The organism is Rhizobium sp. NLR10b (assembly GCF_019685435.1).
Lineage (GTDB): Bacteria > Pseudomonadota > Alphaproteobacteria > Rhizobiales > Rhizobiaceae > Rhizobium.
The window spans coordinates 57,476-169,519 of sequence record NZ_JABDWV010000013.1; the positions used below are offsets into that span (position 1 = coordinate 57,476).

At 61.6% G+C, this 112,044-nt stretch carries 116 protein-coding genes (2 of these 116 only partly in view); 68 read left to right on the top strand and 48 right to left on the bottom strand.

Going from position 1 to position 112,044, the window contains the following annotated elements:
• A protein-coding gene (locus HJB91_RS21170; protein WP_221147297.1) for a molybdopterin-dependent oxidoreductase crosses the window boundary here: on the bottom strand, positions 1-1,436 show its 5' portion. 769 nt of this gene lie to the left of the window's left edge; the window shows 1,436 of its 2,205 coding nt (coding positions 1-1,436); its start codon is at positions 1,434-1,436; the stop codon falls past the left edge of the window.
• 16 nt (positions 1,437-1,452) lie between these two features.
• Here HJB91_RS21170 and HJB91_RS21175 point away from each other — a divergent pair, with 16 nt between their 5' ends.
• Positions 1,453-2,322: a 23S rRNA (adenine(2030)-N(6))-methyltransferase RlmJ gene (locus HJB91_RS21175; protein WP_210628390.1), complete on the top strand. Its 870-nt coding sequence runs from the start codon at positions 1,453-1,455 to the stop codon at positions 2,320-2,322.
• Positions 2,323-2,382: 60 nt separating this feature from the next.
• Positions 2,383-2,979, top strand: coding sequence for a glutathione S-transferase (locus tag HJB91_RS21180; protein WP_221155850.1), 597 nt, complete (start codon positions 2,383-2,385; stop codon positions 2,977-2,979).
• Between the two features lie 95 nt (positions 2,980-3,074).
• Here the strand turns inward: HJB91_RS21180 and HJB91_RS21185 are convergent, their stop codons facing one another.
• On the bottom strand, positions 3,075-3,710 hold the full coding sequence (locus HJB91_RS21185) for an outer membrane protein (protein ID WP_011424814.1): 636 nt from the start codon (positions 3,708-3,710) through the stop codon (positions 3,075-3,077).
• Between the two features lie 364 nt (positions 3,711-4,074).
• Between HJB91_RS21185 and HJB91_RS21190 the strand changes: the two genes are divergently transcribed.
• From HJB91_RS21190 to HJB91_RS21210, 5 genes are all read left to right on the top strand, one after another.
• A complete protein-coding gene (locus HJB91_RS21190) occupies positions 4,075-4,842 on the top strand; it encodes an SDR family oxidoreductase (protein WP_210628392.1) in 768 nt (255 codons plus the stop codon).
• Positions 4,839-6,878: an excinuclease ABC subunit UvrC gene (gene uvrC, locus HJB91_RS21195; protein ID WP_221155851.1), complete on the top strand. Its 2,040-nt coding sequence runs from the start codon at positions 4,839-4,841 to the stop codon at positions 6,876-6,878. Before HJB91_RS21190 ends, uvrC begins: the two co-directional genes overlap by 4 nt.
• Before the next feature lie 158 nt (positions 6,879-7,036).
• On the top strand, positions 7,037-7,627 hold the full coding sequence (gene pgsA / locus HJB91_RS21200) for a CDP-diacylglycerol--glycerol-3-phosphate 3-phosphatidyltransferase (protein WP_011424811.1): 591 nt from the start codon (positions 7,037-7,039) through the stop codon (positions 7,625-7,627).
• Positions 7,624-7,878, top strand: a complete 255-nt coding sequence (gene moaD, locus HJB91_RS21205) for a molybdopterin converting factor subunit 1 (RefSeq protein ID WP_221147298.1) — start codon at positions 7,624-7,626, stop codon at positions 7,876-7,878. The genes pgsA and moaD overlap by 4 nt, the downstream gene beginning before the upstream one ends.
• 149 nt (positions 7,879-8,027) lie before the next feature.
• Positions 8,028-8,486 carry a molybdenum cofactor biosynthesis protein MoaE gene (locus tag HJB91_RS21210; RefSeq protein WP_221147299.1) on the top strand — a complete coding sequence of 153 codons (459 nt, stop codon included), beginning with the start codon at positions 8,028-8,030 and terminating at the stop codon, positions 8,484-8,486.
• Position 8,487: 1 nt separating this feature from the next.
• On the opposite strand, the gene HJB91_RS21215 is transcribed toward HJB91_RS21210, so the two are convergent.
• Positions 8,488-9,384, bottom strand: coding sequence for a branched-chain amino acid ABC transporter permease (locus HJB91_RS21215; RefSeq protein WP_221147300.1), 897 nt, complete (start codon positions 9,382-9,384; stop codon positions 8,488-8,490).
• 64 nt (positions 9,385-9,448) lie between these two features.
• Between HJB91_RS21215 and HJB91_RS21220 the strand changes: the two genes are divergently transcribed.
• Positions 9,449-9,994, top strand: a complete 546-nt coding sequence (locus HJB91_RS21220) for a CGNR zinc finger domain-containing protein (protein ID WP_221147301.1) — start codon at positions 9,449-9,451, stop codon at positions 9,992-9,994.
• The gene (locus HJB91_RS21225; RefSeq protein ID WP_221147302.1) at positions 9,991-10,494 is read left to right on the top strand and encodes a hypothetical protein; all 504 of its coding nucleotides are present in this window, start codon (positions 9,991-9,993) and stop codon (positions 10,492-10,494) included. The genes HJB91_RS21220 and HJB91_RS21225 overlap by 4 nt, the downstream gene beginning before the upstream one ends.
• A 72-nt stretch (positions 10,495-10,566) precedes the next feature.
• Here the strand turns inward: HJB91_RS21225 and ndk are convergent, their stop codons facing one another.
• Both ndk and HJB91_RS21235 read right to left on the bottom strand, forming a co-directional pair.
• A complete protein-coding gene (gene ndk, locus HJB91_RS21230) occupies positions 10,567-10,989 on the bottom strand; it encodes a nucleoside-diphosphate kinase (protein WP_004680549.1) in 423 nt (140 codons plus the stop codon).
• Positions 10,990-11,070: 81 nt separating this feature from the next.
• Positions 11,071-11,760 carry a glutathione S-transferase family protein gene (locus HJB91_RS21235; protein ID WP_210628397.1) on the bottom strand — a complete coding sequence of 230 codons (690 nt, stop codon included), beginning with the start codon at positions 11,758-11,760 and terminating at the stop codon, positions 11,071-11,073.
• A gap of 138 nt (positions 11,761-11,898) precedes the next feature.
• Between HJB91_RS21235 and HJB91_RS21240 the strand changes: the two genes are divergently transcribed.
• The 6 genes from HJB91_RS21240 (at position 11,899) to HJB91_RS21265 (ending at position 19,705) form a co-directional block, all read left to right on the top strand.
• Positions 11,899-12,408 (top strand): DinB family protein, encoded by a 510-nt coding sequence (locus HJB91_RS21240; RefSeq protein ID WP_210628398.1) that lies wholly within the window; start codon positions 11,899-11,901, stop codon positions 12,406-12,408.
• Positions 12,409-12,555: 147 nt separating this feature from the next.
• Entirely contained in the window at positions 12,556-13,605 is a 1,050-nt protein-coding gene (locus HJB91_RS21245; protein WP_221155852.1) for a GGDEF domain-containing protein, read from the top strand.
• 119 nt (positions 13,606-13,724) lie between these two features.
• Positions 13,725-15,608, top strand: coding sequence for an ABC-F family ATP-binding cassette domain-containing protein (locus HJB91_RS21250; RefSeq protein ID WP_221155853.1), 1,884 nt, complete (start codon positions 13,725-13,727; stop codon positions 15,606-15,608).
• 125 nt (positions 15,609-15,733) lie between these two features.
• Complete coding sequence (locus HJB91_RS21255; protein ID WP_221155854.1) at positions 15,734-16,582, top strand: polysaccharide deacetylase family protein; 849 nt, start codon at positions 15,734-15,736, stop codon at positions 16,580-16,582.
• A 67-nt stretch (positions 16,583-16,649) separates the two neighbouring features.
• Positions 16,650-18,689, top strand: a complete 2,040-nt coding sequence (locus HJB91_RS21260; protein WP_221155855.1) for a prolyl oligopeptidase family serine peptidase — start codon at positions 16,650-16,652, stop codon at positions 18,687-18,689.
• An 89-nt stretch (positions 18,690-18,778) separates the two neighbouring features.
• The gene (locus HJB91_RS21265) at positions 18,779-19,705 is read left to right on the top strand and encodes a Gfo/Idh/MocA family protein (protein ID WP_210628403.1); all 927 of its coding nucleotides are present in this window, start codon (positions 18,779-18,781) and stop codon (positions 19,703-19,705) included.
• 46 nt (positions 19,706-19,751) lie between these two features.
• Here HJB91_RS21265 and HJB91_RS21270 read toward each other — a convergent pair whose 3' ends face one another.
• Entirely contained in the window at positions 19,752-20,201 is a 450-nt protein-coding gene (locus HJB91_RS21270; protein ID WP_210628404.1) for a DNA polymerase III subunit chi, read from the bottom strand.
• Positions 20,198-21,691, bottom strand: a complete 1,494-nt coding sequence (locus HJB91_RS21275; RefSeq protein ID WP_210628405.1) for a leucyl aminopeptidase — start codon at positions 21,689-21,691, stop codon at positions 20,198-20,200. The genes HJB91_RS21270 and HJB91_RS21275 overlap by 4 nt, the downstream gene beginning before the upstream one ends.
• A 143-nt stretch (positions 21,692-21,834) precedes the next feature.
• Here HJB91_RS21275 and lpxF point away from each other — a divergent pair, with 143 nt between their 5' ends.
• The 7 genes from lpxF to rsmA all read left to right on the top strand — a co-directional run bounded on the left by lpxF (position 21,835) and on the right by rsmA (position 30,295).
• Positions 21,835-22,608, top strand: coding sequence for a phosphatase PAP2 family protein (gene lpxF, locus HJB91_RS21280; protein ID WP_210628406.1), 774 nt, complete (start codon positions 21,835-21,837; stop codon positions 22,606-22,608).
• A 99-nt stretch (positions 22,609-22,707) separates the two neighbouring features.
• Positions 22,708-23,889, top strand: a complete 1,182-nt coding sequence (gene lptF / locus HJB91_RS21285) for an LPS export ABC transporter permease LptF (protein WP_210628407.1) — start codon at positions 22,708-22,710, stop codon at positions 23,887-23,889.
• Positions 23,886-24,974: an LPS export ABC transporter permease LptG gene (gene lptG, locus HJB91_RS21290; RefSeq protein ID WP_210628408.1), complete on the top strand. Its 1,089-nt coding sequence runs from the start codon at positions 23,886-23,888 to the stop codon at positions 24,972-24,974. Before lptF ends, lptG begins: the two co-directional genes overlap by 4 nt.
• Positions 24,974-27,304 carry an LPS-assembly protein LptD gene (locus HJB91_RS21295; RefSeq protein ID WP_210628409.1) on the top strand — a complete coding sequence of 777 codons (2,331 nt, stop codon included), beginning with the start codon at positions 24,974-24,976 and terminating at the stop codon, positions 27,302-27,304. Before lptG ends, HJB91_RS21295 begins: the two co-directional genes overlap by 1 nt.
• A gap of 184 nt (positions 27,305-27,488) precedes the next feature.
• Entirely contained in the window at positions 27,489-28,433 is a 945-nt protein-coding gene (locus tag HJB91_RS21300; protein ID WP_210628410.1) for a peptidylprolyl isomerase, read from the top strand.
• 6 nt (positions 28,434-28,439) lie between these two features.
• Complete coding sequence (gene pdxA, locus HJB91_RS21305) at positions 28,440-29,468, top strand: 4-hydroxythreonine-4-phosphate dehydrogenase PdxA (RefSeq protein ID WP_210628411.1); 1,029 nt, start codon at positions 28,440-28,442, stop codon at positions 29,466-29,468.
• Positions 29,468-30,295 (top strand): 16S rRNA (adenine(1518)-N(6)/adenine(1519)-N(6))-dimethyltransferase RsmA, encoded by an 828-nt coding sequence (gene rsmA / locus HJB91_RS21310; protein WP_210628412.1) that lies wholly within the window; start codon positions 29,468-29,470, stop codon positions 30,293-30,295. Before pdxA ends, rsmA begins: the two co-directional genes overlap by 1 nt.
• 313 nt (positions 30,296-30,608) lie before the next feature.
• Here rsmA and HJB91_RS21315 read toward each other — a convergent pair whose 3' ends face one another.
• The 6 genes from HJB91_RS21315 to HJB91_RS21340 all read right to left on the bottom strand — a co-directional run bounded on the left by HJB91_RS21315 (position 30,609) and on the right by HJB91_RS21340 (position 34,601).
• On the bottom strand, positions 30,609-31,487 hold the full coding sequence (locus HJB91_RS21315) for an SDR family oxidoreductase (protein WP_210628413.1): 879 nt from the start codon (positions 31,485-31,487) through the stop codon (positions 30,609-30,611).
• Positions 31,474-32,265, bottom strand: a complete 792-nt coding sequence (locus HJB91_RS21320) for a hypothetical protein (protein WP_221155856.1) — start codon at positions 32,263-32,265, stop codon at positions 31,474-31,476. Before HJB91_RS21320 ends, HJB91_RS21315 begins: the two co-directional genes overlap by 14 nt.
• A 9-nt stretch (positions 32,266-32,274) precedes the next feature.
• Positions 32,275-32,868 (bottom strand): protein-S-isoprenylcysteine O-methyltransferase, encoded by a 594-nt coding sequence (locus tag HJB91_RS21325; protein WP_311044185.1) that lies wholly within the window; start codon positions 32,866-32,868, stop codon positions 32,275-32,277.
• A gap of 136 nt (positions 32,869-33,004) precedes the next feature.
• Complete coding sequence (locus HJB91_RS21330; RefSeq protein WP_210631657.1) at positions 33,005-33,586, bottom strand: hypothetical protein; 582 nt, start codon at positions 33,584-33,586, stop codon at positions 33,005-33,007.
• Positions 33,587-33,730: 144 nt separating this feature from the next.
• Positions 33,731-33,850: an ABC transporter gene (locus HJB91_RS21335; protein ID WP_210628416.1), complete on the bottom strand. Its 120-nt coding sequence runs from the start codon at positions 33,848-33,850 to the stop codon at positions 33,731-33,733.
• 163 nt (positions 33,851-34,013) lie between these two features.
• Entirely contained in the window at positions 34,014-34,601 is a 588-nt protein-coding gene (locus HJB91_RS21340; RefSeq protein WP_210628417.1) for a L,D-transpeptidase, read from the bottom strand.
• 178 nt (positions 34,602-34,779) lie between these two features.
• Here HJB91_RS21340 and HJB91_RS21345 point away from each other — a divergent pair, with 178 nt between their 5' ends.
• Positions 34,780-35,535 (top strand): SDR family NAD(P)-dependent oxidoreductase, encoded by a 756-nt coding sequence (locus tag HJB91_RS21345; protein WP_210628418.1) that lies wholly within the window; start codon positions 34,780-34,782, stop codon positions 35,533-35,535.
• A gap of 211 nt (positions 35,536-35,746) precedes the next feature.
• Here the strand turns inward: HJB91_RS21345 and HJB91_RS21350 are convergent, their stop codons facing one another.
• From HJB91_RS21350 to HJB91_RS21365, 4 genes are read right to left on the bottom strand one after another with little or no spacing between them, the layout of a single operon-like run.
• Positions 35,747-37,186 carry a coniferyl aldehyde dehydrogenase gene (locus HJB91_RS21350; RefSeq protein WP_221155857.1) on the bottom strand — a complete coding sequence of 480 codons (1,440 nt, stop codon included), beginning with the start codon at positions 37,184-37,186 and terminating at the stop codon, positions 35,747-35,749.
• 22 nt (positions 37,187-37,208) lie between these two features.
• Positions 37,209-38,315 (bottom strand): NAD(P)-dependent alcohol dehydrogenase, encoded by a 1,107-nt coding sequence (locus HJB91_RS21355; RefSeq protein ID WP_221155858.1) that lies wholly within the window; start codon positions 38,313-38,315, stop codon positions 37,209-37,211.
• Positions 38,316-38,346: 31 nt separating this feature from the next.
• A complete protein-coding gene (locus HJB91_RS21360; protein ID WP_210628421.1) occupies positions 38,347-39,168 on the bottom strand; it encodes a p-hydroxycinnamoyl CoA hydratase/lyase in 822 nt (273 codons plus the stop codon).
• Between the two features lie 45 nt (positions 39,169-39,213).
• Positions 39,214-40,791 (bottom strand): AMP-binding protein, encoded by a 1,578-nt coding sequence (locus tag HJB91_RS21365; RefSeq protein WP_221155859.1) that lies wholly within the window; start codon positions 40,789-40,791, stop codon positions 39,214-39,216.
• A gap of 198 nt (positions 40,792-40,989) precedes the next feature.
• On the opposite strand from HJB91_RS21365, the gene HJB91_RS21370 reads away from it, so the two are divergent.
• Positions 40,990-41,475, top strand: coding sequence for a MarR family winged helix-turn-helix transcriptional regulator (locus HJB91_RS21370; protein ID WP_210628422.1), 486 nt, complete (start codon positions 40,990-40,992; stop codon positions 41,473-41,475).
• A 78-nt stretch (positions 41,476-41,553) separates the two neighbouring features.
• On the opposite strand, the gene HJB91_RS21375 is transcribed toward HJB91_RS21370, so the two are convergent.
• Positions 41,554-42,453, bottom strand: coding sequence for an AraC family transcriptional regulator (locus HJB91_RS21375; protein ID WP_221147309.1), 900 nt, complete (start codon positions 42,451-42,453; stop codon positions 41,554-41,556).
• Positions 42,454-42,688: 235 nt separating this feature from the next.
• Between HJB91_RS21375 and HJB91_RS21380 the strand changes: the two genes are divergently transcribed.
• The 8 genes from HJB91_RS21380 (at position 42,689) to HJB91_RS21415 (ending at position 51,263) form a co-directional block, all read left to right on the top strand.
• Positions 42,689-44,152, top strand: coding sequence for an aldehyde dehydrogenase (locus HJB91_RS21380; protein WP_221155860.1), 1,464 nt, complete (start codon positions 42,689-42,691; stop codon positions 44,150-44,152).
• A gap of 64 nt (positions 44,153-44,216) precedes the next feature.
• Positions 44,217-45,533, top strand: a complete 1,317-nt coding sequence (locus tag HJB91_RS21385; protein ID WP_210628425.1) for an ABC transporter substrate-binding protein — start codon at positions 44,217-44,219, stop codon at positions 45,531-45,533.
• 5 nt (positions 45,534-45,538) lie between these two features.
• Positions 45,539-46,294 carry an ABC transporter ATP-binding protein gene (locus HJB91_RS21390; RefSeq protein WP_210628426.1) on the top strand — a complete coding sequence of 252 codons (756 nt, stop codon included), beginning with the start codon at positions 45,539-45,541 and terminating at the stop codon, positions 46,292-46,294.
• Complete coding sequence (locus HJB91_RS21395) at positions 46,291-47,019, top strand: ABC transporter ATP-binding protein (RefSeq protein ID WP_210628427.1); 729 nt, start codon at positions 46,291-46,293, stop codon at positions 47,017-47,019. The genes HJB91_RS21390 and HJB91_RS21395 overlap by 4 nt, the downstream gene beginning before the upstream one ends.
• A complete protein-coding gene (locus HJB91_RS21400) occupies positions 47,016-47,948 on the top strand; it encodes a branched-chain amino acid ABC transporter permease (RefSeq protein ID WP_210628428.1) in 933 nt (310 codons plus the stop codon). Before HJB91_RS21395 ends, HJB91_RS21400 begins: the two co-directional genes overlap by 4 nt.
• On the top strand, positions 47,945-48,970 hold the full coding sequence (locus HJB91_RS21405; protein ID WP_210628429.1) for a branched-chain amino acid ABC transporter permease: 1,026 nt from the start codon (positions 47,945-47,947) through the stop codon (positions 48,968-48,970). The genes HJB91_RS21400 and HJB91_RS21405 overlap by 4 nt, the downstream gene beginning before the upstream one ends.
• Positions 48,971-49,009: 39 nt before the next feature.
• A complete protein-coding gene (locus tag HJB91_RS21410; protein ID WP_210628430.1) occupies positions 49,010-49,795 on the top strand; it encodes a coniferyl-alcohol dehydrogenase in 786 nt (261 codons plus the stop codon).
• Positions 49,796-49,817: 22 nt separating this feature from the next.
• Positions 49,818-51,263: an aldehyde dehydrogenase gene (locus tag HJB91_RS21415; protein ID WP_210628431.1), complete on the top strand. Its 1,446-nt coding sequence runs from the start codon at positions 49,818-49,820 to the stop codon at positions 51,261-51,263.
• Positions 51,264-51,434: 171 nt separating this feature from the next.
• Here HJB91_RS21415 and gmk read toward each other — a convergent pair whose 3' ends face one another.
• From gmk to fabD, 7 genes are all read right to left on the bottom strand, one after another.
• A complete protein-coding gene (gene gmk, locus HJB91_RS21420; RefSeq protein WP_210628432.1) occupies positions 51,435-52,097 on the bottom strand; it encodes a guanylate kinase in 663 nt (220 codons plus the stop codon).
• A gap of 3 nt (positions 52,098-52,100) precedes the next feature.
• Positions 52,101-52,988: a YicC/YloC family endoribonuclease gene (locus tag HJB91_RS21425; RefSeq protein ID WP_221155861.1), complete on the bottom strand. Its 888-nt coding sequence runs from the start codon at positions 52,986-52,988 to the stop codon at positions 52,101-52,103.
• 19 nt (positions 52,989-53,007) lie between these two features.
• Positions 53,008-54,225, bottom strand: a complete 1,218-nt coding sequence (gene mltG / locus HJB91_RS21430; protein ID WP_210628434.1) for an endolytic transglycosylase MltG — start codon at positions 54,223-54,225, stop codon at positions 53,008-53,010.
• Between the two features lie 131 nt (positions 54,226-54,356).
• Positions 54,357-55,619: a beta-ketoacyl-ACP synthase II gene (gene fabF / locus HJB91_RS21435; protein ID WP_210628435.1), complete on the bottom strand. Its 1,263-nt coding sequence runs from the start codon at positions 55,617-55,619 to the stop codon at positions 54,357-54,359.
• Positions 55,620-55,712: 93 nt separating this feature from the next.
• On the bottom strand, positions 55,713-55,949 hold the full coding sequence (locus HJB91_RS21440) for an acyl carrier protein (protein WP_003547058.1): 237 nt from the start codon (positions 55,947-55,949) through the stop codon (positions 55,713-55,715).
• A gap of 287 nt (positions 55,950-56,236) precedes the next feature.
• Positions 56,237-56,974, bottom strand: coding sequence for a 3-oxoacyl-[acyl-carrier-protein] reductase (fabG, locus tag HJB91_RS21445; RefSeq protein ID WP_210628436.1), 738 nt, complete (start codon positions 56,972-56,974; stop codon positions 56,237-56,239).
• Positions 56,975-57,004: 30 nt separating this feature from the next.
• Positions 57,005-57,949: an ACP S-malonyltransferase gene (gene fabD / locus HJB91_RS21450; RefSeq protein WP_210628437.1), complete on the bottom strand. Its 945-nt coding sequence runs from the start codon at positions 57,947-57,949 to the stop codon at positions 57,005-57,007.
• A gap of 201 nt (positions 57,950-58,150) precedes the next feature.
• Between fabD and HJB91_RS21455 the strand changes: the two genes are divergently transcribed.
• The 7 genes from HJB91_RS21455 to HJB91_RS21485 all read left to right on the top strand — a co-directional run bounded on the left by HJB91_RS21455 (position 58,151) and on the right by HJB91_RS21485 (position 65,752).
• Positions 58,151-59,194, top strand: a complete 1,044-nt coding sequence (locus HJB91_RS21455) for an aldo/keto reductase (protein WP_221147314.1) — start codon at positions 58,151-58,153, stop codon at positions 59,192-59,194.
• Positions 59,195-59,386: 192 nt separating this feature from the next.
• The gene (locus HJB91_RS21460) at positions 59,387-61,162 is read left to right on the top strand and encodes an adenylate/guanylate cyclase domain-containing protein (protein WP_221123407.1); all 1,776 of its coding nucleotides are present in this window, start codon (positions 59,387-59,389) and stop codon (positions 61,160-61,162) included.
• A gap of 255 nt (positions 61,163-61,417) precedes the next feature.
• On the top strand, positions 61,418-61,876 hold the full coding sequence (rpsF, locus tag HJB91_RS21465; RefSeq protein ID WP_004680499.1) for a 30S ribosomal protein S6: 459 nt from the start codon (positions 61,418-61,420) through the stop codon (positions 61,874-61,876).
• A 12-nt stretch (positions 61,877-61,888) separates the two neighbouring features.
• Positions 61,889-62,137 (top strand): 30S ribosomal protein S18, encoded by a 249-nt coding sequence (gene rpsR / locus HJB91_RS21470; protein ID WP_004680498.1) that lies wholly within the window; start codon positions 61,889-61,891, stop codon positions 62,135-62,137.
• A 156-nt stretch (positions 62,138-62,293) separates the two neighbouring features.
• Complete coding sequence (locus HJB91_RS21475) at positions 62,294-63,280, top strand: DUF2232 domain-containing protein (RefSeq protein ID WP_210628440.1); 987 nt, start codon at positions 62,294-62,296, stop codon at positions 63,278-63,280.
• Between the two features lie 22 nt (positions 63,281-63,302).
• A complete protein-coding gene (gene rplI / locus HJB91_RS21480; protein ID WP_210628441.1) occupies positions 63,303-63,881 on the top strand; it encodes a 50S ribosomal protein L9 in 579 nt (192 codons plus the stop codon).
• A 374-nt stretch (positions 63,882-64,255) separates the two neighbouring features.
• Positions 64,256-65,752 (top strand): replicative DNA helicase, encoded by a 1,497-nt coding sequence (locus tag HJB91_RS21485; RefSeq protein ID WP_011424771.1) that lies wholly within the window; start codon positions 64,256-64,258, stop codon positions 65,750-65,752.
• Between the two features lie 24 nt (positions 65,753-65,776).
• Here HJB91_RS21485 and HJB91_RS21490 read toward each other — a convergent pair whose 3' ends face one another.
• The 3 genes from HJB91_RS21490 to HJB91_RS21500 all read right to left on the bottom strand — a co-directional run bounded on the left by HJB91_RS21490 (position 65,777) and on the right by HJB91_RS21500 (position 67,669).
• A complete protein-coding gene (locus tag HJB91_RS21490) occupies positions 65,777-66,079 on the bottom strand; it encodes an AzlD family protein (RefSeq protein WP_210628442.1) in 303 nt (100 codons plus the stop codon).
• A complete protein-coding gene (locus HJB91_RS21495) occupies positions 66,076-66,780 on the bottom strand; it encodes an AzlC family ABC transporter permease (RefSeq protein ID WP_210628443.1) in 705 nt (234 codons plus the stop codon). The genes HJB91_RS21490 and HJB91_RS21495 overlap by 4 nt, the downstream gene beginning before the upstream one ends.
• Before the next feature lie 67 nt (positions 66,781-66,847).
• Positions 66,848-67,669: an AraC family transcriptional regulator gene (locus tag HJB91_RS21500; RefSeq protein WP_210628444.1), complete on the bottom strand. Its 822-nt coding sequence runs from the start codon at positions 67,667-67,669 to the stop codon at positions 66,848-66,850.
• A 190-nt stretch (positions 67,670-67,859) separates the two neighbouring features.
• Here HJB91_RS21500 and alr point away from each other — a divergent pair, with 190 nt between their 5' ends.
• Positions 67,860-69,023 (top strand): alanine racemase, encoded by a 1,164-nt coding sequence (gene alr / locus HJB91_RS21505; RefSeq protein ID WP_221123410.1) that lies wholly within the window; start codon positions 67,860-67,862, stop codon positions 69,021-69,023.
• Positions 69,024-69,032: 9 nt separating this feature from the next.
• Here alr and HJB91_RS21510 read toward each other — a convergent pair whose 3' ends face one another.
• Positions 69,033-69,668, bottom strand: coding sequence for a LysE family translocator (locus HJB91_RS21510; RefSeq protein WP_221123425.1), 636 nt, complete (start codon positions 69,666-69,668; stop codon positions 69,033-69,035).
• Positions 69,669-69,834: 166 nt separating this feature from the next.
• Here HJB91_RS21510 and radA point away from each other — a divergent pair, with 166 nt between their 5' ends.
• The 4 genes from radA to HJB91_RS21530 all read left to right on the top strand — a co-directional run bounded on the left by radA (position 69,835) and on the right by HJB91_RS21530 (position 74,481).
• Entirely contained in the window at positions 69,835-71,235 is a 1,401-nt protein-coding gene (gene radA, locus HJB91_RS21515) for a DNA repair protein RadA (RefSeq protein ID WP_210628447.1), read from the top strand.
• A 90-nt stretch (positions 71,236-71,325) separates the two neighbouring features.
• Positions 71,326-71,940 (top strand): CvpA family protein, encoded by a 615-nt coding sequence (locus HJB91_RS21520; protein WP_221155862.1) that lies wholly within the window; start codon positions 71,326-71,328, stop codon positions 71,938-71,940.
• 231 nt (positions 71,941-72,171) lie between these two features.
• The gene (gene purF / locus HJB91_RS21525) at positions 72,172-73,662 is read left to right on the top strand and encodes an amidophosphoribosyltransferase (protein ID WP_221123411.1); all 1,491 of its coding nucleotides are present in this window, start codon (positions 72,172-72,174) and stop codon (positions 73,660-73,662) included.
• Positions 73,663-73,740: 78 nt separating this feature from the next.
• Positions 73,741-74,481: an SDR family NAD(P)-dependent oxidoreductase gene (locus HJB91_RS21530; RefSeq protein ID WP_210628449.1), complete on the top strand. Its 741-nt coding sequence runs from the start codon at positions 73,741-73,743 to the stop codon at positions 74,479-74,481.
• A 9-nt stretch (positions 74,482-74,490) separates the two neighbouring features.
• On the opposite strand, the gene HJB91_RS21535 is transcribed toward HJB91_RS21530, so the two are convergent.
• The gene (locus HJB91_RS21535; protein WP_221123412.1) at positions 74,491-75,240 is read right to left on the bottom strand and encodes a GH25 family lysozyme; all 750 of its coding nucleotides are present in this window, start codon (positions 75,238-75,240) and stop codon (positions 74,491-74,493) included.
• Between the two features lie 319 nt (positions 75,241-75,559).
• Between HJB91_RS21535 and cysS the strand changes: the two genes are divergently transcribed.
• From cysS to rarD, 7 genes are all read left to right on the top strand, one after another.
• Entirely contained in the window at positions 75,560-76,936 is a 1,377-nt protein-coding gene (gene cysS / locus HJB91_RS21540; RefSeq protein WP_221123413.1) for a cysteine--tRNA ligase, read from the top strand.
• A 151-nt stretch (positions 76,937-77,087) separates the two neighbouring features.
• A complete protein-coding gene (locus HJB91_RS21545; RefSeq protein ID WP_221155863.1) occupies positions 77,088-77,567 on the top strand; it encodes a GFA family protein in 480 nt (159 codons plus the stop codon).
• On the top strand, positions 77,567-78,058 hold the full coding sequence (locus HJB91_RS21550; protein WP_210628453.1) for a GFA family protein: 492 nt from the start codon (positions 77,567-77,569) through the stop codon (positions 78,056-78,058). Before HJB91_RS21545 ends, HJB91_RS21550 begins: the two co-directional genes overlap by 1 nt.
• On the top strand, positions 78,048-78,524 hold the full coding sequence (locus HJB91_RS21555; RefSeq protein WP_210628454.1) for a GFA family protein: 477 nt from the start codon (positions 78,048-78,050) through the stop codon (positions 78,522-78,524). Before HJB91_RS21550 ends, HJB91_RS21555 begins: the two co-directional genes overlap by 11 nt.
• Complete coding sequence (gene pip, locus HJB91_RS21560; protein WP_221155864.1) at positions 78,521-79,483, top strand: prolyl aminopeptidase; 963 nt, start codon at positions 78,521-78,523, stop codon at positions 79,481-79,483. The genes HJB91_RS21555 and pip overlap by 4 nt, the downstream gene beginning before the upstream one ends.
• Before the next feature lie 177 nt (positions 79,484-79,660).
• A complete protein-coding gene (cimA, locus tag HJB91_RS21565) occupies positions 79,661-81,274 on the top strand; it encodes a citramalate synthase (protein ID WP_210628456.1) in 1,614 nt (537 codons plus the stop codon).
• A 149-nt stretch (positions 81,275-81,423) separates the two neighbouring features.
• A complete protein-coding gene (rarD, locus tag HJB91_RS21570; protein ID WP_221123417.1) occupies positions 81,424-82,341 on the top strand; it encodes an EamA family transporter RarD in 918 nt (305 codons plus the stop codon).
• Positions 82,342-82,374: 33 nt separating this feature from the next.
• Here the strand turns inward: rarD and HJB91_RS21575 are convergent, their stop codons facing one another.
• From HJB91_RS21575 to HJB91_RS21585, 3 genes are all read right to left on the bottom strand, one after another.
• Positions 82,375-83,307 carry a hypothetical protein gene (locus tag HJB91_RS21575; RefSeq protein ID WP_221155865.1) on the bottom strand — a complete coding sequence of 311 codons (933 nt, stop codon included), beginning with the start codon at positions 83,305-83,307 and terminating at the stop codon, positions 82,375-82,377.
• A 90-nt stretch (positions 83,308-83,397) separates the two neighbouring features.
• Positions 83,398-84,405 (bottom strand): alpha/beta hydrolase, encoded by a 1,008-nt coding sequence (locus HJB91_RS21580; protein ID WP_210628459.1) that lies wholly within the window; start codon positions 84,403-84,405, stop codon positions 83,398-83,400.
• Positions 84,398-85,291 carry an MBL fold metallo-hydrolase gene (locus tag HJB91_RS21585; protein ID WP_221155866.1) on the bottom strand — a complete coding sequence of 298 codons (894 nt, stop codon included), beginning with the start codon at positions 85,289-85,291 and terminating at the stop codon, positions 84,398-84,400. Before HJB91_RS21585 ends, HJB91_RS21580 begins: the two co-directional genes overlap by 8 nt.
• Before the next feature lie 89 nt (positions 85,292-85,380).
• Between HJB91_RS21585 and HJB91_RS21590 the strand changes: the two genes are divergently transcribed.
• The gene (locus HJB91_RS21590) at positions 85,381-86,316 is read left to right on the top strand and encodes a LysR family transcriptional regulator (protein WP_221155867.1); all 936 of its coding nucleotides are present in this window, start codon (positions 85,381-85,383) and stop codon (positions 86,314-86,316) included.
• A gap of 40 nt (positions 86,317-86,356) precedes the next feature.
• Here the strand turns inward: HJB91_RS21590 and HJB91_RS21595 are convergent, their stop codons facing one another.
• A complete protein-coding gene (locus HJB91_RS21595) occupies positions 86,357-86,980 on the bottom strand; it encodes a TIGR00730 family Rossman fold protein (protein ID WP_210628462.1) in 624 nt (207 codons plus the stop codon).
• A 154-nt stretch (positions 86,981-87,134) separates the two neighbouring features.
• Here HJB91_RS21595 and HJB91_RS21600 point away from each other — a divergent pair, with 154 nt between their 5' ends.
• Complete coding sequence (locus HJB91_RS21600) at positions 87,135-89,201, top strand: LysM peptidoglycan-binding domain-containing protein (protein WP_221123422.1); 2,067 nt, start codon at positions 87,135-87,137, stop codon at positions 89,199-89,201.
• A 210-nt stretch (positions 89,202-89,411) separates the two neighbouring features.
• The gene (locus HJB91_RS21605) at positions 89,412-91,292 is read left to right on the top strand and encodes an ABC transporter ATP-binding protein/permease (RefSeq protein WP_210628464.1); all 1,881 of its coding nucleotides are present in this window, start codon (positions 89,412-89,414) and stop codon (positions 91,290-91,292) included.
• Positions 91,293-91,379: 87 nt separating this feature from the next.
• On the opposite strand, the gene HJB91_RS21610 is transcribed toward HJB91_RS21605, so the two are convergent.
• The 3 genes from HJB91_RS21610 to HJB91_RS21620 are packed head-to-tail and all read right to left on the bottom strand — an operon-like array spanning position 91,380 to position 92,707.
• Positions 91,380-91,991 carry an ATP-dependent Clp protease proteolytic subunit gene (locus HJB91_RS21610; RefSeq protein ID WP_210628465.1) on the bottom strand — a complete coding sequence of 204 codons (612 nt, stop codon included), beginning with the start codon at positions 91,989-91,991 and terminating at the stop codon, positions 91,380-91,382.
• Positions 91,992-92,036: 45 nt separating this feature from the next.
• Positions 92,037-92,396, bottom strand: coding sequence for an SRPBCC domain-containing protein (locus HJB91_RS21615; RefSeq protein WP_210628466.1), 360 nt, complete (start codon positions 92,394-92,396; stop codon positions 92,037-92,039).
• Positions 92,393-92,707 (bottom strand): helix-turn-helix transcriptional regulator, encoded by a 315-nt coding sequence (locus HJB91_RS21620; RefSeq protein ID WP_184453300.1) that lies wholly within the window; start codon positions 92,705-92,707, stop codon positions 92,393-92,395. The genes HJB91_RS21615 and HJB91_RS21620 overlap by 4 nt, the downstream gene beginning before the upstream one ends.
• A gap of 182 nt (positions 92,708-92,889) precedes the next feature.
• On the opposite strand from HJB91_RS21620, the gene HJB91_RS21625 reads away from it, so the two are divergent.
• The 3 genes from HJB91_RS21625 to HJB91_RS21635 all read left to right on the top strand — a co-directional run bounded on the left by HJB91_RS21625 (position 92,890) and on the right by HJB91_RS21635 (position 95,026).
• Positions 92,890-93,693 carry a phosphatidylserine decarboxylase gene (locus HJB91_RS21625; RefSeq protein ID WP_259665395.1) on the top strand — a complete coding sequence of 268 codons (804 nt, stop codon included), beginning with the start codon at positions 92,890-92,892 and terminating at the stop codon, positions 93,691-93,693.
• 56 nt (positions 93,694-93,749) lie between these two features.
• A complete protein-coding gene (gene pssA / locus HJB91_RS21630) occupies positions 93,750-94,595 on the top strand; it encodes a CDP-diacylglycerol--serine O-phosphatidyltransferase (protein ID WP_064801555.1) in 846 nt (281 codons plus the stop codon).
• Between the two features lie 284 nt (positions 94,596-94,879).
• Positions 94,880-95,026, top strand: a complete 147-nt coding sequence (locus HJB91_RS21635; protein ID WP_164517774.1) for a hypothetical protein — start codon at positions 94,880-94,882, stop codon at positions 95,024-95,026.
• Between the two features lie 159 nt (positions 95,027-95,185).
• Here the strand turns inward: HJB91_RS21635 and HJB91_RS21640 are convergent, their stop codons facing one another.
• Both HJB91_RS21640 and HJB91_RS21645 read right to left on the bottom strand, forming a co-directional pair.
• The gene (locus HJB91_RS21640) at positions 95,186-95,950 is read right to left on the bottom strand and encodes an SOS response-associated peptidase (RefSeq protein ID WP_221155868.1); all 765 of its coding nucleotides are present in this window, start codon (positions 95,948-95,950) and stop codon (positions 95,186-95,188) included.
• A 65-nt stretch (positions 95,951-96,015) separates the two neighbouring features.
• Entirely contained in the window at positions 96,016-96,336 is a 321-nt protein-coding gene (locus HJB91_RS21645; protein WP_210628470.1) for a YnfA family protein, read from the bottom strand.
• 182 nt (positions 96,337-96,518) lie between these two features.
• On the opposite strand from HJB91_RS21645, the gene HJB91_RS21650 reads away from it, so the two are divergent.
• The 8 genes from HJB91_RS21650 to HJB91_RS21685 all read left to right on the top strand — a co-directional run bounded on the left by HJB91_RS21650 (position 96,519) and on the right by HJB91_RS21685 (position 101,547).
• Positions 96,519-96,935, top strand: coding sequence for an NUDIX hydrolase (locus tag HJB91_RS21650; protein ID WP_085859061.1), 417 nt, complete (start codon positions 96,519-96,521; stop codon positions 96,933-96,935).
• 58 nt (positions 96,936-96,993) lie between these two features.
• Positions 96,994-97,410 (top strand): TIGR02301 family protein, encoded by a 417-nt coding sequence (locus tag HJB91_RS21655; RefSeq protein ID WP_210628472.1) that lies wholly within the window; start codon positions 96,994-96,996, stop codon positions 97,408-97,410.
• A 103-nt stretch (positions 97,411-97,513) separates the two neighbouring features.
• Positions 97,514-97,771, top strand: coding sequence for a hypothetical protein (locus HJB91_RS21660; RefSeq protein ID WP_020920882.1), 258 nt, complete (start codon positions 97,514-97,516; stop codon positions 97,769-97,771).
• A gap of 18 nt (positions 97,772-97,789) precedes the next feature.
• A complete protein-coding gene (locus tag HJB91_RS21665; RefSeq protein ID WP_210628473.1) occupies positions 97,790-98,545 on the top strand; it encodes a hypothetical protein in 756 nt (251 codons plus the stop codon).
• 86 nt (positions 98,546-98,631) lie between these two features.
• Positions 98,632-99,477, top strand: a complete 846-nt coding sequence (locus tag HJB91_RS21670) for a folate-binding protein YgfZ (protein ID WP_221155869.1) — start codon at positions 98,632-98,634, stop codon at positions 99,475-99,477.
• Positions 99,478-99,506: 29 nt separating this feature from the next.
• Complete coding sequence (locus tag HJB91_RS21675; protein ID WP_221155887.1) at positions 99,507-100,079, top strand: HD family hydrolase; 573 nt, start codon at positions 99,507-99,509, stop codon at positions 100,077-100,079.
• On the top strand, positions 100,076-100,606 hold the full coding sequence (locus tag HJB91_RS21680) for a tyrosine phosphatase family protein (protein WP_221155870.1): 531 nt from the start codon (positions 100,076-100,078) through the stop codon (positions 100,604-100,606). The genes HJB91_RS21675 and HJB91_RS21680 overlap by 4 nt, the downstream gene beginning before the upstream one ends.
• A gap of 59 nt (positions 100,607-100,665) precedes the next feature.
• Positions 100,666-101,547 (top strand): mechanosensitive ion channel family protein, encoded by an 882-nt coding sequence (locus HJB91_RS21685; RefSeq protein WP_210628476.1) that lies wholly within the window; start codon positions 100,666-100,668, stop codon positions 101,545-101,547.
• A gap of 29 nt (positions 101,548-101,576) precedes the next feature.
• On the opposite strand, the gene HJB91_RS21690 is transcribed toward HJB91_RS21685, so the two are convergent.
• Together HJB91_RS21690 and HJB91_RS21695 are read right to left on the bottom strand one after the other, a co-directional pair.
• Positions 101,577-102,092, bottom strand: a complete 516-nt coding sequence (locus HJB91_RS21690; RefSeq protein ID WP_210628477.1) for a superoxide dismutase family protein — start codon at positions 102,090-102,092, stop codon at positions 101,577-101,579.
• A gap of 124 nt (positions 102,093-102,216) precedes the next feature.
• Positions 102,217-102,570: a hypothetical protein gene (locus HJB91_RS21695; RefSeq protein ID WP_210628478.1), complete on the bottom strand. Its 354-nt coding sequence runs from the start codon at positions 102,568-102,570 to the stop codon at positions 102,217-102,219.
• Between the two features lie 411 nt (positions 102,571-102,981).
• On the opposite strand from HJB91_RS21695, the gene HJB91_RS21700 reads away from it, so the two are divergent.
• The 3 genes from HJB91_RS21700 to HJB91_RS21710 all read left to right on the top strand — a co-directional run bounded on the left by HJB91_RS21700 (position 102,982) and on the right by HJB91_RS21710 (position 106,555).
• A complete protein-coding gene (locus HJB91_RS21700) occupies positions 102,982-104,886 on the top strand; it encodes a bifunctional diguanylate cyclase/phosphodiesterase (protein ID WP_210628479.1) in 1,905 nt (634 codons plus the stop codon).
• Positions 104,887-105,029: 143 nt separating this feature from the next.
• On the top strand, positions 105,030-105,674 hold the full coding sequence (locus HJB91_RS21705) for an HD domain-containing protein (RefSeq protein ID WP_221155871.1): 645 nt from the start codon (positions 105,030-105,032) through the stop codon (positions 105,672-105,674).
• A 23-nt stretch (positions 105,675-105,697) separates the two neighbouring features.
• Complete coding sequence (locus HJB91_RS21710; RefSeq protein WP_221147318.1) at positions 105,698-106,555, top strand: MOSC domain-containing protein; 858 nt, start codon at positions 105,698-105,700, stop codon at positions 106,553-106,555.
• Between the two features lie 112 nt (positions 106,556-106,667).
• Here the strand turns inward: HJB91_RS21710 and HJB91_RS21715 are convergent, their stop codons facing one another.
• The 7 genes from HJB91_RS21715 to lepB all read right to left on the bottom strand — a co-directional run.
• A complete protein-coding gene (locus HJB91_RS21715) occupies positions 106,668-107,663 on the bottom strand; it encodes an aldo/keto reductase (protein ID WP_221147319.1) in 996 nt (331 codons plus the stop codon).
• Between the two features lie 96 nt (positions 107,664-107,759).
• Positions 107,760-108,530 carry a DNA repair protein RecO gene (gene recO, locus HJB91_RS21720; protein ID WP_221147320.1) on the bottom strand — a complete coding sequence of 257 codons (771 nt, stop codon included), beginning with the start codon at positions 108,528-108,530 and terminating at the stop codon, positions 107,760-107,762.
• 147 nt (positions 108,531-108,677) lie between these two features.
• Positions 108,678-109,163 carry a hypothetical protein gene (locus HJB91_RS21725; protein WP_210628484.1) on the bottom strand — a complete coding sequence of 162 codons (486 nt, stop codon included), beginning with the start codon at positions 109,161-109,163 and terminating at the stop codon, positions 108,678-108,680.
• A gap of 102 nt (positions 109,164-109,265) precedes the next feature.
• Entirely contained in the window at positions 109,266-110,018 is a 753-nt protein-coding gene (locus HJB91_RS21730; RefSeq protein ID WP_221103849.1) for a Crp/Fnr family transcriptional regulator, read from the bottom strand.
• A gap of 145 nt (positions 110,019-110,163) precedes the next feature.
• Positions 110,164-111,105, bottom strand: a complete 942-nt coding sequence (gene era / locus HJB91_RS21735) for a GTPase Era (RefSeq protein ID WP_221155872.1) — start codon at positions 111,103-111,105, stop codon at positions 110,164-110,166.
• 7 nt (positions 111,106-111,112) lie between these two features.
• On the bottom strand, positions 111,113-111,832 hold the full coding sequence (gene rnc / locus HJB91_RS21740) for a ribonuclease III (RefSeq protein WP_064706760.1): 720 nt from the start codon (positions 111,830-111,832) through the stop codon (positions 111,113-111,115).
• Positions 111,829-112,044 carry the end of a signal peptidase I gene (gene lepB / locus HJB91_RS21745; protein ID WP_210628487.1) on the bottom strand. Its footprint extends 528 nt past the window's final position, so only the last 216 of its 744 coding nucleotides appear in the window; its start codon lies off the right edge, out of view; it ends in the stop codon at positions 111,829-111,831. Before lepB ends, rnc begins: the two co-directional genes overlap by 4 nt.

A 112,044-nucleotide genomic window follows, 5' to 3' on the forward strand; every position in this document is an offset into this window, starting at 1 on the left:
CCGCCGGCTCGATAGATATCGTCATGCTCGACGAACATGGTCGCCGGGATGACGATATCGGCGACCTCGGCCGTTTCGGTGATGAACTGCTCGTGGACGGCGACGAAGAGATCGTCGCGGGCGAACCCGCGCCTGACGAGGCGCTGCTCGGGAGCAATGTTGGCGGGATTGGTGTTCTGGATCAGCATCGCCGTCACCGGGCCGCGATGGCGCAGCGCCACCGGATCGCCGGTCAGCACGCGGCCGATCTGCGACTGATCGAGCATGCGGATATCGCCGTCCTTCATCGACCGGCCGGTCAGTTCCGCATTGTTCATGCGGAAGATATCGCTGTTCGAATGGAAGGCGCCACCGCCCTCATATTGCCAGGAGCCGAGAACGGTGGCGACCGAGGCGGCCGCATGCATGGCGACCGCGCCGTTGCGCTGGCGGGTGAAACCGTAGCCGAGGCGGAAGAAGGTCTTCTTCGTCATGCCGACGAGGCGGGCAAAGGCCTCGATCTCCTCGACCGACAGGCCGGTGATGGCAGCGGCCCATTGGGGCGTCTTCGTCTTCAGATGCGCTTCCAGACCTTCGGGATCGTCGGCATATCTCGCCATGTAGTCACGATCGGCATAGCCGTCGCGGAAGGCGATGTGCATTGTGGCGCAGGCGAGCGCGGCATCAGTGCCCGGCTTGACGATCAGAGCCATATCGGCCTGCTTCATAGTCGGGTTGTCGTAGATATCGATGACGACGATTTTGGCGCCGCGCTCCTTGCGCGACCTGATGGCATGGGTCATCACGTTGACCTGGGTCGAGACGGCATTGGTGCCCCAAATGACGACGCAATCGGTGCGGCCCATCTCGCGCGGATCAGGCCCGCGGAGCACGCCGGTCGCCATGGTGAAGCCGGTCCAGGCCGGGTTGGTGCAGATCGACGAGAAAAAGCCGGAATAGCGCTTGGCGTGACGCAGGCGATCGATCGAATCGCGCTGCACCCAGCCCATGGTGCCGGCATAGAAATAGGGCCAGACCGCCTCGCTGCCGTCCCTCGCCTCGGCCTTCACGAAGGCTTCGGCGATTTCATCCAGCGCATCGTCCCAGGAAATCTGCTGCCACTGCCCTGCCCCCTTGGGGCCAGCGCGGCGCAAGGGGTGCATCAGCCGGTCGGGATGGTAGAGTCGCTCGGCATACCGGGCGACCTTGGCGCAGATGACGCCCGAGGTGTAGGAATGGTCGCCGGCGCCGCGCACGCGGCCAATGCGGCCGTCCTCCGATATCTCAACCTCCAGCGCGCAAGTGGAGGGACAGTCGTGCGGACAGGCCGTGTGGCCGATCTTGCTGCCCAGCTTCGGGGATTTGGCGTTGATGGGGGTCGCAATGTTCATGGCATTTGTATATGCCAAGGCCTGCATGGCCAAAAGCCAGAAAAACTCCCCATGATACGAATTCATACGGGCATCAGCGAAAATGAACTACCGCCATATCTACCACGCGGGCAATTTTGCCGATGTGTTGAAACATGCCGTGCTGGCGCGGCTGATCCGCTACATGCAGAAGAAGGAAGGCGCCTTCCGCGTGCTCGACACGCATGCCGGCATCGGCCTCTACGACCTCTCCTCCGAGGAAGCGCAGAAAACCGGCGAGTGGCAGGCTGGCATCGGCAAATTAATCGTGGCCGAACTCGGGCCTCAGGTCTCCGAGCTGCTGGAGCCCTACCTCTCGGCCATCCGCGAACTCAATCCCGAGGATGGCATCCGCTTCTATCCGGGCTCGCCGAAACTTGCGCGCATGCTGTTCCGGCCGCAGGACCGGCTGTCGGCGATGGAGCTGCATCCCGAGGATTACGCCCGCCTGCACCGGCTATTCGAGGGCGATCACCATGCCCGCATCACCGAACTCGACGGCTGGCTGGCGCTCGGCGCGCATCTGCCGCCGAAGGAGAAACGCGGCATTGTGCTCATCGATCCGCCCTTCGAGGAAGAGGACGAATATCAGCGCCTCGCCGCCGGGCTGGAAAAGGCCTATCGCCGCTTTCCCGGCGGCACCTATTGCCTTTGGTACCCGTTGAAGAAGGGCGCGCCGATCAAGGAATTCCACGAGACTCTGCAGGCGCTCGACATCCCGAAGATGCTTTGCGCCGAACTCAGCGTGCGCAGCGACCGCGGCATTACCGGACTGACCGGCTCCGGCCTCGTCATCGTCAATCCGCCCTTTACCTTGAAGGATGAGCTGCACCAGATGCTGCCGGCGCTGAAGGACCATCTGGCGCAGGACCGTTTCGCCTCGCACCGCGCCTTCTGGTTGCGCGGTGAGAACAAGATGGTCAAGGCCGATTGACCGGGCAACCGGCTTCGGAAATAGTCGGCACCGCAGCTCCACAGTCTCGCCAGGTGCCCCATGAAACTTCTCTACTCGCCCGCCTCGCCCTACTCCAGCAAGGTGCGCATGGCCGCGCATTTTCTGAGCATCGAACTGGATGCCATCCGGGTCGACACCAACACCGGGCCGGCGATCCTCGTGGACAACAATCCGCTCGGCAAGATCCCGACGCTTCTGACCGATGACGGGACCTCGATCTTCGACAGCGTGGCGATCATGCATTATTTCGACCGGCTGACGGAAGGCGGGCTCTATCCTGCCAAGAAAAGCAAGCGGACGGATGCGGAAGTGCTCGAAGCGCTCTGCGACGGCATTTGCGACTGCCTGCTCACGATCGTCTACGAGCGCCGCTTCCGTGACGAGGAGAAGGTTCACCAGCCCTGGATCGACCGGCAATGGAAGAAGGTGACGGCCGGACTCGCCCATCTCGGCGCCAAGCCGCCAAAAACAGGCAAGAAGCTCAATGGCGGACATTTCGCGCTGGCCGCCACGCTCGACTATCTCGACCTGCGTTTTAAAGACCAGTGGGAAGCCGAGCATGCGCCGCTGATCGACTGGCTGGCTGAGTTCGAAAAGAAATTCCCGGCTCATCGCGAGCTCAAGGCCAGCGCCTGATCCGGAGCCGAAACGGAGCGCCTGCAAACCATGAGCGGACAGCAAAAAGCCGGGCGATGAGCCCGGCTTCTGCATGTTCGGAAGGGTCAATCGGCTTAGAACTTGACGCCGATACCGAGCTTGACGCTGTTCTCGTCGTAACCGCGCGAGAAGCTGCCGGAGTCGAGGTCGTAGTCCTTGCTCTGGTAGTCGGTGTAGCGATATTCGAGGCGGGTCGTGATGTTGTTGGTCACGAAGGCTTCGACACCGGCGCCGACCGTATAGCCGTAGTTCGTCTTGCTTTCGTCCGAGGTGCCGTCGGAAACCTTGACATTGCCGAGGGCAAGACCAGCCGTACCGTAGAGCAGGAAGGGATTCATGTCGTAGCCGACTCGGCCGCGGACGGAGCCGTTCCAACCATACTTGTTCTTGACGCCGCCCGAGGAGACGTCATCGCCGCTGTAGCCAAGATCGGATTCAACGCCGTAAACGATCTGGCCTGCTTGCCAGTTGTAACCGGTGAAGACCTGGCCGCCGAAACCGTAGGTGTGGCGATCGGAACCGAAGTCACCCATGTTGTAGGTGCCGGCGCCGCCGAGATAGAAGCCTTCCCAGTTGCCGGCCGGCTTGACCGGGGCGTCCTGGGCGACCGGTGCTTCCGGAACCTGGTCGACGGCATCAGCCGCCTGAGCTGCCGAAACGCCCGCGATTGCAAAAGCAGAGGCCATGAGGCCAGCAATGAGTACACGCATACTTTTCTCCTTTCAGTCCCGCGCCGCTTTCATCTGTCTATCAGCGAAGCATTGGCGGGGAAATTGCCAGATGTCCCTTCCGGATCGAGACTGAAATTGGAACTGAAATGCGGATTTGAAAGAGCCAAATTGTGATATCATTGTGGCTGCCGGATGGCGGAAATTCGATGTTGCTTGAGAGCAACATAGGTTTCATTAACCCTACCTAATGGTTAAACTTAAAATACTTATTTTAAGAAATCACATTATTAAATAATACATAGAATATCCCAACCGCAGATGCAACCGTGGCTGCCTATTTATATAATCTCCGCCCGCCCTTATATAGGCTGCACACAGACTCGCGGGATCAGAAGGCAAGATTTTGAACCACAAAAGACTTCGCTCAGCCCTGATAACGGGGGCGGCCAAGAGAATAGGCCGGGCAATCGCCGAAGACCTTGCTGCAAATGGCTTTTCCGTTGCGATCCACGCCAACAGCTCCCTCCGCGAAGCGGAAGAGCTGGCGGCGGAATTGCGGCGAAAGGGACAAAGGGCGGCCGCATTGCAGGCCGACCTTACCGATATCGGCGAAGCGGGCGAACTGATCGCGAAGGCGTCGGAAGCGCTCGGGCCTCTCGATCTGCTCGTCAATAATGCGTCGGTCTTCCAGCATGATTCCGCACGTAGTTTCAACGCCGACACATGGGCGCTGCACTTCGACCTGCATGTGCGTGCGCCGTCGATCCTTTCGGCAGCCTTCGCGCAGCAGGTGCCAGCTCAGGCAGCGGGGATGATCGTCAACATCATTGATCAGCGGGTCTGGGCACTGAGGCCCAGCTTCTACTCCTATACGCTCTCCAAGTCCGCGCTGTGGACGGCAACGCAGACGCTCGCCCAGGCATTGGCGCCACGTATTCGCGTCAATGCGATCGGCCCCGGCCCCTCGATGCCGAGCGAGCGGCAGTCACTGGAGGACTTCCAAGCGCAGGTCTCAGCCCTTATCCTGCAGCGAGGGCCGGCACTGGAAGAATTCGGACAAACGATTCGCTTCCTTTACGACACGCCCTCGATCACCGGCCAGATGATTGCCCTCGACGGCGGCCAGCACCTTGCCTGGCAGACGCCCGATGTGGCGGAGATTAAGGAATGAACGGACGAAAGCTGCCGGATGGCGGCGTTCTCTACGACGATACGGATGAGAGCGAAGACGAAATCGAGGTGGAAGGCGAGGTTTCCGCCGCCCCTCTGGCGGCTGCGGTCGACTGGAATGCCGGCAGCCTCAACGAGACCGGGCTTGTCGGCGCCGAATTGATCGGCGAATTCGTCAAGCGGCTGCCGAACAGCCCCGGCGTCTATCGCATGTTCAACGCCGAAGGCGATGTGCTCTATGTCGGCAAGGCGCGCAGCCTGAAGAAGCGCGTCGCCAACTACGCCGTCGGCCGTGTACATTCCAACCGCATCGCCCAGATGGTCCGCCAGACGGCGAATATGGAATTCGTGACGACGCGCACGGAAACCGAAGCGCTGCTCTTGGAAGCGAATCTGATCAAGCGCTTGCGGCCGCGCTTTAACGTGCTGCTGCGCGACGACAAGTCGTTTCCCTATATTCTCATTACTGGGGATCACCGGGCGCCGGCCATCTTCAAGCATCGCGGCGCCAGGGCGCGGAAGGGCGACTATTTCGGGCCTTTCGCTTCGGCCGGCGCGGTCGGACGCACGATCAATTCGTTGCAGCGGGCCTTCCTGATCCGCACCTGCACTGACAGCGTCTTCGAAACGCGCACGCGGCCGTGCCTGCTCTACCAGATCAAGCGCTGTTCGGGGCCTTGTACGCATGAGGTCAGCGATGCCGGTTACGCCGAGTTGGTGCAGGAGGCCAAGGATTTCCTGTCCGGGAAGAGCCAGAAGGTGAAGTCGCACATGGCCGAAGCCATGAACCAGGCGGCCGAGGATCTCGATTTTGAGCGGGCGGCGATCTATCGCGACCGTCTGGCCGCTCTGTCGCATGTGCAAAGCCACCAGGGTATCAATCCGGCCGGTGTCGAAGAGGCCGACGTTTTCGCCATCCATCATGAAGGCGGCGTCTCCTGCATCCAGGTTTTCTTCTTCCGCACCGGGCAGAACTGGGGCAACCGCGCCTATTTCCCGAAGGCCGACCCGCAGCTTTCAAGCGCCGAAGTGCTGAATGCCTTTCTCGCGCAGTTCTATGACGACAAGCCGGTGCCGAAGCAGATCATGCTGTCGGAAACGGTCGAGGAACTGGAACTTCTCGCCGCGGCCCTCAGCGAAAAGGCCGGCCACAAGGTTTCCATCCTCGTGCCGCAGCGCGGCGAGAAGCGCGATCTCGTCGAGCATGTGGTCGGCAATGCGCGCGAAGCGCATGGGCGAAAGCTTGCCGAGACGGCGTCGCAGTCGCGGCTGCTCGAAGGATTCAAGGAAACCTTCGGGCTCGCCTATGCGCCGCAGCGCATCGAGATCTACGACAACTCGCATATCATGGGCACCAACGCCGTCGGCGGCATGGTGGTGGCGGGGCCGGAAGGCTTCGTGAAGAACCAATACCGCAAGTTCAACATCAAATCGACCGACATCACTCCCGGCGACGACTTCGGAATGATGAAGGAGGTGATGACGCGGCGCTTCTCGCGGCTGATCAAGGAGGAAGGTATTCCCGATCGGACGGCGCAGGCAGCAGCTGCCGACGCCGCCGACATGCCCTTCCCCGCCTGGCCGGATGTGATCCTCATCGACGGCGGCCAGGGGCAGATGACGGCGGTGCGCGCCATCCTGGCCGAGCTCGGCATCACCGACAGCGTGACGGCGATCGGCGTCGCCAAGGGTGTCGACCGCGACGCCGGGCGGGAGCGCTTCTTTGCGCCGGGACGCGAGAGTTTCACATTGCCGCCGCGCGATCCGGTGCTCTATTTCATCCAGCGCATGCGCGACGAAGCGCACCGGTTCGCGATCGGCTCGCACCGGGTGCGGCGAAAGAAGGAAATGGTCAAGAACCCACTCGACGAGATCGGCGGCATCGGCCCGTCACGCAAACGCGCGCTGCTCCAGCATTTCGGCACGGCGAAGGCGGTTTCGCGTGCCGCTTTGTCCGACCTCATGGCGGTGGAAGGTATTTCGGAAGCCGTGGCAAAGCAGGTCTATAACCATTTCCACGACGACTCCGCGAAATAAGCGGCGGCCGTCGCAAATTCCACGCAATGGCGGTGAAAAGACAGAAAGAATGTTGACGGTCGCCGGCCAAAGCCGTCATCTACATCGACCCGAAAATCGGAATCGGTTTTCGTAAAGACGCGGCGCGGCAGCGGCGCTTCAATTCAGAGAAACGATCCATGGCATCGCGTGCGTACAGCCTTCCCAACCTTTTGACTTACGGCCGCATCCTCGCCGTGCCGCTGATCGTTCTCTGCTTCTTCGTCGAGGGCAGGCTGTCGATCAGCAATACGGCGCGCTGGGTAGCGCTGTGGATCTTCATCATCGCCTCAATCACCGATTTTCTCGACGGCTATCTCGCGCGCATCTGGAACCAGACGTCGAATATCGGCCGGATGCTCGATCCGATCGCCGACAAGCTGCTGGTCGCCTCGATCCTCCTGCTTGTCGCGGCCGACCAGACCATCGCCGGCTGGTCGATCTGGGCGGCAATCATCATTCTCTGCCGTGAGATCCTGGTTTCCGGCCTGCGCGAATATCTGGCGGCGCTGAAGGTCAGCGTGCCGGTGACACGGATCGCCAAGTGGAAGACGACGCTGCAGCTCGTCGCCATCGCCTTCCTGCTTGCCGGCCCGGCCGGCGACGAGATCTTCCCCTATACGACGCAGACCGGCATCGCGCTCTTGTGGATCGCGGCACTGCTGACCATCTATACCGGCTACGACTATTTCCGTGCCGGGCTGAAACATATCGTGGATGACGAGGAATGACGCGGCTTGTCTATTTCGCCTGGGTGCGCGAGCGCATCGGCAAGGGTGATGAGGAGATCGACCTCCCCTCCTCCGTCGTCACCGTCGCCGATCTTCTAAATCATTTGAAGACGTTGGGCGAGGAATATGAAGCCGCACTTCAATATCCCGAGGTGATCCGCGTGGCGCTCGACATGGAGCATGTTGAGCATGACGAGCCGATCGGCGCCGCACGCGAGATTGGGATTTTTCCGCCGATGACGGGGGGGTGATTGCCGCCCCGTCGGGCTTTGGAAGCATACAATGGCTAGGACTGCGCCTTCGTTTCTCTCCCTCATTCTTGTCCTCGGGCTTGACCCGAGGACAAGAATGAGGGAGTGCTGCGTACCGGTGACCTTCCAAATTGACGGAGGTCTGTGAGGTGACCACCCCCACCATCCGCGTCCAGCGCGAGGACTTCGACCTGCAGGCCGAGGTCGACCGGCTCTCTAAGCACAAGCCCGGCATCGGCGCCGTCGTGACCTTCTTCGGCCTATGCCGCGATGAAGGCGGCACGCTGGCCGCCCTCGAGCTCGAGCATTATCCCGGCATGGCCGAAGCCGAAATGACCCGCATCGGCGAGCTTGCCATCGCCCGTTTCGGGCTACTCGGCCTCACCGCCATTCACCGCTATGGCAAGATCGCCGCTGGCGAGAATATCGTGCTCGTCGTCGCAGCCGCGCCGCATCGGCAAGCGGCGTTCGACGGCGCCAATTTCGTCATGGATTTCCTGAAGACCGCAGCCCCCTTCTGGAAGAAGGAACACGGCAAGGATGGCGCCGCCGGCGACTGGGTCGCGGCGAAAGACGCCGACGATGCCGCGCGCGACAAGTGGAAATAAGTTAGAGAACCACGCGTTCCCTGCGGCTCATGACCAGAAGCAGGACCAGCAGCGAGAAGATCACTAGGTCTCGCCAGACGAAGGCGCCATAGGCGCCCCACATGGTTTCGATGACGGCAAGCCCGGCAGCACCGCCTGCCGAACGCAGCGGATCGGAATAGCCGCCGACGGCTGCGATCAGCAGTACCTTGAGCCCGAACATCAGGCCCGCGCCGAAATCCATCGAACCGTAGTAAAAGGTGGCGAGGATGCCGCAGAGGGTGGCGACGAGCGCGGCTGCCGCATAGGCGACAAGGAAGACAAGGCTGGCGCTGGTGCCGCAGAGCTCGGCGGCCAGCGGATCGTCGGTGACGGCGCGCCAGAGGCGGCCCCAGGCCGTGCGCCTGAGGATCAGCGCACCGATCGCGACGATGGCCGACATCAACGCCGTGTCGATCAGCTGGATATAGGTGAGCGTCACCTTGAACGGACCGTCGCTCCAGAAGACGACGACGTCGTTCAGGAACGGCGGCAGCCAGATCGCCCTTGTATCGGCTGCAAGGCGCGCGCTTTCCATCAACACGATCATGATGCCGAGGGCTGCAACGATCACGGTATTCGGCGATTTGCTGGCGAGCGGCAGCATGATCGAGCGGCCGATCCAGATGCCCGCCGCCAGCGAATAGACAATCGCGGCGCAGGCGCCGATGGCAAGGGCGGCCGGCAGCACCAGCCAGAACCTGACATAGGCGAGCTCGGTAAAGAGCAACAGGATCTGGCCCGAGAAGGCGAAGATCGCCCCATAAGTGATGTCGGCCCGCTTGGTCACGCCGAAGGCAACGGCATAACCGAAGGCGAGCGCGGCATAGAGGGCGGCAAGCGGCACCGCATTCGCCAGCTGCTGCAGAAGATAGGCCATTCCGAGAACTCCGCGTCAGCAAATTATAACTGGTAAAACCTATTTCGCCAGTTATAATTTCATCATGAGCTTTTCCTGGACCCCTCACCGTTTTGCCGGCGGCGCGCTGGCGCTGGATGTCGCCAACAGCGTCGTGCTGCGCGACGACCCAAAGCGGCGGATCGACCGCTTCGCGAGCCGCGAGCAGATGCGGAACTTCCCGCGCGCCGCCGCCGAATTCTGCGCCGAACGGGCCTTGTTCGGCGAGATCGCACCGCTGGCAGCACAAGACGAGGCCGATTTCTTCGCGCTGAGGGAAGCGATCGACCTCTATTTCCGCAAGCGTATACTGGACGGCAGCGACAACCAATTGCTGGCCGGGCTACTGGAAGCGGTGGCCAATATCTTGCGTGGAACCAATCCCGGCAATCTGGCCGCGGCGACCGCCCATTCGGCGCTCAGGCTGATTGCCATGCCGGATCCCGAGCGCATGAAGATCTGCGGCAATTGCGGCTGGCTGTTCATCGACCGCAGCAAGAACAGGAGCCGCGCCTGGTGCGACATGGCGGTCTGCGGCAACCGCGCCAAGGCGAACCGTCACTATCGCCGCAAGAAGGAGGAGACGCCATGAGAAAACATCTGATCGTAGCGGCGGCTGCCACGGGGCTTCTGCTTTCCGCCTGCCAGCGTCAGGCCGAAAACCTCGTCGAAGTCACCGGCCACCTCTTCGTCTTCAACTATCGGGTGGCGAGCGCCACCTATCTGCTGACGCTGAAGAAGACAGGCCCGATCCCTGATGGCTCGGTCATCATCGCCGAATTCGAAAACCCCGTGGGCGGCGCGCCGCTGATATTGAACCAGAAAATCTACCCGATCGACGACAAGATCGCGCTGCAGAGCGAAAACCTGCACTGCGTGCGCAAGGACCGCCCCTATTCGGTGAATGTCCGGCTGGTCGACAAGGACGGCAAGGTGCTTCAGCAATTGAAGACTGAGTTCCGCTCCGACCTCGACCAAACCGTACTGCCGAGCAAGCCGCTCGTCGTCGGCGCGCTTTATGACAAGAACCCGGAAGTCTTCAAGCCTGACGGCAGCGTCGATTTCTCGAACACCGACAAGTGTCCATCATAGAAAAAGCCGGAGCGACACCCCGGCTTTCAAGAGTCAATTCAAGGTATTGCGAGGCAATGCCGAAGCGCGGCCTCAGCCGACGATTTCGGTGTCGGAGAACCAGTACTTGATTTCCTGGGCAGCCGTTTCCGGGGCATCGGAGCCATGCACGGAGTTTTCGCCGATCGACAGCGCATGGACCTTGCGGATCGTGCCTTCGTCAGCGTTGGCCGGGTTGGTCGCGCCCATGATTTCGCGGTTCTTGAGGATCGCGCCTTCGCCTTCCAGAACCTGGACGACGGTTGGACCGGAGGTCATGCCTTCGACGAGTTCGCCGAAGAAGGGGCGATCCTTGTGAACGGCGTAGAAGCCTTCAGCTTCGCGGCGGCTCATCCAGACACGCTTGGAGGCGACGACGCGCAGGCCGGCATCTTCGAGCATCTTGGTGATGGCGCCCGTCAGGTTGCGCTTGGTTGCGTCCGGCTTGATCATCGAGAAGGTGCGTTCAATCGCCATAGTCAGATCCTCTGTTTTCTCGGGAAAAGTGGGCGGTCTTTACCCGCCCCAACGCCCGAAAACAAGGGGTCGGCGGCAATTTCACGCCGCTGTCACAGTCCTGCCGCGGCTTTCGTGAAGATCGAGGCAGCGTTCGAACCAGGCGACGACGGGATCGTCGGCGGCCAGCATGGCCAGCCCTGCGGACACGCGCAGCCATTGCAGCGCGCCGAAGACGATATAATCGGCAAAGAGCGGCGATTGCCCGCCGATGAAGGGCTGGAACTTCAGCATGTGACGGAGCGGCTCCAGCTTGGCGCCGAAGGCAGCCTTCTCCGCCTCGCTGTCGGCAGCAAAGACTTCCAGCGGCTTGCCGAGTCTGACCTCGCGGCTCTGACGAAAGTACGCCTTGTCCCCTTCGTCCAGGATCGCGTGGATATCGAGAAGGGCGATCCGCATGATCGCCGGGTGGATGATCATCTGCGAATAGCCCTCGACCATGCGCGACACCGCCTTGCCGCCCTCGCCATTGAACAGCGACGGCCGCTCCGGATATGCCTCTTCGAGATAGAGCGCGATGGCAAAACTGTCCGAGATCAGCCGGCCGTTATCGTCGAGCACGGGCAGGGTCGACGAGACGCCGCCGCCGATTTCGCGGATGCGGGCATAGGTTGTGGGGAGCTCCTCGAAATCGAGCCTCTTATGCGCGAGCGCCATCACCGCCTTCCAGCAATGGGGCGAAAAGAAGCGCCGTTCGTCGGCGCCGCAGAGGGAATAGAGGGCTCTGGTCATGATAATCCTTTCGAGGTCTGATCTGCCTGCATTCGACGACAGAAAGCGAGCGTGATCAAATCAGGAAATTTCATGGCGCCATCACTCGGATTACTTGGGAAACCGGCTAGACTGCTCCAGCAACGTCAGGGGAAATATATGCTTAGACATTTCAGGATGTTCGCGGCCTATAACCGCTGGGCCAATGCCCAAGTCTATGAGGCTGCGGCCGAACTCAGCGAGACGGAATTCCGCAGGGACCGCGGCGCCTTCTTCGGCTCGCTGCATCGCACGCTCAATCACCTGCTCGTCGCCGACCGGATATGGATGAGGCGTTTCACCGGCATCGGCGAAGCGCCGGCGACTCTCGATGCCGTGCTTTTCGAAGAGCTGGATGCGCTTGCCGCCGCGCGCAAGGCGGAGGACGAGCGCATCATTGCCTGGACAAGTACGCTCGATGAGGCGAGCCTTGCCGGTGACTTCACCTATGCCCCGGTGACGGAGCCGATCCGGATCACTCAGCCACTGTCGAGCGCGCTCGCGCACCTTTTCAATCACCAGACGCATCACCGCGGCCAGTGCCATATGACGCTGACGGCGTTGGGCAAACCGAGCCTCGGGCTGGACCTTATCTACTTTCTGCGCGGCGAAGGCCGCGAGTGGATGTGAGGCAGCCGTCTCCATCAAGACTGAATTAACCGCCTTTGCCGGTTCCCATCGCCAATCCGGCGCTTCCCTTCGTAAATTCAGCCTCTCTTAAAAGCTTGCGAGCATAGCAGACGTGAGAGTAATGAGACCGGGCGCGAGGGGTTCGTCATGCAGAATGCAAGTACAAAGGCACTGGTGGCGCGCGAGCCTGTACGCCCAGGGTCAATGACGGATATCCAGAAGATCGCCCAGCACATGGCGCGGCTCAACGTCGCCGCACTGCCACGCAACTACGAACTCTTTCATGAGGCGATCATCGGGCACAATCCTGGTCTTGCGCAGGATATCGCGGCGCTCGGATCGCAGCCGCAGCAGTCGATGCTCGACGAACTCGGGCTGAAATACCGCCTCGTCGGCCATTGCGGGCTGGCGGGCGAGACGTCGCGCAACGAGGCCAGCCGGACGCTGCGCGCGGTGGCGGAAAGGCTTGCCGAAGGATTGCGGCACAGAGACGCCTTTGCTCGCGCCTGCGGCACGATCCTGAGATCTGTCGGTGGTCACGAGGACCAGAGCCTTGCCGCCTTCATCGGCGAGGTCGATTACCTCTCCGCCTCGCTTGCAACGGTGATGTCGGCGGAGATGGAAATCGGCGCCAGACTGCAGGACGACATCAACAGGCTGGAAACGTTGGAGCGCGGCATTTCGGCGATGCAATCGGCCACCGTCGCCGACAAGATTACCGGCCTTGCAAACCGCATCGCGCTGAACCGGCAGATCACCGAACTCTACGAACGTGAAGAGGGTGCCGCCGGCAGCGCGCTGATCATGGTCGATATCGACGATTTCACCGACAGATACGGCACTCAGGCAGGCAACAAGCTCTTGAAGAAGCTTGCCGCGCTCTTTCGGAAGTCGGTGAAGAAGAACGACTTCGTCGCCCGCACAGAGGCCGACGAATTCGCCTTGCTGTTTGCCAATGTCGGCATGCAGGATGCGATTGCTATCGCCGAGCGCCTGCGCGCCTCCGTCGAAGAAAATCTCGTCTTCGCCACCTCCGACAAGGGTGATAGCGGCAGACTGACCATCTCGGTCGGCCTGGCGCTCAGCGCCGATGCGGCAACACCGGGACAGCTCCAGGCCAACGCCCGCGTCGCGCTGCTTGCCGCGCAATCGAACCGCCGCCTGCCGGTCCAGGCTTTCGGCCGCTCAGGCGTTTGAGTGCTGTCGGCGCGGACGAGCGAGCTCGCCGGGGGACGAGCGTGTTCGCCCGGACGAGCAAGCTCGCCGGGGGATAAGCGGTCTTGCCTTGGCGGGCAGTTTCGGCCAAAACGCCGGCCATGATCACGATTACCGACATTTCCGCCCGCATCGCCGGACGCCTGCTTCTCGACAATGCCAGCGTTTCGTTGCCTTCGGGCACGAAGGCGGGGCTGGTCGGGCGCAATGGCGCCGGCAAATCCACGCTGTTTCGCGTCATCACCGGCGATCTCGGTTCGGAGACCGGGGCGGTGTCGATCCCGAAGGCGGCGCGTATCGGTCAGGTGGCCCAGGAAGCGCCGGGAACCGAGGATTCCTTGATCGAGATCGTGCTTGCGGCCGATAAGGAACGGGCGGCCCTGCTTGCCGAAGCGGAAACGGCAAGCGACCCGCATCGCATCGCTGAAATCCAGATGCGCCTCGTCGATATCGATGCGCATTCGGCCGAAGCGCGGGCTGCGAGCATCCTTGCCGGTCTCGGCTTTGACCAGGCGGCGCAAGCCCGCCCCGCCTCCTCCTTCTCCGGTGGGTGGCGCATGCGCGTAGCGCTCGCCGCCGTACTGTTTGCCGAGCCGGACCTGCTTCTGCTCGACGAGCCGACAAACTACCTCGATCTCGAAGGCACGATGTGGCTGGAGGACTATATCCGCCGTTATCCGCATACGGTCATCATCATCAGCCACGACCGCGATCTCCTGAACAATGCGGTCAACTCCATCGTTCATCTCGATCAGAAAAAACTCACCTTCTACCGCGGCAACTACGACCAGTTCGAGCGGCAGAAGGCTGAGGCCGACGAGCTGCAGACGAAGGCAAAGGCAAAAAACGAGGCGGCGCGCAAACATCTGCAGAGCTTCATCGATCGCTTCAAGGCCAAGGCTTCCAAGGCCCGGCAGGCACAGTCGCGCGTCAAGGCGCTCGAGCGCATGGGAACGGTCGCCGCCGTGATCGAGGACCATGTGCAGCCGATAACCTTCCCCGAGCCGGAGAAGCAGCCCGCCTCGCCGATCGTCGCAATCCAGGGCGGCGCCGTCGGCTACGAACCCCGCAAGCCGATCCTGAAGAACCTCAACCTGCGCATCGACAACGACGATCGCATCGCCCTGCTCGGCTCGAATGGCAACGGCAAGTCGACCTTCGCCAAGTTCATCTCAGGGCGATTGTCGCCGGAGAGTGGCGAAGTAAAGGTTGCGCCGAGCCTGAAGATCGGTTTTTTCGCCCAGCATCAGCTCGACGACCTGATCCCCGAGCAGTCGGCGGTGGAACATGTGCGCCGGCTGATGCCGGCCGAACCGGAGGCCAAGGTGCGCGCCCGCGTTGCGCAGATGGGGCTGGCGACCGAAAAGATGGCTACCGCCGCCAAAGACCTTTCCGGCGGCGAGAAGGCACGCCTGCTGATGGGGCTTGCCGCCTTCCATGCGCCGAACCTGCTCATTCTCGACGAGCCGACCAACCATCTCGACATCGACAGCCGCCGTGCCCTCATCGAGGCGCTGAACGATTATGACGGTGCAGTCGTCCTGATTTCGCACGACCGCCACCTGATCGAGGCAACCGTCGACCGGCTGTGGCTGGTCAACGGCGGCACTGTCACCACCTTCGAAGGCGACATGGACGAATACCGCGACCTCATCGTTAGTTCCGGTAAGAAAAAAGAAGAGAGGCCGCAGACCAGCGACGATACGACCTCGAAGGCCGACCAGCGCAAGCTCAATGCCGAAAGGCGCGCCTCGCTGACGCCGCTGAAGAAAAAGATCAACGAAATCGAATCCTTGACGGCGAAGCTGGAGAAACAGATTCAGGCTCTTGATAAGGAGCTTGCGGATCCTGTTCTCTATGAGAAGACGCCTGCCAAAGCCGCGGAAAAGGCAAAACAGCGTCGCGAGGCAGCGGCAAAACTGACTGCTGCCGAGGAAGAGTGGCTGATGCTGTCAACCGAATATGAAGAGGCAATGGGAGGATAGCCACAGTCTTTTGGGAAACGCGGCGGAGCGCGGCGTCAGCACAATTCCTGCCGATCTCAACCGATCGTTAACCATAATTCGAAAGGTTGTCTCAACATTCATTACTGATTTGTTGAGCCCTTTCCATGCATCGATTTTTCGTTCTTTCCTGCATCGCCCTTGCGGCCGCCCTCTCCGCCTGCAGCACGACCAGACAAGCCCCCGACACCTCGATCAAAACCGCCTCGGTGATTGCGCCGGAGGGACGGACGTTTTCCGGCAAGCGCTCCGAGGATGATGAAGCGCCGCGCATGACCGGTTGGCACCATCTGGCCGGGCGGACGCTGGAGGTTTCCTCGCTTGCCGATCTCAAGCTGCAGGACAAGGAAGTGATTCTGAGCTTCGACGATGGCCCGATCCTCGGCCGGACGAACAAGGTGCTGGCGATCCTCGACCAGTTCGGCGTCAAGGGTGCCTTCATGATGGTCGGCGAGATGGCCGAGATGTATCCCGCGCTGGCGCGCAAGGTGGCGATGGACGGCAATGCGATCGGCAGTCACACCTATGACCACGCCAACCTGAGTTCGCTCGATTTCGACGCGGCGATGGCCGAGGTGATCAAGGGCGAATTGGCGGTGACCAAGGCCACGGGAACCAACGTCGCCTTCTTCCGCTTCCCCTATCTTGCCGAAAGCCACAGACTGCGTGCCGCGATCGCCATGCGCGATATGGTGGTCATGGATGTCGATATCGACAGCAAGGACTATTTCGCCACAACGCCGCTCTCCGTGACGCAGCGGACGATGGCCCTGCTGCACAAGCGCGGCCGCGGCATCATCCTGATGCACGACATCCATAAACGTACGATAACCATGCTGCCGACTCTGCTTTCGGATCTCGAAGCCGAGGGCTACAATGTCGTGACGCTGAAATTCAAGAAGCCGGAGGCGCCAAGCAACCTCGTCGCCTCGGCCGATCTGGTGATGACCCGCTAAGGCGGCTTGCCAAGCCGGGACCGGCTGCCTAGATCTGGGCGACGTCAATGCACGCGGCAGGTCAGCTATGAACCTTCACCTCGAAACGGACGATGATCCGCGCACCCGCCAATTCATCACCGAACACAATGCGCTCTCCGACACGGTATTGAGAACGCCGCAATTTGCCGAAGATCGTGAGGCGATCAAGGCGCTGATCGAGCGGCAGGACAGGCTGATCGTGCCGATGCGCCGCGGCGGTTGGCTGTTCGATTTCCGGCAGAGCAAGGACAATCCGCTCGGGGTCTGGCTGCGCCTGGCAGCCGGCCAGCAGCCGTTGCCGGAGGCCGATTGGGAGCCAGTCTTCGATCTCGACGCCTTCTGTCTGGACGAAGGCAGGCGCTGGAGCTGGCGCGGCGCTGTCACCTGTCCGTGGGAGCCGACGCGCGTTCTGCTGATGCTTTCGGACGGCGGCTCAGACCTCATCCGCCTGCTCGAATTCGACGCCGAGGGCAAACAGATCGTGAAGGGCGGTTTCGACACGCCCGCCGCGCGGTCGCATGCCACCTGGCTGAGCCGCGATGAGATCTGTTATTTCGGCTCGATCGACCGATTTTCGGCCACCCGCTCGGGATGGCCGCGCGTCGGGCGGCGGTTGAAGCGCGGGCAGCGGCCGGAAGATGCCGCCATCATGTTCGAAGCCGCCGATGAGGATGTGTATGGCTTCAATCTCGTTATCGACCCTGCCCTATTTGGCGCTTCGGCGAATGCCGGGCTGATCGACATTTTCGTCACCAGCCACGAAATCGGCGTGGCCAGCGCTTTCCTCATTGCCGATGATGGCGGGCAACGGCGCATCGATCTGCCCAAGGAGGCAGATTTTCAGTTCAATCATAATCATTGCCTCTGGCGGGCAAAGACCGATGAGCGCGTTGCGACCGGCAGCCTCGTGCTGCAATCCTTCGATCTCGCCTCACGGGCGCTGCTCGGGCCGGAACGGATCCTGTTTCAGCCTGGCGAGGGCCAGTCTATTTCGCAGATGATGCTGATGCGCGAATGGTGCGTGTTCATCGTTTCCGACCGGCTGCGCCCGCGTCTTCTGGTGCTCGACCTGACAAAGCCCGATGCCGAACAGCGGGAAATCGTGCTGCCGGCGGAGATGCAGACGGCTTATGTCAGGCCGCTCCATGCGGATCTGCATCTTGGCGACGACACACTCCACATCGTCGGCCAAGGTTTCCTGCAGCCGCCGACCTGCTACCGCCTCGAACTCTCCGATCGCAGCAGAGAGCCGGAGCCGATCTTCATCGCGGCAGCGCCGAGCTATTTCGATGCGACCGATATGTCGTCGGAACTGCTGGAGGCTGTGTCCGAGGACGGAACCAGGGTCGTCTACCAACTGGTGCTGCCGCGACAGTGGACCAAGGGAGCGCTGCCGGTGCTGATCTACGGCTATGGTGGCTTCGATGTCTCGCTATCGCCGAATTACTCCGGTGTAATCGGCCGCTGGCTGGAGCAAGGCGGCGCCTATGTGCAGGCCTATATCCGCGGCGGCGGTGAATTTGGCCCTGACTGGTATCGCAGCGCCAAGCGGCAGGGGCGAGACCGGGCCTTTGCCGATTTCGTCGCCATCGCCCGCGATCTCGTCGCTCGCGGCTACACCGTGCCATCGCGGATTGCCTGCCAGGGCGGCAGCAATGGCGGCCTGCTGACGGGTGTGATGCTGACGCGCTACCCGCACGATTTCGGCGCGGTCTGGTGCCAGGTGCCGGTGCTCGACATGACACGCTTCCACCTGTTCAGCGCCGGCCAGGCGTGGATGGACGAATATGGCGATCCGGAGACGCCAGCGGACCGGGAGTTCATGCTCGGCTATTCGCCGCTTCACAATATCAGGCCGGCCGGCGAGGTCACTTATCCGCCGATCTATATTGAAAGCTCCAGCAATGACGATCGCGTGCATCCCTCGCACGCACGCCGTTTTGCCGCGAGGCTGGAGGAAGAAGGACATCAGCTGCTCTTCCACGAATTCGGCTTGGGCGGGCATGGTGGCGACGGCAGTTCCGAGGAGCGCGCCGCCCGCGCGGCGATGGGTTACAGCTTCCTTCGCGAGACCATCATGCAATAGGATAGAGGAGCAGAGCTTGTCGGCGCTCTTCTTTCTGCTACAACAGGCTTAATAAATCATACTTTTCATACAGACACGAGCGAAACACCATGTCCCCTATCAATCTCGCCATCGTCGGCGTCGGCAAGATCGTCCGCGACCAGCACCTTCCTTCCATCGCCAAGAACCCGGATTTCAAGCTCGTCGCCACGGCAAGCCGTCACGGCACGGTCGAAGGCATCAACAGTTACATCACGATCGACGCGATGCTCGACGCCGAGCCTTCGATCGATGCCGTTTCGCTCTGCATGCCGCCGCAGTACCGCTATGAAGCCGCCTATAAGGCGCTCGTTGCCGGCAAGCATGTCTTCCTTGAAAAGCCGCCGGGTGCAACACTGAGCGAAGTGGCCGACCTCGAGGCGCTGGCGAACAAGCAAGGGGCGTCGCTCTTTGCCAGCTGGCATTCACGTTATGCGCCGGCCGTCGAAGCCGCCAAAGCGTTTCTTGCCTCGACGACGATCAAAAGCGTGCATGTGATCTGGAAAGAGGATGTCCGCCACTGGCATCCGAACCAGGACTGGATCTGGCAGGCCGGCGGCCTCGGCGTTTTCGATCCCGGCATCAATGCGCTGTCGATCGTCACCCATATCCTGCCGCGGCAGGTCTTCATCACCGGGGCTGTGCTCGAATTCCCGGAAAATCGTGATGCGCCGATCGCCGCCGACATTCACTTCCGCGATGCCGACGGCCTGCCGGTTCATGCCGAATTCGACTGGCGCCAGACCGGCAAGCAGAGCTGGGACATCGTCGCGGAAACGGCAGCCGGCCAAATGGTGCTCTCCGAGGGCGGCGCTAAGCTTTCCATCGACGGTAAGCTGACATTCGCCGAACCGGAACAGGAATATCCCTCGCTCTATCGCCGCTTCGCCGAAATCATCAAGGCGGGCAAATCGGATGTCGATCTCGCCCCCCTGCGCCACGTCGCCGACGCCTTCATGCTCGGCAAGCGGAAATTTGTTGACGCTTTCCACGACTGAGTGATTGGGCGGTCCTTGCCTGTCGGCTCCGACGGCAGGCACCCGCTCAGGCCTTCTTCTCCCACCGCCCTTCCGGTGTCTGCTGCCAATAGGTGAGGTTATGCCCCTCGCCTTTCAGTTTCTTCCATTGTGCGCGGGCAGCTTCCAGTTGCTCCTGGTCGTGGCCGTCGAACATGAAGACGACGCGCTCATAGGCATCGGCCGGCGGCGGCTCGGCGCCGTCGACAATGAAACGAACCGTCGCCGCATTGGCATTGTCCGACGTGACCGTCAAAAGCACCGGCTGGTTTTCGGCGAAATCAGCCGTGTCGATCCCATGCGGCAGGAAACTCTCCTCGCGAAACGTCCAAAGATGCGCATCGAGTGCATCGCGCCGCGCGGCCTCGCTCGTCTGGACGACGACGCGCCAGCCGCGCTCGATGCTTTTGTCGAGGAGCGGCGGAAGCGCGTCTTCCAGCCTGGTTTCGGTCAGATGATAAAAGAGAATGTCGGTCATCGGGATTCATGATGGGCGCGAACGAGCTCGTCGAGCAGGCGCACCCCGAAACCGGAACCCCAGGACTGGTTGATCTCATCCTGCGGCGAACCCATCGCCGTGCCGGCAATGTCGAGGTGCGCCCAGGGCGTGTCCTGCACGAAGCGTTTGAGGAAATGCGCCGCGGTGATCGAGCCGGCCTGACGGCCGCCGGTGTTCTTCATGTCGGCGAATTTGCTGTCGATCAGCTTGTCATAATCCTTGCCGAGCGGCATGCGCCAGAGTTTCTCGTTTGTGGAAAGGCCGGCCGCCGTCAGCTGGGCGGAAAGCTGGTCGTCATTGGAGAACAGGCCGGCATGCACGTTGCCAAGCGCCACGACGATTGCGCCGGTCAAGGTGGCCAGATTGATCATGAACTGCGGCTTGAAGCGATCATTGCAATACCAGAGCGCATCGCAAAGGACGAGGCGGCCTTCGGCATCGGTGTTGATCACCTCGATTGTCTGGCCGGACATTGAGGTGACGATGTCGCCCGGACGCTGGGCGTTGCCATCGGGCATATTCTCGACCAGGCCGATGATGCCGACGGCGTTGACGGCCGCCTTGCGGGAAGCGAGCACGTGCATCAGGCCGGTCACGGCTGCGGCACCGCCCATATCGCCCTTCATGTCCTCCATGCCGGCGGCCGGCTTGATCGAAATGCCGCCGGTATCGAAGACGACGCCCTTGCCGACGAAGGCGACGGGACGGTCCTTGCTCTTGCCACCCTTCCACTGCATGACCGCCAGACGCGGCGGGCGCACGGAGCCCTGAGCGACGCCGAGCAGCGCGCCCATGCCGAGACGGCGCATTTCCTTCTCGGTCAGGATTTCCACCTCGACGCCGAGCTTTTCCAGCTCCTTCGCCCTGGCGGCGAATTCGACAGGTCCAAGCGCGTTCGGCGGTTCATTGACAAGGTCACGGGCGAGATTGACGCCGCCGGCGATCGCTTCGGAATCGGAAAACGCCTTTTTGGCGCCGGCCGCATCGGTGGTGATGATCGTCACCCTGACCGATTTTGCCGGCTTCTCCTCGTCGTCGTTCTTCTTTGTCTTGTAGGCATCGAAGCTATAGGCGCGCAGCAGCATGCCAAGCGCGAAATCGGCGGCGGCGCGTGCGTTCGTCTCAAGGCCGGGCACGTCGATGAAGATGGCGGCCTTGTCAGTATTCTTGATTTTCGATGCCGCAGCACCGCCGGCCTTCAGCCAGTCATGGGCGGCGAGTTCGCCGGCCTTGCCAAGCCCGATGACGACGATGCGATCGACGGGTGCGCCTTCCGGGGCGACAATATCGAGCGCAGCCGTGGATTTCGCGGAGAATCGGGCGATCTTCGCAGCCTTGGCGATCACGCCTGCCGGATCAGCCGTTTCGGCGCCTGCGGCGCTGCCGGCCTCGGCAGTCTTCAACAGGATCGCCAGCCCGCCATTGAGCTTTGCCGACTTCGAGAATGAAATTTCGAACTTTACTGACATGTCTTCTCCGCTGGGATTCTTGAAATCCGTCCCAGGCGGATAATTTCGCGTTTGGCGGGTCTGTCAATGGCTCGCGACTATTGTTATGGTCGCCCGCGGCTGTCCAGGCCCTCATGTTTTCGTCAGTTTTGCAGATATTCGCGTTGACAGTTTTTTCGAAAAATCGATGGCGGAGACCGGTGATCCGCCTGCCGAAAACGACTTTCGGTGCATTCCTGCTTCTGTTCTGGGCGTGGTGGGCGCTGCTTGCCATCTTTCGCGCCTTCCCTGGAATAGACATTTATTTTTCCCAGCTTTTTTTCGTGGGCGCAGATTGTGACGCGACTGCCGCTGCCGGGAGCATCTGCGGCGGCTTTCCTTATCGCGACTCGGGGAATTTCGACCTGCTGCGAACCATCTTCTTCCGCCTGCCCTACGTCGTGGCGATCGTCATGGCGTGGAAATTGATCGAATGTTACCAGCAGCACGGCGCGACCTTCAACGCCGAGCGGGCGCGCAAGCTCAAAGTCGCACTCGGAACGATGCTGATCGGGCCGGTGCTGCTCGTCAATGTTATCCTGAAGGAACATTGGGGTCGGCCGCGGCCGGTGCAGACGGATATTTTCGGCGGGAGCCTGCATTTTGTCGAGGCAGGCTCGCTTGCCGGCAAATGCGTGTCGAACTGCTCCTTCGTCTCCGGCGAGGCGGCGAGCGCTGGATGGCTGTTCTGCCTTCTGCTCTTCGTGCCGAAATCGATGCGTTATGCGCTGGTTCCGCCCGTCGCCGCGATCTCGATCCTGACGCCAGCCTTGCGGCTATCCTTCGGCGCGCATTATCTTTCCGACGTGACGCTCGGATGGCTCTCCTCGCTTGTCGTCTTCGCGGCGCTGCTGGCGTTAACTGAGTCGCAACAGGACCAAAAAAATTCTGAAATTTGAATGAATTTTTGACACCTGCTTGTCGCAAAAGCGCGACAAAGAGCGTAGAGGGATTCTCCTGCAAGCCGTTTGGGCGTGCAGGTGCTTTCAAGGGCCGGCATGAAACTACTCGAGACATACATATTGCGGCGCGTCGGCCAGATGTTTCTCGTGGCGCTCCTGCCCGTGCTGGCGATCATCTGGACGACACAGGTTTTGCAGCGCATTAACCTCGTCACCGACAGCGGCCAGTCGATCGGCTCGTTCGCCAAGCTCGCGACGATGATCCTGCCGTCGATCATTCCCGTGGTGCTGCCCTTCGCCCTCGTCATCGCCATCACCCAGACGCTGACGACGATGAACAACGATTCCGAGCTAACCGTCATCGACGCAGCCGGCGCACGGCGCAGCATTCTGGTCCGGCCGATCCTGCTGCTTGCCGCCATCATCAGCGTCTTTTCCTTCTTCGTCGACAATATCGTCGAGCCACGGGCAAAGACCGTGGCGCGTCAGATGATCGCCGAAACCTACGCCGATCTCCTCTCCTCGGTCATCGAGGAAAAGACCTTCCGCAAGCTCGACGAGGGTCTCTATGTGCAGATCTCGCAGCGCCTGGCCGGGCGCATGCTGAAGGGCCTGTTCGTCGCCGACGAGCGGGACCCGGCCTACGAGCTCATCTATTACGCCAAGGAAGGCGCTGTCGACGATACCGGCACGACGCTGATCATGCACGACGGCGAGGTGCATCGCAAAACGCCCGACGGCAACGTCTCGGTCATCAATTTCGATTCCTATTCTTTCGACCTCTCCGACATGACGGAGAGCCGCGGGCAGGCGACGCTGAAAGCCAGCGACCGTGACCTGTGGTTCCTGTTCAATCCGGATCCGAACGACAAGGACTATACGATCCGCCCGCAGAGCTACCGCGCCGAACTGCATCGACGGCTGACGGACTGGATCCTGCCCGTCGTCTTTGCATTGTTCTCACTGGCGATCGCCGGCGATGCGCGCTCGCACCGGGAAGCGCGGCTGCATCCAATGGTGAGCGCGCTCGGCTATGCTTTTGCGCTACGATGGGCTGCCTTCTACGCCGCGAACCAAATCGACACCGATCCGGAATATATCGCAGTTCTCTACGCCATTCCGATCGTCAGCAGCCTCGTCTCGATCATCTTCCTCGGCCTACACAAGCGGCTGGTCATGCCTTCGTTCGTCTGGGACCGGATATCGGCTTCCTGGAGACGGATGCAAGAAAGACTGCTTACCGCGACCAGCAGGTCCGGCGGGGGCACGGCCCAATGATGTTCGGGACATTGTCGCGTTATTTCTTTCGCCGTTACCTGGCGACGACCTGCTGGTTTCTGATCGGCGTGTCGGCGATCGCCTTCCTCCTTGATTTCAGCGAGACGGCGGGACGCATGTCCGGCCTGCCTGGCTACACGATCGGCGGCGGCATCGTGATGACCGCCGTGCGCCTGCCGCTCATCCTGCAGCAGACAATCCCCTTCGTCGCCCTCTTCGTCGGCATGACGGTGCTGATCGGGCTCAATCGGAAATATGAGCTCGTGGTCACGCGTGCGGCAGGCATCTCTGTCTGGCAATTCATGTTTCCCTTCATCGCCGGCTCAATTGCGCTCGGCGTGCTGACGATGACGGCGCTCAACCCGCTTGCCGCCTGGGGACAGCGCCAGGCGCTGCTGGTCGAGTCCGACTGGCGTGGCGAAAACGCAGTTCTGCGCAAGGCGCCGCAGATCCCATGGCTGCGCCAGATCAGCGGCCGCGACGATGTCATCATTGGCGCCCAGACGGTCCAGGAGAACGGAACCAAGCTGGTCGACGCCGTATTGATCCATTTCGATTCAAGCGGCCGAGTCATTCTGAGACAGGATGCCGCCACGGCAAAGTTGGAAGATGGTTACTGGCAGCTTAACGGCGTCGTCGAGCGCAAGCCTGGCGAAATCCCGCTGCGCAAAGCTTCGGTCCAACTTCGCACCAATCTGAAACAGGATTTCGTTCAGGAGCGGCTGACAGCGCCGGAAACAATTGGTTTCTTTGACCTTTCCAATCGCATTGCAGCGGCAAAGTCATTCGGCATCTCGACCAAGGCATTGGAGACGCAATTCAACTCTCTGTTGTCTCAGCCATTGCTGCTGGTGGCCATGACTCTCATTGCTGCAACAGTGTCCCTAAAATTTAGCCGGTTCAACCAATCCCGCTCCGTGATTCTGGGTGGAATCCTGTCAGGCTTCATGCTTTATGTCATCACCGTGCTTGTTAAAGCATTCGGAAGCAGTGGAGTCGTGCCTCCCTTCGTGGCGACGTGGATACCGGTCGTCGTCGCGTTGGCCTTGGGCGCGACTATTTTGCTTCATCAGGAGGACGGCTAGTGGCGGTAGGCGACCGCAAGTACTTTAGTAAACAGTTGGTTGCCCTGCTTGTCGGTGCGGCTCTATGTTCCTATTTCGGCAGTGCCCCGGCCTCCTATGGCCAGGCCAGCACGCCTGAACAAAATATCGAGAATAAGATTCCCGAAGGGGCCAAGCTTCTGCTTTCGGCCAATGAACTCGTCTATAACCGTGACGCCGAACTCGTGTCGGCGATCGGCGGCGTGCAGATCAACTATGGCGGCTATAAAATGGTCGCACAGAAGGTCGAGTACAACCAGAAGACTGGCCGGATGATGGCGCTCGGCAATGTCGAACTCGTCAGTCCGGACGGCAACCGCATCTATGCCGACAACCTAGACGTGACCGACAATTTCGCCGACGGGTTCCTGAACTCGCTGCGCATCGAAACCGCCGACAATACGCGTATCGTCGCCGAAAGCGGCGAGCGGGTCGGCGGCACGAAGATGATTCTCAACAAGGGCGTCTATACCGCCTGCCTTCCCTGCGCCGAAGATCCGAAGCGCGCACCGTTCTGGCAGGTCAAGGCAAAGCGCGTGATCCAGAACGGCGAGACCCATACGATCCGTCTGGAGCGGGCGCGTTTCGAGCTGCTCGGCTACCCGATTGCCTTCGTGCCGTTCATCGAGGTTCCCGACAATACGGTGAAGCGTAAGTCCGGCTTCCTGTTCCCGACGATGAGCCTGTCGCAGAACCTCGGCTTCGGTCTTTCCATTCCTTATTATTATGTGATCTCGCCGAGCATGGATGCGACGGTCACGGCGACCGGCTACACGGCCCAGGGCTTCCTCGTCGAAGGCGAATTCCGTCAGCGCTTCGAGAACGGCACGCATATCCTGCGCGTCGCCGGCATCAACCAGGCAAAGCCGGGCAATTTCAGCTCGGGCACCAGCGATGCCGAAGCCGAGCAGCGCGCCATGGTGGCGTCAAAGGCGGAATTCCGCATCAATCCGCGCTGGACGTTCGGCTGGGACGTCATGGTGCAGAGCGACAATAATTTCTCGAAGACCTACAAACTGCGCGGCTTGAGCGGCACGGATCGCACGAACCAGATCTACCTGACGGGGCTCGGGAAACGGAATTATTTCGACATGCGGGCGTTTTATTTCGACGTCCAGGATGCCGACCGGACGAACACGGCCGAAAAACAGCAGGCCATCGTCTATCCCGCGCTTGATTATCACTATGTCGCGCCTCAGCCGCTTGCAGGCGGCGAACTTTCTGCGGACGTCAATTTGACGAATATTTCGCGCACACACGACGACTTCTATACTGTCGACGGATTCGACCGCTTCCGCGGCCTGAAGGGCCAGACTTCGCGCCTGACCGCCGAACTTCAATGGAAACGCACCTATGTCACGCCGACCGGTCTGGTGATCACGCCGCTTCTGGCCGCGCGCGGCGACGCTTTCGCGCTGAACATGAACGACCCGACCGGTTACGCCGGCAATTATCTTGACGACGAATCCGCCACCCGCTCGATGCTCACCGCCGGGCTGGAGATGCGGTATCCGATCCTGATGACGACTGATAACAGCACGCATATTCTGGAGCCGATCGTCCAAATCTATGCACGCCCCGACGAGCAGCTCGCCGGCCGGCTGCCGAACGAGGATGCACAAAGTTTCGTTTTCGATGCCACCTCGCTCTTCGACCGCGATAAATTCTCAGGTTACGACCGCGTCGAGGGCGGCACTCGCGCCAATGTCGGCTTCCAATATACCGGGACGTTTGACAGCGGTTACAAGCTGCACGGCATTTTTGGCCAGTCTTATCAGATTGCCGGCCAGAATTCGTTCGCGACCGATGACCTCGTCAATGTCGGCGCGGATTCGGGCCTCGAAACCGATCGCTCCGACTATGTCGGCCTCGGCGGCGTCGAAACACCCTATGGTGTTTCCGTTGCGGCCTCCTACCGGCTCGACGAGAAGGATTTCGAGTTTCGCCGTGGCGACCTGACGACAGGCTACCAGAACGACACCTTCCAGACGCAGGTGACCTACACGCATCTCAGCGCCCAGCCGGCCTATGGCTTCGCCGAGGACAACGACGAGATCCAGACCAGCAGCAGAGTCAAGTTCAAGGACTATTGGTCGATCTTCGGCGGCATCGCGTGGGATCTGAACAACGATGTGATCAGCCGCCGGACGCTCGGCCTTTCCTATGAGGACGAATGCACGATCTTCACGATCGCCTATACGGATAGCAGGGATTCCGACGACGAGTCGGCAAGCGACTGGACGATTGGCGCGCGGCTGACGTTCCGCACGCTCGGCGACATCAAGATCGGCTCCGACACTCTCTCCAACTAGCGGGCGGACGGCGTAATCATGGCCTCAAGTCATTCTTTCGCCGTAAGCCTGTGCAGGACATTGCCGCCAGTCGATATCAGAGGCATAGGAGTTTCGCGCCGCCACGGAAGCGATTTCCGCGTGTCTCGCACTGTGGTAAGGACGCCGCGATCAACCTCTCGCGGCGCAATTGGGAGGTCAACAGATGATTGACGCAAAAAAAGCCATAACCGCCTTTCTCGCCGGCGCAGCGATTGCCTTGCTGACGGGCCTTGCTGGCCCGGCGCTTGCAGCAAGCGGAGTCCAGGCCGTGGTGAACGGCACAGCCATCACCAGCGGCGATGTCGCCAAGCGTCAGGCCTTCCTGCGCCTGCAGCATACCAAGGCCGACGCCAAGACCGCCACGGAGCAATTGATCGACGAGACGCTCAAGCGCCAGGAGGTCGCCCGCGTCCATATGTCGGTTTCGCAGCAAGACGTCGATGCGTCTTTCGCGCGCTTTTCGGCCGGCAACAAACTTTCCGTGGAACAGATGTCGCAGATTCTCGATCGCGCCGGCGTCGGCGTCGACCATTTCAAAGGCTTCATCGCCGTGCAGATGAGCTGGCCGCGCGTCGTCAATGCGCGCTACGGCTCGACCTCGCGGCTGTCGAACTATGATCTCGTCTCGCGCATGATGCAGAACAACAAGCAAAAGCCGGTAACAACGGAATATATGCTGCAGCAGATCATCTTCGTCATTCCCGAGGCCAAGCGCGGCGCCGTCACCGGCAAGCGCAAGGGCGAGGCCGAGGCATCGCGCTCAAAATTTCCTGGCTGTGATCAGGCAAAGACCTTTGCCGCGACAATGCGCGATGTTTCCGTGCGTGACCTCGGCCGCATGCTCGCTCCCGAGATCCCGCCGGACTGGAAACCTCTGGTCGAGCAGGCCAAGGGCAACACCACAGGCACCCGCGTCACCGAGAAGGGCGTCGAATATCTGGCGATCTGCAGCCAGCGCCAGGTCTCCGACGACCAGGCCGCCGAAATGGTCTTCCGCCAGGAGGACCTCGACAAGTCCAAGGCCGGCAAGAATGGCCCGCCGGAAAACGAAAACAGCAAGAAATACCTGGACGAACTGCGCAAGAAGGCGCAGATCGCCTATCGCTGACCGACGATGGCGATACCCTTTTCACGACCGCTTGCGCTGAGCCAGGGCGATCCCGCCGGCATCGGACCGGATATCACCCTGATGGCTTGGCTCCGGCGGCGTGAAATCGGGCTTCCGCCTTTTTTCCTTATCGGCGATCCGGATGTCTTGGCTCTGCGGGCCCGCCAGCTCAATCTGGCGGTTTCCATTCGTGAGATCGACACGGCCGGCGAGGCCACCGGCATATTTGCCGATGCGCTGCCCGTCATGAGCGTCCCGGCCGGCATTGAGGTGGTGCCCGGCGAGCCGCATGCGGCAACGGCGAAGGGCACGATCGCGGCGATCGAGAAAGCAGTCTCGCTTGTCATCGGCGGCGAGGCACTCGCAGTCGTCACCAATCCGATCGCCAAGGCCGTGCTCTACGAGGCGGGTTTCCGGTTTCCCGGCCATACCGAATTTCTCGCCGATCTTGCCGCCAGGGCGACCGGCAGTCCGGTGACGCCGGTCATGATGTTGTCGGGACCGAAAGTCAGGGCCATTCCCGTTACCATCCACATTCCTGTCCGCGATGTGCCGCAAGCACTGACCGGCGAACTGATCATCGAAACCTGCCGGATTGCCGATGTGGATCTCAGGCAGCGTTTCGGAATCGACGCGCCGCGGCTTGCCGTCGCCGGCCTCAACCCGCATGCCGGTGAAGGCGGAGCGATCGGCTCGGAGGATGAGGACATCATCCGCCCGTCGATCGAGCAGCTGCGTGACGAGGGTATCGATGCGATCGGCCCCCTGCCCGCCGATACGATGTTCCATGACGAGGCGCGGGCGCGATATGATGTCGCCATCTGCATGTATCACGATCAGGCGCTGATCCCCGCCAAGGCCCTCGGTTTCGATGACAGCGTCAACGTCACGCTCGGACTTCCCTTCGTGCGAACCTCGCCGGATCACGGCACCGCTTTCGGCATCGCCGGCAAGGGACTGGCGCGTGAGCAGAGCTTGGTTGCGGCACTGAAGCTTGCCGCCCAGCTCGGCCGCACCGCCGAAGGCCGCCGCTGATGGCAGCACTCGATGGCCTGCCGCCGCTTCGCGACGTCATTCAGCGTCACGGCCTCGATGCGCGCAAGGCGCTCGGGCAGAACTTCCTGCTCGACCTCAACCTTACGCAGAAGGTCGCCCGCACGGCAGGCGCGCTCGAAGAGACCACCGTTTTCGAGGTCGGCCCCGGTCCCGGCGGGCTGACCCGCGCGATTCTGGCGCTCGGCGCCAAGAAGGTCATTGCCATCGAGCGGGACGCGCGCTGCCTGCCGGCGCTTGCCGAGATCGCCGATCGCTATCCCGGCCGCCTGGACGTCATCGAAGGCGATGCGCTGAAGACGGATTTCGAATCATTGGCGCCGGAAGGCCCCGTCAAGATCATCGCCAACCTACCTTATAATGTCGGTACGCAACTGCTGGTCAACTGGCTGCTGCCGAGGGCCTGGCCGCCATTCTGGCAGTCGCTGACGCTGATGTTTCAGAAGGAAGTCGGCGCGCGGATCGTCGCCGGCGAGGACGACGACCATTACGGCCGTCTCGGCGTGCTTTGTGGCTGGCGAACGGAGGCACGCATGGCCTTCGACGTACCGCCGCAAGCCTTCACGCCGCCGCCGAAGGTAACTTCGACAGTGGTGCATCTTGTTCCCAGGGCGAACCCCATCCCCTGCGCTGTCGCCAATCTGGAAAAAGTAACGCAGGCCGCCTTCGGCCAGCGCCGCAAGATGCTGCGCCAGAGCCTGAAGCCACTCGGCGGCGAAAGCCTGCTCATCAAGGCGGGAATCGATCCGGCGCGACGGGCGGAGACCCTTTCAGTCGAAGAATTCTGCCTTCTCGCAAATAGCCTTTAGCGCCACATCTGCTGTTGGATGCAGAAGGACGCGCCCTTAGGTCTAAGGCCGCCTTCCGCACTGGCGATCGGACGCCAGGCTTGATGAGGCGCACTTTGCTTGCAGATCGCCTGGGCAAGAAAGCCGCGCATCGCATCGCCGAAGGGCGGGCCGCATCATATGCTTCGCCTCCACCATCTTACTCTGGTGATAAACGGCGCGCGGATGCGAGAAGGCGAGGAAACCGCGGTCTGGGCGACTCCTCCTCAAACACAGAAGTCAGTTCTTTCAGCGACCTATACACCAACTCTCTTCGCGATATTACCGCAGAAAGTTACTCTGCAACGTTGCGCTTTGCCTGATGTCCCGACGCGCGACACTGTCTGAAAGTCTTGCCAGAGCCGCAGGGGCAAAGGTCGCTGGTACGCCGTTGCAGCCGACCGATCAGCGGCAACAGAATGGTCTTAGGCAAAAATGTGGCAATTGCTATTGTTACCTTCGCCGAAAACCCGGGAACCACGAACCCGCGGCCGGCCTTAAATCCGTGCCAGGCCTTTTCCGCGACGTATTCCGCGCTGACCTTAGGTAAAATCTTGAACAAGGCGGCGCGGCCTGCACCTGAGCTACGGAGAAACTCAGTCGCCACAGGGCCTGGGGTAACGCAAGTCACGGTGACGCCCGTTCCGCGAAGCTCTTCATTCAGCGATGTTGAAAAGGAACGCACGAAGCTCTTGCTGGCATAATAAAGCGCCATGTTTGGGCCCGGCAAATAGCCGGCGACAGACCCGAGGTTGATCACTCCGCCCCTTCCTCTCGCCGCCATCGCAGGCAGAAATCGCAGTGTCAGTTCTGTCAATGCGCGAATATTGAGATCCACGATGCCCAACTGGTCGGATCTCGGGATGATCGTCGCCGCGCCACGTACGCCGTAGCCAGCGTTATTGACGAGCACATCACAAAACAAACCGCTCTCGTCAAGAAACATTTCCAGCCGCTGGGATGCCCCAGGTGCGGCAAGGTCCAGCTCGAGTGTGACAGCGTTACCGCCGGCTGCTCGTACGTCCGCCGCTGCCGCCGCCAATCCTTCACCTGAGCGGGCAAGAAGAACAACGGTGGCGCTCTCGCCTGCTGCGATCTTCGCTATCGCGCGACCTATACCTCGCGACGCGCCAGTGACAACGACGCTTGGTTGAGGATTTTTATCCACTTTCATTGTTATTCCCGCGAGGATTCGTTGGCACATCCGCGTCTTGAGCAGGTGCGCTTACCTCGTTAGCGATCTCCCCATTGAGGATCGCCTCGAAGCGTTGCAAAGCTCGTGCGACGATCGCGCCATCCATGACCCGGTGATCGTAAAGGATGCGGACTGTGACGGTTGCGTCCTCGCTGATCGGCCCATAATTGAGTAAGGTGGTCAACGGCGTCAGGGGATTTAATGATTCCGCTCCCAGCCCTGAATAGACCGAAAACTGAAAAGTGCCGAAAAAGCGCGGCCGCTGCCGACCGAGATTGAGCCCGATCCACATAATAAACCAGCGAAGCGGCGCCGGAAGCCGAGCGAATTTCAGACTGCGGCGGAATTGCTTGATCTCCGTGACTGGTCGTGTACGTGCGTCCCGGATCAGTGCATCGAGTTCGGCGATGGACTTGCGTTCGGGGCGCCGGATGGGACACAAAAGGACGATACGCTCACCCTCGTATTCGCGCTCATGGGCCACCGACGCCACACTTTCGGGATATTCGTAGAACTGAGGCCGTGGGAGCTTCACATAGGCGCGGCGGAATTCGGGAACTTCAAGGGCAAGAAGCCCATAACCTTTTATGAAGAGCGCCGTCCATGAGGGACGCTCCGGCCGAGCTCGCCGTGCTGCCACCAATGGAGCAAGGTTCATTTGCCGCTGTACGGTCACCCTCGGCACGCGAATCGAGAATCGCATCAGGTCTCCGACAAGACGCCTAGCTGCCGAAAGCTTGATCGGTTTGCCCCGCATGAAGTTCACTCAATAGAGATAGGGGATGATGCGCTTGGTCCTGTCCATGTAATCGCGATACTGCGGGCCGAAGAATTCGATCATCATCTTCTCTTCTCTATGCACTCTCAGGAAGAACAGGAATGCGAAACCGATCAGTCCCGCCATTCCGACAAACCAATTTGCCAGCAAGCATGCTTGGCCGAGCGCCATCAGCAGGAATGACGTGTACATCGGGTGGCGTATGACGCTGTATGGGCCAGTCGATATCAGCTTGTGCTCCTCGCGGATCTCCAGCGAAATCGACCAGTTTCTGCCAAGTTCCTTATGCGTTCGGCGGAAAATCCATATCCCCGCGGCGTAGACGATTGTGCCCAGCGCAAGGGCCCAGCCGGCCAATGGATAGTCAAAGTGAGCTGGAAATCCCGAAAAGACATATATGCCTGGAATGACTGCGAGACCGATGATAGCGGCGACAAGACCAAAGCTGTCCCGCGCGGACCGTCTATTGTTGACTATCGCATTGCGCTTGGCGCGCCTCGCGGCCGGCCGGCGGACGAAGTACCAAGCGATGATTCCCAGTACCCAAATCGTCTTACCAAGCGTAATCAGCGAAAGGCTCACAGGGATCACCCACTACGTTGCGGGCCGCTGATCGCAGAAAACGTGTCGGGCAAACAGCCCAATCGCCCATACGCCAACGAGCAAACAGAACGCAAGCTTACCCAGCGCAGGCGACCTAGGCAAGACGCCGACGCGCTCAGCCCGTATTCATTTCTCTAAGCTGAGTAATGTATTGTTGTGGTCTGAGCCAAATGCCGGGAGTTTTGTATCCCATGTGGCGAGCGATTTGCCCGGTCCAGGCGTTGCAATTATTGACGGTCGCCTCCCAGGTTTTGGACGTAGCCTGTAGCTTGCGAATGTAGGCGACAACATTGCTGTATTCCACCGGGCTGAGCAGCACACGCCAACTTGCAGATCGATATTGCTCTTCAAGATCCCCATCGGTCCACCCGGTCGAAGCCGGGACGGGCACGAAATGGCCAAGCACATAGTCGGCCGGACTGTGAGAAGCCGGGGCAAGTCCTGCCACCTCTGGATTGATCATGTTGCCGCTCTGGTCCAACTTGCCGAAAACCACATAAGTGTGGCCGTAACTCAACGCATATCTCGAGCGAAATTCGATGAAATACTGATTCCCGACAACCCTACCGGTTGTTGCGGCAGCGTTCTTACTGACGGATGTAAAGCGCGGTTGTTGAGGCTTATCTGTTCCTTGGCAAGAGACCAGCACACCTACCATCAGAATCGCCAGCCACGAGCGACCATTTCCAAAGAGCATCAATACGCTCCATTTGCTTGCCCTGCCACGCAGGCCGGAAATTACCGACCACTCTTGAACGTCGAGCATCGAAAACCGACGAGCAAGCCTGACGGATTTAAAGGAGGGAAGGACTATGTCAGCCCTCCCCTACTTAAATCGCATTTACTTATAGACAGCCGCAGCGGGCGGCGGCGCCTTACCTTTTCCCTTGCCAATGGTCCCGCAGGCACTCAGATTGGCAACAGCAAGCACTGCAAAGATCACGACTACGATTCTGCTCATCAAGAAGTCCTCTGCTAGTCTGGAGTGGCTATCAACAAAACGAATCAAAGTTTAGCGGCAAACCGGTTCCTGACTAGTGCATAAAGAACACAATCTGCAACTTCGCTACATTAGCAGCTTGAAATGCGAATAGCCAACCCTTCAGTTCAGATGGTTAACGTCGTCAAATTACCACTACCCGAGTACCCACCGGGACGCGATTGAAGAGATCAACGATGTTTGCGTTGGTCATCCGTATGCAACCATTTGAAACAGCCTGACCGATCGACCAGGGCTCGTTCGTCCCGTGCACGCGGAACAAGGTGTCTTGCCCGCCCTGATAAAGATATAGCGCCGCAGCGCCAAGCGGATTAAGCGGTCCACCGGGAACGCCGTTGGCATATTGTGCCAGTCGCGGCTTGCGCCGCATCATGTCCTCGGTCGGCCTCCAAGATGGCCACTCCGCTTTCCGCCCAATGATTGCTTCGCCCTTGAAGCTTAAACCTTCCTGACCGACAGCAATACCATAGCGTGTCGCCCGTCCGCCGGACTCTACGTAGTAGAGAAATCGTTCCCTGGTGTTAACTATGACAGTACCTGGCGCTTCCCACCCGTAGTAAGCTACCTCCTGTTTGCGATAGCGCGGATCTTGATCGGGATTACCAGCGAAGACTGACCTTATCGTCCAATCTTCCGGAGCGCCACATCCAGAAACTATAGTTGCCAGTCCACCCAAGATGATTGCCCGGCGCGTAATGTGGTCTATCCCCATTTCCACCTGCTGCCTTCTTATTCTCTCTCCGCAAGCTATCATTGCAGAATACAGTGGCCATGCCAAGTGATGGTCCTGTAACAGCATTTTGAGAATTATAGGTTATTCGCTTGCGATGTGTTGTTATCTTCTCAAGGAAGTGCGATGAGCCTCACGTCGCGGTGACAAGGACCAGCAGATGAAACTTGGCCTTCAGGGAAAGATTGCGGTTGTGACCGGCGGAGCTTCAGGAATAGGGGCCGCAATATGCCGGCAGCTTGGCAGCGAAGGTGTGGCCGTGGTGATCGCCGATATCAACCTAGCTGGGGCAAGCCGCGTTGCACAAGAGGTTCGCTTGGAAGGTGGCATCGCCTTCCCCTTCTTTGCCGACGTCACCGATCCCCTTTCGGTGGAGCAATTGATGGCCTTCGCTGAAGCGGAAGGCGGCGGGATCGATCTGGCCGTCAACAACGCGGGAATTCGCGGCCCCCACAAAGCGACGAGAGACTATCCGATAGAGGAGTGGCATCGGGTGATCAAGGTCAATCTCGATGGGGTCTTTTACTGCATGAAAAGCGAGATCGCAGCGATGATGGCGCGCGGCGGCGGAGCAATTGTCAATGTTTCATCCATTTTAGGCGCTGTTGGCTTACCGTTAACATCAGCTTACACAGCCGCCAAACACGGCGTACTCGGACTGACAAAAGCCGCAGCCCTTGAATATGCCAGGTTTGGAATCCGCCTGAACGTTGTCGGGCCGGGCTGGATCGAAACGCCGTTGCTGACAGAACAACAGGAACTTCCGATGCAGAAAAAAATCGAGTCCCTCCAACCGATGGGTCGGCGCGGCAAACCCGAGGAGGTTGCAGCCCTCGTCTGCTTCCTTCTCTCCGAGCAGGCGAGTTTCATCACAGGTAGCTACCATGCGGTCGATGGAGCCTACACCGCGCACTAAGTGCAAAGGCCGCTAGCAACAGCCTCGGCCACAACCTGATTGTTGGGCCGTAGGGGCCGCGACGGCTGTTGAATCGATCGCCCAGGCCTACTGCGATGTTTCGGGCCGTCGGTGCAACGCCGCACGCATTCCAGGGTCGATCTGCGGGAGGAAGAAGGATACTCATGTCAGGCCGAAGGCATTCCTTTCTGCTGGCTTGATGAGAAGCGCTTTACTTGCGGATCGCTTCGGCCAGAAAGCGGCGCATCGCCTCGCCGAAGGGTGGCCGCATCATATGTTCCGCCTCAACCATCTTGCTCTGGTGATAGACGGCGCGCGGATGCGAGAAGGCGAGGAAACCGAACTTGCCATGATAGGCGCCCATGCCGGAATGACCGACGCCACCGAACGGCAGGCCTTCAGCCGTAACATGGCTCATGCAATCGTTTATGGTCACGCCGCCGGAGGTCGTATTGTCAAGCACACGACGCTCCTCTTCGCCATCCTGGCTGAAGTAATAAAGGGCGAGCGGCCGCGGCCGGGCGTTGATGCGATCGATAACGTCGGCGACATCGCGATAGGGAAGAACCGGCAGAACCGGCCCGAAGATTTCCTCCTGCAGCGCGCGCATGTCGTCGCTGGGCTCGAGGATCAGGGTCGGCGGCATGCGGTGGGCCGGTTGCTGGGAGAGGTTCTCTCCTGCCGGATTGATTTCGACGACGCGGGCGCCCTTGGCCCTGGCGTCGTCGACCAGGCCCTGCACGCGGTCATAATGACGGGCATTGACGATCGAAGTGTAATCAGGATTGTCCTTCAGCGTCGGATACATCGCACCGACCGCCGCGACCGCATGTTCGACAAAGGCTTCGACGCTTTCCTCAGGCACGTAGACATGATCCGGAGCCAGGCAGATCTGGCCGGCGTTCAGCGTCTTGACGGTCATGACACGGCGCGCCGCGTCTGCGATATTGGCCGAACGGCCGACGATGACGGGCGACTTGCCGCCGAGTTCGAGCGTCAGAGGCGTGAGGTTTTCCGCCGCGGCCCGCATGACCTGATGGGCAATCGCCGTGCCGCCGGTGAAGATCAGATGGTCGAAGGCGAGCGAGGTGAAAGCGGTGCCGGTCGCCGGTCCGCCCTGCACCACCGCAATTTCCGTTTCGTCGAAGGAGCGGGCAACGAGTTCGGCCATCAGCGCGGCCGAAGCCGGCGTCACCTCCGACGGCTTGATCATGGCTCGGTTGCCGGCGGCGAGAATGCCCGCAAGCGGGGCAAGGGCGAGCTGATACGGGAAATTCCAGGGGCTCAGGATGCCGACCACCCCCTTCGGCTGATAGACTACCTCGGCAACAGCGTCCGGGAACAATGCCTCGTGCTGCTCGGGTCTCAGCCATTCTGCAAGATGAGCCTTGGCATATTTGAGCGAACCGACGCAGGTGAAGACGTCGAGAAGCAGGCTCGCCTCGACGCTGCGACTTCCGAAATCCTCCGAGAGAGCCGCCGCAATCGCATCCTTATGATCGACGAGAAGGGCGACGACACGGTCGATGCGATTAATGCGGGTCCCGATATCAGGCGGCCCCTCCTTGAGGAAGGACGCCCGTTGCCGGGCAAGCAGCGCCTTCATGGCGTCAGCACCGGTATCGGTGGCGATTGGGGTGACGGTGTTCATTCGTTCCTCCCTTAAAACGATGTCAGGCGGCCGGCTGGCGCACGACCGGTTTCAGCACAACGCCTCTTTCCGAGTCCTCCACCGCGCGGTTGATGTCGGCGAAATCGTAGAAGCTGACGAGCCTGTCGAACGGGAAGCGCCCTTGGCGATGAAGGTCGATCAACAAGGGGATCAGCACGTCGGGATTGGAATCGCCCTCGACGATGCCGCGCACCCGGCGTCCGCCGGACAGGATATGGGTGAGATCGAGCGTCAACGTTGCACCGTGAGGCGAGGCCCCGACGATGCCGCATGTGCCGCGCGGCGCCAACACCCGCACGCACTGGTCGATGACGGCGGGCACACCGGAGGCATCGATCGAATAGTCGACGCCAGCACCGGTCAGCGCCATGATCGCGGCGGCCGCGTCGCACGCCTTGCCATTGACGATGTCGGTCGCCCCGAATTCCGCTGCAAGCGCCAGCCGCGTCTCGTTGACGTCGACGGCGATGATCCGTGACGCACCGACGACCCGCGCCGCCATCACGGCGGCCAGACCAACAGAGCCCATGCCGAAAACTGCAAGTATTTTTCCAGGCTTGACGCTGAGGGCATTCATCACCGCGCCGGCGCCGGTCTGGATACCGCAGGCGAGCGGGCCAAGCAGCGCCAGATCCGCATCTCTCGGCACTTTCACGATATTGCGTTCATGGCAGAGCGCGTGGCTTGCGAAGGACGATTGTCCGAAAATGTTGCCATGAATACGCTCTCCTTCGCATGAGAGCCCGCTCGAACCGTCGGCGCGCGCACCGAAGAAGTTGCGCGGGAAGAACTCGTGGCAGTAGGTTTCTTCATGATCGTTGCAGCTCGGGCAATGACCGCAGGAATTGAAGGTCATAACCACGTGATCGCCCGGGACCACCTTGGCAACGCCCGGCCCGACACGTTCGACGATGCCGGCGCCCTCGTGGCCGAGCACGACCGGCTGCGGCACCGGCAGATGCTGGTCCCGCATGACGATATCGGTATGGCAAACGCCGGTCGCTATGACGCGAACCAGGATTTCCCCCTCGCGCGGCTCCTCCAGATCGAGACTTTCCAATGAAAACGGCATATGCGGCGCACGCGCCACCGCGGCATGAATCTTCATTCTATCCCCCTCCCGAGATCAATCCGCGCCCTCAGCCGCGCTTGTAGGCGCCGAGCCCCGGCTGATAGGTCTTGTCGTCGAGGAACTGCTTCAGCCCCTCATCGCGCCCTTTGGTCTTGTCGAGAAACAACATCTGCTCCAACTTGGCGTAGATGTAATCGTCGGCGAGATCCCACGGCAGGTTGCGCACCCGCTTATAGGTGTCCTTGGCGGCCTTCAGCGTCACCGGGTTCTTTTCGAGCAGGCTCGCGCAAATCTTGCGAACCCGGTTTTCGAGCTCGGCGAGCGGCACGGCCTCGTTGACGAGACCCATTTCGGCAGCCTTGCGCCCGCCGAAGAGTTCGCCGGTCATGATGTAGTAGAGGGCGTCGCGATGGCGCATCACCTCGGCCACCGCACGGGTGACATTGCCACCCGGCAAGATGCCCCAATTGATCTCGGAAAGGCCGAAATTCGCCTCCTCGGCGGCGATGGCAAGGTCGCAGGAAACGAGCGGTGTGAAGGCGCCGCCGAAGCACCAGCCATTGACCATGGCGATCGTCGGCTTTTCGAAATACATCAGCCGACCCCACCAGCCGCCGGACTGGCGCCGCGCCTTCAATGTGGCATCGCGCGGCTTGTCGTCATTGTCGCGAAAGTATTCCTTGAGATCCATTCCGGCGGACCAGGACTCGCCGGCGCCGCGCAGGACGAGCACGCCGCAGCGCTCATCGCCCTCGAGCTCGTCGAGCACCTCCAGCATCCGTGCATTCAAGGCCGGATTCATCGCATTGCGCTTTTCCGGTCGGTTGAGAGTCACGAAAGCGATGCCGTTATCGAACTCGACCAGAACCGGCGATTGGTCTTCAGTCATGAGGTCACTCCATTGGTTTCGGCGTGATTGCCGAGGGCCGTTTCATCAGGCCTGTCGTTGACGGGTTTCGTCGGCATGAAGCTGGCGCAGAACATGTTTCTGCACCTTGCCGGAGGCGGTGCGGGGAACGGCTTCGACGAAGAGGATGTGCGCCGGGCGCTTGAAGGCGGCGAGCTTCGCCGCGCAATGGCCGGCAATCGCCTCGCCCGTCACCACGGCACCCGGCCGCAGCACGACATAGGCAACGCCGCATTCTCCCCACCTGTTGTCGGGAAAGCCGACGACCGCGACGTCGAGGATATCGGGATGGCTTGCGAGTACGGCCTCGACTTCGGCCGGATAGACATTCTCACCGCCGCTGATATACATATCCTTCAGCCGGTCGACGATGCGATAGAAGCCGTTTGCTTCGCACCGGCCGAGATCGCCGGTACGGTACCAGCCATCGGTGAAGGCGTCGGCGGTTTCCGCAGGCTTGTTCCAGTAGCCCGGCGTCACCGCCGGTCCACGCAGCCAGAGTTCGCCGATCTCGCCGCGGCCAACGTCGTGGCCACCCTCGCCGACAATGCGGATGTCGACCAATGGTGCGGGAAGACCGACGCTGCCAAGATTGTCCTGCACCGCGCGCCGGTCGATCGGCACATGCAGCACCGTTCCGGCCTCGCTCATGCCGTAACCGTTGACCAGTACAACGCCGTCATCGAGATAGCTTTCGATCAGCGCCTGCGTCAGCGGCGCGCCGCCGACGAAGAGCGCCTGCAGGCCAGAGAGAGCCGCGGCGCTATAGGCGGGATCGTTGCGCAGAGCGAGGGCGATCTGCGGCACGGCGAAATAATGGGTGACGGCACGCTCACGCAAGACGGCCAGCGTACGCGCCGGAGTGAAGCGGTCGCAGATGACGAGCGTACCACCCAGCATCAATGTGGTTCGAGCCACGGCAATGAGCCCGATCGTGTGGAAGAACGGCAGATCGCACAAAGCGACCGATGCCGGCCCGATCTCTCCGACGAAGGAAAAATTGATGGCGGCAAAGAAAGCATTGCGGCCGGTAATGACGACGCCCTTCGGCCGCCCTGTCGTGCCCGAGGTGTAGAGAAGGACGCACGCCCGATCGGCATCTCCGGACACCGGATCGGCGGAGGCGCTCGCCTCGATGCGGCCCGCAAGCCCGGCTGGGCCATCTGCCGTCGAGATCACCGCCATGTCAGGATCGGTATCGGCAAGGGTCGCCGCAACAGCCGAAAACTCCTCGTCGCAGACCAGGAGCGCCGGCGCGCAATCGGCAAGGATCGGCAGCAGTTCGGCGGCGCCGAGACGCCAGTTGAGCGGCACATAAACGGCGCCGACGCGCTGGCAGGCAAAAGCCAGCACGATCGAATCGATCGAGTTGCGCGCCAGCATGGCGATCCGCGCCCCGTCCCGGCGCGCTCCGAGCATATCATCGAGGAAACCGGCGCATCGGGCGATCCGCATATCGAGCTCGGCATAGGTAAGCTCCCGGCCGGTCGCGATCTCGAACAGGGCCTGTCGATCCGGCGCGACACGGGCGCGGTAAAGGATGGGATCATCCGCCACCAGTCCGCAATCGACGGACGAAGACTTTCCGGAAAGGCAATGCGCCATTTTTCCTCCCGTGCCAGCCGCTCCTCCGCGGCCGACAAATTTGTATGTAACACATACTAATATTTTTTTAGGAGGATGCAAGAGGCTGCTCGCCGCAAATCCATCCACTCCGACAAGCTCTGGGAAATCTTCGGGGCGGATATTGACTAACCTGCTGATTTTGATGGTTATGGCGCCTTGACTGGGCGAGAATGAATAATGGCCGGAAAACCACCGCAGGATGATTTTGAGAGCGAGGATGTTCCGGCGACCCCGTCACTCGACGTCGGCCGGCTTGGCAATCTCCTCGGTTTTCATCTGCGTATGGCGCACGTCGCGATCTACCGCGACTTCGCTGAAACCATGGAGGAGCTGGGGCTGACGCAAAAACAGCTCGCGGTGATGGAACTGCTTGCAGTCAATGCCGGTGCATCGCAGATCGACCTTGCCAATACGCTCGGCACCGACCGCGCGACCATGATGGCCCTCGTCAACCGGCTCGCAGGCCGCGACCTCATCGAGCGCCGCCCTTCAGCTACGGACCGGCGCCGCCAGGAACTGCATCTGACGATGGCCGGTCACGCCATGCTCGCGCGGGCGCGCAAGCTGATCGATGCGCACGAACAGCGTTTCATCGACCGGTTTTCGCAAGATGAAATGGATGCTCTGCTGGCTGCGCTGAAGCGGATATATAAGCGCGACTGAAACCCGCTTCCGCCCTTTGCCGGCTTGCCAGAGCAGAACAGGAGCCTTGGCAACTCCGGCGAAGCAATGCGCGCAGACCTAAGGCCAGTCCGCATAACCCGAGGAGAGCATACTGTTTTCCGAGCCGGCGGAAGCGCGGGCGATCTCTCTGTAGCCCGCAGGGGAAAGGCCGGTCCTGCGCTTGAAGAAATGGCTGAAATAGGTCGGGTCGCGGAAGCCGAGGCTGTCGGAGATTTCCTGGATGTTGCGGGCCGAGCGCTCCAATCTCAGCTTTGCCTCCTGCACCACGCGCTCGTGCAGAAGCTGGATCGGCGAGCGGCCGAGCGTCCTTTGACAGATCGAATGCAGCCGGTCGGCGGTGACGCCCAATTCCGCGGCATAGTCGCTGATCGGCCGGTGCTGGCGGAAACCGGCCTCGACCAGCTGGCGATAGCGCTGCAGGATCGATCCAGTTTCGCCCTGCCCACGCGGCTCACTTCTTTCGCCGTCGCTGCCGCGCCACAGCGTCATCAGGATCAGCCTGAGATAGGCCGAGACCACCATCCAGGAGGCCCGGGAGGGATCGCCGAGTTCCCGCACGAAGCCCGAAATCAATGGACCGATTTCGGCCACCAGCAAGGGATCCCGTGCCTCGACCAGCTTGCGCTGCTCGATGAGGAGGCGCAGCGAGTAGGATTCCACCTTGTCGCCGATCGCGTCGACCATGATCTGCGCCGAGGCGCCGATGAGATGGGCGGCACTCCCGGCAGCAATCGACAGATCGCAGCGTGCCTGCGGCGGTAGGAAGGCAAGCAGCGGCCCGTGCAGCGGCCGATCTTCGCCGCTCTCGAAATGAAGCTCGGCGGCGCCTTCGCCGAGAAGCAGGAAATGATGGAAATCGGCATAGAGCCCTTTTTGCAGACGGATGCGCCGATGCGACAGCGACGGCGCGTGCCACTCGCCCCTGGCATAGTGATGAATGCCTCCGTCCGTGGCCAAAGCCGCTCCTCCGCTTCTGTCAAATAGTGCCGCAATCGCCAGATAATGACAATATTAACCCAATAAATCGCATTCCATCCGCCATCGATCGGCGTAACCTTCTCGTCATCAGCCTTTGGGAGGAGGCATTTCATCAGACGCACGAACGCTTAAGCGGCCTCTAGGCCGTCGCGTCCGCTCGTCTTTTCCCGTGGCAATAATGCAGGCGTCAGCACTTGGCGCCAGCATGTGACGAATGGGTGAAACCGTGTTTTCGGCAAAGCTGATGATCAACAACGAGGCGATGGATGCGTCCGAGGGGGCCACCTTCGAACGCATCGATCCGCTGACCGGCGACGTCGCGACGATCGCTTCGGCAGGATCCGTCGCCGACATGAGGCGGGCTGCCAATGCCGCCGCTGCCGCCTTTCCCGATTGGTCGCAGACCGGCCCGGGCGAACGGCGCAGGCTGCTCAACGCCGCCGCCGAACTTCTCGATGCCCGTTCGCCGGAACTGATTGCCGCCATGACCGGCGAAACCGGCGCCACGAGGCAATGGGCGGCGATCAATTGCCGGCTCGGCGCCGATATTTTCCGCGAGGCGGCGGCGATGACCACGCAAATTTCGGGTGAACTCATTCCATCGGGCATTCCCGGAAACCTTGCCATGGCGGTGCGCCAGCCGGCCGGCGTCTGCGTCGGCATCGCGCCCTGGAACGCGCCCATTATTCTCGGCACCCGCGCCGTCGCCATGCCGCTTGCCTGTGGCAACACCGTCATCCTGAAAGCCTCCGAACTCTGCCCGAAGACCCACGGCCTGATCGGCGACATCCTCCGCGACGCCGGCTTTCCCCGCGGCGTCGTCAACGTCGTCTCCAATGCGCCGAGCGATGCCGCCGCCGTCGTTGATGCCCTGATCGCCCATCCGGCTGTGCGCCGCATCAACTTCACCGGCTCCACCCGTGTCGGCAGGATCATCGCGGAAAGCGCGGCACGGCATCTGAAGCGCTGCCTGCTCGAACTCGGCGGCAAGGCACCATTCATCGTTCTTGCCGACGCCGATATCGACGAGGCAGTGGGTGCCGCCGCCTTCGGCGCCTTCATGAACCAGGGCCAGATCTGCATGTCCACAGAGCGGATCATCCTGATGGACGAGATCGCCGATAATTTCGTCGGCAAATTCCGGGCGAAGGCCGAGACCCTCGTCGCGGGCCATCCCGGGGACGGCAATACGCCGCTCGGCACGCTGATCAACGCCGAAGCGGCGCGCCGCGTGAAGTCGCTCGTCGAGGATGCCCTGCAGAAGGGCGCGGCGCTCGTCTGCGGCGGCCGGCCCAACGGCACGCTGATGGATGCGACCGTCATCGATCACGTGACGCCTGCCATGCGCATCTACCGCGAGGAAAGTTTTGGGCCGGTCGCGGCGATCGTCCGGGTCGGCAGCGTCGACGAGGCGGTGACGGTTGCCAACGACAATGAATACGGGCTCTCGGCGGCGGTTTTCAGCGCCGACATCAATGCGGCGATGGCTGTTGCCATGCGGCTTGAATCCGGCATCTGCCACATCAACGAGGCCACGGTTTCCGACGAGCCGCAAATGCCGTTCGGGGGCGTCAAATCAAGCGGCTACGGCCGCTTCGGCGGCAAGGCCGCAATCGATGAATTCACCGAGCTCAGATGGATCACCATGGCATCGGGAAAACGACACTACCCGATCTGACTTCAGATCGGGATGAACATAGGGAACGGGCTGGGAGGCCCGCATCAGGAGGAGGAACGATTTCATGAACGGCATTTTCCGCAACGGCAAACTCAACGCGGCAACTCTCACCCGCCGCTCTTTCATCGCATCGGCTGCCGCAGGCGGTGCGGCGCTGGCGCTTTCCGGCCGCACGGCTTTTGCCCAAGGCGGTACGCTGAAGGTCGGCTTCATCAGCCCGCGCACCGGCCCTCTCGGCGGCTTCGGCGAGACCGACGGCTATGTGCTGGAACTGGCGCGCAAGGCGCTGGCGAACGGCCTGCAGGCGGGCGGCAAGACCTGGAAGGTGGAGATACTCGACCAGGACACCCAGTCAGATCCCTCCCGCGCCGGGCAACTGGCGAAAGACCTGATCAACAATGAGGCGATCGACCTGATGCTCGCCGTCTCGACGCCCGAAACCATCAATCCGGTGGCCGATGCCTGCGAGGCGGCAGGCATTCCCTGCCTTTCCACGGTCATGCCCTGGGAAGCCTGGTATTTTGGCCGCGGCGCCAAGCCCGGCGCGCCCTCGCCCTTCAAATGGACCTATCATTTCGGCTTCGGCGTCGAAGAGTTCCACAAGGCCTATGTCTCGCAGTGGAGCCTGATCGAGACCAACAAGAAGGTCGGCGTCATGTATCCGAACGATGCCGACGGCAATGCGATCCGCGCCCATCTGGCTCCGGCACTTGCCAAGGCGGGCTTCACCATTGTCGACCCAGGCGCCTATGAAACCGGAACCACCGATTTTTCGGCGCAGATCGCTCTCTTCCGGCAGGAGGGTGTGGAGATCTTCAACTCCTTTCCGATCCCGCCCGATTTCGCCGCCTTCTGGCGTCAGGCGGCACAGCAGGGCCTGACCCAGCAGATCAAGATCTGCCAGGTCGCGAAAACCGGCCTCTTTCCATCCGACATCGAGGCGCTCGGCGATCTCGGCCTCAACATCGGCAGCGCCGCCTACTGGCACAAGGCCTTCCCTTACAAATCGACGCTGACCGGCGTCTCCGGAACCAAACTTGCCGACGGCTATGAAACGGCCAGCGGCAAGCAGTGGACGCAGCAGCTCGGCGCCAGCCTGGCGCTGCTCGATGCCGGCTTCGATGCGCTGAAGGCGAGCACCGACGTCAAGAGCAAGGAGGCGGTCGCCAAGGCGCTCGCCACGCTGAAAACCACGACGATCGCCGGCAAGGTCGACTTCACTAGCGGTCCCGTCGCCAATGTTTCTCCCGGGCCGATCATCGGTACGCAGTGGGTGAAGGCGCCGGAGGGCTCGAAATTCGCGCTCGACTACGTCGTCACCGAAAACGCCACCGATCCCAATGTCCCGGTCGGCGCCAAGCTGACCGCCTACAACGGATAACAGCAGTGCAGAGGCAAGAAGCGCAAAGACGGCCGGGGGAAGCTTTTCTCTCGGCCAAGGGGATCCACAAGCGGTTCGGCGCGCTTGTCGTGCTGGAGAACCTGGATTTCTCCATGGGCGACGGCGAGGCGGTCGGCATCGTCGGGCCGAACGGCGCGGGCAAGACGACGTTGCTCAGCGTGCTCGCCGGCGCCTCCCCGCCGAGTGCGGGAACCGTCGTCTTCGACGGCGCCGACGTCACCAACCGGACGGCGGCGGAGCGCTGCCGTTCCGGGCTCGTGCGGACGCATCAGATTCCCAAGCCCTTTGGCGGCATGACCACCTTCGAAAATGTCTTCGTCGCCGCCTCGCACGGCAATGCGGCAAGCCGGGACGAGGCCTATGAGCGTGTGGTGGATTCGCTGTCGCTCTGCGGCATGCTCGGCGTGGCTAACCGTTCCGCCGACACGCTCGGCCTGCTCGACCGCAAACGCCTGGAGCTTGCCCGTGCGCTCGCCACGCAGCCGAGGCTGCTGTTGCTCGACGAGATCGGCGGCGGCCTGACCGATGGCGAGGCGAGCGAACTCGTCGAAACCATCCTGGAATTGCGCCGCCGCGGCATCGGCATCGTCTGGATCGAGCATATCGTCCATATCCTGCTGCAGGTGGCGGAACGGCTGATCTGCATGGATGCCGGCCGGATCATCGCCGACGGCGAACCGAAGACTGTCATGAGCGATGCGGAAGTGGTCAAGGCCTATCTTGGAGGGGCGCCCGCATGAGCCTGCTTTCCATCGACAATCTCGACGTCCGCCACGGCCTGCTGCAGGCGGTGCGCGGGGTCAGTTTCGACCTGGCCAAGGGCGAGGTGCTGGCGCTGGTCGGCGCCAATGGCGCCGGCAAGACGACGCTGCTGAGATCGATCGCCGGCGCCCACCTGCCCGCCGCCGGCCGCGTTCTTCTCGGCGATGAAGACCTGGCTGCAGTCCCCTCCCACAAGCGGATCGCCAAGGGCATCGCCCTGGTCCCGGAAGGCCGGCGCCTGTTTGCGCAGATGACCGTCGAAGAGAACCTGCTTCTCGGCAAGAGCTGCGGGCGCAAGGGCGAGTGGAACATCGACCGTGTGCTCGACGCTTTTCCGAACCTGAAACCCCGCCGGCACGCCAAGACCGGGCACCTCTCCGGCGGGGAGCAGCAGGCGACCGCCATCGGCCGGGCGCTGATGAGCAATCCCGATATTCTTCTCTTGGACGAGGTCTCGCTAGGGCTTTCGCCTCTCGTCGTCGACCGCGTCTATACCCAGCTGCAGGCGCTCCTGACTTCGGGAACAACGATCGTGCTGGTCGAGCAGGATCTTGGCCGCGCCATGAGGGTCGCCGGCCGGGTCATCTGCATGCTGGAAGGCCGCATCGTGCTCGACAGGCCGGCAGCCGCCGTCACCCGCGACGAAGTCACCAAGGCCTATTTCGGACTGCACCGGACAGCCGGCGAAAGGAGCGCATCATGATCAACACCCTGATCCAGGGCCTCCTGCTCGGCGGTTATTACGCCGTCATCGCCTGCGGCCTGTCCTTCATGTTCTCCGTCATGCGGATCATCAATCTCGCCCATGGCAGCCTGGCGGTCGCCGCCGCCTACGGGCTGTGGCTGCTCGCCGCCAAAGCCGGCATCCCGCCTTTTGCCGGCCTGCTGATCGTGCTGCCCGTCATGGCGGTGATCGGTTGGCTGCTGCAGCGCTTCATCCTCGAACGCAGCGCCCGCGGCGGCGCGCTGCTGCCGATTCTCACGACCTTCGGCCTGTCGATCGTCATCGACAATCTGCTGTTCGAACAGTTCGGCGCCGACACACGCTCGCTCGCGCCCTTCATCGGTAATCTCTCCTACGCATCCTGGCAGCTGCCCGGCCACATCTTCGTCGGCGAGCTTGCCGTGATGATGATGGTTACGGCGATCCTCATTCTCGGCGGGCTGCAGTTCTTCCTCGGCCGCTTTGCGCTCGGCCGCGCCATTCGCGCCACCGCCGAAGATCCCGATACGGCAGGGCTCGTCGGCATCGATGCGCGCAGGGTGAATGCGGTCGCCACCGCCATTACCATGGTCACGATCGGCATCGCCGGCGCCTTTCTCGGCATGCGGGCGACCTTCAGTCCCTATGCCGGCGGCCCGCAGCTGCTCTTTGCCTTCGAGGCCGCGGTCATCGGCGGAGCGGGATCGCTCTGGGGCACGCTTGCCGGCGGCATCGTCCTCGGCCTTGCCCAATCGCTCGGCGCGCAATTGCATCCCCAGGGCTTCCTGATCGGCGGCCATGCCGTGTTCCTGCTGGTGCTTTTCATCCGGCTGTCCCGCTCCCGCCCGCTGGTTCTCGACAAGATCGCAGCGCTTCTGAAACCCCGCGCCCTCCTCAACCCTCGCGCACGCCATCGGAGCCCGACATGACATTCGTCGCCAACGGAATATCGATCGAGCGCTGGACGACCTCGTCGCGGGTGGCGCTTGGCTCCATGGCCGCGGTGTTTGCGCTGCTGATCCTCGCCCCCGCCGTGCTTGGTGCCGGTGCGATCGACCGGATGACCGCCCTGTTCATCTATGTGATCCTGGCCGCCATGTGGAATGCGCTTGCCGGTTTCGGCGGGCTGGTCTCGGTCGGCCAGCAGGTGTTTTTCGGCCTCGGCGCCTATTTCACCATTCGGCTCGCCGATGCGGGGCTCGATCCCTTCGTCTCGGTCTTTGCCGCGGCGATCGTGATCGGCGCGCTGTCGATCCCGCTTTCGCTGTTCATGCTGCGGCTGAAGGGCGGCGAGTTTGCGATCGGCATGTGGGTCGTGGCCGAACTCGCGCATCTGCTCGTCAATCTCGACCGGCTGATCCAGGGGGAAACGGGAACCTCGCTGATTTCGCTCAACGTCTATGACAGCGGCACGCGGCGGGCGGCGATCTATTGGCTTGCCCTCACGTCCATGGCTGCCTTGCTCGGCGCGCTCTTCATGCTGATGCGCAGCCGCGCGGGTGCGGCGATGCAGGCGACCCGCGACAATGAGGAGGCGGCGGCCTCGGTCGGCGTGCGGGTGACCGCCACCAAGCGGCTGCTCTTCGTACTCGCCGCCTTCGGCATCGCCATCGCCGGCGGCTTGTGGCTGGCGACCGCCACGACCTTCCAGCCGAAAACCTATTTCAGCGTCCAGTGGACGGCCTACATGATCTTCATGGTGCTGGTCGGCGGGATCGGCAGGTTCGAGGGCGCGATCCTCGGCGCCATCCTGTTCTTCGTCATCGAGACTTTCTTCGGCAGCGCCGGCGTCTGGTATCTGATCGGGCTTGGCGCCACCGCGCTGATCTTCTCGCTCTATCTGCCGCGCGGCCTTTGGGGCGAAGTCGAGCGCCGCTTCGATTTCCAGCTTCTGCCCGTCGGCTACCGGCTGAAACTGCCCGGGCCGACGAAAATCAAATGGGAAGAATGAACCTACCTGCTTCCCGTTTTCTTGCGAAAGGTGAAATCCATGCTTTTTGGTAAAACAATCCTGGTGACCGGCGTCGCCTCCGGCATCGGCGCCCGGACGGCGGAACTGGCCGGCCAGATGGGCGCCGAGGTCATCGGCGTCGACGTGCGCGAACCGGCAAATGCAAGTGCCGCCTTCATCAAAGGCGATCTCTCCACGCCATCGGGCGTTGCCGAGATTGTCGCGCAGCTGCCGTCGCGTCTCGATGCGCTCGCCAATGTCGCCGGCCTTTCCGGCAATACCGGCGTCGTCTCGACGCTCGCCGTCAATTTCTACGGGCTGCGCGCCCTGTCGGAAGCCGTGGCACCCCGCCTGCGCGAAGGCGGCGCCATCGTCAACGTCGCCTCGATCGCCGGTTACGGCTGGCGCGCCAATCTCGAGCGGGCCAAATCGCTGACCTCGATCGAAGGCTTTCCAGATGTGGCGGCCGTTGCCGCCGAACATGGCCTCAAGGACGAGCAGGGTTATCCGCTCTCCAAGGAGCTGCTGCTGCTCTGGACCATGCGCGCCGCCCACCAGCCCCTGTTCAAGAACCGCGGCATCCGCGTCAATGCGGTGAGCCCCGGGCCGGTGGAAACGCCGATCCTCAAGCAGTTCCGCGCCGTGCTCGGCGACGCCAGGGTCGACAGCGACATCACCCGCGTCGGCCGCGCCGGCACATCAGCCGATATCGCGCCCGCCGTGCTCTTCCTCTGCTCGGATGGCGGACGCTGGATCAATGGCGCCAATCTTGCCGCCGACGGCGGCCTCGAAGCATCGATCAATGCCGAGGTTCTCGGCTTCTAGTTCTTTCTCAAGGAGACACACGATGAATATTTCCCTGCTCATAAACGGCGCCGACCGGGCCGCCACCAGCGGCCGGACCTATGACCGGATCGACCCCTTCACCGAAAAGCTTGCGAGCCGCGCGGCCGCCGCGAGCCTCGAGGATGTCGCTGCGGCCGTCGACGCCGCTTCCGCCGCCTTCGGCGCCTGGTCGAAGACCGGGCCCGGCCAGCGCCGCGCCATCCTGATGAAGGCCGCCGACATCATGGATTCGAAAGCGGCCGAATTTACCCGGCTGATGATCGAGGAAACCGGCGCCACCGCGCCCTGGGCCGGCTTCAACGTCATGCTCGCCGCCAACATTCTGCGCGAGGCGGGCGCGATGACGACGCAAATTTCAGGCGAAATCATCCCGTCCGACAAACCCGGATCGCTTTCCATGGGCGTTCGCCAGGCGGCCGGCGTGTGCCTCGCAATCGCGCCGTGGAATGCGCCCGTCATCCTCGCCACCCGCGCCATCGCCATGCCGATCGCCTGCGGCAACACCGTCATCCTCAAGGCATCCGAACAATGCCCGGGCACGCACCGGCTGATCGCCACGGCGCTGACCGAAGCCGGCCTGCCGGCCGGCGTCATCAATGTTCTGACCAATGCGCCGGAGGATGCGCCTGAGATCGTCAACGCACTGATCGCCCATCCGGCCGTCAGGCGCGTCAACTTCACCGGCTCGACCAAGGTCGGCAGGATCATTGCCGAGACCTGCGGCAAATATCTCAAGCCCGCCTTGCTCGAGCTCGGCGGCAAGGCGCCGCTGGTCATTCTCGACGACGCCGATATCGACGGCGCCGTCAATGCCGCGATCTTCGGCGCCTTCATGCATCAGGGCCAGATCTGCATGTCGACCGAGCGGATCATCGTCGACACGGCGATCGCCGATCAGTTCGTCGCCAAACTGGTCGCCCGCGCCAGCCAGCTGCCGGCCGGCGACCCGCGCGGCCATGTCGTTCTCGGTTCACTGATCAGCCTCGACGTCGCCAGGAAAATGGAGGAGCTGATCACCGATGCCACCGCCAAGGGCGCAAAACTCGTGGCCGGCGGCAAGCGCTCCGGCACCGTGGTCGAGGCGACGCTGCTCGATCACGTCACCCCCGACATGCGCGTCTATGCGGAGGAATCCTTCGGCCCGGTCAAGCCGATCATTCGCGTCGCCGGCGAGGAGGAAGCAATCCGCATCGCCAACGACACAGAATACGGCCTGTCATCCGCCGTCTTCAGCCGCAACATCCAGCGGGCGATGGCGGTTGCAGCCCGCATCGAATCCGGTATCTGCCACATCAACGGCCCGACGCTGCACGATGAAGCGCAAATGCCCTTCGGCGGCGTCAAGGGCAGCGGCTACGGCCGCTTCGGCGGCAAGGCAGCGATTGCCGAATTCACCGACCTACGCTGGATCACGGTGGAGGATTCTGCCCAGCACTATCCCTTCTGAGGGGGCAGGCGCGCCCAGCGAATTTTCCGAGGTAGCGAGCGCGCCATTTCAATGCCGTGGTAGGTGACCTGGCGCGATGCTGTCTCAAACCTGATGTCAGCGAATTCCAGTGTCGACCTGGCTGTCACCGGCGAGCGCCGCATCAGGACACGAACTCGCGCAATCGGCTCGCTAGAGCGACGGCGTCTCTTCCAGCAATTCGCGGACGAAATCGAACATGCCGTGGCGGCGGTCACGGCGCAGGCGTTCGGCCTTGACGATCGACTGGACGGCGTCGAAGGCGGTGTTGAGATCGTCATTGACGATGACATAATCATATTCGCGCCAGTGGGCAATCTCGGCGCGGCTGTTGGCCAGACGCGTCTGAATGACCGCCTCGGAATCCTCGGCACGGCGATGCAGTCGCGACTGGAGCTCCGTCATGGTCGGCGGCAGCACGAAGATCGAGACGACGTCGGCCGACATCTTCTCCTGTAACTGCTGGGCGCCCTGCCAATCGATATCGAAGAGCATATCGCGACCTTCGGCCATGGCCTGCTCGACCGGCTCGCGCGGCGTACCGTAGAAATTGCCATGCACTTCGGCCCATTCGAGCAGTGCGTCGCTATCGCGCAAACGCTCGAACTCGCGCACGCTTTTGAAATGGTAATGCACGCCTTCGACCTCGCTCGGGCGGCGTTGGCGCGTGGTGACGCTGACGGAGAGGCCGATATGCTTGTCGGTCTCCAGAAGCGTGCGCGCAATTGTGGACTTGCCGGCGCCGGATGGCGACGAAATTACAAGCATCAGACCGCGACGGGCGATCTGTACGGGCGAGGATTTCGCCGGTTTCATGTCCTACTCCAAATTCTGGACCTGCTCGCGGAACTGGTCGATCACGACTTTCAGTTCGATGCCGGCGGCAGTGACCGCCGAGGCATTCGACTTGGAGCAGATGGTATTCGATTCTCGGTTAAATTCCTGTGCAAGGAAGTCCAGCCGGCGCCCGGCAGGCCCGCCTTTCTCCAGGAGATCGCGCGCGGCGGCGATATGTGCCTTCAGGCGATCGATTTCTTCGCGCAGATCCGCCTTCGTCGCCAATAAAGCGGCCTCGGCGTGCAGCCGGTCACGGTCGAGGGCGGCCATGCCGTCCATCAGCAAGGCGACCTGTGCCGCAAGCCTAGCCGCGATCTCAGCCGGCGAACGTGAGGAATCCATCTCGATCGTCCGGGTCAGACCCTCGATCGTCGCGACGTGATCGAGAAGGATGCGGGAGAGCGCCGCCCCTTCCTGTGCGCGCATTGCCTTGAGATCGGCAAGCGCGGCGAGCAGGCCGGCAATAATTTCTGCGTCACGGGCGGCAAGCGCCTCCTCGCCATCCTCGCCTTCACGGAACTCCACGATGCCGCGCACGAGAAGCAGCGTATCGAGCTTCAACGGCGCAGGATCGATCACGTCAACCAGTTGCTCGCGCATGGCAAGCACGGCAGCGAGCGCCTCTTTGTTCAGCACCGCCTCGAAACGGTTCTCGTCGGCAGTGACCGATAGGGATGCCTGCAGGTTGCCGCGGCTGAAGGTTTCGCCGGCAAGGCGGCGGACCTCCGCCTCCATGCGTTCGAGGCCGGGCGGCAGGCGCAGGCGCAGGTCGAAACCCTTGCCATTCACCGAGCGCAGCTCCCATGCCCAGCGCCAGCGGCCGCTCGATCCCTCGCGCCGCGCAAAACCGGTCATGGACTGCAAAGCCATCCGAGCCTCCCGAAAACTGTCAATTGATCTTCTTTTTCTTCGGCGGCACGACAGTCGCGCCGTTGTCGCCCGGCTGCTCTTCCGGCTGGCCGTCGACGGCGATGTTCGGATCCGAACCCTTGTCGGCCTCGAGCTTGCGCCAGCGCTTGACGTTGGCATTGTGCTCCTCGAGCGTCGCGGCAAAGACGTGGCCGCCGGTGCCGTCGGCGACGAAATAGAGATCCTGGGTCTTCCAAGGGTTGGCAACGGCTTCCAGCGCATCCTTGCCGGGATTGGCGATCGGCGTCGGCGGCAGGCCCTTGATGACATAGGTATTGTAAGGCGTGTCCCGCTTCAGGTCCGACTGGTAGATCGGCCGGTCGGCTGGTTTTCCCTGCCCACCGAACAGCCCATAGATGATCGTCGGATCCGACTGCAGACGCATGCCCTTGCCAAGCCGGTTCAGGAAAACGGAGGCGACATGGGCACGTTCGTCTGGAATACCGGTCTCCTTTTCGACGATCGAAGCGAGGGTCACGAATTCCTCTTTGGATCGCAGCGGCAGCGAGGCGTCGCGCTTATCCCAGATCTGATCGACGAGCTTCTGCTGCGCAGCCGCCATTTGCTCGATGATTTCCGAGCGCTTGGTGCCGCGCGAGAATTTGTAGGTGTCCGGACGCAGGCTGCCTTCTGCCGGCAACGCGGCCGGCAGGTCGCCCTCCAGGACCGGATCCTGCAGCATGCGGTCGAACATCTGGCGGACCGTCAGGCCTTCCGGAAAGGACACCGAATAGAGGATGGACTTGCCCGATTTCAGCAGCTCCATGATATCGCTCATGGAGGCTCTCGCCTTGATCTCATATTCGCCGGCCTTCAGGCTCTCGCCGGCGGAAAGATGAGTCGCCGTCAGATATCGGAAAATACGGGCGTCGGAGATGATCGCGTTGCGCTCGAGGTTCGTGGCGATTTCCGCCAGACCCGCACCGTTGCGGACGATGAAATTGGTGTTGGTCTGCAGCGGGCCCGGGCTCTGATAGGTCGAGGTCGCGTAGTAGAAGCCGATGACGGCGAGGACGCAGACCAGCACCGTCATTGTCATGATGAAGTTCAGGAAAAGAACGATCTGGCTGCGGGCGTTCCTGGAGCGTTTCGGCGGCTCCGGAACACGTTCCGGACGCAGGGCTTCGCTCGGCGACTTCGGGATGATCGGTCCCTTCTGCGCCTGGGTGTCGTTGCTCTGGTTCGTCGTATCGCTCACCGGCAATCCTCTATAACTCAGCCCTCATTCCGCTATTTCGCGAAGCAATGCGGCAAAAGCAGGTTCTGCCGCCGTTCAACGAAGCCGCTGCCGGTCGTTGTGCTTTCACCCGGCCTGCTACGACGGTACCCTTATTGTGCGTATCGGCGCAGCACGAGCGATGCATTTGTGCCACCGAATCCGAACGAGTTGGACAGCGCCACATTGATTTCTCGCTCACGCGCCTTGTGCGGAACAAGATCGATCGCCGTTTCGCGTTCGGGATTGTCGAGATTGAGCGTCGGCGGCGCGATATTGTCACGGATGGCAAGTGTCGCGAAGATCGCCTCGATCGCGCCGGCAGCACCGAGAAGGTGTCCCGTCGCCGACTTGGTCGAGGACATGGAGATCTTCGACGCCGCGTTGCCGACCAGGCGCTCGACCGCGCCGAGCTCGATCGTGTCGGCCATGGTCGAAGTACCGTGGGCGTTGATGTAATCGATGTCGGCCGGCGTCAGCCCGGCGCGCTTCAGCGCCATCGCCATGCAGCGGCCGGCACCCTCGCCGTCTTCGGAAGGCGCGGTAATGTGATAGGCGTCACCCGATAGGCCGTAGCCGACGATCTCGGCGTAGATCTTGGCGCCGCGGGCTGTGGCATGCTCCAGCTCTTCGAGCACGACGATGCCGGCGCCCTCGCCCATGACGAAGCCGTCGCGATCGCGGTCATAGGGGCGCGAAGCCTTCTGCGGCTCGTCATTGTGCTGGGTCGACAGCGCCTTGCAGGCGGCAAATCCCGCCAGCGAAATGCGGCTGACGGGAGATTCCGTGCCGCCGGCGACCATGACGTCGGCGTCACCAAGCGCGATCAGCCGCGCGGCATCGCCGATCGCATGCGCGCCCGTCGAGCAGGCGGTGACGACCGAATGATTGGGTCCGCGCAGCTTGTGGCGGATTGAAACCTGGCCGGAAACGAGGTTGATCAGGCGGCCGGGAATGAAGAAGGGGGAGATGCGGCGCGGGCCCTTGTCACGCAAGGTGTAACCCGCCTCGACGATGCCTTCGATGCCGCCGATGCCGGAGCCGATCAACACGCCGGTGGCAATCTGATCCTCATCGGTTTCGGGATGCCAGCCGGCATCGGCGAGCGCCATATCGGCGGCGGCCATGCCGAAGATGATGAAGGGATCGACTTTGCGCTGCTCCTTCGGCTCCATCCACTGATCGGCACTGAAGGTGCCGTCGGTACCGTCACCGATCGGGATACGGCAGGCGATCTTGGCGGGAAGGTCGTCGACTTCGAATTCGGTTACCAGACGAGCGCCGTTCTGGCCGGCAAGCAGCCGCGACCACGCCACCTCAGTTCCGCATCCCAAGGGTGATACCATGCCGGTACCGGTGATGACGACACGTCTCATCGCGTGCTTTCCCCCGTCTCTTATGTTCTATGGAGAAATATGCCGAAAAGAAAAGGGCGGACTCCAGGCCCGCCCTTTCTCAAATATATAGGATCAGGCCTGGGCCTTCTCAATAAACTTCACTGCATCGCCGACCGTCAGGATCGAGTCGGCAGCGTCGTCAGGAATTTCGACGCCGAATTCTTCTTCGAATGCCATGACAAGTTCGACCGTGTCGAGCGAGTCAGCGCCCAGATCGTCGATAAAGCTGGCGCTCTCGACGACCTTGTCGGCATCAACGCCAAGATGATCAATAACAATTTTCTTTACGCGTTCTGCGATATCGCTCATGTCGGTTTCCTCGACCTTATGTCCTGATCGGAATGCCGTTGCGGCATCCCTACCCTGTTTCAGCCTGCGATGTTTTCAGACATCCTCGGCAAACTCGTTCACCCGGCTTCAGAGATGTCCCAGGCTTGCGAAAAGCCCGCCGGTCCGTCTGCTTTCTCGGGACGACTGTTCACAGTCATTGGCCCGCTTAACATGGTTTAAGCCTGCCGCAAAGCCAGAAAATCAACGCTTCGTGATTGCTCAACATGCTATTGCGGGAAATATCCCCGTGCCAACAGTTTGTCGTTTCAGATCATCGCCATGCCGCCGTTTACGTGCAGCGTCTGGCCTGTCATGTAGGCGGCTTCGGAGGATGCAAGGTAGGCAACAGCCGAAGCGACCTCGCCGCCGGTGCCCATGCGCTTCATCGGGATCGCCCCCATAATCGCTTCCTTCTGCTTGTCGTTCAGCTTGCCGGTCATGGCGCTTTCGATGAAGCCGGGCGCGACGCAGTTGACCGTCACGTTACGGGTGGCAATTTCCTGCGCCAAGGACTTGGTGAAACCGATCATGCCAGCCTTGGAGGCGCAGTAATTGGCCTGGCCCGGATTGCCGGTGACGCCGACGACGGAGGTGATGTTGATGATACGGCCATAGCGGCGGCGCATCATCGGATGCGTCAACTCGCGCGTCAGGCGGAAGGTCGCCGTCAGATTGATCTCGATAACCGCATCCCAGTCCTCGTCGCTCATGCGCACGAACAGGCCGTCCTTCGTGATGCCGGCATTGTTGACGAGGATATCGACACCTTCGAGCTCGGCCTCGGCCTTCTGGCCGAGCGCCTTCACCTCGTCACGGTCCGACAAGTTGGCCGGGAAGATCTTCACGCGCTCGCCGAGCTCGGCCGCCAGCGCTTCCAGCTTCTCGACACGGGTGCCGTGCAGACCGACGATGGCGCCCTGCTTATGAAGAAGGCGAGCGATTTCCTCGCCGATACCGCCCGATGCGCCGGTGACGAGAGCCTTGCGGCCGGAAAGATCGAACATGGAAAGGTTCCTTATATCTGGAGATATCAATCAGGCCATGAGGGCGGCGACGGTCGTGTCGATATCCGAGGGACCATTGACCGAGACGCCGTTGATTGTCTTGTCGATGCGGCGGGCAAGGCCGGTCAGCACTTTGCCGGAACCGAGCTCGTAAAGCGTCGTGACGCCGTTTGCGGCGAACCATTCCACCGTCTCGCGCCAGCGGACCTGGCCGGTCACCTGCTCGACCAGGAGGCTGGCGATCTCGTCGGCGCCGGTCACCGGCGCGGCGCGGACATTGGCGATCAGCGGCACGACCGGATCGGACTTGGCGACCGTTACCAGCGCCGCGCGCATGGCCTCGGCCGCAGGCGCCATCAGCTTGGAATGGAAGGGAGCGGAGACCGGCAGCAGGATGGCGCGCTTGGCGCCCTTGTCGGTCGCAAGCCCGGCGGCCTTTTCGACAGCTGCCTTCTCGCCCGAGATGACGATCTGGCCGCCGCCATTGTCGTTGGCGATCTGGCAGGCGCCGATGGCGGCCGCCTCCTCGCAGGCGGCAACGACATCGGCATGTTCGAGGCCGATGATCGCGGCCATGGCGCCGACGCCGACGGGGACGGCCGCCTGCATGGCATTGCCGCGAATACGCAGCAGCCGCGCCGTATCGGCGAGCGAAAAAGTGCCGGCGGCGCAGAGTGCCGAATATTCGCCGAGCGAGTGGCCGGCGACGTAGGCAACATTGGACTTCAGATCCAGCCCCCTGGCCTGCAGAACACGGACGACGGCGATCGATACCGCCATCAGCGCCGGCTGGGCGTTCGCCGTCAAGGTCAACGTGTCCTCAGGCCCGTTGAACATGACATCGGAAAGCTTTTCACCAAGTGCCTCGTCAACCTCTTCGAAAACGGCGCGGGCTTCGGCGAAATTCTCGGCGAGATCCTTGCCCATGCCGACGGCCTGGCTGCCCTGGCCGGGAAAAGTGAAAGCGATGGTCATGTTCATGTCCCTGACTGTGCCCCTCAAGGCTGTTTTGCCTCCAATTGACATTCTTTCCGGCAGAGTCAAGTGGCGCGCCATTCTCCGCAAAGCCTTTCGCGCCCGCGCAAAAGCCCGGATTTTGCTCTTGCGCTCCGTCAAATCCGGCCTAGATTTGCCCAGACCCTTCCAAGGCTTCCCTCTCTCTCCCAAGGTTTTTCCATGAAGTACAATTCCCTAGGCCGAACCGACATTTCCGTCTCAGAAATCTGCCTCGGCACCATGACCTGGGGCTCGCAGAACAGCGAAGCCGACGCTCATGCGCAGATGGACTACGCCGTCGAGAAGGGCGTGAATTTCTTCGATACCGCCGAACTCTACCCAACCACACCGGTTTCGCCCGAAACACAGGGCTGGACCGAAGACTATATCGGCAGCTGGTTCAGCAAATCGGGCAAGCGTCGAAATATCGTGCTTGCGACCAAGGTCGCCGGCCGCGGCCGCGATTATCTACGCGGCGGCGAAGGCGCGGATGCAAAGAACATCCGCCAGGCGCTCGAGGCCAGCCTGAAACGGCTGAGGACGGATTACGTCGACCTCTACCAGATCCACTGGCCGAACCGCGGCCATTTCCACTTCCGTCAGAACTGGAGCTACAATCCCTTCACCCAAGATCGAGACAAGGCTGTCGCCAATATGGTCGAGATCCTGGAAACACTGGGCGCGCTGGTGAAGGAAGGCAAGATTCGCGCGATCGGCCTTTCGAACGAAACCACCTGGGGCATCCAGAAATATCTGACGCTCTCAGAACAGAAGGGTCTGCCGCGCGTCGCCAGCGTACAGAACGAGTACAATCTGCTCTACCGCCATTTCGACCTCGATCTCGCCGAACTCTCGCATCACGAGGATGTCGGGCTGCTTGCCTATTCGCCGCTCGCCGGCGGTATCCTGACCGGCAAATATGTCGATGGTCTGAGACCGAAGGGTTCGCGCGCGTCGATCAACCCCGATATCGGCGGCCGGTTGCAGCCGCTGCAGGAGCCGGCGACCAAGGCCTATGTGGCGCTCGCAGCCCGGTACGGCCTCAATCCGACAGCCATGGCGCTTGCCTTCTGCCGATCAAGGCCCTTCATGACGTCGGTCATCATCGGCGCGACGTCGATGGAGCAGCTCGATACTGACCTGAGTTCCGTCAATCTCAAGCTGTCGATCGAGGTTTTGGCTGAAATCGAAAAGGTTCACCGCCAGTACCCGATGCCGATGTGAGGCAAACGGACATCCCACAATCGATGCGGCCATTCGTGGTCGGATCCGCTCCCGGCGGAGCGTACATCGCCTGGCCCTCGCACCACGCACTGCAACGACGAGGTCACGCTCCGGAGGCGATTTCGCTTCTCCGTTCTCGGCATTTCAGCTAGATTTATATAGTGCCGGCAGCGCCGCAGGAGCGCTCACCCCGTGGAACGAAAGCTCGCAGTGATACTTGCCGGCGACGTTGCCGGTTACAGTCGCCTTGTTGCAGCCAACGAGGAAGACGCCCTTGCGACACTCAGTGTCTATGGCGCCACCATCGGTGATCTGGTGCGCGAGCATGGCGGGCGGATTTTCGGCAGCGCCGGAGATAGCATGGTCGCCGAATTCCACAGCGCAGTGCAAGGCGTCCGTGCAGCCGTCGCGATCCAGCGCGCCCTCCATCGCCGAAATGCGGACCTGCCTGTGGATCGACGCATGGAGTTCCGCCTTGGGCTCAACCTCGGCGATGTCGTCGTCTCCGGAGATAACTTGCTTGGCGACGGCGTGAACGTCGCCGCCCGCCTTCAAGAAGTGGCGCTGCCTTCAGGTATCTGTGTTTCCGGTGCTTTGCGGGAGCAGATCGAGGGCAAGCTGGACTTTCCGCTCGTGTCGATGGGCGATCGCACACTGAAAAACATTCCCCGCCCGGTGCCCGTGCATCGGGTTGACTGGAGCCGCGAGGACCCTGTTGAAGCGGGGGTGCTCGGCGGACCACTCAGACTGCCTGACAAACCCTCGATCGCCGTATTACCCTTCGTCAACATGTCCGATGACCCGGAGCAGGAGTTCTTCGCCGATGGCTTGACCGAAGACATCATCACGGCGCTCTCGCTTTATCGCTGGTTTTTCGTCATCGCTCAGAACTCGTCCTTTGTGTTTAAGGGGCGCGCGGTTGATGTGAAGCAAATCGGGCGCGATCTCGGCGTGCGCTATATCGTAGAAGGCAGCGTGCGCAGGGTCGGGATGCGTATTCGCGTCACAGGCCAGCTGATCGAGGCGGAAAGCGGCGTGCACCTCTGGGCACAACGCTACGACCGTGAAATCGCCGATATCTTCGCCATTCAGGACGAACTTACCCAAAACGTCGTCGGTGCCATCGAGCCTGAAATCCTTATCGGCGAAAGCCGCCGTGCGTTGCTGCGAACCACGGACAACCTCGATGCCTACGAGAGCCACATGCGCGGCACCTGGCTGCATAACGCACAGGATACGGCCGAGCATTTCAGCGAGGCCATCATCTGGCATCGGCGAGCCATCGAACTCGATCCCAGCTTTGCGCGCGCCCACATGATGTTGGCCCGCTCGCTCTACGCCCGCTGTCTCCGCGGCTTCAGCGACGACGTCGACAGGGACAGTACTGAACTTCGCCTCGAGGCAGAACGTGCTGTGGCGCTCGACCCGCGCGATCCCTACTCTCATTATGTTATGTGCCTCGGCCATTTTGCGGCTCATAACGCTCCAGCCGCGGTCGAGGCGTCCCAGCAGGCGATCGATCTCAACCCCAATTTTGCACTCGCGCACATGGCGCTCGGATGGGCTCGCATTTTCGCCGGCCATTTCGCCGAAGCCTGCGACCCGCTGCACATGGCCCTGCGGCTTAGTCCGCATGACCCCTTTACCTATCTCTTTTTCGACCGACTAGCGTTGTCCCATTACCATCTCGGCAACTACGAGGAGGCTACTCACTATTCCGAACGCGGACTGTCGCTCCGCCGTGCTTATTTCAACCGACTCGTGCTCCTCGCGAGTCTAGGACAGCTCGATCGCCACGACGAAGCGCGGCGGCTAATACCGGAAATTCTAGCACACGCACCGACGGACCTCGAACACTACTGGAAGTTTCTGACACCCTATGTCGCCACCAACCACTACGACCATTTCGTCGACGGTTTACGCAAAGCAGGACTACCTTTGTTGAACTCGCCGCGAGAACAATGCTGACTGTCCCTTGCGTTTCGCGCAAAAATCCGTATAAGCCGCGCTGTTCGTTAACCCGGTCTTCTGGCTGGTGGCTGAACGGAGGGCCGGTTTCCGCTTGGAAATCGTTCGGAACGGAAGCGTTCCAGCCTCCCGTGTCTCCGCTCTCGACCGTCTCGGAAACGCTTTTCTTGCCTGGGCCCGCCCAATCAGGAGCAGTCGTTGAGGCTTAGCCGCCGAATATCGGGTTGAACCAAACGCAAGAAAGGCAAAGCTGTCATGGCTCTTTATGAACATGTATTCCTTGCCCGGCAGGATATTTCCGCTCAGCAGGTCGATGCCCTCGTAGAACAGTACAAGGGTGTGATCGAAGCTAACGGCGGCAAGGTCGGGCGCATCGAAAACTGGGGCCTCAAGTCCCTCACCTATCGCATCAAGAAGAACCGCAAGGCACACTACGCCCTGATGGACATCGATGCACCGGCAGCAGCGATCCAGGAAATGGAACGTCAGATGCGCATCAGCGAAGACGTTCTTCGCTACATGACCATCGCCGTCGAAAAGCACGAAGAAGGCCCGTCTGCCATGCTGCAGAAGCGCGACCGCGACGATCGCGGCCCGCGCGAAGGTGGCGATCGTGGCCCGCGTCGCGAATTCGGCGACCGTCCGCCGCGCCGCGACGGCGATTTCCAGCGTGGCCCGCGTCCGGACCGCGCTCCCCGCGAAGACCGTGCATAAGGAGATATAAGAATGTCTGAAGCTTCCTCCGCACCGGTCCGTCGTCCGTTCCATCGCCGCCGCAAGACCTGCCCGTTCTCCGGCGCAAACGCACCGCGGATCGACTACAAGGACGTACGTCTGCTGCAGCGCTACATTTCCGAGCGCGGCAAGATCGTTCCGTCCCGCATCACGGCCGTTTCCCAGAAGAAGCAGCGCGAACTCGCCCAGGCGATCAAGCGCGCGCGTTTCCTCGGCCTGCTGCCTTACGTCGTCGCCTGATCGGCCGATGTGATGACATTTAAGGGAAGGCATTCGTGCCTTCCCTTCTCCCTTTCGCGATGGGCGCGGATCGGAATTCTTAAAACCCATGTTGAGACGTTTCTGAATTCGATTCAGCAACAGCCTCTAACTGCTTGATGAAGCAGGACAGCGACCTTGAAACGACCGGATCTTAAAACGCTGCTGATCGGCGCACTCGCCGGATTGACCGCCGCCCTGCTGGTGTTGGGCGCGAGCATGCAGCCGTCGTTTTTCAGCGCGCTGCTCTACACGGCCTCGGCGCTGCCGATCCTGATCGTCGGGCTTGGCTGGGGCAATGCCGCCGCGATTTCGGCCGTCGTCATGGGAGCGGCGCTTGGTGCGGTCCTCATCTCCCCGTCTTTCGCGCTCATCATGACGCTGGTGACGCTGCTGCCGGCCGGCTGGCTGAGCCATCTCGCCAATCTCGCGCGTCCCGCCTCCGAACTCGGCGGCCCCGACCATCTGCTTGCCTGGTATCCGCTCTCCGATATCCTGCTGCATCTGTGCGGACTGGTGACGCTTGCCGTCATCGTCATCGGCGTGATGATCGGCTATGGGCCTGATATCACCGACCCGATCGTCGATCTGCTGATCACCTCGGTCAAACAGCAGCAGCCGGAATTCATGCCCGATCCGGCGGCAACCGCGCAGACCAAATCGCTTATCCTGCTGATGCTGCCGGCCGTGCAGGGCGGCATGTGGGTCAGCATGCTGTTTGCCGCCTATTATTTCGCCGTGCGCATCGTCGCCGCATCCGGCCGGGGCCTTCGGCCGCGCGAGGATATTCCTTCGTCGCTGCGCATGAACCGCAATTCGATCTTCATCTTTCTGGCCGGGCTTGCTGCCTGCTTCTTCGGCGGCGTTCCAGCGCTCGTCGGCGCGACCGTGATCGGCACCTTCGGCGCCGGTTTCATGCTCTCCGGCTTCGCCTCGCTGCATTTCCGCACACGTGGAAAGGACTGGCGCATACCGGCCCTCATCCTCTGCTACCTGGCTTCGATGCTCATGCTGCTGCCAGCTCTCCTCATCCTCGTCCTGGGTCTCAGCGATACGCGCAAGGCGATCGCGCTCACCCCGGCGAAAGATGCCGATACCTCCAAACAATCCGACACGAAAATCTGAGACACAAGAAAGGAACAAGAAAATGGAAGTCATCCTTCTCGAACGCATCTCCAAGCTCGGCCAGATGGGCGAAACCGTAAAGGTTCGCGACGGCTTTGCCCGCAACTACCTGCTGCCGCTCGGCAAGGCGCTGCGCGCCAATGCCGCCAACAAGGCTCGCTTCGAATCCGAGCGCGCGACGCTCGAAGCCCGTAACCTCGAGCGCAAGTCGGAAGCCCAGAAGGTCGCCGACGTTCTCGACGGCAAGTCCTTCATCGTCGTACGCTCCGCCGGCGAAACCGGCCAGCTTTACGGCTCGGTCGCTGCCCGCGACGTTATCGAAGTTCTCGCCGCGGAAGGCTTCAACATCGGCCGCAACCAGGTTCACCTCAACACGCCGATCAAGGCGATCGGCCTGCACAAGGTCGAGCTGCAGCTGCATGCCGAAGTCGAAATCAACATCGAGCTGAACGTTGCCCGTTCTGCCGAAGAGGCAGAGCGTCAGGCCAAGGGCGAAGAACTCACCTCGGTCGACGCGATCTACGGTGTTGACGAAGACGCACTGCGTCCGGAAGATTTCTTCGATCCGGAAGCCGACGGCCTCGACGAAGACGAAGCATAATTCTCGACGGACAGTCCGCGAGAGGGAGAGCCCGGCCACCGCGCCGGGCTTTTTCTTTTCCGTGCGTTCCGGGTTCGCGCAGCCGTCGGTCGCCTTTTTAGCGGGGGATACCCGGATGTTTTTGCTGCGTGCCCGATGCCATCGGGCTAACATATCCTTCTCCGGAACGGATGAGCTGAGTCGGCTCCGTACCGTGTCCTGCGGGTGACACTGCCAGTATTTCTGAATTGTGTCGCCCGGGACTGTGGAGAAGTCGAACAATGGGCACAGCGTTCAGGATTTAAGTGAGACGAGCCCCGCTCCTGTCGCAGCCCCTTGATTTTCTCCATCCGGAATTGCAAATCCGGAGTTGGAAAAAGACAGAACGGATGATGATGAACGACGCCGCTCGAAAGATTGCAGCCGTTGCTCCGTCGGAGCAGCATTACCGCGAAGCACCCAACAATATCGAAGCCGAGCAGGCGCTTCTCGGCGCCATCCTGATGAACAACGACGCCTATTACCGGGTGTCGGATTTTCTGAAGCCGATCCACCTCTACGAACCGCTGCACCGGAAGATCTTCGAGGTCGCCGGCGACATCATCCGCATGGGCAAGATCGCCAATCCGGTAACGATCAAGACCTTCCTGAAGGCCGACGAGAAAGTCGGCGACATGACGGTTTCGCAATATCTGGCGAGCCTTGTCAGTAATGCAGTCACCGTTATCAACGCCGAGGATTACGGCCGGGCGATCTACGACCTCGCGCTGCGGCGGGCGCTGATCACCATCGGCGAAGACGTCGTCAACATCGCCTATGACGCGCCGCTCGACATGCCGCCGCAGTCGCAGATCGAGGATACCGAGCGCCGGCTGTTCGAGCTCGCCGAAAATGGCCGCTACGATGGCGGCTTCCAGTCCTTCAACGACGCCGTGGCGCTGGCGATCGACATGGCGGCCGTCGCCAAGGAACGCGACGGCGGCCTTTCCGGAATTTCCACCGGCATCCATTCGCTCGATGCCAAGATGGGCGGCCTGCAGCGTTCGGACTTGATCATCCTCGCCGGACGCCCCGGCATGGGCAAGACTTCGCTTGCGACCAACATTGCCTATAACATCGCTGCCGCCTATGAGGGCGAGGTGCAGCCGGACGGCAGCATGAAAGCCAAGAACGGCGGCGTCGTCGGCTTCTACTCGCTCGAAATGTCGTCCGAACAGCTCGCCACCCGTATCATCTCCGAGCAGACGGAAGTCTCCTCCTCGAAGATCCGTCGCGGCGACATCAACGATGCCGATTTCGAAAAGCTCGTCGCCTGCTCGATGATGATGCAGAAGGTGCCGCTCTATATCGACCAGACCGGCGGCATCTCCATCGCCCAGCTTTCAGCGCGGGCGCGCCGCCTCAAGCGCCAGCGCGGCCTCGACGTGCTCGTGGTCGACTACGTGCAGCTGATGACCGGCTCCGGCAAGTCAAGCGACAACCGCGTCCAGGAAATCACCCAGATCACCACCGGCCTCAAGGCGCTCGGCAAGGAGCTCAACGTTCCGATCATCGCGCTGTCGCAGCTGTCGCGTCAGGTCGAAAGCCGCGACGACAAGCGCCCGCAGCTCTCCGATCTTCGTGAATCCGGCTCGATCGAGCAGGACGCCGACGTCGTGCTCTTCGTGTTCCGCGAGGAATATTACGTCAAGAACCAGGAGCCGCGCGATCCTCATGATCCCAAATACCCGGAATGGGAAGCGCTGTTCGACAAGGTGAAGGGCACGGCCGACGTCATCATCGCCAAGCAGCGTCACGGACCGACGGGCACGGTGAAGCTCGCGTTCCAGGCGGAATTCACGCGCTTCGCCGATCTCGCAGATCCTTCCTTCATACAATACGAGGAACATTAACGCGGTTTCCCGCGTCGATTTTCTTCAGAGCCCTGCGGCCCGCAATAATGCAACCGTCGCGACGCCGACCACGACGGTCGCAAGCATCGGCAGGCGGCGTGCGGCGATTGCCGTTGCCGCGCAGGCCAGCGTCTCCGCCCAGCCGGTCGCAAAGGCGGTCGGGGCGATGACGGCCATCAGCACGGCCGGCGGAATGGCCTCGATCGCCGTTGTCCGGCGCTCGTCGGTCTCGACATGCCGGATCAGGATGAGGCCGCTGACGCGGGTGAAGACGGTTGCGGCAGCCATCGTGAGGATGGCGATAAAGGTGTTGAGGTCGAGCGTCATGCCGCCTGCTCCCGCGCCCTGCCCTGCCAGAGGGCCATTGCCAGACCGGCCAGCGCACCAGCGGCGATATACCAGACGCTCGGGACGAAATGGTGGACAGCAACGGAAGCGGCACCGCTTGCAGCAAGGACTGCGCCGGTTTCAGGCCCCTTCCAGAAGCCCATGACGAGCACGACGAAAACGGCCGGAAAGGCGAAGTCGAGGCCGATGACGGCAGGATTGCCGAGAAAGGCGCCGAGCAGTGCGCCTGTCAGCGAAGAGCCGACCCAGGTGAGGTAAAAGGGCATGACGATTCCGGCATACCAGGCGGGTGTCAGCTTCGTGCTGCCGGCCCGGAATTCCGCCATGGCCCAGAGCTCGTCGGCGAGGAAGAGCATGGCGATATAACGTTTGACACCGGTGAAGCACTGCATCTTCGTGCCGATCGACGCGCTCATCAGCACATGGCGGATATTGACGAGCAGGGCGGCGAAGCCGACGCTGACCCAGCTTGCCGGATGCGTCCAGATGTCCATCGCCACGAATTGCGAACCGCCTGCGAAAACAAGCGCGCTCATCAGTGTCGTTTCCAGCGGCGAAAGGCCCTTGGTGGCGGCGACCGCGCCGAAGACGAGACCGATCGGCAAGACGGCGATAACAAGCGGAAAAATGGCACGCATTCCGGCGAGAAATTCGCTGGATGGCCGGCTGTGCTGCAACATGGCAATCTCCTGATCAAGATCGCGGAGGATTAGCCCAGCCCACCATGGCTGTATTGAACGAAAGTGATCAGCCCAGGCGGAATTGGCCGGGGGTTACCCCCGTGCGCGCCTTGAAATGCCGGGTGAAATGCGCCTGATCGGCAAAACCGCATTCAAGCGCGATATCGGCCGGCATGTGCCCCTGCCGCAGCAGCCGGCGGGCCACCTGCACGCGCCGATCCGTCAGAAATGCGTGCGGCGTGATATGATATTCCTTGCGGAAGGCGCGGATGAGATGAGCGCGGCTCAATCCCGCCACGCCCGCCAGCTCCTCAAGGCCGACATCGCTTTCGAAATTCTCGACCAGGTATTCGCGGGCGCGGGCGACGGCGCTTCGCTCCTGCGTATCGACAGGCACGACAATCGTGCTGCCGTGACGCGCAAAGATCGCTGCCAGCACCGAGAACATGCCTTCATCGGCCTCCAGCGCCCCCGCGCCCCTTTCGAGCGTGCGATGGGCGGCATGAAAGGCATTGGCGAGCTCAGGATCGCGTGGAAGCGCGCCGGCGAAGGACGGCGTCGCGTGGAAGGCCTTGCCAGTGACATCCTCCAGAATATCGACGAACAGCTTCATGTCGGGATAGACCATACGGTAACGGTAGCCTTCACCGCCCGGGGCGCCGTCATGGATGACACCGGGATCGATCAGATAAAGATCGCCCGGCCCGGTTTCCTCCCGCCTGCCGCTGAGGGTGGCAATCTGAGTGCCACTTTCGATCGCGCCGATGCTGAAGGTATCGTGCGCATGCGGCGCATACTCATGCGTGAGAAAGGTGGCGCTCAGGCACTCCATGCCGCGGAAACGGGTATCCCGCCAGAAGCGGGCCGATTCCACATTGGCAAGCGGCATGGCCTCCGCGGCCTCTTTCTGGGATACGTTGTGCATCCGCTAAGATTAGCGCGGAAGCTGGTAGGCGTCTTGAACAAAAGTGATCGGACAAGAGGCAAAGGGTGGTATGTGGACTGCCTGCGCTTTCCCTTGACCACAATCGTCTTTAGACTGGTTCGGGTGGTTACCTTCCATTTCTTCACGGCGATTCATGACAGATTTTCCCATCCCATTCGAAGACGACGATCTTTTCGCTTCCGCAGGACTGCGGCTGACGGTCGACCTGACCGCGCTGACGGAGAACTGGCGCGACATGGCGCGCCGCTCGGGCGCAGCGCGCGCCGCCGCGGTCGTTAAGGCGGATGCCTACGGCATGGGCATCGAGGATGCCGGCGAAGCGCTCTACTTGGCGGGCGCCCGGGATTTTTTCGTCGCGACCGTCGACGAGGGCGTGACGCTTCGCCTCTATGCGCCGGAGGCGCGCATCTTCGTGCTCTCGGGCATATGGCCGGGAGCCGAACGGCGCTTCTTCGAGAACGATCTTGTGCCAGTGATTTCGTCCGACGAACAACTCGCCTTCTGGATGGCAGTGCTTGCCGATTATGGCGATTATCCCTGCGCGCTGCATGTCGATACCGGCTTCAATCGGCTGGGGCTGCGCATCGACGACGCCATTGCCCTTGCCGACGACGTCTCGCGGCCGGCCAGCTTTGCGCCGGTGCTGGTCATGAGCCACCTCGCCTGCGGCGACGATCCCAGCCATGCCATGAACCGGCAGCAACTCGAATCATTCCGTAGGGTTGCGGCCGCGTATGAAGGCATCGATTCAAGCCTTGCCGCCTCGGCCGGCATCTTTCTCGGCGCAGACTATCACTTCGACCTGACTCGTCCCGGCATTTCGCTCTATGGCGGCGAGGCGGTCTGCGGCATGGCCAACCCGATGCGGCCGGTTGCCACCGCGGAAGCGCGCGTCATCCAGGTTCGCACCGTCGAGGCCGGCGAGACCGTCAGCTACGGGCGAGCGCTGCAGCTTCGCCGTGAAAGCCGGCTGGCGATCGTGTCCGCAGGTTATGCCGATGGTTATATGCGCAGCCAGTCGAGCGGCGGCGTACCGCTGCGCCAGGTGGTGCCGCAGGGCGGGCAAGGCTTCATTGCCGGACACAAGGTGCCGGTCGCGGGCCGGATCACCATGGACCTGACGATCTTCGATATCACCGACCTGCCGGAGAACGCCGTGCGCGCCGGCGATTATGTCGAGCTGTTCGGAACGAACATGCCCCTCGACGACGTGGCGCGGGCGGCGGGCACGATTGGCTACGAGATCCTCACCAGCATGGGGCTGCGCCACGAACGGCGCTACGTCGCCGAGGAATAGGCCTCGCTGTCATCGACTGCTGAGGGCAAGACGCACACCGAGCGCCACGAAAAACGCGCCGAGGCTGCGATCGAGCCATCGTCGGATTTTAGCATTACGCCTGAGCGCATCGGCAAGGCGTCCTCCGAGGAGCACGAGCGGCGGTTCAATGAAGGCGGCGACGGCGATGATGAGTCCGCCATGCAGCATCAGTTGGGCCCATGCCGGCCCTGCCCCCTCGGCAACGAATTGCGGCAGGAATGCCAGGAAGAATATCGCCACTTTCGGATTGAGCAGCGACACCAGGATTCCTTGCCGATAGATCCTTGCGGCCGGGATTTCCTCACCAGTGGCATTGATCAGGCCACCGTCGCCGCTGGCGCGCAGAGCTTGAATGCCCAGCCAGACGAGATAAACGGCACCGAGCCATTTGACCGCAGAGAATGCCAAGGCAGAGGCGGCAAGCACCGCGGAAAGGCCCAATGCCGCCATCAGAACATGCAGGCAGGCGCCTGACCAGACGCCGAACAATGCGGAAAAACCGGCGCTTTTCCCGCCTCTCATCGTATGGCCAAGGATGAAGGCGATGTCTGGGCCTGGCGAGAGGTTCAGCAAAACCGCCGCCGACAGAAATGCAAGCCAATGCGCGAACGAATAGTCGAACATCTTCCACCGTTCCTGATGATCACAGGCGAAAAGCATAGGCACGGCGAAGGCTGATGGGGAAATCATTAGTTTTGATCCATCGCGATAGCCATTATCTCGAGCACGACAATGATTCGATGAAGCATTCGATGGCTTCATTTGTGGAACGCGACTGAAAGAAAGATTGATGGCGAAGGCCAAGACACAATTCATCTGCCAGAATTGCGGCGCGGTTCACAACCGCTGGGCCGGCAAATGCGACAATTGCGGCGAGTGGAACACCATCGTCGAGGAGGACCCGATGGGCGGCATCGGCTCCGGTCCCGGCAAGACGCCGAAGAAGGGCCGGCCGGTGACGCTGACGGCGCTGTCGGGCGAGATCGAGGAGGCGCCGCGCATCCATACCGCCATGTCGGAGCTCGACCGGGCGCTCGGCGGCGGTTTCGTGCGCGGCTCGGCGGTGCTGATCGGCGGCGATCCCGGCATCGGCAAATCGACGCTGCTGATGCAGGCGGCCGCCGCCCTGGCGCGGCGCGGCCACAAGATCATCTATGTCTCCGGCGAGGAGGCGGTGGCGCAGGTCCGGCTGCGGGCGCAGCGGCTTGCCGCGGCCGATACCGATGTGATGCTGGCGGCCGAAACCAATGTCGAGGATATTCTGGCGACGCTTGCCGAGGGCAAACGGCCGGATCTCGTCATCATCGATTCGATCCAGACGCTGTGGAGCGAACTTGCCGACTCCGCACCGGGAACGGTGACGCAGGTGCGCACCGGCGTGCAGTCGATGATCCGTTTCGCCAAACAGACGGGAGCCGCCATGGTGCTCGTCGGGCATGTGACCAAGGACGGGCAGATCGCCGGGCCGCGCGTCGTCGAGCACATGGTCGATGCCGTGCTCTATTTCGAAGGCGATCGCGGCCACCACTACCGCATCCTGCGCACGGTGAAGAACCGCTTCGGACCCACCGATGAGATCGGTGTCTTCGAAATGTCTGACAAAGGCTTACGCGAAGTCGCCAATCCCTCCGAGCTCTTCCTCGGCGAGCGCAACGAAAAATCCCCCGGTGCTGCGGTCTTTGCCGGCATGGAGGGCACCCGTCCGGTGCTCGTCGAGGTGCAGGCGCTGGTGGCGCCGACCTCGCTCGGCACGCCGCGGCGGGCCGTGGTTGGATGGGATTCGGCCCGGCTGTCGATGATCCTGGCGGTGCTGGAGGCTCATTGCGGCGTCAGGCTCGGCCAGCACGACGTTTATCTCAATATCGCCGGCGGCTACCGCATCTCCGAACCGGCGGCCGATCTCGCCGTCGCCTCGGCGCTGGTTTCCTCGCTTGCTGGTATTGCCCTTCCTGCCGATTGCGTCTATTTCGGCGAAGTCAGCCTGTCGGGCGCCATCCGGCCGGTTGCGCACACTGCCCAGCGCCTCAAGGAAGCCGAGAAGCTGGGCTTTTCCGCAGCGCTGCTTCCTTCCGCCTCCGCCGAGCTGCCGAAGGGATCCGGCGGACGATGGAGCGAGGTCGAAAGCCTGCCGGATCTGGTGGCGCGCATCGCCGGGTCGAAGGGAGCGCTGCGTGTGGAAGACGAGGTTTGATCCTTTCATTGCCGGGAATGGTGATGATATAGGAGGCACACGATAAGGCGCGACTCGGCCGCCGAGCGGCAGTCCTGGAGTTGAATTTACATGCCCATTACGATTTTCGACGGTATTGTCATCGGCGTCGTGCTCTTCTCCGCCGTGCTGGCGATGGTCCGCGGCTTTTCGCGGGAGATCCTTTCGATCGCGAGCTGGGGCGGTTCGGCCGCCGCCGCCTATTACCTCTATCCCTACCTGCTCCCCTATGCGAAGAAATATACCGATGACGACCGCATCGCGATCGCCGGTTCGGCAGCCGTCGTCTTCCTGATCGCGCTCATCGTCATTTCCTTCATCACCATGAAGATCGCCGATTTCATCATCGACAGCCGCATCGGCGCTCTCGACCGCACCCTCGGCTTCCTGTTCGGCGCGGCCCGCGGCCTGCTGCTGATGGTCGTCGCCGTCGCCTTCTGGAACTGGCTGGTCGATGTCGAACACCGGCCGGCCTGGGTCAACGAGGCCAAGTCGAAGCCCTTCCTGGACTCTATGGTCGTGAAGCTGAAGGCGGTGCTGCCGGAGCAGTTTGCCCAGATGATACAGGCAAGCTTCCGTGATAAGATGCAGCCGGCACAGGGCAGCGAAGGCGCCACGCCGCCGGCGGCCGATCAAGCGCCGGCGGAAGACGCGCCTGCAGGCAGCGCGCAGCAGCCGGCGAATTGACGCAGTGTTCAAGAGCTTGACCCGCCGTCCGGCAATTGCCATTTGAGCGGGACGTAAAGTTAAGGTCCGGCCGGGCATTCCAGCTCCGCCGGGCCTCAGCCGTTTCAGAGCCGGAAAACGAGCTTTGAAAGCAAATGTCGTTCAGCATGACGTTATCGGAAAGCTGCCAGGTTTCCGGTATATGATATTGGAAATGCCGATCCATTCTTGTGAGAGCAGAGGCCCGCAGAAATGAACCAGTCCCATTCCTTCCCAATCGACGATCCGCTCGACGGAGATACGCTGCATGAAGAATGCGGTGTTTTCGGAATTCTGGGCCATCCCGATGCCGCAGCTCTCACGGCTCTCGGGCTGCATGCCCTGCAGCACCGCGGACAGGAGGCAGCCGGCATCGTCTCCTTCGACGGCAAGCGCTTCTATCAGGAGCGTCATATGGGCCTGGTCGGCGATCACTATACCAATCCGATGACGCTGGCCCGCCTGCCCGGCAGCATAGCGATCGGCCACACGCGCTATTCGACGACAGGCGAAGTGGCGATGCGCAACGTGCAGCCGCTTTTTGCCGAACTGGAGGAAGGCGGCATCGCCATTGCCCATAACGGCAATTTCACCAATGGCCTGACGCTGCGCCGCCAGATCATCGCAACTGGCGCCATCTGTCAATCGACGTCCGATACCGAGGTCGTCCTGCATCTCATCGCCCGGTCGCGCCATGCTTCGACATCCGACCGGTTCATCGACGCCATCCGCCAAATGGAAGGCGGCTATTCGATGCTTGCCATGACCCGCACCAAGCTGATTGCCGCACGCGACCCCACCGGCATCCGCCCGCTTGTCATGGGCGAACTCGACGGCAAGCCGATCTTCTGCTCGGAAACCTGCGCGCTGGACATCATCGGCGCCAAGTTCATCCGCGACGTGGAAAACGGCGAGGTCATCATCTGCGAAATCCAGGCTGACGGCTCGATCAGCGTCGATGCCCGCAAGCCCAGCAAGCCGCAACCGGAGCGTCTCTGCCTGTTCGAATATGTCTATTTCGCCCGTCCGGATTCGGTCGTCGGCGGCCGCAACGTCTATACGACGCGCAAGAACATGGGCATGAACCTCGCCAAGGAATCGCCTGTCGATGCCGATGTCGTCGTGCCGGTGCCGGATGGCGGCACGCCCGCGGCTCTCGGCTATGCGCAGGAAAGCGGCATCCCGTTCGAATACGGCATCATCCGCAACCACTATGTCGGCCGCACCTTCATCGAGCCGACGCAGCAGATCCGCGCCTTCGGCGTCAAGCTGAAGCATTCCGCCAACCGGGCGATGATCGAAGGCAAGCGCGTGGTACTGGTCGACGATTCCATCGTGCGCGGTACTACGTCGCTGAAGATCGTACAGATGATCCGCGAGGCCGGTGCGCGCGAAGTCCATATCCGCGTCGCCAGTCCGATGATCTTTTTCCCGGATTTCTACGGAATCGATACGCCCGACGCCGACAAGCTGCTCGCCAATCAGTATGCCGACGTCGAAGCCATGGCCAAATATATCGGTGCGGATTCGCTTGCCTTCCTGTCGATCAACGGGCTTTACCGCGCCGTCGGCGGCGAGGACCGCAACCCGGCCCGCCCGCAGTTCACCGACCACTACTTCACCGGTGACTATCCGACCCGGCTGCTCGACAAGAACGGCGAATCCATGGGCAACAAGCTTTCGATGCTTGCCAGCAACGGCTGAGCCGCTGCCGCTTTGACTTTCGCTTCCGAGGGGCCTATTGCGCCCCTCACCTTCGCAAGCAAATCCGGAACCGGGCAGATGAACATCAATCTTGAGGGCAGGATCGCACTCGTCACCGGTGCGTCGCGCGGCATCGGCTACTTCACAGCCCTGGAGCTTGCCAAAGCTGGCGCCCATGTCATTGCCTGCGCGCGCACGGTCGGCGGACTGGAGGATCTCGACGATGCGATCAAAGCCGTCGGCGGCAGTGCGACCCTCGTGCCCTTCGACCTTGCCGACATGAACGCGATCGACGCGCTCGGCGGCTCGATCTTCGAGCGCTGGGGCAAGCTCGACATCCTCGTCGCCAATGCCGGCGTGCTCGGCGTCATCTCGCCGATCGGCCATATCGAAGCGAAGGTGTTCGAGAAGGTGATGACCATCAACGTGACGGCGACATGGCGGCTGATCCGCTCGGTCGATCCGCTGCTCGCCCGCTCGGATGCCGGCCGCGCCGTGATCCTCTCCTCGGGCGCGGCCCACAAGTGCAGGCCCTTCTGGGGCGCCTATTCCGCCTCCAAGGCCGCTGTCGAGGCACTGGCCCGGACATGGGCCGGCGAGAGCCAATCGACGCCGCTGCGCATCACCAGCGTCGATCCGGGCGCCACCCGCACGGCGATGCGGGCGCAGGCCGTGCCGGGCGAAGATGCGCAGACGCTGCCGCATCCTTCCGAGGTCGCCAAGGCGATCCTGCCGTTGCTCGGTCCGGGCGTGACAGAGACGGGCAAGCTGTTCATCGTGCGCGAGAACAAGCTCGTCGACTACCGCCTGCCGGAATAAACGGACGCTTCAGTTCGCGGCAACGGCCGGGAACAGATGTGCGAAATCTGTTTCGGCGGGGCATAGGACATTGAGGTCCACTGGTCCCCGGATGCCGTCCAGGGCGCCATTGTCGGCAAATTGCCAGATCGACCAGCGATTGCACCCCTCCTGCGTCGGCTCGTCGAACACGCTTCGCAGCCAGAGGTAGTGCTCGGGGAAGCGGGCCTCATTGCCCTTCAGATATTGATCGAAGAATTCCTGCGTGACGTAGAAGATCGGCTTTTCCGGAAAGATGGCTTTCAGTTCGGTGACGAAGGCATTCACCTCCGTCGCCATCTCATCGACCGTCGGGACCTTGTTGCAATTGCCGACGAATTCCAGATCGATGGCGATAGGCAGGGTGCGCGGCGCCTTCTGCACCGTCGCCAGTACATTCTGCGCCTGTTCCCTGCCCGGGCGGCAGAAGATGAAGAAATGGTAGGCGCCTCTCACCACCCCAGCATCTCCGGCACGCTGCCAGTTCTCGGCAAATCTCGAATCCTTGTGATCGCCGCCTTCGGTCGCCTTCATGATTGCAAAACGCACGTTCGGCTGCGCGGCCACCGTCGTCCAATCAATGTCGCCCTGGTGATGGCTGACATCGATGCCTTGGATTGGATACTGCGATAAGGACGGATAGTTGAAGCGAAGCATGCCGAAATCGTATGCGAAATATGCGGCGGATGCGACCACCAGAATTGCAGCCGCACCGATCGTCCATCGAACAACGCTTGCCACTCATTCCCCCGTGTTTTCAGCAGCTTTTGAAGCGGCTATACGCGATTTGCGCCACGAAAATGGCAGACAAGCCTCAGGGGACGCACGGCATCGGAGAGGTCGTTCCAGTTGCCGCCGATCCTTCCTCGCCCCTCTTGACCAAACGTCATTCCCGCGCCATAAAACGCGGCATGAAAACGGTTATCTGCATTATCTGCGGAAAGATTATTCGCTAGCGCACGCGCTGGCCTGGCCGTTTTCGTCTCCCCAATAGTCAAGATGCGAAACGCCCGGCCTGCCGGTCGCGATATTTTTCTGATCGTGCATTTGGGAGAGTGAAATGGGCCGCACGCCGGAACTGAGGCTGTACAACACGCTGACGCGGGAAAAATCGGTCTTCGCGCCGATCGACCCCGACAATGTCCGCATGTATGTCTGCGGCCCGACGGTCTATGATTTCGCCCATATCGGCAATGCCCGGCCGGTCATCGTCTTCGACGTGCTGTTCCGGCTGCTGCGCCATGTCTATGGCAGAGATCACGTCACCTACGCCCGCAACATCACCGACGTCGACGACAAGATCAATGCGCGGGCGCTCAGAGATCATCCGGAGCTGCCGCTGAACGACGCGATCCGCGCGGTCACCGAAAAGACCGAGACACAGTTTCACGCGGATGTCGCCGAACTCGGCTGCCTCGAGCCGAATGTCGAGCCGCGCGCCACCGACAATATCGCCGAGATGATCCAGATCATCGAAAAGCTGATCGGCAACGGGCATGCCTATGTGGCGGCAGGCGAAGTGCTGTTCGACACCAGATCCATGGCCGATTACGGCCAGCTCTCGAAGCGGCCGCTCGACGAACAGCAGGCCGGCGCCCGCGTCGCCGTCGATGCGCACAAGAAGTACCCGGGCGATTTCGTGCTCTGGAAGCTCTCGAGCCACAACGAACCCGGCTGGGAGAGCCCCTGGGGCCGCGGCCGGCCCGGCTGGCATATCGAGTGCTCCGCGATGAGCCGGCGCTACCTCGGCGATGTCTTCGACATTCACGGCGGCGGGCTGGACTTGATCTTCCCGCATCATGAAAACGAGATCGCCCAGTCGCGCTGCGCCCACGGGACGGAGGTGATGGCGAATGTCTGGATGCACAACGGCTTCGTGCAGGTCGAGGGCCGCAAGATGTCGAAATCCGAGGGCAATTTCATCACCATCCACGAGCTGCTGCACACGCAAACCTTCGGCGGCCGCAAATGGCCGGGCGAAGTGCTGCGTCTTGCCATGCTGATGACGCACTACCGTGAGCCGATCGATTTCTCGATCAAACGGCTGGAGGAGGCCGAACGCCTGCTCGCCAAGTGGCCTGCGACGGAAGCCGGCGATGCCGAGCCTGACGAGGCCGTGCTCCATGCCCTTGCCGACGACCTCAATACGGTCGCGGCGGTGCAAGCGCTGCATGCGCTGGCGCAATCCGGCAACGATGCCGTCTTCGCCGCAAGTGCGGCGCTCCTCGGAGTGCTGCCGAAGAAGGTCGAAATCGATGAAGCCTTCGCAGCAGCGGTCGATGCGCTGGTCGCTATGCGTCTCGAAATGCTGAAGGCGAAAAACTTCGCCGAGGCAGACAAGGTTCGCGACGAGCTGACGGCAAAGGGCATCCAGCTGAAGGACGGTAAGGATGTGGTGACCGGCGAGCGGGTGACGACGTGGGAGGTCAAGCGGTGATCGGCGAAGTTGCCGCAAATACCCCTCCCCAACCCCTCCCGACAAGGGTGAGGGGCTGCGATGCCACGCTGCTTCGAAGCAACCTCCCGGCAATCGCAAATATGGGAGGGGTCTTCTCTTTTTTATCGGCATCCTGGCGGAGGGACCTGCCATGACCAAGACCTATACCGGCGGCTGCCAGTGCGGGGCGATCCGTTTCCGCGTCAGCGGCGAACTCAAGGATTCGTCGATTTGTCATTGCCGCATGTGCCAGAAGGCGTTCGGAGCCTATTATGCACCGCTGGTCTCGGTGCGCGGCGCAGACTTTGAGTGGACGCGGGGGGAGCGCAAAAGGTACCGCTCATCGAATTTCGTCGAGCGCGGTTTCTGCGGCGATTGCGGCACGCCGCTGACCTATGAGGCGCCGGACGGAATGGCGATTGCGGCGGGCGCGTTCGACGATCCGTCGCAGCTGCCGCCGACCATTCAATGGGGTCTGGAAGGCAAGATCGGCTTCGTCGATCATCTGCACGAACTGCCGGGAGAACGGACCGAGGCGGATCTGACGGCGGGCTCCTTCCTGCACGAACTGATTTCCTACCAGCACCCCGACCACGATACGCCGGTCTGGCCGCCGGAGGAGCGTGCCTGATGGAAACGGCGAGACAGACCGGCGGATGCCAGTGCGGCGCGGTTCGCTATCGCGCGCTGGGCGAACTGGGTTATCCCCATATCTGCCATTGCCGCATGTGCCAGAAGGCAGCCGGCAATTATTTCCTGCCGCTCGCTGCGGCCAAGCGCGAGCGTTTCCAGCTGACGCGCGGCGAACCGAAGTGGTTCCGCTCCTCCGATCTCGTCCGGCGCGGCTTTTGCGGCGATTGCGGCACGCCGCTGTTTTACGATATTCCGGAAGCGGACTTCATCAACATCGCGCTCGGCTCGCTTGATGAGCCCGATAAGGTCAAGCCCGTGATGCAATCGAACACCGGGCGCAAGGTGTCGTGGTTCCACACACTCGACGGCCTGCCGGTGGAACCAGAGCCTGAAACGCCCGACCGCGAGGAGGCGATCGCGGCAAGTAACCATCAGCACCCGGATCAGGACACTTCCCATTGGCCACTCGGAGAAACACATGACGGATAAGATCAGAACAGGCGGATGCCAGTGCGGCGCCGTGCGCTTCCGCATATCGGGCCAGTTGGGGCGGCCGTCGATCTGCCATTGCCGCATGTGCCAGAAGCAGTTCGGCGGCTTCTTCTCCGCGCTGGTCACAGCACCGGAGGAAGGGATGGAATGGACGCGCGGCGAGCCGAGCTATTTTCAATCCTCGGTCAATATCGATCGCGGCTTCTGCAGCAATTGCGGCACGCCGATGACCTACCGGCATCCAGGTGGGCTGGAGCTTGCGATCGGCACCTTCGACGACCGCAGCGATCTCGCGCCGCAGATCCAGGTCAATTACGAGGCCCGCCTGCCCTGGGTCGAGGAAATCTTCGACGCTCCTGTTTATAAGGACCCGGATTTCTACGCGCGGCAGGAGGCGATCATCTCCTTTCAGCATCCCGACCACGACACCCGGGCGTGGCCCGCGAAAGGCGTGAAAATATGACCGAGGTATTGCGCACGCTCTATCCCGAAATCGAAGCCTATGCCTCCGGCCATCTCGATGTCGGCGACGGCCATGTGATCTACTGGGAACGCTCGGGAACGCCCGGCGCCAAACCAGCCGTCTTCCTGCATGGCGGCCCGGGCGGCGGCATCTCGCCCGCCCACCGCCGGCTTTTCGATCCGGCTCGCTACGACGTCATGCTGTTCGACCAGCGCGGCTGCGGCAAGTCGACGCCGCATGCGGAACTGAATGCCAACACGACCTGGCACCTCGTCGCTGATATCGAGCGGCTGCGCGAAATGGCCGGTGTCGACCGATGGCAGGTGTTTGGCGGCTCCTGGGGCTCGACGCTGGCGCTCGCCTATGCCGAAACGCATCCCGCGCGCGTGTCCGAGCTCATCCTGCGCGGCATCTACACCCTGACGAAGGCCGAGCTCGATTGGTACTACCAGTTCGGCGTCTCGGAAATGTTCCCGGATAAGTGGGAACGCTTCATCGCTCCCATTCCCCCGGAAGAGCGGCATGAAATGATGCATGCCTATCATCGCCGTCTGACGCACGAGGACCGGAACGTGCGCCTTGAGGCCGCGCAAGCCTGGAGCATCTGGGAAGGCGAAACGATCACGCTGCTGCCGGAGCCGGCGACCAGCGGCAAATTCGAGGAGCCGGAATTCGCCTATGCCTTCGCGCGCATCGAGAACCACTTCTTCGTCAATGCCGGCTGGATGGACGAAGGGCAGCTGATCCGGGATGCGGGCCGCCTTAAGGACATTCCGGGCGTGATCGTGCATGGTCGCTACGATATGCCCTGCCCTGCCAAATATGCCTGGCTGCTACACAAGGCCTGGCCGAAGTCGGAGTTCTACCTGATAGAGGGTGCGGGCCATGCCTATTCGGAGCCGGGGATTCTCGATCAGTTGATCCGGGCGACGGATAAGTTTGCCGGGAAGCCGGACTGATGATTTGGGGCAGCCCCTCACCTTAACCCTCTCCCCGCTCGCGGGGAGAGGGGACGTGCCCAGCGAGACGCTCCGGCATATATCTTCTCCCCCGTCAGAACGGGGAGAAGGGGGCGGCAGCCGGATGAGGGGCAGCATCCGCAGTACAACAACACCCGCTCGCCGGGAGGAAACGACATGAAAGAACGCATCTATCTGTTCGACACGACGCTTCGGGACGGGCAGCAGACGCCCGGCATCGACTTTTCCGTCGAGGACAAGATTGCGATCGCCGACATGCTCGATGAGTTCGGCCTCGATTACGTCGAAGGTGGATATCCCGGCGCCAATCCGACGGACACCGCCTTCTTCAGCGAGAAGCGCACGAGCCAGGCCACCTTCGTCGCCTTCGGCATGACGAAGCGGGCAGGCGTTTCGGTCTCCAACGATCCAGGCATCGCCGGGCTGCTGCAGGCCAAAAGCGACGCTGTCTGTTTCGTCGCCAAGAGCTGGGACTATCATGTCGCGGTGGCGCTCGGCTGCACCAACGAGGAAAACCTCGAATGCATCGCCGAAAGCGTCAAGGCGGCGGTCGGCGCCGGCAAGGAGGCGATCGTCGACTGCGAACATTTCTTCGATGGCTTCAAGGCCAATCCGGCCTATGCGATCGCTTGCGCGAAGACGGCCTATGAAAACGGTGCGCGCTGGATCGTGCTCTGCGACACCAATGGCGGAGCGCAGCCGCCGGAGGTCCGCGCCATCGTCGAAGCGGTGATCGCGTCAGGTGTTCCCGGCCGCTGTCTCGGCATTCACGCTCACAATGACACCGGCCAGGCGGTCGCCAATTCGCTTGCTGCCGTGGAAGCCGGCGTCCGGCAGATCCAGGGCACCTTGAACGGTATCGGCGAGCGCTGCGGCAACGCCAATCTGGTGACGCTGATCCCGACCCTGGCGCTGAAGAGTGCCTACAACAGCCGTTTCGAAACGGCGATCGACGAGGAACGGCTGCTCAACCTCACCCGGCTCTCGCACGCCTTCGATGAGTTGCTCAACCGCTCGCCGGATCACCAGATGCCTTATGTCGGCGCCTCCGCCTTCGCCACCAAGGCCGGCATCCATGCTTCCGCTCTGCTGAAAGATCCGCGCACTTACGAACACGTGCCGCCGGAAAGCGTCGGCAATTTCCGCAAGGTCATGGTGTCGGACCAGGGCGGCAAGGCGAACTTCATCAATGCCCTCAAGCGGCGCGGCATTATCGTCGCCAAGGACGATCCGAAGCTCGATCTCCTGATCTCGATCGTCAAGGAACGTGAATCCATCGGCTATGCCTATGAGGGAGCGGATGCGAGCTTCGAGTTGCTGGCGCGCCGCACGCTCGGTACGATCCCGGAATTCTTCACCATCGAAGGCTTCCGGGTGATGATCGAGCGCCGCTTCGACAGTCTTGGCCGCGTGAAGATCGTTTCGGAGGCGGTGGTCAAGATCACCATCGACGGCCAGACGCTGATGTCGGTTGCCGATGCAGAAGGCCCGGTCAATGCGCTTGACCTCGCACTGCGCAAGGATTTCGGCAAGTATCAGCATGAAATCGACGATCTGGTGCTCGCCGATTTCAAAGTGCGCATCCTGAATGGCGGCACGGAGGCGATCACCCGCGTGCTGATCGAATCCACCGACAGCGACGGCGTGCGCTGGTGGACGGTCGGCGTCTCGGAGAACATCATCGACGCGTCGTTCCAGGCGCTGATGGACTCTGTTATCTACAAGCTGATGAAGAACCGGCAGTTGGCCGGCAGGATCGCGGCGGAATAATCCCATCCCGCCGGTTCGGCTAACCGCGGGCAAACGCCGCCAGTGTCTCGCCCCAGATCCATCGAGGGTCGGTTCAACGAAATGAATTGGCCTATTCACGGCGCTTAAGCTAGGCCGGATCAGAAGAAGAACAAAGATGGAAACACCCGATGTCGACCGATGCATCCGTTCCGTTAATCAAGAACGAAGACAGTCCGCGCGGTTTCGCCTTTGCGCTGACAGCCTATCTGCTCTGGGGCTTCCTGCCCTTCTACATGAAGGCGGTGGCGCATATTCCGCCGGCCGAAGTCATCGCCCACCGCATCGTCTGGTCGCTGCCGCTGGCCGGGATCGTGTTGGTTCTGCTCGGGCGAACAGCCGATATCCGCGCGGCACTGCGCTCGCCGCGCATGCTGGCGATGGGCGCGCTGACCGCGTCGTTGATCACCGTCAACTGGGGCACCTATGTCTGGGCGATCGGCGCCGGCCATTCGCTTGATGCAGCGCTTGGCTATTTCATCAATCCGCTGTTCAGCATTTTCCTCGGTGCGGTGCTGCTCAAGGAGAAGCTGCAACCGCTGCAGATCGCAGCGATCGCGCTGGCGGCGCTTGCCGTCGCCATTCTCGCATTGGACAGCGGCGGCATTCCATGGGTAGCGGTGACGCTGGCGGTCAGCTGGGGTTTTTATGCCCTGCTCCGCAAGACGCTGCCGCTAGGGCCCAACCAGGGCTTCTTCCTCGAGGTCCTGATTCTCAGCGGGCCGGCGCTCGTCTACATCCTCTATCTCGAATATGGCAGCGGTCTTGGCCATTTTTACCGTACCGGCCTTGCCGACACGTCGTTGCTGCTCGGCTGCGGTGTCGTCACCGCCGTGCCGCTGATGATCTATGCCAACGGCGCCAAACTCCTGAAGCTCTCAACGATCGGCATCATGCAGTATATCGCGCCGACGATGATCTTCCTGATCGCCGTCTTCGCCTTTCACGAGCCGCTCGGCATGGCGCGCATGATCGCTTTCCCGCTGATCTGGGCGGGACTGTTCCTCTATAGCTGGTCGATGCTGAAGGGAAGCCGAGGAAGGGAGTAGCCATCGCGCTTATCGCAAATCCGACCGCCTGGCTCAAAGCCAGGATAGCAGCGCTGTGCGGACGAGGATTCCGGCCAATGCGCTGAAGACGGCGACGCCTGCGACCGAGCGGAGCGCCGGCACCGAAGCGACAAGGATGGAGAGGCCGGGAAGGTCGAGAGGGTTTAGCAGAAATGCGGATCCGTGAATGATTTTCTCAGGCGGAAGGCTCAGTTGCTTGTGGGCGTCGATTAACAGCGTGACCGCTGCGCTCGATCCTGCCAGACACTTTGTGAGGATGAACAGGACATCCTGCTGCGAGGCGCCGAGCAGCTGAACCAATGGCTGCGCAGCAGACGTGACGGCCGAAAGCGCGCCTGTGCTCTGGGTAAGCCTTACCAGAGCAAGTGAGATCACGAGCATCGGCAGGATCGCAGAAATGACGCCAATGGCATCCGCGCCGCCGCGATTGATCGCAGCCAGCAGATCATGCCTTGCGACGTCGCGGTCATCCGCCCTGTCGCAGGAACAGATCTTTCCGGGCAAGGAACGGCGTCCAACGATCCAACAGGCGAGAGTGGACGCAACGAGCGCTCCGCAAATGCCGTTTAAGATGATCAAACCCGGATCGACCCCGAGGCTTGCGAGCGGAAAACTGGCATTCGCCGGTGCGGCCGCAAGCACCGCGGCAAAGGCGGCGGCAATAAATTTCTCCGATCTTCCTTTGTGCACCATCAGCGACAGGGCGGCGACAGGGGCAGCCGAACTGACGAGGCTGAGCTGGATGATTGCCAAGGCCCCGAAACCGTCCAGACCGAAAAGTCGGAAGAGCGGGCTGGCCTTGTCGGCGATCGATCGCAGTGCACTCACGCCCTCGAGGTAGCGCATCAGCGAAAACGTCACGATCATGAGCGGCAGAAAGGTGAATATCGCGATGTCGACGGCACTTCGTCCGGCATCCAAAATGGCGGTGATCAGAATTGTCATGGGAACGACTGGATTGATGGCCGTGAACGCTGCCGGCTTGAGGGAGGACGAGGGCTCCGGATTCGCTACCGGAGCCCCGTCGTTCAGACTCTATTCCGGTTTGAATGCTTCATCGAAGAAGCGGGCGATCTCGGAATAGGCCTGCATGCGGTGGCTCTCCATGAGAGCGAGATGCGTTGCCTCCCCGATTTCTACCCATCGCCTGTAGAAGGCGCCGGTCAGTTGCTCGAAATAGGCCCGAGCTAGGTCAAGCGGAACGTCGATGTCCCATTCGCCGTGCAACAGCAGCACCGGCGCGCGAATCTCGCTCGGCCGATAGTAGGGGTTTCCAGCTCTCCAATAGGTTCGGATGTCCTGGATCGGCCCATTGGTGGCTCGCAGTCTGCCTTGCTCCCTGTCGGCCTGCGACGTCTCCTCCGAGAGGGTCAATTCGGCCCAGAGGTCGAACCAGCCCTCGGGCACAAGACGTTCACGCGCGTATTCGGGTGCGGTGCCCAGCCAGCGCGCCAGGACCGCATGGACCGGAACAAGCCTGTAGGAGCCGAGGGCGCCACCCTGATCGATGGGGATGGGAACGTCACTCAGCCATTGCGGCGCGAGCAGCGCCAGCTTGACGACCTTGTCTGGGTTGCGCGCAGCGTATGCGCCGGCAACGGTACCGCCCCACGACATTGCGAAGACACTGACGGCCCTCAGGCCGCGAAGCCGGAGAACGAAATCGACAGCCGTTGCGAAATCGGCGACGCCGGTGTCGGTGGCGACAAGCGGCGGGTTGAGGTCGGGGTTCGCCTGCATTTCCGGCGGGCGGGTTGATTTTCCATAGCCCCGGACATCAACTGCAAAGACATCGAAGCCGCGAAGAGCGAGGAAGTCGATGAAGGACATCCCGTTGAAGGGTACGTCGTAGAGACTTCCGGACGAGAAGGTCGCCCCATGCACCATCACGATTGTTTTCTCCGCGAGAAAGTCCTCGTGGTCTTTCCTTCGCTTGTTGCGGAGATAGAGCTTGATGCCTTCGGTTCCGCTATCGATGTAATGCTCCTCAAATACGATCTCGCCGCGGTCAAAAGCTGAAGATGCAAGATTGTTCTTAGACATAGGACCACCTGAATTTTTCGCCGTCGCGGGTGACATATCCGGCAGACGAACCGGGGAAATGGGTGGAGAAGTACAGGGCGCGATTATCGGCTGCGAGTTCGAGGATGCGGCGTCTCGACTGGGCAGCCTGATCCAGGAATTCGCAGAAGACCGTGTTGAGGTCGGGCCGCTCCACCTGGATCGGATGGTGTGTGACATCGCCCGCGAAGATTGCCGCTTCATTGTCCGCCTCGAGCAGAACGGACATATGGCCGATGCTGTGGCCAGGCGTCGGCAAGAAGGAAAATCGATCCAGGAAAGGACCGCCTGCGCCGTCGATGACATCGGCAAGCCCCGCCTCGATCACTGGCCGCACGCTGTCTTCATAGACGCCGGCACTCGGAATGTTGACGTCGTTGTGGCTCGCCGTCGACGCGTAATATTCCTGCTCGGCGCGCGGGAAGACGTAACGCGCATTTTTGAAAGTGGGGATCCATCTTCCGTCCTCGAGCACGGTATTCCAACCGGAATGATCAACGTGAAGATGGGTATTTATGACGAAGTCGACGTCTTCGGGCTCTACACCCGCCTGACGCAGCCTGTCGAGAAACGGAATGGTCTGATGGTGAAAGCCGGGATTGCGCGGCCTTTCCTTGTCGTTACCCGAACCAGTATCGATGAGGATGACGTGGTCGGGCGTAATGACAAGCCAGCTGTGAATGCTCACCACAAGGGCATCGCGGCCCTCTTCCATATCGACGGCGGAAAGCCGCGGCTCGAGGGCCTTGATCTCTTCAGATCCGGCAGCCGGGTAGAGAAACGAGGGCGGGATGTTGTGCAGATACTGCTCCTGCACTTTTCTCACTGTCGCGCCGGCAATACGATATTCCTTTCCAAGATCGCTCATGGAACTTCCTTTCGAGTTGAATTGGAACCGGGGACAGCGCTGTCTGATGCCTATGGACAATAGGGAAGATTCATGCAACGATCAAATCGATGAACGAAATTGTCTCCATCGATCATTTCAATTTGTGGTCTTTCGACCTCAACCTGCTCGTGGCTTTCGACGCGCTCATGAAGGAGCGGAGCGTTACGAAAGCTGCTGTTCGCCTGAAAATCCAGCAGCCTGCCATGAGCCACAATCTCGGCACGCTCCGTACATTGCTTCAGGACGAGCTGTTCGTGCGTGTCGGCCAGGTCATGAAGCCGACCCATCGGGCGCTGCGTTTCGCCGAAGCGGTGGAGCAGATACTCAGCCACACCCAGCAGGCGATCGTAACGCCTGCGACCTTTGAGCCAGGACAAGCCGAGCAGATATTCCGCATCGGCTTTTCCAGTGAGCTTGAGGTGCTGCTTGTGCCGCGTCTCGCCGCTGTGTTGAACGAGATAGCCCCCGGTATCAAAGTGCTTGCGCGAGCGGTCGACCCCGAGCTTGTCCACAAGCTTCTGGACGACAACATCATCGACCTCGGCGTCGGCTGCTATGATGACGGCAACAACAGACATCGGCGGAGCCTGCTGTTCGAGCAATCGCTAATGTGTTGCTACAATCCGAAGCTTCTCGATCTTCCCGAAATTTTGGATCGCGACAGCTATGTCGGGCTCAAGCATGCCCTGGTTTCACAGAAGGACGCCATCGAAGGATGCATCGATGATGCCTTGAAGCGGATCAACGTGCGACTCGACGTGTCGGTGGCTGCGCCGGAATTCCTGACCGTGCTTACCGCTGTCCTCGAAGCGCCCCTGATCGCGACCCTGCCGACCAGAATCGTGAAGCGGTATGCCGGCCTGTTCGGCTTGGCGATAGCCGAAGTTCCCCTCGATCTAGCGGTAAGCCCGATATCGATGGTCTGGTCGGCGGCAAGCGACAATGATCCCGCCAACCGATGGATGCGATCTCAGGTGACGGAGCTTGTTTCCGCCTATAGCTGAATAGAGATAGGCTGGTCAGTGCCAGGGGTTCCTACCCTGCCTACATTTTGGAGATCACTTCGTCCTCGCCCTCGCGATCGGCGGCGAGCTGGGCGGCCTGGGCCATGATTGCCGGAATGATGCCGGCGACGTCGTCGACGACGAGCGGCTGCACCCGATGAGCGGTGTGCAGGAAGCCTTCTTCCGTCATATGGCGCATCAGTTCCATCATCGGATCCCAGAAACCGTTGATATTGGCAAAGACCATCGGCTTTTCATGACGGCCAAGCTGCGCCCAGGTCATGATCTCGACGATCTCCTCCAGCGTGCCGATGCCGCCGGGCAAGGCGACGAAGGCATCGGAACGCTCGAACATCGTATGTTTGCGCGCGTGCATGTCAGGGGTTACAATAAGTTCGTTGAGCTGACCGAGCGAATGGCGAGTCGCTTCCATATCGATCAGAAATTCCGGGATGATACCCGTCACCTGACCGCCGCCTGAAAGCACCCCGCTCGCAACCGCGCCCATGATGCCTTTGGTACCTCCGCCGTAGATGAGGCGCAGGCCGTATTCGGCGATCTCTCTTCCGAGAGCACGCCCGGCCGCCATGTGGGAAGGATCGCGTCCCGGCCTTGAGCCGCAGTAAACGCAGATGGATCGAATCGGTACAGATTGTTCGGTCATAGGGCAAAACAACTATTCCATTTCAATGCAGTCAAGAAAATTGACTGAAAAGAAGCATGCCGAGCTTGCCAAATTGCGTTGAATGCTTGTGAAAAGCATCGGAAATCGCTAGCAATTTCGGTTACTACGGCAAATTGCCGCCTTGGGAGACATAATGATGAAGAACCGTGCCGGCTTGCTGGCCCTTGCAGTGCTCGTAATCGCAATCCTACTCATGGTATTCTTCGTCATGCCGCGCATCGGCGGCGATGCATCCAAAGTCGGCGACGCCATCAACCAGGCGGGCACGGAGCTCAAGAACACGGTTAACGAAGCGGCAAAGACATCACGCTCTGCCGTGGCCGACTCGGCTGCGGTCGGCGATCAGGTTAGACGCCTTTCGGCCGATGCCGGCATGGCGCTCGGCGAGCTGAAGGCGCTGTTCGCCGACGGCAAAGGCCCAGCCACCGATGTCTTCACAGCCGCCAAAACCAAGGCCATGAATACGCTCACCGCACTTGTCGGCTTCACCGTTCCCGAGGGCATCGATCCCGCAACACAGGCCATTGCCGCCAAGGCCAAGGAAGGCGGTGCCAAGGCGCTCGCCATCGTGCAGTCGCTGCCGGAAAACATCGCCGATGCGCCTGCCGCGATTGCCAAGGCCGAAGCTGCGCTGATCGGCGCGCCGGAGCCAGCCTCTGCCGCGACCGCGGCGGCCGCAAATTCCGGCTCGAAGGTTCCCGCCTTCGACGTCCTGCGCGTCGAGCCTGATGGATCGACCGTCATCGCCGGCTCCGCCGAGCCGAACGGTAAGCTCGAAGTACTCGACGGCGAAAAGGTGGTGACGACGGCCGATGTCGGCCCGAGCGGCGATTTCGCCGCCGTCCTCGACGACCCGCTTCCGGCCGGGGACCACCAACTCGTGCTCAAGGTGACGGGCAAGGATGGCAAGACCGCTCTTTCCGAAGAAGTCGCCACCGTTTCCGTGCCGAAGGACGGCAATGCCGCCAACCTGCTCGCCATGGTCTCCAAGCCCGGCGCGGCGAGCCGCATCATCACGGCGCCGACGGGCGGCACCGAGGTCGCCGACGCCGCCAATCCATTGGCGCCGGCTGCCGACAAGCCGGCAACCAGCGAGGCTGCGACTGCTCCCGCTGCAGCCGACGCGCCTTCCGCAACAGCAGCACCGACCGGTGAGCTGGCGCTGCAGACGCCCGGTCTGCCCGGCGCCTCCGCCGGTGGGACAGACGCGGCGCCGGCTGTTCCCGGTGCTGGCGAAACCGACAAGGCCACTGCGCCCGATGTGATGGTCAACGCCGTGGAGATCGAGGGCAACAAGATCTTCATTGCGGGCATGGCTCGGGCCCACGCCAAGGTCCTCGGTTATGCCGACGACAGCCTTGTCGGCCAGGACACGGCCGGTCCCGACGGCCATTTCGTCATCGACGGCGTCGCGGCCCTTTCGGTCGGCGATCATAAGATTCGCGTCGACGTCGTCGATCCCGCGGGCAAGGTGATCGTGCGGGCCGCGGTGAACTTCAATCGCCCGGCCGGCGATCAGGTGCGGGTTGCTGCTCAAGCCGGCCCCGCCGATGCAAATGGTGCTTCCTCGATGGTGCCGCTCGACGAAGGTGAACTCGGCAAACTCAAGGCCGAAGCCGGCAAGGCGTTCGGGCTTTTGAAGGGGCTGTTTGCCGATGGCAAGCTGCCCGGCGACGAACAGCTGGCGGCGGCGCGCTCGGCAACGGAATTCGCGCTGCGGTCTGTCGCCGACTTCCGCCCGGCAGCCGATGCGTCCGACAGCTTCAAGCAGGCCTCCGGCTCCTCCTCGCAAACCGCCGCCAAGGCGCTGAAAATGCTGCAGGATCTGCCGAAGGATGCAAAATCGGTCGGCGCCGGGCTCGACGGGTTGGGTGTGATCATCGGTGAACTGACCGACACGCCCGCACCGGCCGCGCCCACCGCAAACGATGCTGCGAGCAATCAGCCGAAGACGATCGAACAGGCGCCGCTGACGGCAAACAATGCGGCGGTCATCATCCGCCGCGGCGACACGCTGTGGCAGATTTCTCGCCGCACCTACGGCCTCGGCGTGCGTTATACAACGATCTACATCGCCAACGAGGACAAGATCGTCGACCCTGATCGCATCCGTCCCGGCCAGATTTTCGGCCTGCCGAAGGATGCGCTGCCGAACGCCGAGGAACTGCACCGCAAACGGCTCTCCAAGCAGCACCTCTAAAAGGTAGCGCCTTAAGCGCAACGCGACATGATGAGACCGGGCGGGAGAAACGCCCGGTCTCACTTTTCCCGGCCCCTGTACGTGTTGCATTCCTCGATCCGACGCCCTATCTGCCGGTGGCGGTTCGGGATTCAGGTAAGCGCGCCAGGCGCGCCCCTGCCCTACGCCTTGCCGGACATCGAAGCAAATCATCCGGACTGGAGACACGGCATGGCAAACGGCAAGACAGTTTCGGAATCACACCTGCTGCGGACGCTATTCAACCTCTGGCCCTATATGTGGCCGGCCGGGCGAACCGACCTCAAGATGCGGGTCGTCTGGGCGTCGGTCTATCTGCTGATCTCCAAGTTCGTCCTGCTGCTCGTCCCTTATTTCTTCAAGTGGTCCACCGATGCACTGAACGGCAGGATGGACCTCGCAGGCGGCGCGGTACCGCCGCTCCTTGCCGGCGCCATCGCCCTCGTCATCGCCTATAACGTCACCAGGCTGATCCAGCTCGGCCTCAACCAGCTGCGCGACGCGCTCTTTGCCAGCGTCGGGCAACATGCGGTGCGCCAGCTCGCCTACAAGACCTTCGTGCACATGCACGAGCTGTCGCTGCGTTTCCATCTGGAGCGAAAGACCGGCGGGCTGTCGCGCATCATCGAGCGCGGCACCAAGGGCATCGAGACGATCGTGCGCTTCACGATCCTCAATTCCGTTCCGACCGTCATCGAATTTTTGTTGACGGCGGTGATCTTCTGGTGGGGCTACGGCTTCTCCTATCTTGCCGTCACCGCCTTTACCGTCTGGGCCTATATCTGGTTTACGATCCGCGCATCCGACTGGCGCATCGCCATCCGCCGCTCGATGAACGACAGCGACACTGACGCCAACACCAAGGCGATCGACTCTCTGCTCAATTTCGAAACCGTCAAATATTTCGGCAACGAGGAGATGGAGGCCAAACGCTTCGACAAGTCGATGGAACGCTACGAGAAAGCGGCGACCGACGTCTGGACGTCGCTCGGCTGGCTGAACTTCGGCCAGGGTGTCATTTTCGGTATCGGCACCACCATCATGCTGGTGCTGTCGGCGCTGGCGGTGCAGCGCGGCGAGCAGACGGTTGGCGATTTCGTCTTCGTCAATTCGATGCTGCTGCAGCTTTCCGCGCCGCTCAATTTCATCGGTTTCGTCTACCGCGAAATCCGCCAGGGTCTGACCGACATCGAGCAGATGTTCGATTTGCTCGAGGTGAAGGCGGAGGTCAAGGATGCCCCCGGCGCGGCCGAGCTTCGGATCCACAAGGGCGCGATCTCCTTCAAGGATGTACACTTCGCTTACGATTCGGCGCGTCCGATCCTGAAAGGCATTTCCTTCGAGGTGCCGGCCGGCAAGACGGTCGCGGTGGTGGGGCCGTCGGGCGCCGGAAAATCGACGCTGTCGCGCCTGCTCTACCGTTTCTACGATATCCAGAGCGGCACCATCACCGTCGACGGCCAGGATATCCGCACCGTGACGCAGAAGAGCCTGCGCTCTCATATCGGCATGGTGCCGCAGGATACCGTGCTGTTCAATGACACGGTCGCCTACAATATCCGCTACGGCCGCACGTCGGCGAGCGATGGCGAGGTGTTTGCGGCGGCCGAGGTGGCGCAGATCGCCCATTTCATCGAGACGCTGCCCGAAGGCTTCGATACCAAGGTTGGCGAGCGCGGGCTCAAGCTTTCCGGCGGCGAGAAACAGCGTGTGGCGATCGCCCGCACCATCCTCAAGGCGCCGCCGATCCTGATCCTCGACGAAGCGACATCGGCCCTCGATACGACGACGGAACGGGAAATCCAGACGGCCCTCGACGTGGTTTCGAAGAACCGGACGACCTTGGTCATCGCCCACCGGCTTTCGACCGTCATCGGCGCGGACGAGATCATCGTGCTCAAAAGCGGCGAGATCGCCGAACGTGGCACGCATGCCGCCCTTCTCGAAAGGAACGGCCTCTATGCCTCGATGTGGAACCGCCAGCGTGAGGCGACGCAGGCGGAGGAGCATCTGAAGCAGGTGCGCGACAGCGACGAGATGGGCGTGATCACGCGGCTTGCCCCGGCAGGCTGAAGCGGGAGGCGGTAGCGTTACCCAGCCACTAACGTAAATGTGGAATCGCTGGAACGATCTTCAGCAATCGTTTTTTTGCGGCAAGGCTTATAGGCTGCTGGTGTCTTCCCGAACCTTCAGAATACGGTCTATAAGACCCCATTCAAGCGCTTCCTCCGCCGTCATGAAGCGGTCGCGATCCATCCCGCGCTCAAAGTCGTCGTAGGAACGTCCGCAATGCTCCGCGTAGAGCCGCGTCATGCGTTGCTTGGTCTTTAAAATTTCCTCGGCATGAATCAACATGTCGGAAGCCTGTCCTTGAAAGCCGCCGGAGGGCTGATGAATGAGGATACTGGCATTGGGCAATGCGGCTCTTCCGCCGGGTTCGCCTGCCATCAGCAGGAACGATCCCATTGAACGGGCCGTCCCCATGCAAAGTGTATGTACCGGCGCACGGATGAAGCGCATGGTGTCGTACATGGCCAGGCCGCTGGTCACGCCGCCGCCCGGCGAATTGATATAGAGGTTGATGGGCTTTTTCGGGTTTTCCGCTTCCAGAAACAGCAGTTGCGCGCAGACGAGCGCCGAAACGGTATCGTTCACCTCGCCATTGAGGAAGATAATCCGCTCGCGCAGAAGCCGGGAATAGATATCAAAGGATCGCTCCCCCCGGCTGGACTGTTCTATGACCATAGGGACGAGTTGCATCGCTTCGCGCATCGGCGACCTCCAGACTTTCAGAAGCTAAGGGGAAGGCTCGCCGGGTCAGGCGGCGAGCATGAGAGGCGGGCTGTTGCCGTTCGCCGGCGCTCTTGTCCTTCCATCGAATCTTGCGTCCGTCAGTTGGTGGACGATCCGAAGGCAGGTGCCGCCAATGGCATTCGGGGTGATCGTGAATGTCACAATACTTTCAAGGAAAGGCGGGGTATCGTCACGCAGCTTGTAGCGAACTTCCTGGCCCGGGGTGACGGTGATCGCATCGGGATCAGCCAATGCTTCCTTCGGCAACCATCTTTCCCGAAGTTCAGGAACGGTGACGGCACGCCAGACCTTTTGCGGCGGATCGCCCAAGTCAAACTCCAACTCGACGCCGCTATCCTGCTCCTTGGTCTTCCCTTTGTTCATTGATCCATGTCCTTCAGCAAGACTTTGAGTGCTGCGATACGCTCCGGCCAATAGGCGCGGTATTTTGCGAGCCACTGGGCGATGAGAGCCAACCCATCGGGGTTGACTTCGTAATTCACGAAACGCCCCTGTCGTTCTTCCCTCACGAGCTTTGCACTGCGCAGAACCGCGAGGTGTTGCGACATCGCCGGCTGGCTAATCTCCATGCCCTCGCGCAAGGCACTCGCGTTCATGCTCCCTGCCGCCAGCTTCTCAAAGATCGCACGGCGGGTCGGGTCTGCCAAAGCTCGGAAAAAGTCATTCTCGATCATGAAAACACATAAGCACGTACTTATGCGATTCGCAAGCAATTTCGAGGCAGCTTTCTGTTGCTGCGGAAATCCTAGCCGATGTCCGCATCGGGCCGAAGCCGGTCAAAAGCTACATAGTGGGATCATAAAACCTTAGCGATTCCACATTTACGTTAGTGGATGGGTAGCGTTACCGGCTTTTGTTGTTCAGAACCACGACGGCGGAACCAGGGCCAGGGTCGCAGCATTGCTCAGGAGCTGGTTTTTCGCTAACCAGCAAAAACCGAAAAGCAAGGAGACCGGCAGCCATGAGCCTGTTCAACACGGTTCGCAACACGATCGTGCCCGTGCACAAGGAGGGTTACCCCTTCGTCGCCGCCTTCTTCGTCGCATCGCTGGTGCTGGGCTGGATCTTCAAGCCGCTCTTCTGGATCGGCATGATCTTCACGCTTTGGTGCGCCTATTTCTTCCGTGATCCCGATCGGGTGACCCCGCAGGACGACGATCTCGTGATCTCTCCCGCCGACGGCAAGGTCTCGGCGATCCAGATGGTGACCCCGCCGGCAGAGCTCGACCTCGGCTCCGAGCCGATGCTGCGCATTTCCGTCTTCATGAACGTCTTCAACTGCCATGTGAACCGGGCGCCGATGCGCGGGCGCATCGTCAGCATCAACTACCGCTCCGGCAGCTTCGTCAACGCCGAACTCGACAAGGCGAGCGAGGACAACGAGCGCAACGGGCTGGTGATCGAAACGCGGCACGGCCAGATCGGCGTCGTGCAGATTGCCGGCCTCGTGGCGCGGCGTATTCTTTGCTGGGCAAACACCAACGAGCCGCTGGACGCCGGCGAACGTTTCGGACTGATCCGTTTCGGCTCGCGGCTCGACGTGTTCCTGCCCGCCAGTGCGGCGCCACGCGTCTCGCTCGGTCAGACGGCGATTGCCGGGGAAACCGTCATCGCCGAATTCGCCTCCGCCAAGGGTCCGGTCATCAGCCGCCGCAGCTAAAGCGCGGAACCTCCGCGCCTTTGCCGGAATTGCTCAAGGAACGATTGGAACGCGACATGGAAACACCCTTTCCGCCTTTCGAGCCAAACGGCCCGGATGATTCCGCCCGCGGCCCACGCCTGCGCGAGATTCCGTTCCGCCTCGTCTTTCCGAACCTCATCACCATTCTGGCGATCTGCGCAGGCTTGACCGGCATCCGGCTCGCTTTCGAGAACCGTTACGAACTCGCCGTCGCAATGGTGCTGCTCGCCGCCTTCCTCGACGGCATCGACGGGCGCGTGGCGCGGCTGATGAAGGCGACTTCGAAGTTCGGCGCGCAGATGGATTCGCTTGCCGATATCGTCAATTTCGGCGTTGCGCCTGCTCTCGTCGTCTATGTCTTCGCGCTCGACCAGGCCCGCTCGCTCGGCTGGATCGCCGCGCTGATTTATGCGATCGCCGCCGGCCTTCGCCTTGCTCGCTTCAATGTCATGGCTGAGCGCGAAAACAAGGCGAGCTGGCAATCGGAATATTTCGTCGGAGTTCCCGCGCCGGCCGGCGCCATGCTGGTGCTGCTGCCGGTCTATCTCGGCTTCCTCGGCCTGGCGACGGACCGCACCTTCGCCTATCTCTCTTCGGTCTATACCGTTGCCATCGCCTTCCTGCTCATCAGCCGGCTGCCGGTCTGGTCGGGCAAATCTGAAGGCAACCGCTTGCGGCGCGATCTGGTGCTGCCGATGATGCTCGGTGTTGTGCTCTATGTGGCCCTGCTGATGAGCTACACCTGGGAGGTAATGGTCTTCACCGTTGCCGCCTACCTCGTCTCCCTTCCCTTCGGCGCTCGCAGATGGCGGCGGAAATATGGAACCCTGACGATCGAAGAACCCGGCGTCGGCGACGACGATATCGGCCGGCACATCTGACCTGCGCGCGCTTCCGGATTCTCCCGGGCCACGGAATTGCTTCTCTCCCTGTTGTCGCCTGTTCCCGGACATACGCCCACGCGTCTTCCCGGGGAAAACCGCTCTGCGGTTTTTTTGGAACCGCAACCTTCAGTAAGTATTAACCAACGTAGGCTTCAGTTAAGCCTCGCGAATTATGGTGGGCGTTCACAAATCCTGATAAGCGACGCCGCCGTTTTGTCGCTATTTCCGACGAAAAGCAAAATTACAAAATACCCAGGGAAGCAACACGCAAGGAGAGTATCGTGACTTCGAAGAAGAGCAGTACCGGCGAACAACAGGCGGCCAAGCCAGACCTCGCCGCCAACTATCGCCCGGTCGGCTTGAAGGCCGTTGCCGCCGCATCGCTGATGGCAAAGAACAAGCCGGACAGCGTCAAGAAATCCGCTTGAAGCGCCGAGCTTCGAACAGCAGTCATCCGCGCTTCACGTTCGGTTTCTGGCCCATCCGGCATGGCGTCATCCCAAGACTGCGGCATGGCTCTCGTGACCTGCCTTAAGCATCGCGGGTGAGCCGAACAGCGGCCGTGCCGGAAGCGGCCGGTCCCGCTTTTAGAAAAAGCTGAGCTGGCCGTGATCCGGCCCTTGTTTCGCAGGCGCCTCGAGCGGTGTTTCGACGACGATCAACTCCTGCAGGTCCGGCCCCATATTGGCAACCTTGTCGACCTTGTCGGAAACCGGGATGGCCTCGAAAAAATCGGCCTGAGCAGGCTGCATCAGGTCGACCACCTCGCGCGGTTCCTGCGTCTTGCAATCGAGCCAGCGCGAGAAGTCCTCCGGTTTTATGACGACAGGCATGCGATCGTGGATCGCGGAGATGCCCGCATTGGCTGACGTCGTGAGGATCGCACCAGTATCGACCTCCGAACCGTCGGCCGAAGACCATGTCTCCATCAGTCCCGCGAAGGCGATGACCCCGCCCCGGCGCGGCCTGATCCAATAGGCCTGCGGCTTGCGGCTGCTCTCCTTTGACGGGCGCTGCCATTCGTAAAAACCTGAGGCCGGAATAAGCACGCGTCGATGACGCATCGCCGCCCGAAAGGAGGCCTTGCCGATCGCGGTCTCGGCGCGCGCGTTGATCAGCAGCGGGAAATCCTTCGGGTCCTTGACCCAGCCCGGCGTGAAGCCCCAGCGCACGAGTACGGCGCGCCGGTCGGGCAGGTTGCTGGCCCGCTCCCTGCCCTCGCCTGCGATGACGACGAGGATCGGCTGCGTCGGGGCGATGTTGTAGCGCGCCGGAAAATCGTCGAGATCGAGACCGGAGAAGAAGTTGCGCAGGTCGGCGCTGGAACTTGTCAGGGCGAAACGTCCACACATCGGCCCGTCTTTGCATCCGGCCCGAGTCCGGTCAAGGCGTACTGCATGCTTTTGCGTGACGTGTTTCAGGCTCGCGGCGCAAAGAGGATGACGCTCGCTCCGGCGAGGCAGATCAGTCCGCCGCCGATATCATAACGATCGGGCACGCGGCCTTCGATCAGCCACAGCCAGAAGAGCGAGGCGAGAACATAGATGCCGCCATAGGCTGCGAAGGTTCGACCGGCGGCATCGCTCGGCACCAACGTCAGAAGCCAGGCGAAAAACGCGAGCGAGATCATGCCCGGCGCCAGCCACCAGATGGGCTTTTCAAGCTTCAGCCACGCCCAGAAGGCGAAACAGCCGGCGATCTCGAAAACGGCGGCAAAGGCGTAAATGAGATAGGTCACGCAAAGCCCTTTCGAATATTTTGACTTCTTGTTGCACAGATATCGTTATCTCAGGAACCGCTGTGGAGATTTTTGGGGGTTGTCTCGGGCGCTATCCCACACGAAAATCGGGCAGGGCCCGCAGCCGCGACCCGCAATCATCAGCCCGTCAGATCGAACAGGCCGTCACAGCAAGAGCAGCCATGACCTCCACCGCCAAAGCCGCCTCCTCCGCCATTCTCGAACGCGACGGGCGATTCCTTCTGGTGTTGCGACGCAACCCGCCCTCTGCCGACATGTATGCCTTTCCCGGCGGGCGCGCCGAGCCGGGCGAAACGCCGGAGCAGACGGCGCTGCGGGAGTTCCGCGAGGAAACCGGCATCTCGGCGCATAATCCGCGGCTGTTTTCAACTTATGACCTCAAGACGCATGGGCCGGATGGCAGCATTAGGAGTCATTTCTTCCTGTCAGTCTTTTGCGTCGACGCCGACCGGGAAATGGTGGCGGAAGCCGCCGACGATGCGGCGGCGCTTGGCTGGTATACCGTGGAGGAGATCCGGCGGCTGCCTGTGCCGCAAAGCGTGCTCGAATGCGCGGAACGGCTGGCGGGCGGTGAATAGAAGTGGAAACTTTCAAGGGCGCCTTGTTGCCGTCACGCTCAACGTATCAACTGGAAGCATGATTCCCGTTCGACGCGTTGTCCTGTCTCTGCTCGTGCTTGCCGGCCCTGCCATGGCGCAGGGCAAGAATACGGCGCCTGCGCAGGAGGAGATTGCGCCGCCGGTCGCGACCGTGCCCTATGACGACAAGCTGGCGCGGCTCGCAGAAGTGCTGGGTTCGGTGCATTATCTGAGAACGCTTTGCAAGGCGCCGGGCGGGGATGAGTGGCGGGAAGGCATGAAGCAACTGCTCGATTCGGAGACAGGCAACGAACCGCAGCGCAAGGAAAGGCTCACCGCCGCCTTCAATCGCGGCTACCGAACCTTCGCGTCCGTCTACACGGATTGCACCCCGGCGGCCATCGTGGCAGAAGAGCGCTACCGTAACGAAGGTGCAACACTCGCCACAGAAATTACCTCGCGCTTTGGAAATTGACGTTTAATTAACCTGTTTTCGCATGCGGACGTGTCGTTTTGGGAAAAGGCTGTTAGTGTTATTAACGGTGCAGTAAGACATGAGAAGTTCTGAGGAAAAGACAATGGAAGCAAGCCTCAACGACATCGACGACATGATCGTCCACGAAAAGATGCAGGCGGCTCTGGAGTACCAGAACGAGGCTTGGGCCGACGGCATGGCCGACGGGATCGAACCGGAGATCATTGCTGATGCCGCCATCGCGCATGCCCTGCGCGAAACCATTCGATTGCACGGGGAAAACAGCGCCGAAGCTCTGCTCGATTCGCTGCGCGACCGTATGCTTGCCGGCGAATTTTCCGCCAACCGCACCCTGCAATAATTACTATCAGAGAGTTCGATGCGCATCGGTAAAGAGAAAGTTTCGCGAATTCGGCTCGCGCCGGTGCTGCTTGCGCTGAGCTTTGCCGCCGGCACCGTCCTCCTTGCGCCCTCGGCCTACGCGCTTTCCGAACTCCACAAGATCCCCGGCCAGGCCCCCAGCGACGCGCCGCCCGCACAGGGAAGTGCTGAGGGGCAGAACCAGACCCAAGGCACAACTCCCAGCGTTCCCATGGCGGAGCCGCTGGTCAACAGCCAGAACAATCAGGGCGTTGACAAGACGCCGGGTGCCCAGGACGCATCCAAGCCGGTCGAGGTGATTTACGACATCAATAAGGCGCCCGAGCCGGTTCGAAAAATGCGGCAACAGATCGTCGAGGCCGCCGCCTCCGGCGACCTCGAACGGCTGCGGCCGCTGATGGGCACTGGCAAAGACCAGACGCAGGTGACGGTGGGCGAAGCGAGCGACGACCCGATCGGCACGCTGAAAGATCTCTCCGGCGATCCCGACGGAGACGAAATTCTCGCCATCATGCTCGACATCGTCTCGACCGGTTTCGTTCATGTCGGCCAGGGCACAGCCGACGACATGTATGTCTGGCCCTATTTTGCAGAGAAGGATCTGAAGTCGCTGACCCCGCCGGAGCGAGTCGAGCTGCTGCGCATCGTCACCGCCGGCGATCTTTCCGACATGCAGGAGTTCGGCGGATATAATTTCTACCGCCTCGGCATTACGCCCGACGGCAAGTGGAAATTCTTCACGGCGGGCGACTGACGCCGCCCCGCGGCATGTCGCATGACCTTGCGATCCGCTTTACGAAGTCATACCTCTGAGCGACGACCAACGCGACAGGTTCCGCCATGCCAGCCGTATTCCTGAAAGACCGGTCACTGCTCTCCGTCGGCGGCGCGGACGCCCAGTCCTTCCTACAGAACCTGATCACCACCGATGTCATTTCCCTGGGCGCGGACGAGGCGCGGCCCGGAGCACTGCTGACACCGCAGGGCAAGATCCTGTTCGACTTCATGGTCTGGCAGGACGGCGACGGCTATCTGATCGAGACGGATGCCGGCCAGTGCGAAGCGCTGGCGAAGCGGCTGACGATGTACAAGCTGCGGGCCGCCATTACGCTTACGACCGTCGCTGAGAATGGCATTACCGTTTGCTGGGGCGAGGATGCCGATAGCATCGGCGGTGCTCGAGACAGCCGCTTCGCCAAGGCGGGTGTCCCGCTGCGCCGCCGGGCAGGAAGGCATGGCGATGATGCGCCGTCACTCTACGACGCGCTGCGCATCCGCCATGGTATCGTCACCTCAGGATCGGACTTCGCCTTACAGGATGCCTTCCCGCATGACGTGCTGATGGATCTGAATGACGGCCTCTCCTTCAAGAAAGGCTGCTATGTCGGCCAGGAGGTTGTCTCGCGCATGCAGCACCGCGGCACCGCGCGCCGTCGCGTTGTCACCGTGTCCGCCGCAACGACCTTGCCTCAAATGGGCACGCAGATCACGGCCGCCGGCAAGCCGGTGGGGACACTCGGTTCGGTCGAGGGCGGCAGCGGGCTTGCGATCGTGCGAATCGACCGCGCCGGTGCCGCGATGGCGGAAGGCACGCCGCTGCTGGCCGGCCAAACGCCGGTTTCCCTCGCCCTGCCGCCATGGTCCGGGCTTGTCTTCCCCACCAGCGTCGACGAGGCCAGCGCGTGACGGCCAAAGCTCCGCGTGCCTGGCAACGCATGCTGTCCGGGCGCAGGCTCGATCTGCTCGACCCCTCGCCGCTCGATGTCGAACTCATCGATATCGCCCATGGGCTCGCGCGTGTGGCACGCTGGAACGGCCAGACATCAGGCGATCATGCCTTTTCGGTGGCGCAGCACAGCCTCGTCGTCGAAGATATTTTCCGCCGCTTCAACAATGCGCGGCCGGAGGACTGTCTGATGGCGCTGCTCCACGACGCGCCCGAATATGTGATCGGCGACATGATCTCGCCGTTCAAATCCGTTGTCGGCGGCGGCTACAAGGCGGTGGAAATGCGGCTGGAGGCCGCCGTGCATCTGCGCTTCGGCCTGCCGCCGCATCCGTCGCTCGATCTCAAGGACCGGATCAAGAAGGCCGACACGATCGCCGCCTATTTCGAGGCAACAGTCCTTGCCGGTTTCACGCCCGCCGAGGCGCAGAAATTCTTCGGCCAGCCGCGCGGCATCAGCAAGGAGATGCTGATGATCGAACCTTTGCCGGCGCTGGAAGCACAGCGGTTGTTCTGCGAGCGCTTTGCGGCGATCGAGGCCGAGCGGGGGATGGTATCGTGAGCTTCATCGTCGTCTCGCCGCTCTCGCGTATCGCCGAAATGGCGGTGCGCCACAAGGCGGGCGACATGATCAGCCTGATCGCCAAAGAACAGACCTTTCACCGGCCGGGTGTGATCGCCCCCGACCGCCATCTGACGCTTTCGATGAACGACATCGCGTTCAAGGGCACCGGCGGTCTCGTGGCGCCGGACGAAACGCATGTGCAAGCGATCATCGAGTTTGCCGCATCATGGCGGCAGGAGACCCCGCTGCTCATCCATTGCTGGATGGGCGTGTCGCGATCGCCGGCCGCGGCACTCATCGCAGCGTTGTCGATCGCGCCGGATCAGGACGAGGAAGGACTTGCCTGTCGGTTGCGCGCCGCCTCGCCTTTCGCGACGCCGAACGCCCGGCTAATCGAGATCGGCGACACATTGCTTGACCGCGGCGGCCGGCTGGTGGCGGCCGTAAAGGCGATGGGCCGCGGTGCCGACGCCGATGGCAACGCACCCTTCCTGCTTACGATCCGCGACGACGCCTGCAGTTGACGCTGCTGCCGTCCGCTCCATCTTGGCCTCGACCCATGCACAATTCTCAAGGCCTGATCATGGAACAACAAGCAGCCGACGTCCTCCTCGCCACCCGCACGGCACTCAGCCAGGCAAGCGCACTTGCAGTCCAATATTCCTTCTCGATCCTCGGGGCGTTGATCCTGCTCGTCATCGGCTGGACGCTGGCCGGCTTTGTCAGCCGCTGGGCCTATGAGGGCCTGTCGCGCATCCATGGCATCGACGAGACCCTGGCGCGCTTCTTCACCAATGTGGTGCGCTATGCGCTGCTGATCCTGGTGTTCATCACCGTTCTCGGCCAATTCGGCGTCCAGACCGCCTCGATCATCGCCGCCCTCGGTGCAGCCGGCCTGGCGATCGGGCTGGCGCTGCAAGGGACACTGCAGAATATCGCGGCTGGCATCATGCTCCTGATTCTCAGGCCGTTCCGCGTCGGCGAATATATCGAAACCAGCAGCGTGGCCGGCACGGTGCGCGAGATCGGATTGTTCGCCACGGAACTCAGAACCGGCGACGGGCTCTATCGGCTGGCGCCAAATTCGACGCTATGGAACACGCCGATCACCAACTTCAGTCGTGAACCTACGCGGCAAAACGACCTGAAAATCAGCATTTCTCGTGAGGATGACCTCGATCTGGCGATGGAGACGTTGATGGGCATTGCCAAAGGTAACCCAAGAGTGCTGGCGTCACCGGCACCCCACGTTTTCATCGACAGCCTTGGTGAAAGCACGATATCGCTAACGCTGCGCTACTGGGCAAAGACCGGTGACTGGTGGCAGGTCAGCCGCGACATGGTGAAGCGGGTAAAACTTGCCTTCGATGAAAAGGGCGATCCGACCGCTGTGCGGGACGGTGGAAGTTCCGCGCTAGGAAAAAGGTCCAACGGCACGGCGACGGAAAAGCCGACACGGCAGTGAAACGCTGCAGCGCAGGGGCGCTCGTCGGCCTATTCGACCACGCCGCAGGCTAGTCTTTCCCCGGCGTCACCGGAAGGCTGGCTGCGATAATCGTCGGAATTGGCGTGCACCATCAATGCGCGGCCGCGAATGCCATCTTTCTTGCCATCGAGCGTGACCATGCCGTCGAAGATCTGCGCTCTGAGAACCCCGTCCTGTCCGACATATTGATTGGGCATGTCGCCGGCATGCGGCCCTTTGGCGGCAAGGAGGCCATGTTCGGCCGAGTCCGGGTTGAAATGACCACCTGCCGATTCGTAATGGCTCGCCGCGTCGCAGCGGCCGGTTTCATGAACATGAAAGGCCACCCATTTGTTCGCCGGCAGCCCCGATATCTCCACTTCGATCAGGACGCCGCCATTGGCGGCGGCCGTCAACTGGGCGCGGCCATTTTCCTTGCCGTCCTTGCCGACGAAGTTGGCGACCGCCGTCTGCTTGTCCTGAGCGCTTGCCGGCAATGCAGCCGCCAGCAGGCTCAGGGCGGCGATGAAGCGCATGGCTTTCATGGAGATCTCCTTCCCTCCGGTTGTTCTTCTGAACGTATCAACCCGAAAGGTGTTCCTCTGCGGAGCATCCAAAGAGAAAAGCCGGCCAACGGGCCGGCTTTAGATCACGTGCGCTGTGACAGTGTCAGGCAACGGCGTCGAAATCGAACTGGCCGTAGGTCTTGCGGTAGAGATCGTCGGATTGACTGCCGGTTTCCGACGCGGTCTGCTGCAGCGGATAGGGGACGGCGATGCTGCTTGTCGTGCCGCTATCGTGGGTATCCATCATCAGCGCGATCAGGCTGCCGGAAAATTTGGGCTGAGTCTCGCTGCCCATGTCTTCCTCCAGGAGTTCCTTGATGATGCCGGGCTTCTCATCGGCGGCACGCTCGCCGCGGCTCAACACGCCGTCGCCGTTTAGATCAAGCCGCGAAAGCGTCGCGAGATACGCATATGAAGTGTCTGAAACGGATGTGGTGCGGGTCACACAAACCTCCATTCACCGCCTTTTGCCGGTGGCGTTTCTACGCAATACGGGGTGGGAAATAACTGTTGACTCGGTGGTTAAACTGATTTGCGCAGTGCGTCAATAAGCTGTTAACTTCTCGTTAACAATGGTTGACGGAAATTAACGGAGTGCACTCAGACCCGCGCTCCGGCGGCAGCCCTCCCGGTTTTTCGGCGATTTTCAGCATCGAAACAAGCGTCTGACGGCGTGCACCAGTGCTGCACTGCAACCGAATATTAATCCAGCCGTTCCAAGGTAATCATCCGGCGTCACCCATTATACGTATTCATAAGAACTGATTTCGATGTTTCTCTCAGGAAGGTTTTTCATGTCCGAAATTTTGAGGCACGTTCATCAGACGCGGGCGGCTCTTGCCGTTGCCGTTCTCCAAGACGCTTCCACATGAAGGCCGAGGCGCTTTTCTGGCGGCAATGCACCGAGGCCGTCATGGCCGATGGATCGATCGATGCGCAACGTCTGATGGAGCTGGTGATCGCAACCTATCGCGGCCATGAAAGCGACTATGATGCAATCGAGAGAAGTGCAGAAACCCTTCAAAAGGAAAACCGGACGCTGAGAGGGAACCTGTCGGCGCTCAGCCAGGCATTCGACGGACAGAAAAGACTCTTCGAGAGCGTCCTGAACAACCTGCCGCTCGGCCTCAGCGTCTTTGACGCCAGCCAGCGGCTGACGCTTTACAATCTCCGCTTCCCTCAGCTCTACGGCCTGCCGCCGGAAGATGTCGCCGCGGGCGCGACGATCGACGAACTCATCGGCAAAATGCGCGGCAACGAAAGCGCTGCATCCAAACCCGTCCGGCAGACAGCACGGCCTTCCCCCGTCAAGGCGGGAAGCAGCAGCATCCGCCGGCGCGAATGGCTGATGCATGATGGCCGCATCATTCAAAGCGTGGTGACCATCCTCTCCGACGGCAGCAGCATTGCCATTCATGCCGATATCACCGAGGATCGAAAGGCGGCCCAGCGCATCACCTATCTCGCCCATCACGATCCCCTGACCGGACTTCCCAATCGGATGCATTTCCGCGAGCTGGTTGATGCGACGCTCGGCGAGCGCAAGCCGCACGAGCAGATCGCCCTCGTCCACCTCAATCTCGACCGTTTCAAATCGATCAACAATACGATCGGGGTGTCGGTCGGCGACAAGATCCTGCAGCAGGTCGCGGAGCGGATCCGAGCCTCGGCCGGGTCGGAAAACATGCTGGCGCGCCTTGGTTCGGACGAGTTCGCCATCCTGCAGACGGGCAAGCAGCAGCCGAGAAACGTGACGGCGCTGGCCGACCAAATCCGCCGATCGCTTTCCGAGCCATTCCTGAACGGCGAGAAAAAGGTGACGCTCAGCGTCTCCATGGGTATTGCGATCGCTCCCGAGAACGGCGGGGAAACCGATATCCTGCTGAAAAATGCCGGCGTGGCGCTGTCGCATGCCAAGGCGGACGGACGCAAGCGCGAGCGCTTCTTCACCGGCGAAATGGAAGCGCAGATGCAGTTGCGCCACGCGCTGGAGGCAGATCTTCGAGCCGCCGTCGATAACGAGGAATTCGAACTGCATTACCAGCCGCTCTACGATCTTGCCGAGCGGCGAACCTGCGGTTTCGAAGCATTGATCCGCTGGAACCATCCGGTCCGAGGCCGCGTGCCGCCGATGGATTTCATTCCGCTTGCGGAGGAGGTCGGCCTCGTCGTCGATATCGGCCGCTGGGTTTTGCGGCGGGCCTGCAGGGATGCGGCCCAATGGCCGGAGAGCGTCAAGGTCGCAGTCAATGTTTCGGCGATCCAGTTCCGCAGCGGCAACCTGATGCAGGACGTCAGCGAAGCGCTTGCCGCGGCCGGGCTCTTGGCATCGCGGCTCGAACTGGAAATCACCGAGAGCGTGCTGATGGAGAACCTCAACGAGGTGCTGCCGATCCTGCATGCCCTGAAGGATCGCGGCATCCGCATCTCGATGGACGATTTCGGCACCGGCTACTCCTCGCTGAGCTATCTCTCGAGCTTTCCCTTCGACAAGATCAAGATCGACAAATCCTTCGTCAACGATATCGTCGACAACAAGGAAGCGCATGCGATCATGCGCGCGATCATCCTGCTCGGCGATGCGCTCGGCATGCGCGTGACCGTCGAAGGCGTCGAGACGGCCGCCCAACTGACGCTGCTCGAATGCGAGGAATGCGACGAGATCCAGGGCTATCACATCAGTCCGCCGCGCCCGGTCCGTGACGTGCCCCATCTTCTCTCACTGCCGCCGAAGAGCAGCGGCGCGACAGCTTTTCCGACGCTCGAGCGCTGACCTCCCTCGATTGCGACTCGCACGTTAAGCCGCTACAAACCGACTTCGAGATCCCCGGGTTTCGTAGCCGCGTCGGTTCCTGCGAAGCTCTTCGCTTTCGGCCGGCGCTCTTCGACGTTTTTCTTCCGACAAGAGGTGGCGTAATGTTCGAGGCCGAAGCCTTCTCCCCTCATGAAACGCTCGCAGCGGCGCTGGTCGCACACGCGGCCGAGGGCGACGACGGCTCACACGATCTTGCCCATATCCTGCGCGTCTTCAGGAACGCCATGCGCATCCATGCGGGAGAAGGCGGAGATGGGCGGATCCTTGCCGCCGCCGTGCTGCTGCACGACTGCGTCGCCGTCGAGAAGAATTCGCCCTTGCGGGAAAAAGCGTCGGCCTTGGCTGCGGAAAAGGCTTCGGTGATCCTTTCCGAACTCGGCTGGAGCGAAGCGGATATCGAAGCCGCGGCCCACGCCATCACCGCTCACAGTTTTTCCGCCGGGGTGGCGCCGCAGACGCTCGAGGCGAAGATCCTGCAGGATGCCGACCGGCTGGACGCGATCGGCATGGTCGGCGTCGCGCGCTGCTTTTATATCGGCGGACGAATGGGGTCAGGGCTCTACGATCCGTTCGACCCTGCGGCTACGAACCGTCCCCTCGACGACAAGCGTTATGCCATTGACCACTTCCAGACGAAGCTGTTCAGACTGGCGGAGGGATTCCAGACCGAGACCGGCCGCCGGATTGCGGCCGCGCGCGACAAGAGCCTGCGCGATTTTCTCGCGGCGTTCATGGATGAAATCTAGAGAACGAGATTCAGGGAGAAAGCATGCGCATCAGCAACCTCTTCATCTACCCGCTCAAGAGCGCTCGCGCCATCGCGCTACCCGCCGCCGACATTGGCGCCGAGGGGCTTGCCGGCGACCGGCGGGCGATGATCACCGACCCGCAGGGTCACTTCATCACCCAGCGCGAACTGCCGGACCTCGCGCGCATCGCGGTACGCCCGGAACCCGGCGCCTTTCGGCTGCTGATGCAGGGAAAGTCTGAGCTAGCGGTGCCTCTGCCTCGGCATGAAGCCCGCATGGATGTGACCGTATGGAAATCGACCGTCAGCGCCGCCGTCGCCGATCCCGACAGCAACCACCGGCTTTCCGAATGGCTTGGACGCGAGGTGCGGCTGGTTTTTTTCGATGGGCAGGCACGACGGACGGCGAGCGCCGAATGGGCCGGCGAAGGCTCGCCCGTCACCTTTACCGACGGCTACCAGATCCTGGTGACGACGACGGGTTCGTTGAAGGCGCTGAATGCCGATCTCGCCGTTCATGGCGAAGGCGCGGTCGGCATGGAACGTTTCCGTCCGAACATCGTCATCGATATCGACGAGGCCTGGCCGGAGGACCGCTGGGCGGCGATCGAGATCGCCGGCATCCGTTTCGATCTCGTCAAGCCCTGTTCCCGCTGCATCATGACGACGCAGGATCAGTTGACCGGTTCGCGCGAGGTGCCGAACCCGATGCCAGCCATGGGCCGTATCCGCATGTCTGCTGACCGGCGTGTGCCCGGGCCGCTCTTCGGCTGGAACGTCACGCCGCGTGACAGTGGAAGGATCACGATCGGTGACACCGTCAAGATCATTGAAGTGCGGCCGGAAGGCTGGGCACTGAAGGTTCGCGCGCGAGGGTAGGTCCGAATTGCGGAAGGGCTGTTTGAACGGCGCTTTCGTCCGTATACGTCGCGACATCCCCTCATTCCCGTGCTCGTCACAGGAATGAGGGGGCGTGCGTCGCGCCCGCCCCCTACCCGCGCCCGAGTGCGGCGTCGATCGCGACCATGACCTCGGCTGACAGCGGTCCCTTTTCCAGCGCGCCGGCATTTTCCTCCACCTGGGCGACGGTGCGGAAGCCCGGAATGGGGAACGTGCGCGGAGACCTCGCGAGGAGCCAAGCGAGCGCCCCCTGCGTCAGCGTGCGGCCGCCTGACGTCAGGAGATCGCGGACGGCATCGAGCCTTGCGGCAAATTCCGGAGCCATGCGCCCGTCCTTGAAATAAACCATCCAGGGAAGTGCCGCGCCGCGGACATCCTTGGCGCCCACTGCCTTGTCGGCGGTGAACTTGCCGGTCAGGAGCCCCATGGCCAGCGGACCGCGATTGATGGAGATCAGGCCCTTCCCTTCGATCACCGCGATCATCTCCGGCACCGGATCGAAGACGTTCATCGTATGCTGGACCGAGACAAAGCCAGCGCGGCCGGCATGGCGGGCGGCGCGATCCGGATAATCGGTGCTCCAGCCGAATGCGTCGATCTTGCCTTCGGCGCGCAGGGCCTCCAACGTATCGAAGACGGCATCCGACTGTTCCAGCGGAAAATCGTTGATGTGAAACTGCAGCAGATCAAGGCGGTCGCGCTTGAGACGGAGCAGCGATGTCTCGACCGAGCGGCGAATGAAAGCCTCATCGGCGAAGGCGCCGATTGCCTGCTTCGTCTCGGCATCGGTCGCGAAGCCGAATTTGGTGGCGACGACGATATCGTCACGATTGCCGATCGCCCGGCCGAGCACCTCTTCCGAATGGCCAGCGCCGTAGTTCGAAGCGGTGTCGAAGAAGCGGATGCCGAGCGCGATGGCGCGATTAATCGCTTCGACCGATTCATTGTCGTCGACTTCGCCCCAGCCAAGCGGCGTGTCACCAGCGTAGAAAGGGCCGCCGATCGCCCAGCATCCCATGCCGAGGCGCGGGATTTCGCGACCGTTCCAGAGCGTGATCGTCGTCGGTGATGCGGTCTTGGTCAGCATGGGATCCTCCTTGATTGGCAGTCAAGAGATAGGTGCCGCCCATCGGCGGGTAAACCGCCAAATCCGGAGGATGTTTTGCAGCAGTAAAAAACCAGGTCAGGCGGAGACGCCATTCGGACCGGAAAGCGTCCGCGAGGCTGGATCAAGCGCCCTGAGGGCGGCCTGGACGAAACCGTCACGGGCTGCCGCAGCCTCGATGCCGCGCGGCTCGTAAACATGGCGATGCAGGAAGAACCCGGTCAGACGGAACGCGGCTGCAAGGCTGTCGAAGTCCGCCGCATGATTGCCTTCGACGCCGAGGAAGGGCGGCAGGATCAGCATCTTGTCGGCCCACGGCGCGCCGGCGCTGCGGCTGACGGCGCGGCCGGATTTCGGCGAGACATAGGCGAGATCGGAGCGGGCGCCGGTCGCCGCGCATTCGGCAAGATCGAGGCCGAAGCCGAGATCGTTCAGCACCGCCAGCTCGAAACGCACGAAAAGTTCGCCGGCATCAGCCGGGTTATGCAGGTGATCGAGGATCACCTGCAGCGCGTCGAACAGGTGCGGATGCGGGTCTCGCTCCGGCAGCAGCCGCAGCAGAGCGCCCATCGCCTGGACGCCGTAGACGGCTGTCGCCGTTTCCATCAGACGGGCGGCGCGCAGCGTCACGGGCTCGACGCGGAATTCGCCGAGATGTTCGTCAAGCCGGGCGCGCCAGACGACCTCGACGGCATTGCCCGGCTGCAGCACCGGCTGCATGGCGCGGGAGCGACCGGAACGCACCAGACCGAGGTGACGGCCGCGATCACGCGTCATCACCTCGGCGATGACGCTCGTCTCGCCGTGGCGTTTGACGCCCAGAATGATTGCATGGTCCTGCCACTGCATAAAAAGTCCCTGCGGCCGATTACCCTATCGTAGCGCATAAGTCGGGAAACCGGAATCGATTTCCCGAAGGATTGCCCGCAGTTTCAAAGTGATAGCATCTTGCGCGCAGGCGCTCTCAAGCAGATCCCGCTTCCGTCACGGACTGCGTCATGCCGCAGCCGGCAGAAGTCTCTGCAGGAATTCGCGCATCGCCTTTTCGTCGAAAGGCTTCACCAGCAGCGGTATGTGCTGAAGGTCGCACGGGAAGTCACGGATATCGGAATAGCCGCTGACGAATCCGAAGGGAATACCGGCATCAAGAAGATGGCGGGCAAATCCGAAACTCATGCCCTCGCCGAGGTTGACGTCGAGAAGGGCGAAATCATATTTTTCTGCAGCGATGGCAGCCCTTGCCTCATCGAGACTGCCGACAATATCGATGCTGTCGACACCGGCCAGGCGCAAGATATCCTCCGCCTCCATTGCGATGATCAGACTGTCCTCGAGAACCAAAACACGGAGTGCATTCATGATTCCGTGCCCCTCGTCAGGCACTTGTCGCAGCGCCCCGGCCTTTTCGCCAACATCATTGCCCTCCGGTGCCCCGCATGGCACGCTATCGGTGAATTCCGCCACCAGTTCTGAGTAAACCATTTTTCTGCCCGGTCGATAAGAATCAAAGTCGGAGGAAAGATGACGGCCGACCTTATTTTCCCAAATGCTAAACCGCATTTAAAAAAGACATAGGCCCTTCGGCTAAATGAAGGGACGCTTGCCCTCTCCAAGCCCCTCCCAGCCGGCGATCGCCATCAATTCCTCACCGTTTTGAACTTCGCAGCCGCGTTCCTGCCAGCGGATCAGACCGCGTTCCCCAAGCTTTCTCAGGGTCTTGTTGGTGTGAACGATGGAAAGACCGAGAGTGTCGGCGATGTGCTGTTGTGTGATGGGGATGAATTTGCGGCCGTCGAAGAGATCGAGCTTCCTGCCGCGCTCATACAGGAAAGCGATGAGATAGGCCGCTCTTTCCAGTGCGGTGCGGCGGCCGATGCTCAGGAGATGCTCGTCCAGTATCCGCTCTTCGCGCGCGGCGATCCAGGTGATGTCGAAGGCGAGCGACGCATGTTTGTTGTAGAGCGTCATCAGCCGGTCACGCTCGAAGACGCAAAGCGAAACGGGTGACAACGCTTCGATGGAATGCTGCATTTCGCCGGCGATCGTTCCCTGCAGACCGATCAGGTCACCGGGCATGATGTAATTCAGAATCTGGCGGCGACCGTCCTCCAGCATCTTGTAGCGGAAGCCCCAACCGGACAGCACGGTGAAAAGATGAGCGCTGTGGGCGCCCTCAACGAGGATGGTGGAACCGGCATCGACGGCAAGTTCGCCGCGCTTAAAACGCGAAACGAATTCGAGCTCGTCTTGGCTAAATTCCCTGAAATGCGGCAGGGGCCGCAAAGGACATAGCTCGCAAGGAGTCTTGAAGGAATGGATGCGTTTCGAGGTTGCCATGCCTGCCCTGCGGTCGCGCAACGACGGCGCGTCAGGCGCGCCGTCGACGGGGAAATGCTCAAAGCTCGGATTCGTTCCGCAACGAACCGAATTTTTTCCTAAGAAACAAGGCACTGGAGGCTAGCCGATAAAATCGTTGCCATCCTTATTTAGGAAATTCGAGGCCCATTTCGCGGAACCGCTCCGGGTCATCACCCCAGTTTTCGCGAACCTTGACGAAGAGGAAGAGATGGACCGGCTGCTCTAATATTTCCGACAATTCCTTGCGAGAGGCAGTCGAGATCGCCTTGATGGTTTCGCCACCTTTGCCGAGGGCGATCTTTTTCTGGCTGTCACGCTCGACATAGATTACCTGCTCGATCCGCACCGAGCCGTCCTTGCGCTCCTCCCACTTTTCCGTTTCGACATGCGAGGAATATGGAAGCTCCTGGTGCAGGCGCAGAAACAGCTTCTCGCGGGTAATCTCGGCGGCGAGTTGGCGCATGGGAAGATCGGAGATCTGGTCTTCCGGATAGTACCACGGCCCCTCCGGCAAGGTGGTGGCCAGATAATCCATGACGTCGTCGCAGCCGGAACCGGTTTCGGCCGAGATCATGAAGGTGCGCTCGAAAGCAATCTTCTCGTTGGCGCTCGCGGCCAGCGCCAGCAGATCCTCGCGGTTGACGCGGTCGATCTTGTTCAGCGCCAGGATCTTCGGCTGCTGGACTTCCTTGAGGCCTTCAAGGATGGCTTCGGCATCACCGCGCAGGCCGCGCTCGCTGTCGATCAGCAGCATGATCAAGTCTGCATCCTTGGCGCCGCCCCAGGCGGATGTCACCATGGCGCGGTCGAGCCGGCGGCGCGGCTTGAAGATGCCGGGCGTATCCATGAAGACGATCTGGGCATTTTCGTGGATGGCAATGCCGCGCACGATAGCCCGCGTCGTCTGTACCTTATGGCTGACGATCGAGACCTTGGCGCCGACAAGACGATTGACCAACGTCGATTTGCCGGCATTGGTCGGCCCGATCAGCGCGACGAAGCCCGAATGCGTCGGACCATGGATTTGTGCAGCAGCGTCGGCCGCGATATCTTTTTCTTGAGTCATTGTCCCGTCAGTTTCCGGCAGGCGATTGCTGCCAAATGCCTTCACGCTCGAGCATCTTGGTCGCCGCAACCTGTTCGGCGGCACGCTTCGACCGCTCTACGCCGGTTTCCGGCTTTATGCCAGCAACTTCCACCGTCACCTTGAAGCGCGGATCATGGTCCGGTCCGCTACGTTCATCAACCCGATAGATCGGTGTGACGCCGAATTTCGCGTGTGACCATTCCTGCAGCTCGGTTTTGGCGTCGCGCTTGGCGCCGTCGGCCCTGACCGCCCTGCCTTGCCAATAGCGCAGGATGAACCGGCGGGCGACTTCGAGACCGCCATCGAGATAGATCGCGGCGATCAGGCTCTCGACGACATCGGCGCGCACATTCATCATGCGCTTGCCGGTCAATTTCTTCACATCGGCGCCGGTGCGGATATAGAGATGCAGATTGAGTTCGTCCGCGACCGCGGCACAGGTTTCAGCACTGACGAGCTGGTTGAGGCGAACCGAGAGCTCGCCTTCCCCCGCCGTGCCGAAGGTGCGGAACAGCAGCTCGGCGATGCAGAGCCCGAGCACCCTGTCGCCGAGAAACTCCAAACGTTCGTAATTGCCGCCCTTTTCAGTCCGGGCGCTGGCATGGGTCAGCGCGCGGTCCAGGCGTGCCTTTTCGGCGAAGTCATGGCCGATCAGGCTTTCGAGCTTTGCGCGGTCTGCCGCAGAAAGCGTCTGCGCCTTGCTCATTCAACGACCTTGAAAAGGCGGTCCCATCGCATGTTGGTCGGCCACTTCCAGATTTCGCGGAAAGACGTGTCGTTGCCAAGCGAGAAGAAGATGACGCTGGCGCGACCGACAAGATTTTCAGCCGGCACGAAGCCGACGTCGAAGCGGCTGTCCAGCGAGTTGTCGCGGTTGTCGCCCATCATGAAATAATGGCCTTCCGGCACGATGAATTC

Excerpts from the sequence above, each read along its gene's own strand:
- HJB91_RS21175 (WP_210628390.1), top strand. The coding sequence starts at position 1,453 with ATGAACTACCGCCATATCTACCACGCGGGCAATTTTGCCGATGTGTTG.
- HJB91_RS21180 (WP_221155850.1), top strand. The coding sequence starts at position 2,383 with ATGAAACTTCTCTACTCGCCCGCCTCGCCCTACTCCAGCAAGGTGCGC.
- HJB91_RS21185 (WP_011424814.1), bottom strand. The coding sequence starts at position 3,710 with ATGCGTGTACTCATTGCTGGCCTCATGGCCTCTGCTTTTGCAATCGCG.
- uvrC (WP_221155851.1), top strand. The coding sequence starts at position 4,839 with ATGAACGGACGAAAGCTGCCGGATGGCGGCGTTCTCTACGACGATACG.
- pgsA (WP_011424811.1), top strand. The coding sequence starts at position 7,037 with ATGGCATCGCGTGCGTACAGCCTTCCCAACCTTTTGACTTACGGCCGC.
- moaD (WP_221147298.1), top strand. The coding sequence starts at position 7,624 with ATGACGCGGCTTGTCTATTTCGCCTGGGTGCGCGAGCGCATCGGCAAG.
- HJB91_RS21215 (WP_221147300.1), bottom strand. The coding sequence starts at position 9,384 with ATGGCCTATCTTCTGCAGCAGCTGGCGAATGCGGTGCCGCTTGCCGCC.
- HJB91_RS21220 (WP_221147301.1), top strand. The coding sequence starts at position 9,449 with ATGAGCTTTTCCTGGACCCCTCACCGTTTTGCCGGCGGCGCGCTGGCG.
- HJB91_RS21225 (WP_221147302.1), top strand. The coding sequence starts at position 9,991 with ATGAGAAAACATCTGATCGTAGCGGCGGCTGCCACGGGGCTTCTGCTT.
- ndk (WP_004680549.1), bottom strand. The coding sequence starts at position 10,989 with ATGGCGATTGAACGCACCTTCTCGATGATCAAGCCGGACGCAACCAAG.
- HJB91_RS21235 (WP_210628397.1), bottom strand. The coding sequence starts at position 11,760 with ATGACCAGAGCCCTCTATTCCCTCTGCGGCGCCGACGAACGGCGCTTC.
- HJB91_RS21240 (WP_210628398.1), top strand. The coding sequence starts at position 11,899 with ATGCTTAGACATTTCAGGATGTTCGCGGCCTATAACCGCTGGGCCAAT.
- HJB91_RS21245 (WP_221155852.1), top strand. The coding sequence starts at position 12,556 with ATGCAGAATGCAAGTACAAAGGCACTGGTGGCGCGCGAGCCTGTACGC.
- HJB91_RS21250 (WP_221155853.1), top strand. The coding sequence starts at position 13,725 with ATGATCACGATTACCGACATTTCCGCCCGCATCGCCGGACGCCTGCTT.
- HJB91_RS21255 (WP_221155854.1), top strand. The coding sequence starts at position 15,734 with ATGCATCGATTTTTCGTTCTTTCCTGCATCGCCCTTGCGGCCGCCCTC.
- HJB91_RS21260 (WP_221155855.1), top strand. The coding sequence starts at position 16,650 with ATGAACCTTCACCTCGAAACGGACGATGATCCGCGCACCCGCCAATTC.
- HJB91_RS21265 (WP_210628403.1), top strand. The coding sequence starts at position 18,779 with ATGTCCCCTATCAATCTCGCCATCGTCGGCGTCGGCAAGATCGTCCGC.
- HJB91_RS21270 (WP_210628404.1), bottom strand. The coding sequence starts at position 20,201 with ATGACCGACATTCTCTTTTATCATCTGACCGAAACCAGGCTGGAAGAC.
- HJB91_RS21275 (WP_210628405.1), bottom strand. The coding sequence starts at position 21,691 with ATGTCAGTAAAGTTCGAAATTTCATTCTCGAAGTCGGCAAAGCTCAAT.
- lptF (WP_210628407.1), top strand. The coding sequence starts at position 22,708 with ATGAAACTACTCGAGACATACATATTGCGGCGCGTCGGCCAGATGTTT.
- lptG (WP_210628408.1), top strand. The coding sequence starts at position 23,886 with ATGATGTTCGGGACATTGTCGCGTTATTTCTTTCGCCGTTACCTGGCG.
- HJB91_RS21300 (WP_210628410.1), top strand. The coding sequence starts at position 27,489 with ATGATTGACGCAAAAAAAGCCATAACCGCCTTTCTCGCCGGCGCAGCG.
- pdxA (WP_210628411.1), top strand. The coding sequence starts at position 28,440 with ATGGCGATACCCTTTTCACGACCGCTTGCGCTGAGCCAGGGCGATCCC.
- rsmA (WP_210628412.1), top strand. The coding sequence starts at position 29,468 with ATGGCAGCACTCGATGGCCTGCCGCCGCTTCGCGACGTCATTCAGCGT.
- HJB91_RS21315 (WP_210628413.1), bottom strand. The coding sequence starts at position 31,487 with ATGAAAGTGGATAAAAATCCTCAACCAAGCGTCGTTGTCACTGGCGCG.
- HJB91_RS21320 (WP_221155856.1), bottom strand. The coding sequence starts at position 32,265 with ATGCGGGGCAAACCGATCAAGCTTTCGGCAGCTAGGCGTCTTGTCGGA.
- HJB91_RS21330 (WP_210631657.1), bottom strand. The coding sequence starts at position 33,586 with ATGCTCTTTGGAAATGGTCGCTCGTGGCTGGCGATTCTGATGGTAGGT.
- HJB91_RS21335 (WP_210628416.1), bottom strand. The coding sequence starts at position 33,850 with ATGAGCAGAATCGTAGTCGTGATCTTTGCAGTGCTTGCTGTTGCCAAT.
- HJB91_RS21340 (WP_210628417.1), bottom strand. The coding sequence starts at position 34,601 with ATGGGGATAGACCACATTACGCGCCGGGCAATCATCTTGGGTGGACTG.
- HJB91_RS21345 (WP_210628418.1), top strand. The coding sequence starts at position 34,780 with ATGAAACTTGGCCTTCAGGGAAAGATTGCGGTTGTGACCGGCGGAGCT.
- HJB91_RS21350 (WP_221155857.1), bottom strand. The coding sequence starts at position 37,186 with ATGAACACCGTCACCCCAATCGCCACCGATACCGGTGCTGACGCCATG.
- HJB91_RS21355 (WP_221155858.1), bottom strand. The coding sequence starts at position 38,315 with ATGAAGATTCATGCCGCGGTGGCGCGTGCGCCGCATATGCCGTTTTCA.
- HJB91_RS21360 (WP_210628421.1), bottom strand. The coding sequence starts at position 39,168 with ATGACTGAAGACCAATCGCCGGTTCTGGTCGAGTTCGATAACGGCATC.
- HJB91_RS21365 (WP_221155859.1), bottom strand. The coding sequence starts at position 40,791 with ATGGCGCATTGCCTTTCCGGAAAGTCTTCGTCCGTCGATTGCGGACTG.
- HJB91_RS21370 (WP_210628422.1), top strand. The coding sequence starts at position 40,990 with ATGGCCGGAAAACCACCGCAGGATGATTTTGAGAGCGAGGATGTTCCG.
- HJB91_RS21380 (WP_221155860.1), top strand. The coding sequence starts at position 42,689 with ATGGGTGAAACCGTGTTTTCGGCAAAGCTGATGATCAACAACGAGGCG.
- HJB91_RS21385 (WP_210628425.1), top strand. The coding sequence starts at position 44,217 with ATGAACGGCATTTTCCGCAACGGCAAACTCAACGCGGCAACTCTCACC.
- HJB91_RS21395 (WP_210628427.1), top strand. The coding sequence starts at position 46,291 with ATGAGCCTGCTTTCCATCGACAATCTCGACGTCCGCCACGGCCTGCTG.
- HJB91_RS21400 (WP_210628428.1), top strand. The coding sequence starts at position 47,016 with ATGATCAACACCCTGATCCAGGGCCTCCTGCTCGGCGGTTATTACGCC.
- HJB91_RS21405 (WP_210628429.1), top strand. The coding sequence starts at position 47,945 with ATGACATTCGTCGCCAACGGAATATCGATCGAGCGCTGGACGACCTCG.
- HJB91_RS21410 (WP_210628430.1), top strand. The coding sequence starts at position 49,010 with ATGCTTTTTGGTAAAACAATCCTGGTGACCGGCGTCGCCTCCGGCATC.
- HJB91_RS21415 (WP_210628431.1), top strand. The coding sequence starts at position 49,818 with ATGAATATTTCCCTGCTCATAAACGGCGCCGACCGGGCCGCCACCAGC.
- gmk (WP_210628432.1), bottom strand. The coding sequence starts at position 52,097 with ATGAAACCGGCGAAATCCTCGCCCGTACAGATCGCCCGTCGCGGTCTG.
- HJB91_RS21425 (WP_221155861.1), bottom strand. The coding sequence starts at position 52,988 with ATGGCTTTGCAGTCCATGACCGGTTTTGCGCGGCGCGAGGGATCGAGC.
- fabF (WP_210628435.1), bottom strand. The coding sequence starts at position 55,619 with ATGAGACGTGTCGTCATCACCGGTACCGGCATGGTATCACCCTTGGGA.
- HJB91_RS21440 (WP_003547058.1), bottom strand. The coding sequence starts at position 55,949 with ATGAGCGATATCGCAGAACGCGTAAAGAAAATTGTTATTGATCATCTT.
- fabG (WP_210628436.1), bottom strand. The coding sequence starts at position 56,974 with ATGTTCGATCTTTCCGGCCGCAAGGCTCTCGTCACCGGCGCATCGGGC.
- fabD (WP_210628437.1), bottom strand. The coding sequence starts at position 57,949 with ATGACCATCGCTTTCACTTTTCCCGGCCAGGGCAGCCAGGCCGTCGGC.
- HJB91_RS21455 (WP_221147314.1), top strand. The coding sequence starts at position 58,151 with ATGAAGTACAATTCCCTAGGCCGAACCGACATTTCCGTCTCAGAAATC.
- rpsF (WP_004680499.1), top strand. The coding sequence starts at position 61,418 with ATGGCTCTTTATGAACATGTATTCCTTGCCCGGCAGGATATTTCCGCT.
- rpsR (WP_004680498.1), top strand. The coding sequence starts at position 61,889 with ATGTCTGAAGCTTCCTCCGCACCGGTCCGTCGTCCGTTCCATCGCCGC.
- rplI (WP_210628441.1), top strand. The coding sequence starts at position 63,303 with ATGGAAGTCATCCTTCTCGAACGCATCTCCAAGCTCGGCCAGATGGGC.
- HJB91_RS21485 (WP_011424771.1), top strand. The coding sequence starts at position 64,256 with ATGAACGACGCCGCTCGAAAGATTGCAGCCGTTGCTCCGTCGGAGCAG.
- HJB91_RS21490 (WP_210628442.1), bottom strand. The coding sequence starts at position 66,079 with ATGACGCTCGACCTCAACACCTTTATCGCCATCCTCACGATGGCTGCC.
- HJB91_RS21495 (WP_210628443.1), bottom strand. The coding sequence starts at position 66,780 with ATGTTGCAGCACAGCCGGCCATCCAGCGAATTTCTCGCCGGAATGCGT.
- HJB91_RS21500 (WP_210628444.1), bottom strand. The coding sequence starts at position 67,669 with ATGCCGCTTGCCAATGTGGAATCGGCCCGCTTCTGGCGGGATACCCGT.
- alr (WP_221123410.1), top strand. The coding sequence starts at position 67,860 with ATGACAGATTTTCCCATCCCATTCGAAGACGACGATCTTTTCGCTTCC.
- HJB91_RS21510 (WP_221123425.1), bottom strand. The coding sequence starts at position 69,668 with ATGTTCGACTATTCGTTCGCGCATTGGCTTGCATTTCTGTCGGCGGCG.
- radA (WP_210628447.1), top strand. The coding sequence starts at position 69,835 with ATGGCGAAGGCCAAGACACAATTCATCTGCCAGAATTGCGGCGCGGTT.
- HJB91_RS21520 (WP_221155862.1), top strand. The coding sequence starts at position 71,326 with ATGCCCATTACGATTTTCGACGGTATTGTCATCGGCGTCGTGCTCTTC.
- purF (WP_221123411.1), top strand. The coding sequence starts at position 72,172 with ATGAACCAGTCCCATTCCTTCCCAATCGACGATCCGCTCGACGGAGAT.
- HJB91_RS21530 (WP_210628449.1), top strand. The coding sequence starts at position 73,741 with ATGAACATCAATCTTGAGGGCAGGATCGCACTCGTCACCGGTGCGTCG.
- cysS (WP_221123413.1), top strand. The coding sequence starts at position 75,560 with ATGGGCCGCACGCCGGAACTGAGGCTGTACAACACGCTGACGCGGGAA.
- HJB91_RS21545 (WP_221155863.1), top strand. The coding sequence starts at position 77,088 with ATGACCAAGACCTATACCGGCGGCTGCCAGTGCGGGGCGATCCGTTTC.
- HJB91_RS21550 (WP_210628453.1), top strand. The coding sequence starts at position 77,567 with ATGGAAACGGCGAGACAGACCGGCGGATGCCAGTGCGGCGCGGTTCGC.
- HJB91_RS21555 (WP_210628454.1), top strand. The coding sequence starts at position 78,048 with ATGACGGATAAGATCAGAACAGGCGGATGCCAGTGCGGCGCCGTGCGC.
- pip (WP_221155864.1), top strand. The coding sequence starts at position 78,521 with ATGACCGAGGTATTGCGCACGCTCTATCCCGAAATCGAAGCCTATGCC.
- cimA (WP_210628456.1), top strand. The coding sequence starts at position 79,661 with ATGAAAGAACGCATCTATCTGTTCGACACGACGCTTCGGGACGGGCAG.
- rarD (WP_221123417.1), top strand. The coding sequence starts at position 81,424 with ATGTCGACCGATGCATCCGTTCCGTTAATCAAGAACGAAGACAGTCCG.
- HJB91_RS21575 (WP_221155865.1), bottom strand. The coding sequence starts at position 83,307 with ATGACAATTCTGATCACCGCCATTTTGGATGCCGGACGAAGTGCCGTC.
- HJB91_RS21580 (WP_210628459.1), bottom strand. The coding sequence starts at position 84,405 with ATGTCTAAGAACAATCTTGCATCTTCAGCTTTTGACCGCGGCGAGATC.
- HJB91_RS21585 (WP_221155866.1), bottom strand. The coding sequence starts at position 85,291 with ATGAGCGATCTTGGAAAGGAATATCGTATTGCCGGCGCGACAGTGAGA.
- HJB91_RS21590 (WP_221155867.1), top strand. The coding sequence starts at position 85,381 with ATGAACGAAATTGTCTCCATCGATCATTTCAATTTGTGGTCTTTCGAC.
- HJB91_RS21595 (WP_210628462.1), bottom strand. The coding sequence starts at position 86,980 with ATGACCGAACAATCTGTACCGATTCGATCCATCTGCGTTTACTGCGGC.
- HJB91_RS21600 (WP_221123422.1), top strand. The coding sequence starts at position 87,135 with ATGATGAAGAACCGTGCCGGCTTGCTGGCCCTTGCAGTGCTCGTAATC.
- HJB91_RS21605 (WP_210628464.1), top strand. The coding sequence starts at position 89,412 with ATGGCAAACGGCAAGACAGTTTCGGAATCACACCTGCTGCGGACGCTA.
- HJB91_RS21610 (WP_210628465.1), bottom strand. The coding sequence starts at position 91,991 with ATGCGCGAAGCGATGCAACTCGTCCCTATGGTCATAGAACAGTCCAGC.
- HJB91_RS21615 (WP_210628466.1), bottom strand. The coding sequence starts at position 92,396 with ATGAACAAAGGGAAGACCAAGGAGCAGGATAGCGGCGTCGAGTTGGAG.
- HJB91_RS21620 (WP_184453300.1), bottom strand. The coding sequence starts at position 92,707 with ATGATCGAGAATGACTTTTTCCGAGCTTTGGCAGACCCGACCCGCCGT.
- pssA (WP_064801555.1), top strand. The coding sequence starts at position 93,750 with ATGGAAACACCCTTTCCGCCTTTCGAGCCAAACGGCCCGGATGATTCC.
- HJB91_RS21640 (WP_221155868.1), bottom strand. The coding sequence starts at position 95,950 with ATGTGTGGACGTTTCGCCCTGACAAGTTCCAGCGCCGACCTGCGCAAC.
- HJB91_RS21650 (WP_085859061.1), top strand. The coding sequence starts at position 96,519 with ATGACCTCCACCGCCAAAGCCGCCTCCTCCGCCATTCTCGAACGCGAC.
- HJB91_RS21655 (WP_210628472.1), top strand. The coding sequence starts at position 96,994 with ATGATTCCCGTTCGACGCGTTGTCCTGTCTCTGCTCGTGCTTGCCGGC.
- HJB91_RS21660 (WP_020920882.1), top strand. The coding sequence starts at position 97,514 with ATGGAAGCAAGCCTCAACGACATCGACGACATGATCGTCCACGAAAAG.
- HJB91_RS21665 (WP_210628473.1), top strand. The coding sequence starts at position 97,790 with ATGCGCATCGGTAAAGAGAAAGTTTCGCGAATTCGGCTCGCGCCGGTG.
- HJB91_RS21670 (WP_221155869.1), top strand. The coding sequence starts at position 98,632 with ATGCCAGCCGTATTCCTGAAAGACCGGTCACTGCTCTCCGTCGGCGGC.
- HJB91_RS21675 (WP_221155887.1), top strand. The coding sequence starts at position 99,507 with ATGCTGTCCGGGCGCAGGCTCGATCTGCTCGACCCCTCGCCGCTCGAT.
- HJB91_RS21685 (WP_210628476.1), top strand. The coding sequence starts at position 100,666 with ATGGAACAACAAGCAGCCGACGTCCTCCTCGCCACCCGCACGGCACTC.
- HJB91_RS21690 (WP_210628477.1), bottom strand. The coding sequence starts at position 102,092 with ATGAAAGCCATGCGCTTCATCGCCGCCCTGAGCCTGCTGGCGGCTGCA.
- HJB91_RS21695 (WP_210628478.1), bottom strand. The coding sequence starts at position 102,570 with ATGGAGGTTTGTGTGACCCGCACCACATCCGTTTCAGACACTTCATAT.
- HJB91_RS21700 (WP_210628479.1), top strand. The coding sequence starts at position 102,982 with ATGAAGGCCGAGGCGCTTTTCTGGCGGCAATGCACCGAGGCCGTCATG.
- HJB91_RS21705 (WP_221155871.1), top strand. The coding sequence starts at position 105,030 with ATGTTCGAGGCCGAAGCCTTCTCCCCTCATGAAACGCTCGCAGCGGCG.
- HJB91_RS21710 (WP_221147318.1), top strand. The coding sequence starts at position 105,698 with ATGCGCATCAGCAACCTCTTCATCTACCCGCTCAAGAGCGCTCGCGCC.
- HJB91_RS21715 (WP_221147319.1), bottom strand. The coding sequence starts at position 107,663 with ATGCTGACCAAGACCGCATCACCGACGACGATCACGCTCTGGAACGGT.
- recO (WP_221147320.1), bottom strand. The coding sequence starts at position 108,530 with ATGCAGTGGCAGGACCATGCAATCATTCTGGGCGTCAAACGCCACGGC.
- HJB91_RS21725 (WP_210628484.1), bottom strand. The coding sequence starts at position 109,163 with ATGGTTTACTCAGAACTGGTGGCGGAATTCACCGATAGCGTGCCATGC.
- HJB91_RS21730 (WP_221103849.1), bottom strand. The coding sequence starts at position 110,018 with ATGGCAACCTCGAAACGCATCCATTCCTTCAAGACTCCTTGCGAGCTA.
- era (WP_221155872.1), bottom strand. The coding sequence starts at position 111,105 with ATGACTCAAGAAAAAGATATCGCGGCCGACGCTGCTGCACAAATCCAT.
- rnc (WP_064706760.1), bottom strand. The coding sequence starts at position 111,832 with ATGAGCAAGGCGCAGACGCTTTCTGCGGCAGACCGCGCAAAGCTCGAA.